General features: G+C 62.6%; 93 protein-coding genes and 3 pseudogenes (2 of these 96 cut by a window edge). 35 read left to right on the forward strand and 61 right to left on the reverse strand.

Annotated features, from left to right (window positions below; all coding sequences use genetic code 11):
- A protein-coding gene (locus BBA01S_RS22825) for an acetyl-CoA hydrolase/transferase family protein (protein WP_042297715.1) crosses the window boundary here: on the reverse strand, positions 1–606 show its 5' portion. It extends 585 nt beyond the left edge of the window; 606 of the gene's 1,191 nt are visible here — the first part of the coding sequence; it begins with the start codon at positions 604–606; its stop codon lies off the left edge, out of view.
- Between the two features lie 619 nt (positions 607–1,225).
- On the opposite strand from BBA01S_RS22825, the gene BBA01S_RS22830 reads away from it, so the two are divergent.
- Together BBA01S_RS22830 and BBA01S_RS22835 are read left to right on the forward strand one after the other, a co-directional pair.
- A complete protein-coding gene (locus BBA01S_RS22830) occupies positions 1,226–1,975 on the forward strand; it encodes an electron transfer flavoprotein subunit beta/FixA family protein (protein ID WP_027818489.1) in 750 nt (249 codons plus the stop codon).
- 14 nt (positions 1,976–1,989) lie between these two features.
- Positions 1,990–2,922, forward strand: a complete 933-nt coding sequence (locus BBA01S_RS22835) for an electron transfer flavoprotein subunit alpha/FixB family protein (RefSeq protein WP_027818490.1) — start codon at positions 1,990–1,992, stop codon at positions 2,920–2,922.
- On the opposite strand, the gene BBA01S_RS22840 is transcribed toward BBA01S_RS22835, so the two are convergent.
- From BBA01S_RS22840 to BBA01S_RS46945, 9 genes are all read right to left on the reverse strand, one after another.
- Entirely contained in the window at positions 2,888–3,145 is a 258-nt protein-coding gene (locus BBA01S_RS22840; protein ID WP_027818491.1) for a helix-turn-helix domain-containing protein, read from the reverse strand. The genes BBA01S_RS22835 and BBA01S_RS22840 overlap by 35 nt on opposite strands.
- A 7-nt stretch (positions 3,146–3,152) precedes the next feature.
- A complete protein-coding gene (locus BBA01S_RS42235) occupies positions 3,153–4,010 on the reverse strand; it encodes an IclR family transcriptional regulator (RefSeq protein WP_084162449.1) in 858 nt (285 codons plus the stop codon).
- A 49-nt stretch (positions 4,011–4,059) separates the two neighbouring features.
- Entirely contained in the window at positions 4,060–4,317 is a 258-nt protein-coding gene (locus BBA01S_RS22850; RefSeq protein WP_027818492.1) for a hypothetical protein, read from the reverse strand.
- A 58-nt stretch (positions 4,318–4,375) separates the two neighbouring features.
- Entirely contained in the window at positions 4,376–5,695 is a 1,320-nt protein-coding gene (locus BBA01S_RS22855) for an MFS transporter (protein WP_027818493.1), read from the reverse strand.
- A 145-nt stretch (positions 5,696–5,840) separates the two neighbouring features.
- Complete coding sequence (locus tag BBA01S_RS22860; RefSeq protein WP_052391834.1) at positions 5,841–6,953, reverse strand: porin; 1,113 nt, start codon at positions 6,951–6,953, stop codon at positions 5,841–5,843.
- Between the two features lie 449 nt (positions 6,954–7,402).
- On the reverse strand, positions 7,403–8,374 hold the full coding sequence (locus BBA01S_RS42240; protein ID WP_042297717.1) for a LysR family transcriptional regulator: 972 nt from the start codon (positions 8,372–8,374) through the stop codon (positions 7,403–7,405).
- A gap of 74 nt (positions 8,375–8,448) precedes the next feature.
- A complete protein-coding gene (locus BBA01S_RS22870) occupies positions 8,449–9,027 on the reverse strand; it encodes a DUF2889 domain-containing protein (RefSeq protein WP_027818495.1) in 579 nt (192 codons plus the stop codon).
- A gap of 128 nt (positions 9,028–9,155) precedes the next feature.
- Positions 9,156–9,344, reverse strand: coding sequence for an alpha/beta hydrolase (locus BBA01S_RS45245; protein WP_027818496.1), 189 nt, complete (start codon positions 9,342–9,344; stop codon positions 9,156–9,158).
- Positions 9,341–9,532 (reverse strand): hypothetical protein, encoded by a 192-nt coding sequence (locus BBA01S_RS46945; RefSeq protein ID WP_052391835.1) that lies wholly within the window; start codon positions 9,530–9,532, stop codon positions 9,341–9,343. The genes BBA01S_RS45245 and BBA01S_RS46945 overlap by 4 nt, the downstream gene beginning before the upstream one ends.
- Between BBA01S_RS46945 and BBA01S_RS42250 the strand changes: the two genes are divergently transcribed.
- From BBA01S_RS42250 to BBA01S_RS46030, 4 genes and pseudogenes are all read left to right on the forward strand, one after another.
- Positions 9,531–9,995, forward strand: a complete 465-nt coding sequence (locus BBA01S_RS42250) for a LysR substrate-binding domain-containing protein (protein ID WP_052391836.1) — start codon at positions 9,531–9,533, stop codon at positions 9,993–9,995. The genes BBA01S_RS46945 and BBA01S_RS42250 overlap by 2 nt on opposite strands.
- 89 nt (positions 9,996–10,084) lie before the next feature.
- Positions 10,085–10,207, forward strand: a pseudogene (locus BBA01S_RS46950) (IS110 family transposase); the annotation flags it as partial.
- Between the two features lie 548 nt (positions 10,208–10,755).
- The gene (locus BBA01S_RS46955; protein WP_156966039.1) at positions 10,756–11,016 is read left to right on the forward strand and encodes a hypothetical protein; all 261 of its coding nucleotides are present in this window, start codon (positions 10,756–10,758) and stop codon (positions 11,014–11,016) included.
- 77 nt (positions 11,017–11,093) lie between these two features.
- Positions 11,094–11,333 (forward strand): annotated as a pseudogene (locus BBA01S_RS46030) (aldehyde dehydrogenase (NADP(+))); the annotation flags it as partial.
- Between the two features lie 366 nt (positions 11,334–11,699).
- Here BBA01S_RS46030 and BBA01S_RS22895 read toward each other — a convergent pair.
- The 7 genes from BBA01S_RS22895 to BBA01S_RS46975 form a co-directional block, all read right to left on the reverse strand.
- Entirely contained in the window at positions 11,700–13,397 is a 1,698-nt protein-coding gene (locus tag BBA01S_RS22895; protein WP_156966040.1) for a hypothetical protein, read from the reverse strand.
- An 84-nt stretch (positions 13,398–13,481) separates the two neighbouring features.
- On the reverse strand, positions 13,482–14,615 hold the full coding sequence (locus BBA01S_RS22900) for a dsDNA nuclease domain-containing protein (protein ID WP_027818498.1): 1,134 nt from the start codon (positions 14,613–14,615) through the stop codon (positions 13,482–13,484).
- A gap of 575 nt (positions 14,616–15,190) precedes the next feature.
- Positions 15,191–15,532 carry a hypothetical protein gene (locus BBA01S_RS46960; protein ID WP_156966041.1) on the reverse strand — a complete coding sequence of 114 codons (342 nt, stop codon included), beginning with the start codon at positions 15,530–15,532 and terminating at the stop codon, positions 15,191–15,193.
- Between the two features lie 859 nt (positions 15,533–16,391).
- On the reverse strand, positions 16,392–16,766 hold the full coding sequence (locus BBA01S_RS42255; RefSeq protein ID WP_156966042.1) for a hypothetical protein: 375 nt from the start codon (positions 16,764–16,766) through the stop codon (positions 16,392–16,394).
- A gap of 1 nt (position 16,767) precedes the next feature.
- Positions 16,768–18,555 carry a hypothetical protein gene (locus BBA01S_RS46965; protein WP_156966043.1) on the reverse strand — a complete coding sequence of 596 codons (1,788 nt, stop codon included), beginning with the start codon at positions 18,553–18,555 and terminating at the stop codon, positions 16,768–16,770.
- Entirely contained in the window at positions 18,522–19,961 is a 1,440-nt protein-coding gene (locus BBA01S_RS46970; protein WP_156966044.1) for a hypothetical protein, read from the reverse strand. Before BBA01S_RS46970 ends, BBA01S_RS46965 begins: the two co-directional genes overlap by 34 nt.
- 236 nt (positions 19,962–20,197) lie before the next feature.
- Positions 20,198–21,289, reverse strand: coding sequence for a tyrosine-type recombinase/integrase (locus BBA01S_RS46975; protein ID WP_156966045.1), 1,092 nt, complete (start codon positions 21,287–21,289; stop codon positions 20,198–20,200).
- Positions 21,290–21,962: 673 nt separating this feature from the next.
- Here BBA01S_RS46975 and BBA01S_RS42265 point away from each other — a divergent pair.
- Positions 21,963–23,159: pseudogene (locus tag BBA01S_RS42265) on the forward strand (MFS transporter); the annotation flags it as partial.
- 108 nt (positions 23,160–23,267) lie between these two features.
- Here the strand turns inward: BBA01S_RS42265 and BBA01S_RS22935 are convergent.
- The 3 genes from BBA01S_RS22935 to BBA01S_RS22945 form a co-directional block, all read right to left on the reverse strand.
- Positions 23,268–24,395 (reverse strand): 3-deoxy-7-phosphoheptulonate synthase, encoded by a 1,128-nt coding sequence (locus BBA01S_RS22935; protein WP_027818503.1) that lies wholly within the window; start codon positions 24,393–24,395, stop codon positions 23,268–23,270.
- 202 nt (positions 24,396–24,597) lie between these two features.
- Complete coding sequence (locus BBA01S_RS22940) at positions 24,598–25,605, reverse strand: sterol desaturase family protein (RefSeq protein ID WP_027818504.1); 1,008 nt, start codon at positions 25,603–25,605, stop codon at positions 24,598–24,600.
- Positions 25,606–25,620: 15 nt separating this feature from the next.
- A complete protein-coding gene (locus tag BBA01S_RS22945) occupies positions 25,621–26,655 on the reverse strand; it encodes a YncE family protein (protein ID WP_084162453.1) in 1,035 nt (344 codons plus the stop codon).
- A gap of 302 nt (positions 26,656–26,957) precedes the next feature.
- On the opposite strand from BBA01S_RS22945, the gene BBA01S_RS22950 reads away from it, so the two are divergent.
- Positions 26,958–28,298, forward strand: coding sequence for an Nramp family divalent metal transporter (locus tag BBA01S_RS22950; RefSeq protein WP_042297723.1), 1,341 nt, complete (start codon positions 26,958–26,960; stop codon positions 28,296–28,298).
- A 252-nt stretch (positions 28,299–28,550) separates the two neighbouring features.
- Positions 28,551–30,026 (forward strand): glucose-6-phosphate dehydrogenase, encoded by a 1,476-nt coding sequence (gene zwf / locus BBA01S_RS22955; protein WP_027818507.1) that lies wholly within the window; start codon positions 28,551–28,553, stop codon positions 30,024–30,026.
- A gap of 78 nt (positions 30,027–30,104) precedes the next feature.
- Here the strand turns inward: zwf and BBA01S_RS47625 are convergent, their stop codons facing one another.
- Complete coding sequence (locus BBA01S_RS47625; protein WP_027818508.1) at positions 30,105–30,269, reverse strand: hypothetical protein; 165 nt, start codon at positions 30,267–30,269, stop codon at positions 30,105–30,107.
- Between the two features lie 69 nt (positions 30,270–30,338).
- Positions 30,339–30,755 (reverse strand): MarR family winged helix-turn-helix transcriptional regulator, encoded by a 417-nt coding sequence (locus BBA01S_RS22965; RefSeq protein WP_027818509.1) that lies wholly within the window; start codon positions 30,753–30,755, stop codon positions 30,339–30,341.
- Between the two features lie 421 nt (positions 30,756–31,176).
- On the opposite strand from BBA01S_RS22965, the gene BBA01S_RS22970 reads away from it, so the two are divergent.
- Positions 31,177–32,229, forward strand: a complete 1,053-nt coding sequence (locus BBA01S_RS22970; RefSeq protein WP_027818510.1) for an alcohol dehydrogenase — start codon at positions 31,177–31,179, stop codon at positions 32,227–32,229.
- Positions 32,230–32,305: 76 nt separating this feature from the next.
- Here BBA01S_RS22970 and BBA01S_RS22975 read toward each other — a convergent pair whose 3' ends face one another.
- On the reverse strand, positions 32,306–33,301 hold the full coding sequence (locus BBA01S_RS22975) for an aldo/keto reductase (RefSeq protein WP_027818511.1): 996 nt from the start codon (positions 33,299–33,301) through the stop codon (positions 32,306–32,308).
- 261 nt (positions 33,302–33,562) lie between these two features.
- Between BBA01S_RS22975 and BBA01S_RS42270 the strand changes: the two genes are divergently transcribed.
- Positions 33,563–35,710, forward strand: coding sequence for a tetratricopeptide repeat protein (locus BBA01S_RS42270; protein WP_042297724.1), 2,148 nt, complete (start codon positions 33,563–33,565; stop codon positions 35,708–35,710).
- A gap of 60 nt (positions 35,711–35,770) precedes the next feature.
- On the opposite strand, the gene BBA01S_RS42275 is transcribed toward BBA01S_RS42270, so the two are convergent.
- Positions 35,771–36,085, reverse strand: a complete 315-nt coding sequence (locus BBA01S_RS42275; RefSeq protein WP_156966046.1) for a hypothetical protein — start codon at positions 36,083–36,085, stop codon at positions 35,771–35,773.
- A 345-nt stretch (positions 36,086–36,430) separates the two neighbouring features.
- On the opposite strand from BBA01S_RS42275, the gene BBA01S_RS22990 reads away from it, so the two are divergent.
- Positions 36,431–36,760, forward strand: a complete 330-nt coding sequence (locus tag BBA01S_RS22990) for a DUF1330 domain-containing protein (RefSeq protein WP_027818513.1) — start codon at positions 36,431–36,433, stop codon at positions 36,758–36,760.
- A 2-nt stretch (positions 36,761–36,762) separates the two neighbouring features.
- Here the strand turns inward: BBA01S_RS22990 and BBA01S_RS22995 are convergent, their stop codons facing one another.
- The 3 genes from BBA01S_RS22995 to BBA01S_RS23005 form a co-directional block, all read right to left on the reverse strand.
- Positions 36,763–37,227 (reverse strand): RbsD/FucU family protein, encoded by a 465-nt coding sequence (locus BBA01S_RS22995; protein ID WP_027818514.1) that lies wholly within the window; start codon positions 37,225–37,227, stop codon positions 36,763–36,765.
- Positions 37,228–37,332: 105 nt separating this feature from the next.
- The gene (locus BBA01S_RS23000) at positions 37,333–37,662 is read right to left on the reverse strand and encodes a hypothetical protein (protein ID WP_027818515.1); all 330 of its coding nucleotides are present in this window, start codon (positions 37,660–37,662) and stop codon (positions 37,333–37,335) included.
- 86 nt (positions 37,663–37,748) lie between these two features.
- Entirely contained in the window at positions 37,749–38,330 is a 582-nt protein-coding gene (locus tag BBA01S_RS23005) for a TetR/AcrR family transcriptional regulator (protein ID WP_027818516.1), read from the reverse strand.
- 255 nt (positions 38,331–38,585) lie between these two features.
- Between BBA01S_RS23005 and BBA01S_RS23010 the strand changes: the two genes are divergently transcribed.
- From BBA01S_RS23010 to BBA01S_RS23030, 4 genes are all read left to right on the forward strand, one after another.
- Positions 38,586–39,248 carry a DUF3313 domain-containing protein gene (locus BBA01S_RS23010; protein ID WP_042297725.1) on the forward strand — a complete coding sequence of 221 codons (663 nt, stop codon included), beginning with the start codon at positions 38,586–38,588 and terminating at the stop codon, positions 39,246–39,248.
- Between the two features lie 57 nt (positions 39,249–39,305).
- Positions 39,306–39,506, forward strand: a complete 201-nt coding sequence (locus BBA01S_RS23015) for a hypothetical protein (RefSeq protein WP_027818518.1) — start codon at positions 39,306–39,308, stop codon at positions 39,504–39,506.
- 92 nt (positions 39,507–39,598) lie between these two features.
- Positions 39,599–41,164 (forward strand): PqiB family protein, encoded by a 1,566-nt coding sequence (locus BBA01S_RS23025; protein WP_027818519.1) that lies wholly within the window; start codon positions 39,599–39,601, stop codon positions 41,162–41,164.
- A gap of 243 nt (positions 41,165–41,407) precedes the next feature.
- Positions 41,408–41,680 (forward strand): hypothetical protein, encoded by a 273-nt coding sequence (locus tag BBA01S_RS23030; RefSeq protein WP_027818520.1) that lies wholly within the window; start codon positions 41,408–41,410, stop codon positions 41,678–41,680.
- 4 nt (positions 41,681–41,684) lie between these two features.
- Here the strand turns inward: BBA01S_RS23030 and BBA01S_RS23035 are convergent, their stop codons facing one another.
- Positions 41,685–42,149, reverse strand: a complete 465-nt coding sequence (locus BBA01S_RS23035; protein ID WP_027818521.1) for an RrF2 family transcriptional regulator — start codon at positions 42,147–42,149, stop codon at positions 41,685–41,687.
- A gap of 95 nt (positions 42,150–42,244) precedes the next feature.
- On the opposite strand from BBA01S_RS23035, the gene BBA01S_RS23040 reads away from it, so the two are divergent.
- The 5 genes from BBA01S_RS23040 (at position 42,245) to BBA01S_RS23060 (ending at position 50,270) form a co-directional block, all read left to right on the forward strand.
- Positions 42,245–43,150: an NAD(P)/FAD-dependent oxidoreductase gene (locus tag BBA01S_RS23040; protein ID WP_027818522.1), complete on the forward strand. Its 906-nt coding sequence runs from the start codon at positions 42,245–42,247 to the stop codon at positions 43,148–43,150.
- Positions 43,151–43,425: 275 nt separating this feature from the next.
- On the forward strand, positions 43,426–43,851 hold the full coding sequence (locus BBA01S_RS42280; protein ID WP_042297726.1) for a hypothetical protein: 426 nt from the start codon (positions 43,426–43,428) through the stop codon (positions 43,849–43,851).
- A 58-nt stretch (positions 43,852–43,909) separates the two neighbouring features.
- Positions 43,910–46,078 (forward strand): phosphocholine-specific phospholipase C, encoded by a 2,169-nt coding sequence (locus BBA01S_RS23050; protein WP_027818523.1) that lies wholly within the window; start codon positions 43,910–43,912, stop codon positions 46,076–46,078.
- Positions 46,079–46,362: 284 nt separating this feature from the next.
- On the forward strand, positions 46,363–48,576 hold the full coding sequence (locus BBA01S_RS23055) for a TonB-dependent siderophore receptor (protein WP_027818524.1): 2,214 nt from the start codon (positions 46,363–46,365) through the stop codon (positions 48,574–48,576).
- Between the two features lie 251 nt (positions 48,577–48,827).
- Positions 48,828–50,270, forward strand: coding sequence for an NAD-dependent succinate-semialdehyde dehydrogenase (locus BBA01S_RS23060; protein ID WP_027818525.1), 1,443 nt, complete (start codon positions 48,828–48,830; stop codon positions 50,268–50,270).
- A gap of 49 nt (positions 50,271–50,319) precedes the next feature.
- Here BBA01S_RS23060 and BBA01S_RS23065 read toward each other — a convergent pair whose 3' ends face one another.
- On the reverse strand, positions 50,320–50,712 hold the full coding sequence (locus BBA01S_RS23065; RefSeq protein ID WP_027818526.1) for a GFA family protein: 393 nt from the start codon (positions 50,710–50,712) through the stop codon (positions 50,320–50,322).
- Between the two features lie 239 nt (positions 50,713–50,951).
- Here BBA01S_RS23065 and BBA01S_RS23070 point away from each other — a divergent pair, with 239 nt between their 5' ends.
- Positions 50,952–52,010, forward strand: a complete 1,059-nt coding sequence (locus BBA01S_RS23070; protein WP_027818527.1) for a catalase family peroxidase — start codon at positions 50,952–50,954, stop codon at positions 52,008–52,010.
- A complete protein-coding gene (locus BBA01S_RS23075; protein ID WP_027818528.1) occupies positions 52,007–52,540 on the forward strand; it encodes a cytochrome b in 534 nt (177 codons plus the stop codon). Before BBA01S_RS23070 ends, BBA01S_RS23075 begins: the two co-directional genes overlap by 4 nt.
- Before the next feature lie 18 nt (positions 52,541–52,558).
- Here the strand turns inward: BBA01S_RS23075 and kdgT are convergent, their stop codons facing one another.
- The 4 genes from kdgT to BBA01S_RS23095 form a co-directional block, all read right to left on the reverse strand.
- On the reverse strand, positions 52,559–53,593 hold the full coding sequence (gene kdgT, locus BBA01S_RS42285) for a 2-keto-3-deoxygluconate transporter (RefSeq protein WP_042297727.1): 1,035 nt from the start codon (positions 53,591–53,593) through the stop codon (positions 52,559–52,561).
- A 243-nt stretch (positions 53,594–53,836) separates the two neighbouring features.
- Positions 53,837–55,309, reverse strand: coding sequence for an efflux transporter outer membrane subunit (locus BBA01S_RS23085; RefSeq protein ID WP_042297728.1), 1,473 nt, complete (start codon positions 55,307–55,309; stop codon positions 53,837–53,839).
- 20 nt (positions 55,310–55,329) lie between these two features.
- Positions 55,330–56,943 carry an MDR family MFS transporter gene (locus BBA01S_RS23090; RefSeq protein ID WP_027818530.1) on the reverse strand — a complete coding sequence of 538 codons (1,614 nt, stop codon included), beginning with the start codon at positions 56,941–56,943 and terminating at the stop codon, positions 55,330–55,332.
- 19 nt (positions 56,944–56,962) lie between these two features.
- Positions 56,963–58,111, reverse strand: coding sequence for an HlyD family secretion protein (locus tag BBA01S_RS23095; RefSeq protein WP_027818531.1), 1,149 nt, complete (start codon positions 58,109–58,111; stop codon positions 56,963–56,965).
- A 110-nt stretch (positions 58,112–58,221) separates the two neighbouring features.
- On the opposite strand from BBA01S_RS23095, the gene BBA01S_RS42290 reads away from it, so the two are divergent.
- From BBA01S_RS42290 to BBA01S_RS23110, 3 genes are all read left to right on the forward strand, one after another.
- Positions 58,222–58,932 (forward strand): CerR family C-terminal domain-containing protein, encoded by a 711-nt coding sequence (locus BBA01S_RS42290; protein ID WP_042297729.1) that lies wholly within the window; start codon positions 58,222–58,224, stop codon positions 58,930–58,932.
- 210 nt (positions 58,933–59,142) lie between these two features.
- Entirely contained in the window at positions 59,143–59,709 is a 567-nt protein-coding gene (locus BBA01S_RS23105; RefSeq protein ID WP_027818532.1) for a TetR/AcrR family transcriptional regulator, read from the forward strand.
- Between the two features lie 342 nt (positions 59,710–60,051).
- Complete coding sequence (locus BBA01S_RS23110; RefSeq protein WP_027818533.1) at positions 60,052–60,477, forward strand: organic hydroperoxide resistance protein; 426 nt, start codon at positions 60,052–60,054, stop codon at positions 60,475–60,477.
- Between the two features lie 144 nt (positions 60,478–60,621).
- Here the strand turns inward: BBA01S_RS23110 and recD are convergent, their stop codons facing one another.
- From recD to BBA01S_RS23160, 10 genes are all read right to left on the reverse strand, one after another.
- Positions 60,622–62,871 (reverse strand): exodeoxyribonuclease V subunit alpha, encoded by a 2,250-nt coding sequence (gene recD, locus BBA01S_RS23115; RefSeq protein ID WP_027818534.1) that lies wholly within the window; start codon positions 62,869–62,871, stop codon positions 60,622–60,624.
- Entirely contained in the window at positions 62,868–66,701 is a 3,834-nt protein-coding gene (gene recB / locus BBA01S_RS42295) for an exodeoxyribonuclease V subunit beta (RefSeq protein ID WP_042297730.1), read from the reverse strand. Before recB ends, recD begins: the two co-directional genes overlap by 4 nt.
- Positions 66,698–70,291: an exodeoxyribonuclease V subunit gamma gene (recC, locus tag BBA01S_RS42300; RefSeq protein WP_245641554.1), complete on the reverse strand. Its 3,594-nt coding sequence runs from the start codon at positions 70,289–70,291 to the stop codon at positions 66,698–66,700. Before recC ends, recB begins: the two co-directional genes overlap by 4 nt.
- Before the next feature lie 232 nt (positions 70,292–70,523).
- Positions 70,524–71,633, reverse strand: a complete 1,110-nt coding sequence (locus BBA01S_RS23130; RefSeq protein ID WP_027818535.1) for a sn-glycerol-3-phosphate import ATP-binding protein UgpC — start codon at positions 71,631–71,633, stop codon at positions 70,524–70,526.
- Between the two features lie 72 nt (positions 71,634–71,705).
- Entirely contained in the window at positions 71,706–72,551 is an 846-nt protein-coding gene (ugpE, locus tag BBA01S_RS23135) for a sn-glycerol-3-phosphate ABC transporter permease UgpE (protein WP_027818536.1), read from the reverse strand.
- Positions 72,551–73,432 (reverse strand): sn-glycerol-3-phosphate ABC transporter permease UgpA, encoded by an 882-nt coding sequence (gene ugpA / locus BBA01S_RS23140; protein WP_027818537.1) that lies wholly within the window; start codon positions 73,430–73,432, stop codon positions 72,551–72,553. Before ugpA ends, ugpE begins: the two co-directional genes overlap by 1 nt.
- A 94-nt stretch (positions 73,433–73,526) precedes the next feature.
- Positions 73,527–74,786: an autotransporter strand-loop-strand O-heptosyltransferase gene (locus BBA01S_RS42305; RefSeq protein ID WP_042297754.1), complete on the reverse strand. Its 1,260-nt coding sequence runs from the start codon at positions 74,784–74,786 to the stop codon at positions 73,527–73,529.
- A 181-nt stretch (positions 74,787–74,967) separates the two neighbouring features.
- Entirely contained in the window at positions 74,968–76,209 is a 1,242-nt protein-coding gene (locus tag BBA01S_RS23150; RefSeq protein ID WP_027818538.1) for an NAD(P)/FAD-dependent oxidoreductase, read from the reverse strand.
- Positions 76,210–76,340: 131 nt separating this feature from the next.
- Positions 76,341–77,264 (reverse strand): transporter substrate-binding domain-containing protein, encoded by a 924-nt coding sequence (locus tag BBA01S_RS23155; protein ID WP_042297732.1) that lies wholly within the window; start codon positions 77,262–77,264, stop codon positions 76,341–76,343.
- 138 nt (positions 77,265–77,402) lie between these two features.
- Positions 77,403–78,728, reverse strand: a complete 1,326-nt coding sequence (locus BBA01S_RS23160; RefSeq protein ID WP_027818540.1) for an MFS transporter — start codon at positions 78,726–78,728, stop codon at positions 77,403–77,405.
- A 286-nt stretch (positions 78,729–79,014) separates the two neighbouring features.
- Between BBA01S_RS23160 and BBA01S_RS23165 the strand changes: the two genes are divergently transcribed.
- Positions 79,015–79,539, forward strand: a complete 525-nt coding sequence (locus BBA01S_RS23165; RefSeq protein ID WP_027818541.1) for a nucleoside 2-deoxyribosyltransferase — start codon at positions 79,015–79,017, stop codon at positions 79,537–79,539.
- 17 nt (positions 79,540–79,556) lie between these two features.
- Here the strand turns inward: BBA01S_RS23165 and BBA01S_RS23170 are convergent, their stop codons facing one another.
- Complete coding sequence (locus tag BBA01S_RS23170; RefSeq protein WP_027818542.1) at positions 79,557–81,224, reverse strand: S10 family peptidase; 1,668 nt, start codon at positions 81,222–81,224, stop codon at positions 79,557–79,559.
- Between the two features lie 183 nt (positions 81,225–81,407).
- Positions 81,408–83,006 (reverse strand): S53 family peptidase, encoded by a 1,599-nt coding sequence (locus BBA01S_RS23175; RefSeq protein WP_027818543.1) that lies wholly within the window; start codon positions 83,004–83,006, stop codon positions 81,408–81,410.
- Positions 83,007–83,361: 355 nt separating this feature from the next.
- Here BBA01S_RS23175 and BBA01S_RS23180 point away from each other — a divergent pair, with 355 nt between their 5' ends.
- On the forward strand, positions 83,362–84,462 hold the full coding sequence (locus BBA01S_RS23180; protein ID WP_084162455.1) for a BMP family ABC transporter substrate-binding protein: 1,101 nt from the start codon (positions 83,362–83,364) through the stop codon (positions 84,460–84,462).
- A gap of 39 nt (positions 84,463–84,501) precedes the next feature.
- Positions 84,502–85,023, forward strand: coding sequence for a nucleoside deaminase (locus tag BBA01S_RS23185; protein ID WP_027818545.1), 522 nt, complete (start codon positions 84,502–84,504; stop codon positions 85,021–85,023).
- A gap of 80 nt (positions 85,024–85,103) precedes the next feature.
- Here the strand turns inward: BBA01S_RS23185 and galU are convergent, their stop codons facing one another.
- Complete coding sequence (galU, locus tag BBA01S_RS23190; protein ID WP_027818546.1) at positions 85,104–85,994, reverse strand: UTP--glucose-1-phosphate uridylyltransferase GalU; 891 nt, start codon at positions 85,992–85,994, stop codon at positions 85,104–85,106.
- A 322-nt stretch (positions 85,995–86,316) separates the two neighbouring features.
- Entirely contained in the window at positions 86,317–86,460 is a 144-nt protein-coding gene (locus tag BBA01S_RS47630; RefSeq protein WP_167336034.1) for a hypothetical protein, read from the reverse strand.
- Positions 86,461–86,791: 331 nt separating this feature from the next.
- Here BBA01S_RS47630 and BBA01S_RS23200 point away from each other — a divergent pair, with 331 nt between their 5' ends.
- A complete protein-coding gene (locus tag BBA01S_RS23200) occupies positions 86,792–87,967 on the forward strand; it encodes an acyltransferase family protein (RefSeq protein ID WP_027818547.1) in 1,176 nt (391 codons plus the stop codon).
- 136 nt (positions 87,968–88,103) lie between these two features.
- Here BBA01S_RS23200 and BBA01S_RS23205 read toward each other — a convergent pair whose 3' ends face one another.
- Genes BBA01S_RS23205 through BBA01S_RS23215 form a run of 3 tightly spaced genes read right to left on the reverse strand, consistent with a single transcriptional unit; the run spans position 88,104 to position 94,282 of the window.
- Positions 88,104–90,611, reverse strand: a complete 2,508-nt coding sequence (locus tag BBA01S_RS23205) for a glycosyltransferase family 4 protein (protein WP_027818548.1) — start codon at positions 90,609–90,611, stop codon at positions 88,104–88,106.
- The gene (locus tag BBA01S_RS23210; protein ID WP_027818549.1) at positions 90,608–92,074 is read right to left on the reverse strand and encodes a flippase; all 1,467 of its coding nucleotides are present in this window, start codon (positions 92,072–92,074) and stop codon (positions 90,608–90,610) included. Before BBA01S_RS23210 ends, BBA01S_RS23205 begins: the two co-directional genes overlap by 4 nt.
- Before the next feature lie 24 nt (positions 92,075–92,098).
- A complete protein-coding gene (locus BBA01S_RS23215) occupies positions 92,099–94,282 on the reverse strand; it encodes an NHL repeat-containing protein (RefSeq protein WP_027818550.1) in 2,184 nt (727 codons plus the stop codon).
- A 494-nt stretch (positions 94,283–94,776) separates the two neighbouring features.
- Here BBA01S_RS23215 and BBA01S_RS23220 point away from each other — a divergent pair, with 494 nt between their 5' ends.
- The 3 genes from BBA01S_RS23220 to BBA01S_RS23230 are packed head-to-tail and all read left to right on the forward strand — an operon-like array spanning position 94,777 to position 97,835.
- Entirely contained in the window at positions 94,777–95,799 is a 1,023-nt protein-coding gene (locus tag BBA01S_RS23220) for an acyltransferase family protein (protein ID WP_407668332.1), read from the forward strand.
- A gap of 43 nt (positions 95,800–95,842) precedes the next feature.
- Positions 95,843–96,886, forward strand: coding sequence for a GDP-mannose 4,6-dehydratase (gene gmd / locus BBA01S_RS23225; protein WP_027818552.1), 1,044 nt, complete (start codon positions 95,843–95,845; stop codon positions 96,884–96,886).
- On the forward strand, positions 96,873–97,835 hold the full coding sequence (locus BBA01S_RS23230; RefSeq protein WP_027818553.1) for an NAD-dependent epimerase/dehydratase family protein: 963 nt from the start codon (positions 96,873–96,875) through the stop codon (positions 97,833–97,835). The genes gmd and BBA01S_RS23230 overlap by 14 nt, the downstream gene beginning before the upstream one ends.
- Before the next feature lie 63 nt (positions 97,836–97,898).
- Here BBA01S_RS23230 and BBA01S_RS23235 read toward each other — a convergent pair whose 3' ends face one another.
- The 10 genes from BBA01S_RS23235 to BBA01S_RS23280 form a co-directional block, all read right to left on the reverse strand.
- Positions 97,899–99,056, reverse strand: a complete 1,158-nt coding sequence (locus BBA01S_RS23235; protein WP_027818554.1) for a glycosyltransferase family 4 protein — start codon at positions 99,054–99,056, stop codon at positions 97,899–97,901.
- A gap of 53 nt (positions 99,057–99,109) precedes the next feature.
- Entirely contained in the window at positions 99,110–100,360 is a 1,251-nt protein-coding gene (locus BBA01S_RS23240) for a glycosyltransferase family 4 protein (RefSeq protein ID WP_027818555.1), read from the reverse strand.
- Positions 100,357–101,907, reverse strand: coding sequence for a glucose-6-phosphate isomerase (locus BBA01S_RS42310; RefSeq protein WP_407668330.1), 1,551 nt, complete (start codon positions 101,905–101,907; stop codon positions 100,357–100,359). The genes BBA01S_RS23240 and BBA01S_RS42310 overlap by 4 nt, the downstream gene beginning before the upstream one ends.
- A gap of 2 nt (positions 101,908–101,909) precedes the next feature.
- A complete protein-coding gene (locus BBA01S_RS42315) occupies positions 101,910–103,061 on the reverse strand; it encodes a glycosyltransferase (protein WP_042297734.1) in 1,152 nt (383 codons plus the stop codon).
- 76 nt (positions 103,062–103,137) lie between these two features.
- A complete protein-coding gene (locus tag BBA01S_RS23255; RefSeq protein ID WP_027818556.1) occupies positions 103,138–104,064 on the reverse strand; it encodes a glycosyltransferase family 2 protein in 927 nt (308 codons plus the stop codon).
- Positions 104,065–104,081: 17 nt separating this feature from the next.
- Complete coding sequence (locus BBA01S_RS23260; protein ID WP_042297735.1) at positions 104,082–106,310, reverse strand: polysaccharide biosynthesis tyrosine autokinase; 2,229 nt, start codon at positions 106,308–106,310, stop codon at positions 104,082–104,084.
- Positions 106,311–106,361: 51 nt separating this feature from the next.
- Positions 106,362–107,534 carry a polysaccharide biosynthesis/export family protein gene (locus BBA01S_RS23265; RefSeq protein WP_042297736.1) on the reverse strand — a complete coding sequence of 391 codons (1,173 nt, stop codon included), beginning with the start codon at positions 107,532–107,534 and terminating at the stop codon, positions 106,362–106,364.
- Positions 107,531–107,980, reverse strand: a complete 450-nt coding sequence (locus BBA01S_RS23270) for an arsenate reductase/protein-tyrosine-phosphatase family protein (protein ID WP_027818559.1) — start codon at positions 107,978–107,980, stop codon at positions 107,531–107,533. The genes BBA01S_RS23265 and BBA01S_RS23270 overlap by 4 nt, the downstream gene beginning before the upstream one ends.
- A 31-nt stretch (positions 107,981–108,011) precedes the next feature.
- On the reverse strand, positions 108,012–109,445 hold the full coding sequence (locus tag BBA01S_RS23275) for a UDP-glucose dehydrogenase family protein (RefSeq protein WP_027818560.1): 1,434 nt from the start codon (positions 109,443–109,445) through the stop codon (positions 108,012–108,014).
- Positions 109,446–109,565: 120 nt separating this feature from the next.
- Positions 109,566–110,945, reverse strand: a complete 1,380-nt coding sequence (locus BBA01S_RS23280; RefSeq protein WP_027818561.1) for an undecaprenyl-phosphate glucose phosphotransferase — start codon at positions 110,943–110,945, stop codon at positions 109,566–109,568.
- A 493-nt stretch (positions 110,946–111,438) separates the two neighbouring features.
- Here BBA01S_RS23280 and BBA01S_RS23285 point away from each other — a divergent pair, with 493 nt between their 5' ends.
- Positions 111,439–112,980 (forward strand): mannose-1-phosphate guanylyltransferase/mannose-6-phosphate isomerase, encoded by a 1,542-nt coding sequence (locus tag BBA01S_RS23285; RefSeq protein WP_027818562.1) that lies wholly within the window; start codon positions 111,439–111,441, stop codon positions 112,978–112,980.
- Positions 112,981–113,238: 258 nt separating this feature from the next.
- Here BBA01S_RS23285 and BBA01S_RS23290 read toward each other — a convergent pair whose 3' ends face one another.
- Positions 113,239–114,465, reverse strand: coding sequence for a transposase (locus tag BBA01S_RS23290; RefSeq protein WP_027818563.1), 1,227 nt, complete (start codon positions 114,463–114,465; stop codon positions 113,239–113,241).
- Positions 114,466–115,253: 788 nt separating this feature from the next.
- Between BBA01S_RS23290 and BBA01S_RS23295 the strand changes: the two genes are divergently transcribed.
- Positions 115,254–115,343, forward strand: the start of a protein-coding gene (locus BBA01S_RS23295) for a DUF2501 domain-containing protein (protein WP_027818564.1). Its footprint extends 390 nt past the window's final position; the window shows 90 of its 480 coding nt (coding positions 1–90); the start codon lies at positions 115,254–115,256; its stop codon lies off the right edge, out of view.

The following is a 115,343-nucleotide window of genomic DNA, read 5'->3' on the forward strand; positions in this document are numbered from 1 at the left end:
GCGCCGATCGAGCAGTTGTGCGAGCACGGCATCCGGTATCGCGCCGATCCCCGTCTGCAGCGTTGCGCCATCTTCCACGAGCGTCGCGACGTGCCGACCGATGGCCTGCTCGATCTCGCCAGGCGCTCCACCGGGAGCCTCCACGAATGGCGTATCGGATGCAACCAGCAGGTCGATATCCGCGCGTTCAAGCCAGGGGCCGCCATAAGTCCACGGCACCTCGGGATGGACTTCGGCAATGATCACGCGCGCGTGCTTCACCGCTTCGACAAGATATTCGCGAGCCAGGCCAAGACTGTAGCGCCCCTGTTCGTCGGGCGGCGACACCTGCAACATCACGACATCGATACGCAACGCACCGCTGGCGATCAACGCTGGCAACTGCGAATAGTGCGCGGGCAGGATGTCCAGCACGCCCGCGCGGGCGAGCTTTCGATTCGCGCCGCTACCGCAGTAGGCGAGAAAGTCGAAAGCATCCGCATGCTCCGGCGCGAGCACATCGGCCAGGCCGATGCCGAGAAAGAGCCGGATGCGCCTGAGCCGGTCGCGCTGCGCCACCAGCGCGCGCATAAGCGTGACCGGCTCCGCATGAGACTGGCCCCACATCACCGTGTCGCCTGGACGGATCAGGCCGGAAAGGTCGGGAATAGTGCCGGCGTGGGCCGAAGCACCAGCCGATTCTGCGGCTCCCGGAAGCGGGGATTCGTAGTGTTTCATGCGAAGAAGAACGTGGCCAAATACGAGTATGGGTTAAGCAGGACTCCAACATTTAAGATCAGTCCCGCACGAAGTTCTGACCATTGCAGCATCGGCGTGAACTCCCGTCTATGTGGTCTGGACGCTCGTTCCGTACTTCGATCTGCACGTGCATACGACAATCGCAGCACTGCGCAAGCACGGCAAAGAACCGGTGAAAGCGTCTCACCTTCCGCATCTCGCACCACTGTACGGAACACGGTGCAGCGGCGTCTTCCCTGCCGGTTTCCCCTGCCATACAGTCGTCCTCATCCGTGACTGGCTGTCGTCGCTTTGCCGCGCAACCAGACACGGGGGCCATTTCCACCCCGCCGCGCAGCCGTCCGCACTGAGAGCGGATGGTCGTCCACGCATCGGGCATTGATTCCCGGCCTCGAACATGCATGCGGGGCGGCCGCCGGCGGGCGTCTTTTCCTTTGGCGGCCTTCGCTCGCGGGATGAGACAGTCGTAACGAACAGGAGACGTAAGGTGAAAGTATTGGTCGCGGTCAAGCGCGTGGTCGACGCGAACGTGAAGGTCGGCGTGAAGGCCGATGGCACGGGCGTGGATATCGGCAACGTGAAGATGTCGATGAACCCATTCGACGAAATCGCCATGGAAGAAGCGGTGCGCCTGAAGGAGGCCGGTGTGGCGAGCGAGGTGATCGCCGTTTCCGCGGGTGCCTCGCAGGCACAGGAGACGTTGCGTACGGCGCTCGCCATCGGCGCGGATCGCGCGATCCTCATCGAAACACAGGCTGAAGTACAGCCGCTTGCGGTCGCCAGGGTGCTCAAGGCGCTAGTCGACAAGGAACAGCCTTCGCTCGTGATTCTCGGCAAGCAGGCCATCGACGACGATTCGAACCAGACCGGCCAGATGCTCGCCGCGCTGGCCGATCTCCCCCAGGCGACCTTTGCTTCGAAAGTGACGGTTGCCGATGGCAAGGCAACCGTTTCGCGTGAAGTGGACGGCGGCGCCGAAACGCTGTCGCTGACACTGCCCGCGGTCATCACGACGGACTTGCGTCTGAACGAGCCACGCTATGTCACGCTGCCTAACATCATGAAGGCGAAGAAGAAGCCGCTGGAAACGGTCAAGCCGGAAGAACTCGGCGTGGACGTCGCGCCACGCCTGAAGACTCTCAAGGTCGTTGAACCGCCAAAGCGCTCAGCAGGCGTGAAGGTGCCGGACGTGAAGACGCTGGTCGAGAAGCTGAAAACCGAAGCCAAGGTGCTGTAAGGAGCGATGGAAAAATGACGAATCTGGTTATTGCTGAACACGACAACGCATCCATTAAGGCAGCGACGCTGAACACAGTTGCAGCGGCGCAGAAGATTGGCGGCGACGTGCACGTGCTGGTCGCGGGCCACAACGCTCAAGCAGCAGCAGACGCCGCAGCGAAGATCGCGGGCGTGTCGAAAGTCCTGCTGGCCGACGCGCCGCAACTCGAAGCAGGCCTCGCGGAAAACGTCGCGGCGACAGTGCTGAACCTTGCGAAGGACTATTCGCATGTCCTGTTTGCCGCCACGGCGGCAGGCAAGAACGTGTCTCCGCGCGTAGCCGCGAAGCTGGACGTCGCGCAGATCTCGGACATCACCGCCGTCAATTCTGCGGACACGTTCGAGCGCCCGATCTACGCAGGCAATGCGATTGCCACCGTTCAGTCGGTCGACCCGGTCAAGGTGCTCACCGTGCGCGCAACGGGGTTCGACGCCGTCGCGGCCCTTGGCGGAAGCGCTGCGATCGAAAAGATCGAAGCAACCGCCGATAGCGGCCTCTCGCAATTCGTGAGCCGCGAAACGACGAAGCTCGACCGTCCGGAACTCACGGGCGCAAAGATCATCGTCTCGGGTGGTCGCGGTCTGGGTAGCGGCGAAAACTACGCGAAAGTACTGGAACCGTTGGCCGACAAGCTCAATGCAGCACTGGGCGCCTCGCGCGCCGCGGTCGATGCCGGCTATGTGCCGAACGATTATCAGGTCGGCCAGACAGGCAAGATCGTCGCGCCGCAACTGTATATCGCGGTCGGCATTTCAGGGGCGATCCAGCATCTGGCGGGCATGAAGGACTCGAAGATCATCGTCGCGATCAACAAGGACGAAGAAGCGCCTATTTTCGGCGTGGCCGATTATGGCCTCGTGGGCGATCTGTTCACGCTCGTACCCGAGCTGGTGCAAGCGCTTTAATGCTGTCATGCCGCGCCGGTTCGACCGGCGCGGTGTTTCTGCCGATCAGATAACCTTCGGCGATCAGCGTGGTCGTCAAACGCGAAACGGTCGCCTTGGGAAAGCCCGTCCTTCTGCCGATCTCGGCATTGGACAGCGGCTCACGCGCGGCGCGAAAGTCGCGCAACACTTCGAGACCTCGCTCGACGGTGAGCATCACGTTCATGTGTGTGTCGGTATTCATGCTGGGATCAATCGTTGATCGACACCTGCTCCTCGAGATGTTGCGCTGTCGCGACGAGTCTGGGCCCCAGTTCGCGGGCGATGCGGGCACGCCCCATCCGCGCAGCAGGGCCAATGCAGGCGAGCACGAGAGGCGTATGGTCCTGAATGACGAGCGGCGTCGCGAGTAAGGTCGAGTCGGATGCCGAATCGCCATACAACACGCAATAGCCCACGTCGTGCACCTGCGAAATGCCCTCACAGATGCGTCGCTGCAATTGTGGCCAGTCGCGCTCCGTCTTGCGTTCGACATTGCCAAGCAGGTAGAACCGCTCAAGCTCAGGGAGCACCGAAAGCATCGCCCAACCCATCGGCGACGAAGCGATGCGCAGACGTGAACCAGCATGAAGCATCGGATCGACGGATACCGGCTCGCCCGCACAGGTTTCGAGCACAATCACGTCGAGACGCTCGCGCGTGCCTAACACTACGCAGGTATCGTTTGCATTCGCGAAGGCCTGCATTTCGAGCCTCGCGAAGCGTTGTACTCCGGAATGCGCGATGGCCGCGTAGCCAAGCGAGAGCACGGCCGCGGCGAGCCGGTACTTGCGCCTTGCGGGCGAATAATGCAAATAGCCGAGTGCGACGAGGGAGCGCGTCATGCGCGAGATCGTCGGTGCGGGAATGCCGGTTTCGAGTACGAGATCCTTGTTGCCGCGCCACGGTTGGTGCGGCGAGAATGTTGAAAGTATCGTCAGGCAGCGCGCGAACGGCGTGACCATCGCGCCGCTCGCGTGAGCGCGTCCGCCACCACGGTTCCATCGGTCATCTGAGGCCAGGGCGACGGATGGGCCTTCGTAGTCGACCAGGTTCGACTGTAACGACATCGATTGCTCCGTTTTGTTGGCACGAGTGAAAACGTTGAATACGCGCCTGTCACGCGGCGCGCATCGTCAGCTTCTGGGGCGACGGCGGGAGGACCCGCCACGCGCCGTCGTCATGCCGGAAAAAGCAGAGCGTGATGTCGCCACATGGGGCTCGCGCCTGTATCTGCACGCAACGGCCTTGCGCTGCGTTACGCAACGCGCGAACCCGGAACGGCACGGCATGACCAGGCGCCAGCCAACGTGCCACCACTTCGCTCAACGACATTCGAACCGTTTCCATCATCGTCTCCTGCATTTCAATACTCAACTGCGACTGCGGGTGCGTTTATCGGGTCGTCGTGCGATTCGTGGCTCGCTATGGGCAGTCAGACGTCCGCGTAAGCCATGCGTGCGGGCGCCGTCTCCCTGATCTGGGCAACGACTATGGCTGCGAGCACCGTCGGCACAGCAAACGCATAGAAGTTCCATTGCGTTCCCAGATTCGCGCCAATCACCCAACTGCCGATCATCGGCCCCAGAATCGCGCCGATTCGCCCCAGCCCCTGCACGATGCCGATCGCCGAGGCCCGGCACGAAGCGGGAAAATACGTGGCGACATAGCCATAGCTCAGCGTGGTGGAGCCAATCGATCCCAGTCCCGCACCGAACACACCCATCATCAGCCACACGTAAGAAGGCTTCTGACCAAGCACAAGCAGGGACAGCCCACAGGCGAGAAAGAAAGGAATGAGCACCCTTCTCGATCCCAGTCGATCCGAAAGCCATGCGCCAAACAAGTTGCCCGTTACCGCGCCGAACTGCATCACCAGTAGAAGCTGGAGCGATGAACCCAACGGATAACCCGCCTTGCGCATCAGGAGCGGCAGCCAGACATTGAGACCATAGACAACCACCTGGATGCAGAAAGCCATCAGCGCGAACAACAACACCGCCGAGCGCCAGCCAGACGACATCGCTAGCGTCAGGCCCCGCACGCGCGGTGTCGGCGTGGCGGAATGCGAATGCAACGCGTGCTGCTGTTCTTGCAGAACCTCGTCGAAGTCGATGGCGTAGCGTGACGACAGTGCGCGCGCCTCATCCTTGCGGCCGTGATCGACGAGAAAATTCACGGACTCGGGCAAGAAGAAATACATCACCGGAAGAATGAGGATATAGAGAGCGCCAGCGGCATAAAGAACGCGCCATCCATGACTTTCGAGCAGCGCGATGGCGAGCAGCGAACAGATCACGCCGCCGATCGGGTAACCCGTGAGCGCAAGCGCGCTGTACAGTTGCCGGAGATTGCGTGGTGCGTACTCGACGCTCAGCGCGACCGACGACGGCACCACTGCGCCCAGCCCGATCCCGGTTGCGAACCGCGCCACACCAAAGGCGAACGGCGAATGCGCGAGCGCGCAAAGAAGCGCACCGAGGGAGAACCACAGGACGCCCAGCATGATGAGCTTGCGACGCCCGATACGATCCGCGAGCGGCCCGGCCCCCACCAGGCCCACCATCAGTCCCGCGAGCGTCCAGCTGCCGATCATTCCCACCTCGTTCGCATTGAACGCCCAGCCTGGTTCCGCGATGAGACGCGGCACCGTCGCGCCATAGACGATGAGGTCGTAGCCATCCACGGCAATGGTCAAAAAGCACAACAGCACGACCAATAGACGACTTCCAGTTTGTTCAGACGAATCGTTCACGTTGTCTCCTGTCCTCTCACGGTCAAGTGAACCGTGCGGCCTTTATCGTTTTGGGTTAGCCCAACTATAGGGAGGCAGCCTGCCCCCACCAAGTGACGGATTTCGAAGCGATGCTTTCCAGCGCGCGAATTGCGCGCGACGGCGACTAGAACTTGTGGAGGATGCCGACACCACCGCCAACGGTCGTGCCGTTCGTGCTCTGCAACGCGCCATCCACGTCGAGACCGAGCGTGGAACGGCCACGGTTATTCGCCACGCCGACCTGCGCGTACAAGGACGTGCGTCGCGACAGCGAATACTGCGAGCCCAGTGCGACGAGCAGTCCGTGCGTGCCTGACTCATGCGGAGCGCGCTGATACCAGACGCCCGAATTGATCGTGAGCGCCGGGGTGGCGTTGTAGACAAAGCCAAGGTTCCACACATCGTGATTGCCGCCGCCCACCAGACCACCGAGCGTGGTCTCAGGCGCCTTGTAGTTGGTGAACGAACCCTTCACCGTAAAAGACGAGATGGTGTAGCCCAGACCAAAGGTCTTCGCGATCAGCGGAACCTTGAACAGCGTGTCGTTCAGGCTCGCTTCATTGCCCGCGCTCGCGTCGTAGACCGCAGCGTTGACCAGCAGTCCCGCGCCCTCGTATTTCAGGCTGGCAGAATACTGGCGGCCCGCCTTGAAATCTCCGGCTACGCCGCCGAGCGCGTACATCAGGCTTGCCGTAAAGCCAGCCAGTTTTGGCGAGATGTAGGTGATGGCGTTCGAGACGAACGATCCGGTGAACGTGTTGTTGCCATATACGGAGATGTTGCTGGCGAACTGCGCCATACTGCGCGGATCGGAATCGTAAAGCGCGAGAATGAATGGCGAAAACTGCACACCCGCCTTCAACTCCCCTAGATTGCTCGCAAGAGAGATCCACGCCTGGCGGCCGAACAAGCCACCGTTGCTGTTGTCGAAACCGCCGTTGGCAAGACTGATCCCGCTTTCAAGCTTGAATTTTGCCCTCACGCCGCCGCCCAGATCCTCCTGTCCGGTCAAACCGAACACCGACGGCTCCAGCCCGCTGCTGATCATCTGGAATTGCTTGCCGCCGTTCTGTCCGTTTGCCGGATTGAAAGACTTGTTCGTGTAGATAAAACCCGCATCGAGTACGCCATACAGCGTCACGCTGGACTGTGCCCACACAGTGACCGGCAACGCCGACACCGCCATCAGAACGGCCATTCGCTTGACTGCGAATTTGAATACGCCGTATGAACTCATGTCTGTCTCCTTGATATAGATATCGCTTTGTTATTTTTTTAGCGCTATGGAGCGGGAAAACCCTTGATTAAGGGCTTCTGGCTTCACAGCGATTTCTCCAAACCCCCAGTACGGGAGCGAAAGCCATGTCAGTCTGGTGGCGGCCCTCCAATCGAATTGCTTACGAAAGCCCATAATTCATGCCTTTCGTAATTTAAATTTCAACTAGGATGCCTAATCAATTATTTGAAAGATCGTGTATTTATCTTTGTATCCGGCCTACCCGATCGGGCATTTGAAAACCGGGTGTGTGTCGTTGCGTCGATTAGAGCAATCGAAGCCAGGAGGGTCAACGACGCCCCCTGAAACGTTCCGTACTTCGAGGAGCGTCCGGCAGTGCGCCGAGGTGAAGGGCAAAGCGCTTCCGCACTAACCCTGGGTGTCGGGCGTTGTGCGGCGCGGATGCATCGTTATGGCGTCGGCCCGCAATCGTGTGCCGTCGTGCAATAGCCTGGTTCGCTCAGTGAAGCCTCGTCAGCGGCCAGCAGTTCGGGAATGTAATCCTTGAGAAATTCGACGAAGGTTTTGATCTTCGCGTCGAGATATTGGCGCGATGCATACATGGCGTACACCGTGAGTGTCTGGAGACGATGCTCCGGCAGCACTCTGAGCAGCGAGCCATTGCGCATTGCGGGCACGGCGGTTGGCATGGGCAGCGCACCGATGCCCACACCCTCGCGCAATGCCCCGCTCAACGCCTCCGCAACGTTCACCTGAAAGGTCGACGGCGGCAGTTCAAATGTCTCAGGCCCGTTTGGCCCTTCCAGGCACCACTTGTCGCGTTCGAACACGGGCGAAAACAGTTGCAGGCAATCGTGTCCCGCGAGTTCCGCCACACTGCCAGGCGTCCCGTGCTCACGCAGATACGAAGGCGCGGCGCAAAGCACGCTATGCAACGTACCCAGCGCATGCGAGACAAGTCCGGAATCGGGCAGATTCACGGCGCTGAGTTGCAACGTGACGTCATAGCCTTCGTCGAGAAGGTCTGGAACGTGCTGTGACAACGTCAATTCGACCGCGACTGAACGATGGCGCTGCTGATAGCGCACGATCGCAGGCACCACATAAGCCTGGCCGAATCCCGCTGTGGCGTGCACACGCAGACGGCCGGCCGGCAAGGCCTGGGCATTGCCGGCTTCTGCTTCCGCCTGATCGATGTAAGCGAGGATCTGCTCGCAACGCCGTAGATATCGCTCACCGGCCTCGGTGAGCACCACGCGACGGGTGCTGCGGTTCAGCAGACGAGCCTGTAGATGATTTTCGAGGCTCGCTACTGCGCGCGACGCGGCCGCGGTCGTCATGTCCAGATGCTGCGCAGCGGAAGTGAAGCTGGCTGCGCCGGCGACCCGCGCGAAGATGCGCATGCAGTGCAATGTATCCATCTGACAAACTCAGGAAGCGACCGAAAACAATCGTGGCAGCACCGCACTCGCGTACCGCACGAATTCAACTGCGATCAAGACGACGACGGCCGGTGAAACGCCGGCCAGCGTTGCAGGACAAGTTCGCGCGAAGCACCATAGGCATGGCAACTGTCGATCTTGAGCGGTTTGCCGTTTGCGTCGGTCGCCTCCATGAGTCCCTGAGCGCGTAGTGGATTGACGGCCTGGATCGCCGCCGTCGCAAGTGGTATCAGAATCTCCCGCAGATGCGTGCAGGTCTCGTCGGCAGGCAGGCGCTTGCGGACTTCACCGCTCCAGCCCGCGCCGATGCGCAAGCCCACGAGGGCCTGCAACGATTCGCCGCCGCCTGCGCAGTCCCGATAGGGAAACGCCCTCATGAAAGTCGAAACGGCGTGGATGACCATCTCCAGGTCGAAGACAACACATACGCCGATGTCATGGATCGGCGTATTCGCAGAAACCACCCGCAGGCCGCCAGGCGGCGTGAATTCGTACGGTTTGGTGTCGCCAAGCTGGCCGACGATTTCGAACATGCCATCACTGCGCCTGAAGCCTTCGAAGTGAATGTTTCGGATATGGATGGGTTCGCGCGTCACTTCGTCCGTCGAGGCCGGTATCGATGCTTCATTCATGTCCTTCCCTTGCGCCGTTCCGTATCCTTCAGAATGCGGTGCACGCGCAAGACAGTCAATTTGCGCAATCGACTTGTTCCGTACACCGAAACGGCAACATCGCAAAGACGCCGCCGTCTTCAAACCTTTCAGAGGTTTTTCTTGAAGAAGGGGCCACGCTTGCTCATCGCCTGCTCGACGCACTGCGGCCTGTCGTAGAGATCGTAGGGGCTCGCCCCTTCGACGACAAAGAAGTTCTTGCGGCTCGAACGGGCACGGCTGAACAACTCGTAGCCGTCACGCTGCGAACCGAACGCGCCGGGTCGGCTGCCGATCACGATTTCTGCAGCGGTTGCGTCAGCAGATGTTCGGCCAGATGGAAGGCGTCGATGCCCATCGCGGCCTGTAGGCCCGAGAAACGCAGCCTGTTCGGCGAACCGGATTGCTGTCCACGCGACGTGGTGTAGTACTCGACGGCCTCGACGATGTCGATATCCGTGAGGGGAAAACTGGTGGCAAAGGACATGATCGCGATGAGAATCGGCCCCGATATTCCGATGGCCGTGGTAGGCGCACCGCACTGTTTCCACGAGCATACCGCGCCGAAGCGCCCTCCCGATCTGATCGCGCACCAGTGCCTCAACTTGCGCCTGCCACCCCATGGGGAGTTTCTCCCGTGGCAATTCACGAAGGCTGGCAAGGAACACCGCGTCAAGGTGGACGGTCCGCTCGTCTTGAGCAGCATCACGCCGATCCGCGACGCAGCACTGGCAGGCGCGGGCCTGGCCTATTTGCCTGAGGTCTATGTTCACGACTATCTGGCTGCGGGACATCTCGTCGAGGTACTGGCGGACTGGCGCAAAACCTTCGAGGGCTACCGCCTTTACTATGTCAATCGGCGAGAGGGTTCGCTGGCGTTTTCGTTGCTTGTCGAGTCACTGCGTTATCGCAAAACGCCTCGCCAGGATCCGGCCTCCCTTTCGTCGTAGATCTCCCGGTGTACTTTGCAGGCGAGCGCACAACGCGGTTTGCGGAGGCCCCGCGGAGCGACATTCAACTTTTGTTGGAGCTCCGACCCAGGTCAAACACGAACGACTTCATTGATGTCGAAGCCATCTAAAAAACCGCAGCGCGTCCCGCAATGCGGTTTGTAACGCCGGAGACTGAGTCACAGCAGACGCGCTCCGTGCTGCACCGCGTTTCAGCGCTTTGGGGTTCTGATGTCGCTGATACCAGAGGCTGCCTGGACGCAGATCAGAAAGCCAGCGGACGCGGCGTAACCGCGAGTTACTCGAAGAAATGGCTTGGGTGGTTGCTTTTCAGAAAGAAGGATGACCGCTTTCGATCTAAGCAACCACCGGGCGAGTTCCGCCGCAGATGACCGGAGAGGGTCAATATGCGTCTCTCGCCCCCTCAACTACGGCTCAGCAAACGAGTCCTGGGCCGCCGCCATGCGCGGCTGGCCTGTGGCACGCGACGCCCATCGCAGTAGTAACTGAAACTATCGAGGCTTCCGAATCTCTAGTCGCGCCGGAACGGGCTTATGGGCTCAGAGGCATGCGTAATCCCTGACGGTACCGCTTGCGCCTCCAGACGGCCCTCGCATTGCGCCGTGCTCCGCTACGCCAGAGGTATTTCTTTTCAGCCTAGACCTCTTCGAAATTCAGCGAGGTCACCCGATGAACGAAAACGTCATTTGCGATAAATCCGCCTATCGCAAATGCGCCCTACGTGACCTAAACTGGATGCATGAAAACCGCCCCGGCGCCGGCCCAGCCGGGCACCGGATCCGGAAACGGACCGCCCGCTGCCCCGGACACCCCGCTGCCCGCCGCACTGCCTGACCTCGCCTCGCTCGCCGCGCTGCGTGCCTGGCGTGAGGATCTCACCGCACGCGCTGTCACGCACTACCTCGACCACGTGCGCGGCGACAACCAGTCTTCGCGCGGCATCCTCGCCCGCCTGTGCCGGCAGCTCACCGCTTGCGCTCGGGTACGTCCGAAACCGTGAACCGATAGATAGATCGCGACGTAGCCGCCCAAGATCTTTTTCTCGGTTCATTCAAGACGCATCAGTCTGTAGTCGGCCCGGCCTTCGAACGTCGTGCCGGTCGTGTGCTTGTGAACGGCACCGGCACCGGCGTAGAGGTCGAGCATGCGATGGTGCACGGAGGGCTGTTCCCGGCGACCTCTGATGGCCGGCCGACCTCCGTCGGCAGCCTCGCGATCACGCGCTTCCTGCGCCCAGTGAGCTATCAGGACATGCCTGACGTGCTGTTGCCCGATGCGCTGCGGACAACAATCTGCTGGCCTTGCGTCGCAGCGTGACCGGCGCACCAAGCTGAAAACCTCGAGGCGTCTACAGCGCAAACTCAAAGCGCGAGCATAATCAAAGTTCGGGACGCGTCCAAGCTTACCCCTCCTTTTCCCCGCCTTTATTTTCTTTTAACCACTGAAAATTCCCGACCACATCGCCACCACTGTATCGGTCGGAGCACGCGAACTTCACCCAGAGAATCTTGTTCAATTGTCCTTCTCCGACTTGTATAGAGGTGTCGTAAAGTCCGCGTTGCAACTTCTCGATTATCCGTTCGTGCTTCTCAGAACTTCTGGCATTTTGATTCAGCCGCTTGATCTGAAATCGCGAAGCGCCATATTAGGCGAAAACTTGAACATGTGTCAGATATCGGCTACTCATTCGTCACCCGCTGCCAAATTGTTGATGGCTTCATCCTCGCCGCCATCTCCACTCATCTGGATCACGAATGCACGCGCACGCTCAACATAGCTGAACAACTCGGGAGAAATATCCTCGAAATCTTGCGAATTGAGCACACGGGTCTCTCGAGATAACTCGACTATCTTATCTGCGTCGAAAACGCCAGGATTTTCCTCGTGAGCAAGGATGACCTGAGCGTTCTTTGGTGCTGTAGCCGCAATCGTCGCAAGAAGCGAAAGCAAATGCTCTTTGTCTTGTGCGCCTTGATTTGGCGAGTCAATCACAATGGGCGCAGGTAAATCGCCTTTCTCAGCGATAGTTCTCCAGAGCGCCGAATAGTAAGCGATGATCGACCGTGCATACCGGCTTCCAGAGCTATACGGTCTCTTTGCTAGGCGCCATTTATCCACGCCATCCAACTGCTCGACGTCCAGCTCTACAATAGATTGTCGAAAATTGTCACGAAAGCTATCGACCGGCCCCTTTGAATCGTGAGTCGACTCCACAACTTTTAGGTCGGCTTTGATTTGCAAGATGCGCGCCGAAATCTCTTCAAGTTCACGTATTAGGCTATTTTCTTCGGTCGCCAGTTGGGAGTCGGCAACGTCCGAGCTATAACTTTTAATGAAATCTTCAAATGTAAATTTACCGCGCTTAACACCTAGCAAATCTTGAACTGCACGATATTTGTCTCGTAGTTCAGCAGCTTTCTTTCTGTTCCGTCCCAGACGAGATTGAACAACGTCCAACCGCTTCTCAAGAAATATCTTCAGAGTGGACAGTTCGCGGGCATCCTCAGCCAGGCCGAGAAATGTGTGAAACGAATCATCATGTTCTGCGTTGCACGTCGGACAAACGAACTTCCGGTCTGACGCGGAGGTCTCTGCTGCGAACCTGAAGTCAGCCGCGTGCTCTCTCAACGCCGCATTGGACAGCCTGACCTGAGTTGACAGTGAGTCTGTCAGCTCGTGATCTTCGACAATGCTTTTTCTGAGCTTTTCCTGCTTTTCAGCTAACTCAACAGCCCGAGCCGTCAACTCCCGTACTTCCGAGTGAAACTCCCTCGCGCTAAGCTTCACCGGGGAGACTCGAGTATTACGCCGTAGACGCGCCCGCGCCCTTTGTAGGGTTCCTATTTCAATCTTCGCCTCTGCTGATCTGTTCTTTTCGAGTTGCTCCTCGGCTCGCAATTCAAAATAACGAACAGGTCGAACGCCAGCGAAAAACTCGAGCGTGTGCTCCGCTGAACTCTGAAATTGCTTTATGCTGTCAAACGTATCCCAGCCTGCCCCAAATGAGCCGTCTTGATTGATGAAGAACGGCAAGAAGAAATTACTCGGGGCGGCGTGACGGTACTTACCCGCGCGGTCAAGTAGCTTTAACTCGAAACCTACAGCGGTCGAGAATATTTCGTTCCATTGCAAGCTGCTCGTTGCGACACCAAGAAGTCGATCGTCTTCGTATAGAGCTCGAAGGTCGCCCTTCCGGACCGTCGTCAAATCGCGGTCACCAACGGAAAAATCTACCGCAACAATCGCATTGTAGTCCCAGCTAGGAAGCTCACCGTGCGGCTCTGCGTCGAATGCCCGGAATGTCGATTTAAGGATTGCGGACTTTCCGGCTCCGTTGCCTCCCCACAAAAGCGTCTTCCTCGAGTGAAACTCGAGTGACATCCCCTTCTGCTCCAACTCTGAGCAAATTCTTATTCTCTTGAATCGCAAGTTCGACATTTTTTTGTTTACGCATTGCCCGCAAAACTAGGCGAGGATTTGGCTTACGCTCCATTCGCTGATCTCATAAATTGCAAGCGCACTTATTTCATCAAGTGACAGCTCTGGGAGTTGCTCAATAAGCTGTTGCTCCACCACTGCAAAGAGATCCTCATCACCTTTTCCCTTCGCGTCCGCATACTCACAAGCTGCCCGGACCACTTCGCGATCGATTGACCAACGATTACCCGTGCCGACAAGAATTTTTTCTCGCGCACATCTCGTGAGAGCAGCAGCGACCCTGTCGGTACGTCGAGAATTCCATCCTTGCGCAAGCCTCTCGAACAATCGACGCCGTGACCCAGCCGCGTCCGGTGTTGCGGCCAGGCTCTCCACCGCCATCTTGAAGGCTAGCTTTCCAAATCCGCGACGCTGAACCAGATCGGCCCAGGTCTTTGACTTATCAGTTCGACGACTGGCGGCCTTGATTCGCACGTAAAGCGTGTCAACGAGGGACGTTGCTTGACTGACGTGCTCCGGTGCGACACCAGTTAGGAAGTCCGCCATAATCCCTGTGGTGTGTCGCTGCAGGTCATCCACGTGCAGCAACACGCGCTTTAGCTCCAGCAGGCTTAAGTCGACATCAGTCTCAGGAATGCCTGCAATTTGGCCAAAGCCCTTTCTTAAGGGAAGGCTGTGGTCATCAGCCAAGTCTGACAACGAGATAACTTCACTGTTGACTGAACTCTCGTCGCTAGATAGCTCTATCTCGAATTTGGCATTTGAGACGAAAGCCCCGCGCGCCTGCACGCTCTTGAACGCCTGAACGCTCTTATATAGCTTCGACACAGGCTTCTGCGGCTTTGGAGTCTTGTCCTTGTCTGTCTGCCCAGTCAGGTCTGAGGTTTTCCAGTAGCCATTTTCCTTCTTTTTGAGCTGATAGAGCGTCACTTTGGCGGGAATAGTACTCGAATCGAACTCCGCAATATCTTGCATGAATTCGCAGACAAACATGTAGTCTATCTCGCCATTTTTTTCCACCTCCAACAGTCGAACGATCAGCCAAAAGTGAGCAAAGTCATGGCCTTTATTACCATGAGAGCCGCCGAAGTCATGATGATCGTCGTCATCCTCGAGGTCTTCAATCTCTTGTCGATGGATTGATGGGTCGAACGCTTTCATTCCTGGAATGATTATAGTTTGCGGACAAATCTATCGAATTAGGCTCTGCGGTATACCTGTTCTGGGCACCAGTGCCCCCTTCCCCGAGGCGCGTAGGTCATCCGAATTCTACTATGCTTTCAACTCCCGTAACCCCAACTTCTGCCAAGGTGGTGATGCGCTCCGATACGTAGCGAAACTCTACGCGGTGTATCGCTTCTGGGAAGATAGTCGATACCAGAAGCAAGGCACAATGCGATTGGCATATATTTCGTATAAGCCCGGCTTCCGCAAACGTTTGGCAACCAACGAAATTGACCGCCCCATATAACTGCGCTCATATCGCTAGTTCGCTTTTGATGGCAATCACGAATTTTGTGCACGAGAGTGGGACGAGCAGGCTGGGACTATGAGGAATTCCCGCTTAAGCGCCTGTGGTTTACTACGCAACAAATGTCGAGACGTCGAGGTTCGGATTGGATTCTTTATTGTCCAACCAGCCATCTCGGAAGCTCGCATTACCGATGAGATGCTAACAGTGCTCGGAGCGAGCTACATCTATCTGAAGAACATCTCAGGCACAGAGCTAAAGGTCATCACCAGCAAATAGCCTCCAATCGACCATTGAAATTCACAAGTATGAGCGAGCGGGTGAAACCTAGCCGAAGCTGAACTTGCATCGCGAGCGGCTGCCGCTCGCCGATGCCAGCGCTACATATTCGCGCGGTTGGCCAGGAAACCGGAGAGATATCCGTTGAACCGTCCGCTCCTCCGATTAGCTGCGCTACCAGTTTGAACAGGCCACTGTGCACGCGATTGACCGCATCGAGAAATTCATCCCATGGATCTTTACCGCTCAGCTTTGCACCGCCGTCTGCAGCCACGCTTGGACGCCGTCGCAGCAGGCGCATCGTAAGTGGAACAACAAGCACCAACATGGCCGAAATGCTGCCTCACGCCTGATCGCTCGCCCCCCCCAAACAAGGCCAAAATGCTATATCCGCCCCCCCCAATCATCTTAGTGTGTCAGATATGGCGCAAATCAGCGCGGGAACCTTACAGCGACCGTTCTGTCGACAAGCCCTTATTTTCGAAGAGCCTTGCGAAGTGGGAAGCTTCACCAGAAGGATTGGCGCCCCGATGCAGACGCCGCGGATACGATGCAAACGGCCTCAAAAAAGCATCACGTCGCATCTGGACAGACGCGTCGCCGGCCGCCGCGGAAGGTGGACTTCTCTTGTCACACAAATCTAGCCGTCGCTCTGGCACCTGGGGTCCGCCACTACTCGCAGGTTTATATCGTATTCGTTCTATACTGCGTCAGGCGGCAGAGCCTGTGAAAGCGCGTGCATCATCGCCCGATGGTGATGCTTAATCGAGCGGCGAGTAGCGCCCGAGCACCATCGAAACACACTTCAATACCTATCGCCTCTGAGCGTTGCTTCATAGCGGATTCTCCACGCGATAGATCCTAAGCTTTGTCAATCTCCTATTTGGGCTTATTGAGAAAGGCCTTTAAGTCGGCGAGTTGCTTTCGGGCATCATCTCGCGGCGTGATAACGACTGCGTCTGGGATTGTTACGCCCAGTGCTTTCGCTATGTTTGAAACGTACGTCTTGCGTCGACCCACGAGGCTCTCACACGCCCGCTCCACTGCCTCGCTACCGCACTTTACGAGAAGATACTCCAGCGCGCGCCTGTCCCGTGCTGAGTTAACGATAACGCCATCGATATACTCGTCCATATAGACACCTCCCATTAGCGGACAATAGTCACTCGCGGCGAAAAAACTTTGCCCTACTTTTGCGAGACAATCGACAGCCCCCGTGCTTTGAGTTGCGCCCGAAGGTCGTAGATTTGCACTAGCAACTCGCCGTTCTGCTGCACCGCACCCTTGAGCTTCTTCTCGGCATCATTTTTTTCCTCAAGTAATACCTTAATTCGTTCGGCAAGCATTACATCACTTGATTTACGCTCTCTTGATCTAGACAAATATACAAGTACAGAAACTACGTCCTCGTGGCTTTTGTAAAGTGCCTGACGCGAAAGTCCCGCAGCCCGAGCAAACTCCGTGCGATTCAAAACTCGGGCGTCCAATTTTCCCATCGCCACATCGAATATCAACTGGAACAAAAGGGTTTCAATTTCAGTACGGGACCGATCTCGTCTCATCTCACAATTCCCCCCCCATATTTCTGATCGCGGCCTCAATATCTTTCAAGTTTTCCGAAATCGCGATCTCTCCAGGCGAACCAACCGGCAGATCACGAAGCAACGCCCTGTTGCGCTCACGCATATCCTCCCAAACGGGCAAATGGTGGCTCGTAACGACACCATTTGGACAATCCAGGCAGGCTTCTTCCTCGTACAGGCAATCTTGTGAGCAAAGTGAACTGCCATTCTTAGCCATGCAAAGCGATTGAGGGCCGACACGAATTTGATGCCCGCGCTGCAAGCTGCGAATGAGCGCTTTTTTTCCTTCGAACGTCATCACCGGATACTCTCTACGATGTTGATCGATTTGCCGACCGCGCCCCCCTTGCAGCGGATGCGAAGAGGAGAGAACATCATGAAGCATATTCTGCGCTTCACTATTTACGAAATCACTCACCTCAGACTGAAACTCATCATCTGCAAATGTCAAAAAATAGCCTCTGGTGGTGGTCCACGACGCATGTCCAAAATGATGTCTAAAATACGTGACGTCACCTAGCTTGAGCCGAGCGAAGGCACGCGCGATAGTTGGCCGAAAGCGTCGGTGCGTAACGTCGACATCATCGCCCAAAAATTCACGAACCTCCGGACGCTGAATATAATTCTTAAGCGCACACAATCCGTTAGTTGATTTAAATGATTTACTCCCATCCCGTACACGAAATTTTGGAAACAGATAGCCTCGCGACCTTGTGAAAACCTCAGCCTGTTTGATTGAAAAAATCCCCCTTTTGATAGCCTTTTCAAAAGCAGCGCGAAGCTTTTTCATTGCTTCAACAGCCAAGATAGCTTCGTCGGAAGCTAACCATTTATGTGGTCGCCCCCCAGAGGGTTCACCTTTGAAAATACGACCGTGTATCCAATGTACATCAACTGATTCACTATTATTAATCCGTATCCCCCCTTTTTTTAGACAATTGATATCAAGGGCATAAATTTCCTCAGCTCGCATCCCTTCAGTCGCAGCGATAGCGATGGCAGCCGCTGTGCGCAAACGGTTCGCAGCCGATATTTTCTGAGAAAAATCTGCCTTTGAAAGGATGAACCTACATACTTCATCTATCGCCTCTAAATCTTTTCTCGCAACGCGAATGAACCCAGCAAACACATGCAAATCATATGGAAGAGTCCGATTCACTTCGTTGACTTTGACTCCGGCGACCTTTGCCGCCCTTCTGCCTGGCCATGGTTCGGTTGCCAGACCATATTTCATCTGTGAGCTAAAATGCCAGAGCTCCTTTACAGGAGCAAGGTATTTATACAAAGCACCTTCCGTCAAATTTGATTTTTTACCATTACCTACCTTTTCGCCCTTGCATCTCAAGTTCCCCAACGCTTTTCGATGAGCAACATATTCATCAATCCCCCACGCCTCCGACAAACACGACACGCCCCTAACGTTCACCAAAAATTCAATGAAATATGACAATTTTTTCCAAATTTGCCGTAAATCTCCCTTGGAATTTTCCCACTTCATTTTCATAAATCTCTTGACTATCATCAACATGTTTGAATATTTATCATCAGTAAAAACAGTACCATCAGGAAATTTCAATTCAAAATCGATCGACACCCATACGTAAAAATTAAACTTCTCCCTGATTTCCTGAGTAACAATCCATTTTGAATCGCTTATATCAAAAGGAAATTCATCAACTACTGCATCGACGATCTTTTCACGCGACAGCTTTGCCTTATATTGTCTAGCGCCAGTCATAATTTCACCAATGATATTGTTCGCTTCCACATAGGGTGCAATTCTCGCCGAGCTTTGTCACGAGCAAATTCCACATGGCGCCGCTCAAATTGAGTGAAAATTTCCAAATCAATAACTTCCAAAATTACTTTGAACTTTGATTTGAAATTATCATGCAAAATTCCACTGTCAATATCCAGCTTAATACGTCGCTCCAGACTTGCAAGTCTATATAGATCCGTCAACGTCACTGCCAATGCATTACAGCCAAAACATGCGAGGGTTTCCGAGCAATTTTTCCCATTTTTCGGTGAAAAATCACCATTAATCGGGTCGCTGCACGACGCCACTTTGGTCTTCAGCATCCCCGCAAGTAACTGCTTCATGGTGTCTGGCGAAAGTCCAGAGTCCCTCGCCCATACCATTGCATCTTTATCCGATCTAGTTACAGCAATTGAAATTGCTTTAAGCCCCCTGTAAAAATCAAAGTGATCGTTGTCCGTAACCGTTTCATAAACTGCACCCGTAGTGTCGAGATCTTTATGGTTAAGAACTTTAGCCCTATCCCTCATACGAACATCATTTGGCAGTCTATTCTCAACGGTTCTCCGTAATTTACTCAATAAAATCCTCAAAGGCCTACCGTTATCATCTAGCACATCGAATTCCTCATGAATTCTTCTCATACCCTCTTTAAACGCGGTATCATTTACACGACCATACACCCCCTTATATTTAGCAACAACACTGTTATACATGCATTCGAAAAGAGGACCGCCTTGAGATCTCCCCATTTTTATATTAAATTCCTTATTCTCTTCAAATATTTTTCTTACCTCACTCTTCCCCCTCTTAACCTCTACAAACCCTTCGACGGGACAATCGATCTCCGACTTAAGTTCCGGTAATCTGTTCGCAGATTTAACCGGTCTATTTTTTGTTGTTACAATTACATCAAATCGCCTTTCATTCTCACCGCGATGCAATGAGTTGCCATTTAAGTCAAAAACACTAGAACGATTTATTGGTATAAATACTGCAATCACGCAAATGCAACACGCAAGATACGTCCTTTCCGAAGCAAGCCCGTCGCCTCGAGGAATCGCACGTCGCTTAATAAGAAATCGGATGATTTCTTTTAATTCTCGGTTTGAATAAATAGGCTTACTTGATTTATTCCGAACTGGTACATTTCGCAAACCATGCTCACCGAGGTCTGGGCGGACAGCTCCACTTGCGACTCCTAGCCGCCATGCATCCCTGACGATTGCACGCAGATGCCCAGGAACTGGCGCTCGCGAGTCAGCAGATGCGCGTGCCATCACCGGTCGACTTTCATCCGAACGAGCGAGCACGCTCTGAAAATCCGTTAAGTGAATTTTTGAGATATTGCATATTGACTGAGGACGTGCAATCTCTGGACACTTGCTCAACGCCCTGAGGTAGGTCATCACCACACGATATAGCTCTTCAAGGGTTCGTGGCCGACATTCCAATCTTAATTGATATAAAGTATTACTGAATTCCTTTGCAAGACAAAATAGCTCTGGCGCAATCCCCGAGTCGAATCTAAACGCTCTAGTTTTACCTGGCTCCTTTATATAAATCCACTTCGGCCACGGAGCTTCGCTAATCGTGCGCGGTACAGTACCAGCGACACTTTCCCTACGGACTCGAGGTTTCCGCACAGTTTTTACTCCTTGAGCATGTCATCGAGTGCACGTTGATAATGCGTCAGCGCACGCACTTTTTCCGACCCCTCCAGCATGGCGAGGTGTACGTAGCCGAAGGTCGTTTTTATATCAGCATGGCCTAACAATCGCTGAAGCGCTTCCACTGCTGCGATCTCGTTTCCGTTGAATCGCTCGGATGTTTCGTACTCCAAAAATCTTGTTGCGTACCAGTGTCTTAAGAGATGAGGATGAATAGCGAAACCACATAATTCGCTCGCACGCGAGAAGGCGTCGTTTAACCAGTCTGGATTGCAGGGGCGCCCATATTTTGTCACCAGCAGGGTGTTGCACTCCAGCGAGGATCTTTCGATACGGGTCGCCCTACGATCACTCATCTTGTAATTGATCATCTCGCCGTATAGTCGAACGGGTATCTCCACCGTTCGTCGTCGATTGCCTTTGGTTGGCGCATGATAGCCGTCCAATTCAAGGCGAATCGCACCTCGACGCCTGTCCATTTGGTCGATACTCAACAGAATGTCCGCCGGCAGCGATGTCACCTCGGAGCGCCGAAGTCCAGTGCAGAAAGTCAACCCGGTCGCAATGCGCTCCTCGGGCCCGCGCATTTGCGAAACGAATCTCTTGATCTCTTCTGCAGTCGGGAGCCACAAATCGGCGAAAGCCGGTAGCCCTCGAGTGCGTGTATTGTATTCAGTGATTGATACGGGTGCGCTTTCGCTAATGAACCCCTCCCGCAACGCCCATGCCCAATATCTTTTGAAAAGATTAACAGAGGTATTTACAGTATTCTGCGCACATGGTTTCCCATCGACGCCGAACCTGAGTTTAAAATCACGATATTCCGTTAAATTAGAAACGGATATTCGATCAAATGGAATTTCATTATCTTCAAAATATGAAAATATATCGAGTAACCGCTGCGCACTCGTGCGCACCGACACTTCAGATGCCCAGGCGTTCGTTGCAAGTTGATGCAATATGTATAGGTTGACAGCAACGACAGTGAAGCCGCGCGAGTCAATCAGCGTAGGGAATTGGAAGCCGGCGGGCACGTAGCCCGCGACGCCGTAGCTATGGAAAAGGAGCTTCAAAGGGAGCTCCTTTCCGGCGCTGTCGTGCTTCGATTTAGCGACTCGCCTTGAGGCCTGAATGATTCATTTTGAGGCGAACGCACTCGCGCCGCCTTCCGACGTCGGACGACAAGATATACAAACCCGGAATTCCGGGCGCAAGCGAACACTCGCATACAAAACCTCGTATGACGTTAAGTGTTCGCTTCAGCTCGCTCGATTTAGCTAAAGCCAAACAATCTCAAATTGGCAACTTGGGGCACATTTTTGCTGCTGTGAGTGCCCAGTACGAGCAAGACTTTTGGCCTAACGGCCGGAGATAAGTTTAGAAAGATAGAGTACGACCCGCTGAAATGCAAGCATATGTTTGACAAGCATCTCGCCGCGAGTGTCGCCGGCCCACTTACAGGGAATGCTCCTTTCGATCGAACCCTATTTATATGAGCACACCTTCAGATTATGCACTCGCCAAATAACAGGGGCAAATTACAATTTGTTTCACACACTGTACTTGTCATTCAATAACGCAGCAGACACAAAGTTTATTAATGAGAATTTGTCAAACCAATCGCTTCGATTTACGTGCTCGATAGCTTGCCTGCTGGCAAGCATCGATTTTTTAAAATTATAAAAAACATCAAAAGCAAACCTACGAATTTCAGTATCCTAAGTTGACACCTCTGCCCAGGCTAACATCATGGATTTCATGGTGATGATGCCGCTCGGCCCGCAGATCATGCATGCGTTCGCGATCACGCCGGCGGCTTTCGCCACGGCGGTCTCGGCGTATTCGCTGTGCTCGGGGCTGTCCGGCCTGTTCGCGGCGACCTATATCGACCGCTTCGACCGGCGTCGTCTGCTGCAGGTGACGTACGCGCTGTTCGCGCTGTCGAACCTGGCGTGCGCGCTCGCGACCAACTTCCATCTGCTGCTGGCCGCGCGCGCCTTCGCGGGCCTCACGGGCGGCATTCTCGGCTCGATCGTCATGGCCATCGTCAGCGACGTGATTCCCGTCGCGCGGCGTGGCGCGGCGACCGGCGTGATCATGACGGCGTTCTCGATTGCCGCCATCGCGGGCGTGCCGGCAGGCATCCTGCTGGGCGCGCACTTCGGCTGGAGCGCGCCGTTCATGCTGCTGGTGGTGCTGTCGGCCGTCATCTGGATCGCGGGCTCGCGCGTGGTGCCGCCGCTCACCGAGCACGTGGATCGCGAGACGCGCATCGGCGAGATCCTGCCGCGCCTGTGGCAACTGCTCACGCTGCCGCGCCACCTGAAGGCGTTCACGCTGACCTTCACGATGATGACGGCGCACATGCTGGTGATTCCGTTCATCTCGCCGATGCTGGTCGCCAACCACGGCGTCGCGCCCGAGAAGCTTTCGTGGCTCTATATGGCGGGCGGCGCGTCCACGTTCGTGACCTCGCGCGCGGTGGGACGGCTTGCGGATCGCTACGGCAAGCGCCGCATCTTCCGCGTGATGGCGCTGCTGTCGATCGTGCCGGTGATGTTCGTCACGCACCTGCCAACGCTACCCTTCGTGGCGCTGGTGGCGTTCTTCGCGGTGTTCATGATCGCGCTCTCGGGCCGCATGGTGCCGATGCAGGCGCTCATTACGACGATCCCCGAACCCGCGCGACGCGGTGCCTTCCTCAGCGCCAACAACGCAGTGCAGGCACTGGGCATGAGCATCGGCGCGTGGGTGGGCGGCCTGCTCCTCACGAACGGCGCGAACGGCACGCTGGTGGGCTTCGGCCAGAACGGCTGGCTGGCCGCGGTGTTCACGGTCACCGCGGTGGCGTGGGTGTCGCAGGTGCGCGGCGCAGGCGACGAACCCGCCGGGCCGGGTACGCATAGCCCGGTCACGCCGCAAGTACGCCCGGCACAGTCGTAAATCACCGCTTCAAAAAGTAAAAGCGCGCGGCGGACTTTCCAGTCCGCCGCGCGTTGTTTTATGCGCAAAAAGTCAGGGTAGTTACCACCCCGTCACCACCCCGTCATTTCAGCCCGCTAGCGTCTTGCGCCGCGCGCGCACCGCTTCGGCCAGGCCGTCGAGCACCGGCTCCGTCTGCGCCCAGCTGATGCACGCGTCGGTGATCGACACGCCGCGCTTGAGCGGCACGCCCGGCTTCAGATCCTGGCGACCTTCGTCCAGGTGGCTTTCGATCATCACGCCGACGATGCGCTTTTCCCCGCCCGCCAGTTGTTCGCCGATATCGCGCGCCACCTCGATCTGGCGCTGATGCGCCTTGTTCGAGTTCGCATGCGAGCAGTCGATCATGACTTCCTCACGCAGCCCCGCCTTCGCCAGCGCAGCACAGCACGCCGCCACCGAGGCCGCGTCGTAATTCGGGCCGCTCTTGCCGCCGCGCAGAATCACGTGGCAATCCTGGTTGCCGCGCGTCTCGAAGATCGCGGCCATGCCCATCTTGGTCATGCCCATGAAGGCGTGGCTCGCGCTGGCCGCGACGATGGCGTCCGCCGCCACCTGCACGCCGCCGTCCGTGCCGTTCTTGAAGCCGATCGGGCACGACAGCCCCGACGCCAGTTGCCGATGGCTCTGGCTTTCGGTCGTGCGTGCGCCGATCGCGCCCCACGCCACCAGGTCGGCGATGTATTGCGGGCTCAGCAGGTCGAGGAACTCGGTGCCAGTGGGCAGGCCCAGTGCGTCGATTTCGAGCAGCAACTGGCGCGCCGCGCGCAGGCCTTCGTTGATGCGGAAGCTGCCGTCCAGACGCGGATCGTTGATATAGCCCTTCCAGCCCACCGTCGTGCGCGGCTTTTCGAAGTACACGCGCATGACGATCAGCAGATCGTCCTTGAGCGTGTCGGCCTTCGCCTTGAGCAGCTTCGCGTATTCGATCGCCTGGTCGTGGTCGTGGATCGAGCACGGGCCGACGACGATCACGAGGCGGTCGTCGCGCTGTGCGAGCACGTCGGCGATCTGCGCGCGGCTCGTTTCGACGAGCGTCTGGGTGGCCTGCGGCACCGGCAGTTCGTCGAGCAGCAGCGCGGGCGAGATGAGCGGGCGCACCGCGCCGATGCGCACGTCGTCGATGCGGGTGGTGTCCTGGGTAGCGTCGGCGACGCCGACTTCCTGGTCGTGCTGCGGATTGTCGATACGGCTCAAGATGTTCTCCTCAGGCGCCCGGCTGCTTAAGCTGCACGAACTACGCGAGATAGGTGTTGGGGACGAACGCGGATTATCGCACTCGACGCGACGTCTCGAATCGGCGCTGAAACCTGGAAAGCGCGCGTGAACCGGCCGAAAACGAAACGAGGCGGCACACAGGCCGCCTCGCAAGACATCAAGAACGCGAACGTTCAGCGAATCAGTTGGCCGACCCGCCCAGCGGATAGCCCTTGCCCGCCAGCCGACGCGCGATGCGCACGAACGCGAGCCACTGCTGGGCCATCAGGCCCTCGCCGTAGTTCACGCCGCGGCCTTGCGGCGCGGGCAGTTGATCGCGGATGCCGGTCGGCTCGTGCGCCTTGTTCCACGAGGCCGTGCGGAACATCACGTCCCAGAACGAAAACAGCACGCCGAAGTTGCAGCCGTAGCGTGTGCCTTCGTGGCCGTAGCCAATCGCATGGTGGCGGCGATGGAACGCCGGGCTCACCAGGAGGCGCTCCAGCACGAAGCCATAGTCGAGCCGCGCATTGACGTGCTGCACCGCCTGCAGGAAGTTGCTCACCGCGATCAGCACGACGAACTGCGCCGGCGGCACACCGATGAGCAGCGAAATCGCCGCGAAAAACGCCGCCTGGATGACGTCGTCCAGGAAGTGATTGCGGTCGTCGCACCACAGCGACATCTGCTGCTGGCTGTGATGCACCGCGTGCAGCTCCCACCACACGCCAAAGCGATGCTGCCAGCGGTGATACCAGTAACCCGCGAAATCGAGCACGATCAGATAGATCGCGAACGACACGTACGGCCTGTCCGTCACGCCGGGCCACAGACTGTCGACGTCGATATTCGGAATATTGTGAATAGCCATCAGGCTCTGCCAGTGATTGAACAGCGGCGTGAGCACGAAGAAAAACGCGATATTCAGAATGCCGAGCTTGGCGATCCACGTGTACCAGACGTCCGCGCGAACCACCTTGCGGTCGCTCCACGCCTCCAGCGGGCGCAGCGCTTCGAGCGGACGCAGCAGCACGTACGTCAGCAGGATTTCGAGCACGCCGACGATCACCCAGTAGAGCGCGTCGTAGGTGTCCTCGTCGTAGCCCATCAGACCGACCTTGTAGAAGATCGGCTGCACCACGTCCACGTAGACGAGGGTCTGCAGCCACGAAACAAGGTTGTCGGCCTGCGAAAGCAGCGTATCAAGCATCGAAACTCCCGGTCGTCAGTCCGGATTCGGCGCCACCACCGGCGCGCGGTTCGCGAAGTAGATGCCGTGCGGCGAGCGGCCCACGGCAATCGTGTCGATCAGCTGGCGCGTCGTGAGATCGATGATGCCCACGTGGCGCGCGAAGCGGAACGTAACCCACAGATAGCGTTTGTCGGCGGAAAGTTCCATGTCGTCGGGGCCGGGGCGCAGGCCCGTGATGTCGCCGACCTTGGTGAGCGTCGTGTAATCGAGAATGCTGATGGTGCTTTCGACGCGATTCGACACGACCACATGCTTGCCGTCGTCGAGATTGCGGAAGTTGTGCGCGCCGCGCCCAGTCTGGATCTTCTTCACGAGCGTATGGGTGTGCGGATCCACCACGGCCACGTCGTCCTCGCCCGTCATGCCGACCAGCAGGTACTTGTCGCCGGGCGTCATCCACAGGCCCGCGGGCGTGTTGCCGATGTGCAGCTTCCAGAGCACGGTCTGCGAGGCCAGGTCGATGGCCGCGACTTCGCCGGTGTCCTGCAGCGTCACGAACGCAATCTTGCTGTCCGACGAGAACGTGATGTGGCTGGGTGTCTTCGCCAACGGAATGCGCTTCGCGATCGTCACGTCATGGCCGTTGTAGCTATAGACATCGACGCGGTCGAGGCGCAGGCCCGCCGTCACGAACCACTTGTGGTCGGGCGAGAAGCCAAGCTGATAAGGGTCTTCGATGCCTTCGACGCGGCGCTGCACCTTGCCCGTGTGCGGATCGAGGAACATCAGGTCGTTCGAGACCGAATCGGCGACGATCAGCGACTGGCCGTCGGGCGTGATCATCAGGTGATGCGGTTCCTTGCCGGTGGGCTCGGTGCCGACGACGCTGCGGCTCGCTTCGTCGATCAGCGAGAGCTGCGCCTCGCCGGAGTCGAGCACAATGACCTTGTCGTTGGCCGCAGTGTCCGCATGAGCGAGCGCGCTGCACACAAAACCGCCGAGGAGCAGCGCCGCTGCAAGGCCGCGTCTCGGGTTCCGGGTAAAGCTGAATGTCGGGAATTCTGGCATTTCGTAGGAGCAAGAGAACCGGTGCGAAACCGGAGTGAGCGCGTGCAGGGCCGGTTTGTGCTGAGATAGAGACTGGTGCGCCGCAACGCGGGCGAAAGCCAGACGAAACCCCGCTGAAACCGGGCAGCGAAGCGGACTGTAAAGCGATCCGCAGATTGCACGCGCGGAACGCCTCGTTAACGCGCGAGGGTCGTATTCCGATGACGCGGCGAGGCGTTTTCCTACAGGGTTTTGTGTGCGCCCGATTGGCGCAGCGCGTTTAGACCCTCTCAATCCAGCCGCTTCATTTCGGCGAGGCGTTCATGCAACATCGCACCCGTCAGGACGACCCAGGCGACGACAGCCTGCATGACGTGCCCGACGGCCTGTCCGCCAGCACGGCGCGCAAGGTGCGCGAAGCGCTCGAAGGGCGCCGGCGTGGCGCAGCGCTGCTCCTGCCGCTCGCGGGGCCTGCCGTGATCGTCTCGGTCGCGTACATGGATCCCGGCAATTTCGCGACCAATATCCAGGCGGGCGCGCGCTACGGCTATGCGCTGCTGTGGGTCGTGGTGCTCGCCAATCTCGTCGCGATGCTGTTCCAGGCGCTTTCCGCGAAGCTCGGCATCGTCACCGGGCGCAATCTCGCCGAGCTTTGCCGCGAGCACCTGCCCGCCCCGCTCGTCTGGCTCATGTGGATCGTCAGCGAAATCGCGGCGATGGCCACCGATCTGGCCGAATTTCTCGGCGGCGCAATCGGGCTCGCGCTGTTGCTGCACGTGCCGCTGCTCGCGGGCATGGCGATGACCGCGCTCGTCACCTACGGTTTGCTGATGTTCGAACGCGCCGGTTTCCGGCCGCTGGAACTCGTGATTGGCGGGCTCGTCGGCGTGATCGGGTTGTGCTATCTGCTGGAGCTTTTCATCACGCCGGTTGCGTGGAGCGAAGTCGCACGCAGCCTGGCCGCGCCGCGCCTGCCCGATGCGCAGGCCGTGACGATTGCCGCGGGCATCGTCGGCGCGACCGTCATGCCGCATGCGCTCTTTCTGCATTCGGGCCTCACGCAGGCGCGCGTGCGACCGCGCGCCGACACCGAGCGCACGCGCCTGCTGCGCTTTTCCAACATCGAGGTGATCGTCGCCCTGTCGCTGGCCGGGCTCATCAACATGGCGATGGTGATGATGGCGTCGGCGTCCTTCCATCTGGGCCACGCCGATGTCGCCGAAATCGAGACCGCCTGGCACGCGCTCGCGCCGCTATTCGGCGTCGCCGCGGCGGCGATCTTCCTGGTGTCGCTGATTGCGTCGGGGATGTCGAGTTCGGTGGTCGGCACGCTCGCGGGCCAGATGATCATGCAGGGCTTCGTGGGCTTCCAGATTCCGCTGTGGCTGCGTCGCCTCGTGACGATGGCGCCGAGCTTCGCGGTAGTGGGCCTGGGCGTGAACGCCACGCAGGCGCTGGTTGCCAGCCAGGTCGTGTTGAGTCTTGCGCTGCCGTTCCCGATGGCTGCGCTCGTCTGGTTCACCTGCCGCCGCGACATCATGGGACGCTATCGCAATCGCGCGGCGCTGGCCGCGCTCGCGGTCGTGGGCGCCGTGGCTGTACTCGCGCTCAATGCGTTGCTGATTGCGCAAAGCTTAGGCGTAAGCGTCCCTGGTCTCCGTTAAAAAACGAGGCCAGCGCGAAGCGTGCAGCGCAACATGCGTTATTCGAGCGATTCGCGCAATTCACGCGCGCGGCCTGCTCGAACCGTTCAATAGCCCGCCGCGCAATGGTGACTTCGTCCGCCATGCGTGCAAACTTGCGCGAAACGATGCAACATTAGCCTCTTTCACCGCGCCCGCCCTTGCGGCGAGCGCAAACTTCGCAACTCTGCGCCACAAATCGCCACACCAGCGCCACAACCCGAGCGACCTGCCATGACGAATCAGCCTGCCCAAGCCGCGCCCGACCAGCCCGTCGACATGATCATCTTCGGCGGCGGCGGCGACCTGGCCGCGCGCAAACTGCTCCCCGCGCTCTACATGGCGCACCTGCACGGCAACCTGCCCGCCGAGACGCGCATCATCGCCGTCGGCCGCAAGAACTGGACGGTCGACGACTATCGCAAGTTCATGGAAGAGCAGTCGCGTCCCTTCATCGACGCCAAGGCCTTCGATGCGCAAGCGTGGGACCGCTATCTGAGCCTGTTCCAGTACGTCATCGTCGACGTCAATTCGACCGACGACTACCTGCGCCTGAAGGCCGCGTCGCGCGAGCACGCGATCCGCGCGTTCTATCTCTCGACCTCGCCGGAACTGTTCACGACGATCTGCGACAACCTCACGGCAGTCGGTCTCGTCGATGCGAATTCGCGCGTCGTGCTCGAAAAGCCGCTCGGCCACGACCTGGCTTCGGCTGTGGAGATCAACGAGTCGGTGGGCCGCCACTTCGCGGAATCGCAGATCTACCGCATCGACCATTACCTGGGCAAGGAAACGGTGCAGAACCTGATGGTGCTGCGCTTCGGCAACCCGATTTTCGGGCCGCTGTGGCAAGCGCCGTATATCCGCAGCGTGCAGATCACGGTCGCTGAAACGGTAGGCGTGGGCAGCCGCGCGGGCTTCTACGATCACACTGGCGCGCTGCGCGACATGGTGCAGAACCACCTGCTGCAACTGCTGTGCATCGTGGCGATGGAGCCGCCGGTGTCGCTCGACCCGGATGCGGTGCGCGACGAAAAGCTCAAGGTGCTGCGCTCGCTGCGTCCGATGTCGCTCGCCGATATCGCCCGCGACACGGTGCGCGGCCAGTACGCGGCGGGCGCCGTGGACGGCCAGCCGGTCAAGGGCTACCTGGAAGAAGACAACGTGCCGGCGGACAGCAAGGCCGAAACCTTCGTCGCCCTGCGCGCGCACATCAACAACTGGCGCTGGGCCAACGTGCCGTTCTTCCTGCGCACGGGCAAGCGCCTGCAAAAGCGCCAGTCGGAAATCGTCATCGAGTTCGCAGACCTGCCGTTCTCGATCTTCCCGAGCGGCCCGCGCAACTACGGCAACCGTCTTGTGATCCAGCTCCAGCCGGAAGAATCGATCCAGTTGCAGATGCTCGCGAAGGAACCGGGCAGCGGCATGAACATGTTGCCGGTGAGCCTGAACCTCGACCTGCAACAGGCGATTCCGGAGCGTCGCGCGGAAGCGTACGAACGTCTGCTGATCGACGTGATTCGCGGCCGCCTCACGCACTTCATGCGCCGCGACGAGCTCGAAGCCGCATGGACGTGGGTCGAGCCGATTCTCGACGGCTGGAAGGAACTGAACGACCGTCCGCGCACGTATACGGCGGGCACGTTCGGCCCGGCTGCATCGTCGGCGCTGCTCGCGCGCGAGGGCATGTCGTGGGCTGAAGAGGCCTGATTCAGAGGCGCAAACGGATGATCGAACGATCGTCCGTCCTGCTGAATATCGAAACGCCGCGTTTATCGCGGCGTTTTTTTATTCGCGCCCGGGCGTGCTCTCGCGATGATCGGGACGGAACAGATCGAGCCCCGCGAACACCACGACGCCGCTTAGCGCCATCATCGGCACCGAATGGCGACCCAGAAATAGAATGGCGGCTGCGAGCCACGTCGATACAAAAAAAGCAATCATGCGGCGCATGATGAAAAACTCCAGTACTGAAAATGCGCGCTCTCGACGCTGTTGTTGCTGTTTAAACGATTGAAACCTTCAGCCCAGCGTCGCACGCGCCGTGCGCAGACGGCTCACGGTATCCACGAAAGCCTCGCCGCCCAGCGTGCGCTTGATGCGGCCCGTGACCTGCGCGCTGGCGTGATTGAGCGCATCGCGAATCGCCACGGCTTGCGGCGTGGGCACGATCGCCACTTCACGCTGGTCGCCTTCGGTGCGCTGCCGTTCCAGGTAGCCGCGCGACTCCAGGCCATCTAGCACGCGCGTGGCCGTGGGCCGCGCGATGGACAGCAGATCGGCCAGCTCGCGTTGCAGCGAGCCCGGCCGCTCCAGCACCGCGCGCAGCATGAAGCCTTGCGGCGGCGTGAGATCGAAGGGTTCGAACGCTTCCGACCACTCGCGTTCCAGGCGACGCGCAAGCGCCGAGGTGTTGAAGTAGAGACACTGATCGAACATGGCGACAGGATAACCGGTTATCGTTAGCTATGCAACGAATTCGACACTATTGAGTCCTGATTACAGGCACTTTTCGAATTCATTCGATAGGACTTCAGAATACGAGTTCAATGATTGTGGGTTCGTTGCGCGTGCCCCCAATTCATGAGGATTGGGGGACATGTGAATGGCCATAGTACGCGACCCGCATTTTTCGTGAATGCTCGGTGACCATGCGGTGAACCTGAGGTGACCTCGCAGTGACCCCGCCATGACCTCGACATGACCTCGACATGACCTCGACATGACAGGACATGCGCTCCGGTTATGCCCCCATGAAAAACGAACGATCGGACGATTTTTTGGCGCAACCGCGTTATGATGCGAAGGAAACGACCTCGCCAGCCTGCTCGACACAACACTCACGGAGACAAAGATGCAGATGCGTTGCTATTGCGTGACCCATCACGGCCAGCCTCTCGAACTCGTCCAGCGCGACACGCCACAGCCGCAGGGCACCGAGGTGCTGGTGCGCGTGCAGGCCGCCGGACTGTGCCATTCCGACCTGCATATCTGGGAGGGCTACTACGATCTGGGCGGCGGCAAGAAGCTCTCGCTGGCCGATCGCGGCATCAAGCTGCCGCTCACGCTGAGCCATGAAATCTGCGGCGAAGTGGTCGCAGCGGGGCCGCAAGCCGGCGACGTGAAGACGGGCACGGTGGCCGTCGTGCATCCGTGGATTGGCTGCGGCCAGTGCGCGGCGTGCCAGCGCGGCGAAGAAAACATCTGCATGAAGCCGCAGTCGCTGGGCGTGATGCGCGACGGCGGCTTCGCCGATTACGTGATCGTGCCGCACCCGCGCTACCTGGTCGATCTTGGCGGCCTCGATCCCGTGAAGGCCGCGCCGCTTGCCTGCGCGGGCGTGACGACGTATTCGGCCGTGAAGAAGTTCGGCGAGCGCATCCATCAGGATCTGGTCGTCATCATCGGTGCGGGCGGCCTGGGGATGATGGCGATTGAAGTGCTCAAGGCGCTCGGCGCGAAAGGCGCGGTCGTGGTGGACGTCGATCCCGCCAAGCGCGAAGCGGCGCTCAAGGCCGGCGCGCTGGCCGCCATCGATGCACGCGCAACGGATGCGGCCAGACAGATCGCCGAGGCCACCGGCGGCGGCGCGCGCGCGGTGCTCGATCTCGTCGGCGCGACGCCTACTGTGAAGCTCGCACTCGATGCGTGCGCGCGCGGCGGCCATGTGGTGGTGGTCGGCCTGATGGGCGGCGACATCACGCTCTCGCTGCCGATCATCCCGATGCGCCCGCTCAAGATCGAAGGCAGCTATGTGGGCACCCTGCCCGAGCTGCGCGAACTCGTCGCGCTGATGCGTGCGGGCAAAATGCAGCCGTCGGCGGTCACGCAGCGCCCGCTGGGCGAAGTGAACGAAGCGCTCGAAGCGCTGGCGCAAGGCAAGGTGATGGGACGGCAGGTGCTGGTGCCGTAACGACAAAGGGCGTGCGCTCGCGGCGCCGCCCTTTTTTCTTTCACGCAATTACTTCGGATTGCTACTCAACTGGCGATCAACGCGCCGCATCGCCCATGCGATAGCCGAAGCTCGCTTCATCGAGTTTCGCCTTCAGCTCAGGATCGAGTTCGAGACCGGCGGCGGCAATCGACGCATCCAGCTGCTCGGGGCGGCTCGCGCCGATCAGCGCCGACGTCACCAGCGGATTCGCCAGCACCCACGCCACCGATGCCGTCGTGAGCGACTGCCCTGCCTGCTCCGCGATGCTGCGCAATTGCTCGACGCTCTCGAATTCGCGCTGGTGCCAGTAGCGATCCTGATACATCGACCCGGCCACGCCCACGCTCTGCGAGAAGCGGCCCTCGCCCGGCTTGCTGTCGTGGCGGTACTTGCCCGTGAGCAGGCCGCCCGCGAGCGGGTTATACGGGATCACGGCCAGCCCTTCCTCGCTTGCGAGCGGCAGCAACTCACGCTCGATCTGGCGAAACAGCAGGTTGTAGCGCGGCTGCACGCTGACAAAACGCGCCACGCGCAGCACATCGGCGCGGCCCAGGGCGCGTGCGAGCCGGTACGCCAGGAAATTTGACACGCCGATATAGCGCGCCTTGCCCGCACGCACGATCGTGTCGAGCGCCTCCAGCGTTTCGTCGAGCGGCGTGCTGGCGTCGTCCGAATGGAGCTGGTAGAGATCGACGTAATCGGTGCCCAGGCGCCGCAGCGAATTGTCGATGGCGTCGAGCAGATGCTTGCGCGACGCGCCCTGATCCCAGGGCGACGACCCGACCTTGCCCACGGCCTTGGTCGCCAGAATAAAGCGTTCGCGGCGGCCCTTGAGCCAGCGCCCGACGATTTCCTCGGTGCGGCCCGCATGGGTTTCGCCGCCGCCGAGCGGATAGACGTCGGCCGTATCGATGAAATTCACGCCAGCGTCGGCGGCCTTGTCGAGGATGAGGCGGGACACGTCTTCTTCGGTCTGCAGGCCGAAGGTCATGGTGCCAAGACACAGACGCGAAACACTGAGGCCGGTCTGGCCGAATCGACGGTATTGCATCCAATGCTCCTTTTTAACGGACGTTCATTGCGTCTGGCGCGCGCCGCGCAATGCTGCGAAGCATAACGCGACGCGCGCAAAGCAGCCGGACGCGGCCGCAACGCCTTACAGCGCCGAAAGGACATCCACCTCGTGCAAACCGTAACCGCACTGAAGGCTCCATTGCCGGAATAACCGCACACGGCCTGCTCTAATCGGCCCGTTGGCGTTGCCCGCCCTGCCTTAAGCTTCCTACCATCCCTTCTTTTATCCAGCCGCCCCGTGACTTCGACGACGACCGATACGCCTCTTCATCCCGAGCGCCAGCAGGAAGCCAGCGCGCTGTGCGCGCAAGGCCGCTTCGCCGATGCGTTCGAGATGCTCGCGCCCCTCGTCGGCACGCCTGCGGGCGAGGATGACGCCGCACGCGTCGATGCGCTCAATCTCGCCGCCCTGGCCGCGATGGGCTCGGGCAAGGCAGACGTCGCCCACGCGCTCTGGCAACGCTGCATCACCGCGCAGCCCGCGTTCGAGGAGGCCTATCACGGCCTGGCCGCGATGCTCACGGCGCTCGGCCAGTTGCCCGCCGCCGAAACGGTCTGGCGGCACCTGCTCGACGTCAACCCGAACCACGCCGACGCGCACGGCAATCTGGGCATCGTGCTGCACCGCCTCGGCCGCCAGCAGGAGGCGGAAAACGCCTATCGCCTCGCGCTCGCGCGCCAGCCGGGCCACCTCGACGCGCATTACAACCTCGGCATCCTGCTGCACGAGCTGAACCGCCACGACGAGGCCGAAGCGGCCTACCGCGCCGCGCTCGCGCTCAATCCGAAGTTCGCGCGCGCCCACAACAACCTCGCCAATGTCCTGCGCGAGCGGGGCCGCATCGAGGACGCCGAGGAAGCCTATCGCCAGGCGCTGCTCGCCGAGCCGCACTATCCGGAAGCGCTCAACAACTATGGCGCGCTGCTCAAGGCGCAGCGCCGTTACATCGAGGCGGAGCTGTCGTGCCGCCTCGCCATCCAGATCCGGCCCGATTATGTCGAAGCGCTCAACAACCTGGGCTGCGTGCTGACCGACCTGCAGCGCTATGCCGAAGCCGAGCAGTTCTACCGTCAGGCGATCATGCTGCGCCCCGATCACGCGGAGGCGCATTACAACCTCGGCGTCGCCTTGCAGCGGCTCGAACGCTATCCGGAAGCCGAAACCAGTTACCGCGTCGCGCTGCGCCTCGCGCCCGGCTGCGCCGAGATCTTCAACAACCTCGGTTCCGTGCTGTGCGCGCTCGACCGCATCGACGAGGCGCATGAGACGTTTGCGCAGGCGCTCGCCCAGAACGGCGACCTGGCGCTCGCGCACTTCAACATGGGCAGCGTGCTCAAGGAACAGGGCGCGCTCGACGAGTCCGTGGCGGCCTACCGCCGCGCGCTCGAACTCGAACCCGATTACGGCGACGCGCTGTTCCGTCTCGCCACCCTGCTCATCACGATGGGCCGCTACGAGGAAGGCTGGCAGCTCTACGAGCGCCGCTACGAAAACAACGGCTTCGTGCACTATGCGTCGCGCCGCATGCTGAGCTGCCCGCACTGGCAAGGCGAGCCGATTGCCGGCAAGTCGCTGCTGCTGTGGCAGGAAGACGGCCTGGGCGACATGATCCAGTTTTCGCGCTATGCCCGCCTGCTCAAGGCGCAGGGCGCGGCGCACGTGGCGTTCGGCGGCGTCGAGGCGCTGCATTGCATCCTCGCGGACGTCGAAGGCATCGACTCGCTGCTCACGCACGCCGAAGCCACCGAGCGCGCCCAGCAATTCGATTACTGGGCCAGCCCGCTGAGCCTGCCGCTGCGCCTGGGCACGACGCTCGATACGACGCCCGGGCCGACCCGCTTTACCGTCGATCCCACGCGCGTCGAGCACTGGGCCGAGCGGCTTGCCGTGCTGGGCGAAGGCCCGCGCATCGGCCTGGTGTGGCGCGGCAACCCCAAGCACCACAACGACTTCAACCGCTCGATTCCCTCGCTCGCGGCGCTCGCGCCGCTCTGGCGCGTGCCGGGCCTGAAGTTCGTGAGCCTGCAAAAAGGCGCGGGGGAAAACGATGCGCGCGCCGCCGAACAAGCGGGATCGAGTCAGCCGCTGCTGCACCTGGGCAGCGACGTCGCCGATTTCGTCGATACGGCCGCGATCATTTCGCAGCTCGACCTGCTGATCTGCGTCGACACATCGACCGCGCATCTGGCCGCGTCGCTCGGCAAGCCCTGCTGGGTGATGCTGCCGCGCCGCGACGTCGACTGGCGCTGGCTCGACACGCGCGAAGATTCCCCCTGGTATCCGGGCAATGTGCGGATTTTCCGGCAGAGCGGCAAGGACACCTGGAGCACGGCGATCGAGCGCGTGCGCCAGGCGTGCGAGGAAAAGTTTGGCGCGGCCACCTGAACGGCGGCCGGCGAATGTGGATTGACGGCGGGACTGGCGGCGCGCGTCAGTCCTTGAGGATCAGTCCCAGAAGTTGCGGAACGCCACGGCGACGATCACTGGCACGCACATGACGAGCGGGATCGCAAAGTACGGAATCTCCATGTCGACGATCCAGCTGCGGATCAGCCAGCCCACGCCCAGCGCGAGCGTGAGAATGCCCACGAGCGCGGTCAGCGTGTTCAACAGCCAGGGCGGCGGCGGCTTGCGCCGGTTGTCCTTGCCTGCCGTCGGACTGGATTCCTGCCCGGGTTCCTGCGCGGAAGACGGTTTCATCGGAGCGTTGAAGAAGAGTTGAGCGTTCGGTGTACCGGTCTGGCGCACCCATCCCTTCATTTTACTCTCGATGCCGGGCGCCACACGGATCAGGCAAGGCCCCCTGCGGGCCGATGCGCCGACGAGATTTCCGGCGCTGAAAAAGAAAAAGCCCGCCTGAATTGGGCGGGCTGAATCCATATCTGGAGGAGACATGGAGGAGACGAGTTAATTCTAGGGTTTTCCCCTAGCCTTGGCAAGTCTTTTTTGCGTGGCGCTGAAAAATGTTTGTATTGAGCGTCGGCTGAGTGCCGTCTGGGTGTCGTCTGGGTGCCGGTTAAGCGCGTCTTGACCTCCGGGGTAATCGATCTGGCCCGCTTGGCGCCCTATTCTCGTAACCGGTTCATCACCCAAGCGAGGACAACCATGACGACCTATGCCATCGGCCACCTGCATGAAGTCGAACTGTGCGCCGACATCATCGAATATCTGGAGAAAATCGATGCCACGCTCGCGCCGTACGGCGGGCGCTTTATCCTCCACGGCGGCCCGGTGGACAGCCTCGAAGGCCGCTTTCGCGGCGATCTCATCGTGATCGAATTCGACAGTCGGGAGAAGGCTTTTGCGTGGTACCGCTCGCCGGCCTACCAGGCGATCCTGCCGCTGCGAACGCGGCATGCGCGCGGTGACGTCTTTATCGTCGATCAGGTGGCGCAGCCGCATCGCGCGGCCGAGGTACTGGAGCGCGCGGCCTGACGTCAGCTGCGCGGCTGATCCGCCGCCAGCAGCACGCCCTTCTTGAGCACGAAGCAGCCATACCCGCGCGCCTCGCCCGTCGCGATCACGCAATAGGCGCGGCGCGCGCGCTCGTAAAAAGCGAAACGTTCGAGCGAAGCGAATGGCACCGCGCGCCCTTCGGCGTCGTCGACTTCGCGTTGCGCCTCGCGCTGCACGGCAGGCAGCGTCTGTGCATCGCCGACGATCTCCATGCGCAGCGCCGGATGCTCGACGAAGCCATCGAGCGGCAGCACCGAAAGCACGGCCCGCACCGCACGCGGCGAATCCACGCCGTCAATGCGCAACAGGCGGCCCAGCACCGAATCGCGCGCCACGGCATCGGCGGGAAAATTCGCGTCGCAGATCACCACTTCGTCGCCATGCCCCATCGAGGCGAGCGCGTGGAGCACATCGGGATTGAGCAGCGGATCGAGGTTCTTCAGCACCACGTCTTCTCCTTGTCACAGACGCATGGGGACGCCGGGGGATGCCTGGGTATGCCTGGTCAATCGCGGGAATTCGTTCGGAATACTGTCTTTTCTACGCGCACCCTAGGCCGCCGAGAAAACAATCGCGCCGTGCTGGGCGACCTGCGTAAACGTGCGCACGAAGCGGTAGGTCTGACCGTCGATTGACAGGGAATTGAGGCCCGCCTGGGTTGCGCCGAGAATTTTGGCCACCAGCGCGTTGCGGATAAAACCGCAGCGCGTCCACTCCTCCTGCGCCTCGCCCGCGTCGCCCAGAAAGATATCGCTGCGGTCGGGCTGGGTGCGCACCAGGATCAGGCTGGCGCCCTTATCCAGCGAGCGTTCGAGATACTCCGATAGCGTCGAAAGGGCTTCGACGGCAACAGCGTGCGGCTCGCGAGAGGACGTGTCCATGAGAGGCCTCTGGTTCGTGTGCATCAAATTCCCATCGTACCTGAATGCCGCGCCGGGATAGCGCTAGCGGCCAGCACGCCGCCGATTTATTTGCCCTTTTTCTTCGACTGCAACGCCTTCCAGCTCTCCTCATTCTGCAAACGGTCGAACAGGCGGTTGCGCGTCGCTTCGTCGAGTTCGTTCAGGCCGATCAGCAAATTGAACGCCAGGCCGCTGGCCGCGAAATAGCGCAGCAGCGACAGGTCATGATCCGTGGCTTCCTTTTCGATCGACTTCGCGATCTCGCCGTCGCGGTCGCGGCTCGCTTCGAGCATATTCGGCGATTCGACCATGACGGCGAGCATCGCGCGCGCGACCGAATGCGGCTGGTTCAGGGCCTGGCGGAAGATGGCGATTTGCGCGGCCAGCGTCGGCTCGGCCTTGTCGCGACCCTCGCCGTTCATATACTCCGCGCCGATCTCCTGAAATTCGCCGCGCTGGTGCTCAAGTAGCGCTTCCAGCACGCCCTGCTTCGTCTTGAACTGGTGCAGCAGCCCGCCCTTGCTAATGCCGCTCTCGCGCGACAGCGAATCGAAGGTCAGCGCGCCCACGCCCTCCCTGGTCAGGATCGCCAACGCAGCGGCGATGGCTTTTTTGCGCGAAAGCTCTGAGCGAGTCGGGTTATCCATGTCGAAATGATTGTTTCACTGCTGTGCAAAGACCTGCGGTCGCTGCGTCTGTAATGGAAAGGGCGAAATGCCGCGCGCGGCCTGCGCGCAGCGTTGCAGGCGCTATCTTAGCCGACCGCCCCCTCAAAAACAAACCGGGTAGACGGTTTACATTTTTTGACTTTGGCGTTACGCTGCGTCCGCTGGGAAAACCCTGCTTTCTCGCGACGCCTCGTTTCGCTCGTTTTATTCACGCAAACTCCATAAGGAAATCCCATGTTCGGCCAACGATTTGCCACCTGCCTGAGCGCCGGCGCCCTGTCCCTCGTGCTCGCCGCGTGTGCCGGCGTGCAGCCGGTCGCCTATTCCGGCATCGACGCTGCCCATAAACTCCAGCCGAATCTGGGCGACGACCGCGCCAAGGTTCCGTTCGCCTACGCCGCGCCGGTCGTGTGGTCGCGCTATACGCAGGTCGTGCTCGACCCCGTCAGCGTCTATCAAGGCGCCGATGCGCAATTCGGCGACATGAAAGACGAAGACAAGTCCGTGCTGGCCAGTTATGCGCAGAAGACCTTCGCCGAGAACCTCGCGAAGCACTTTCAACTGAACGGCCAACCGGGGCCCGGGGTGCTGCGCATCAAGATCACGCTCACGGGTGCGCAGCGCACCACGCCGCTGGTCGGCCAGGCGATGCATTTCGATATCGCCGGCAATCTCTACAACGGCGTCCAGGCCGTGCGCGGCGGGCAAGGCGCGTTCAGCGGATCCGTGTCGTATGCCGTGGAGGTCTATGACAGCAGCGATAACCGCCTGCTGAAGGCCTATATCGCGAAGCAATACCCCAATGCGATGAACCTGCCGGCGGCCTTTGGCTCGCTCAGCGCGGCGAAAACCGGCCTGGACAAGGGTGCTGAGGCACTCGTCGCGCAACTGCACTAAGCGGTCTTATCGTCAACGGGCGGCGGAGTCCCATTTAATTAATCAGGATGACTGATCATGAATCAGCTTGCAAAAGCCGCTATTTCATTGGGGCATCCGTCGCTAACGATCAGCGTGCTGTTTGTCGCCGCGTATCTGGTCGTGGGCATTCCGGCGCACGTTCTTTCCGGAGCGCTCGCGCGCGACTACTTCGGCACGATTGCCGGGGTGGCCGTCAGTCTTGCGTACCTGACGCTGATTCTGGGCTACGGGTCATGAATGCCGCTGCGGCGAAGTGGATCGCCAGCACGGCGGCGATGCTTCGCCGCCTGTTCGGCGCCCTGCGCGATATCGTGACCGGAAGCCTGTAGATGCGATTCATGCTGTTCTGGCGCCACTGGCGCGTCTGGCTACTCCCAACGATTGCGGCGCTCGCAGGCATTACCCTGCTCCTTTATTTCGAGCTGATGCGTGGCCCGGAGCTGTGCATCACTTTCACGACCGGCGAAGGATTGCACGTCGGCAAGACGCTCGTGCGCTACCGCAGCGTCGAGATTGGCCGGCTGGAGGCCGTGCATGTCGCCAGCGACCGCTCGCATGTGACGGCGGTCGTCAGACTGGAGCGCAGCGCCGCGCGCCTTCGCGCGTGCGGCACGCGCTTCTGGGTGGTGCGCCCGCACATCGATGGGGCACGCATTGCCGAAGTCGGCACGCTGATAAACGGTTCGTACATCGCTGCGGAAATGAGCCGCTCAACCGCTCCATGCCAAAACTTCGTCGGCCTGGAAACGCCGCCCGTCGTTGCATCCTCGCTCGCCGGTTCGCGCTTCGCGTTGCTCGCAGCGTCGCGCGGATCGCTCGAAGCGGGCTCTCCGGTCTTGTTCCGCCGCGTTCAGGTGGGCAGCGTACTGGGCTATACGCTGCATAAAGACGGCGAGCAAGTCGACGTCGACGTCTTCGTCAAGGCGCCCTATGACCGTTATGTCACCGCGTCGTCACACTGGTGGCGCGCGAGCGCCATCGAGATTCGGCCGGATGCGACGGGCTTGCGGCTCGATACCCAGTCGCTCGCTGCGATCCTCGATGGCGGCGTGCAGTTCGACTCGCCTGACGATTTTGCCGGCGACGCAGCCAGCCATGCCGACGTTCGCACCTTCACGCTCAGCGACGATCGCCCCGACCCGGCAGTGAATACGACCGGCCCCGCCGCGCCCGTCAGCCTGCGCTTTCGCGAGTCGTTGCGCGGTCTCGTGGCAGGCGCGCCCGTCGATTTTCAGGGCGTGCAGATCGGCGAAGTCGTGCGCGTCGATGCCGACCGCGATGTGTCGCGCGGCGTCTTCGACATGGTCGCCACGGTCAATCTTTACCCGTACCGGCTGGGACGGCACTATCGGGAATCGCTCGGGCATGGCGACAGCGCGGGTGGGCGCGCCTTGCTGCGCCGGATGATCGAACAAGGCCTGCGCGGCCAGCTCCGCATGGGCAACGCGCTAACCGGCCAGCGCTACATCGCGCTCGACTTTTTCCCGCACGCGCCCGCCGTCCATGCCGATGTCGCGCGCGGGCCGGTGGAATTGCCGACCGTACCCAATGCAATTGAGGAGCTTCAGGATCAGTTGAGCAACATCGTCGCGAGACTCGACCGCGTGCCATTCGATCGGATCGGCCATAACCTGGACGCGTCGCTGACAAGCACCGGCACGCTGCTTAAAACCGTCAACGACGACATCGCACCGCAAGCGCAGTCCACGCTGCTCGCCGCGCAACAATCGTTCGCCGCCGCACGCGCGGCGCTGCAAGAAGACGCGCCTCTGCAGTCGGATGTTCGCGAGGCGCTGGCGCAGCTCAAACGCACGCTCGCCAGTGTCCATGCGCTAGCCGAGTATCTCGAACGCCATCCGGAATCAATCGTATGGGGAAAGGCCTCGCAACCTTGATCCGAAGGCGACTCGATCGCGCTGGAAACACATGGAAAGGCAATGAGTCATCCGAAAAAAATCGGGGCACATTAATTGCTCTCAATTTTTCCAGGCGGCGCTCGTTAACCTGAACATAACGCTGAACATAGCGCTGAACATGACGCGCTCGATATAACGCGCCTGGGGGTCAATGTCGCCGCTGATTCCGGGAAAGGTTAGTCATACGCAGGCAGACATTCGTTGTACGGAGAACAAACAGGCATGGAACGCAATTACGACTACATGGGATATGCCATTCGAGTCAGCACCGACTCCATCTCGGAGCCGGTGCTGCGCAAAGTACGGATGGCCGACTCCGGCTACGTGGCCATGGTGTCGATCTACAAATCCGACCGCCAGGAACCGTGCTTTCCGGAAATGCGCTTGACCGACATCGGCGATCGCTGGTTCGTGACCGAGGTCGACGCGCTCATGCGCGGCTATAGCGTGGGACGACGCATCGTCGAAGAAGCGCTCGGCCAGCGAGCGGCCTGAGGCTTCAATCCTCGCGAGGCTGCCGGGGCTTCCGGGCCTTGCGCTTCGCCGGTGAAGGCGCGCGGAAACCGGACGACAGCATCGCCAGCGTGACACGCCCGAATCGCGCAAGCAGTGCGTCTTCCGCCTCCTTCAGCGCGCCCGATAGATGCGCGTTCACCGCGCGCTCGACCTGGCATTCAGGATGGTCTTCCGATACCAGGTCGGAGAACAGCGGCGGCTCGCCCACCGCGCGATAAACGTCCAGCAGCGTAATCTCCTCCAGCGGCGCGCTCAGCACCCAGCCGCCGCCATGCCCTTTCTCCGATTGCACGTAGCCGCAATCGCGCAGGCCGCCAAACAGGCGGCGCACCACCACCGGATTCGTACCTAGCATCTCCGCCAGCGTCTCTGAAGTGAGCGGCCCGTCGGCATGATCCATGTGTATCAGCGCGTGCAACGTACGCGACATGCGGCTATCGACTCTCATCCGGTTCGACCCATCTCATGAAACTCTTGAAGTTGCGTAAGAGGATATCATACGGCTATCATGCAACTTCTGATGTTACGTAAAAGAGCATGCTCATGCACACGCAATTCGATGTCATCATCGTCGGCGGCAGTTTCGCCGGCCTGTCAGCCGCCATGCAACTGGCACGCGCGCGGCGTCGCGTGCTCGTGATCGACGCGAAGAAACCGCGCAACCGGTTCGCGGCCCACTCGCATGGTTTTTTCTGCCAGGACGGCAAAAGTCCTGCGGAGATCGTCAAAGAAGCAACCGCTCAGCTAGCGAAATATCCAACCGCCGAAATCGTGACGGCCGAGGCGGAAACCGCACGGTGTATCGATGATCGGTTCGACGTGACGTTGCAAGACGGTCGTACGTTCACGGCAGCCAGAATCGTGCTCGCAACCGGCGTTCGCGACGAACTGCCCGCATTGCCGGGTCTCGCGCAGCGCTGGGGCACCAGCGTGCTCCACTGCCCCTACTGCCACGGCTACGAAGTCGCCGATCGTCGACTCGGTGTGCTGGCAACGAATTCGATGTCATTGCATCAAGCGTTGCTGCTGCCGGACTGGGGGCCGACCACGCTATTCACTCAAGGCGCGTTTGAGCCGGATGCGCAAGAGCAGGCACAACTCGACGCGCGCGGCGTCGTGGTTGAACGCTGCAGCGTAGTGGAAGTGCTGGGCGACGCCCCGCATATCGCGGGATTGCGCCTTGCCGATGGCCGCGTTGCCAATATCGATGCGCTGTTCGTCGGCCAAACCACGCATATGGCCAGCAGCCTGGCCACGCAATTGGGCTGCGAATTCGACGATGGCCCGATGGGCAAGGTAATTCGCGTCGATGAACTGAAGCAGACCAGCGTAGCGGGCGTGTTTGCCGCGGGCGATGCCGCTACCGCCTGGGCAAATGCGTCGTTCGCAGCCGCAGCAGGTGTCACTGCGGGTATCGCTGTTCACCGCTCTCTTATTTTCACCAGCTAATTCGAAAGCGCCCATGAAAAGCCGACGTCATCGTCGGCTTTCGTTATTTTTTCAATTCACTTTCAATCAAACGATATTGCGCGTTTGCGTGTGGGAATTCGAAACAGTTTGTAATTGACACCGTTTCGACACCAACTATTCCATTCATTTTCTTCGCTTTAAAAACGTTTGCAAAAGAAAAATCATCGTCCGCAAACGTTTTCACTCGTTTCACAATTCTTTCTTCGAGACCGTAGAAACTGTGCGCCGACCCGATCATCGGAATGAAAGCGCACATGCAAAAACGTCTGTTCGAGCCGTCGCTGGCAACCGTGGTTTTAGTTGTGACAGCAACTATCTCGCTTGCCGCGTGCGGCCCCGGAGCGGGGTCGGCGGCTGCACCGGACACGACCCGCACGCCGGACTCGCAGCCCGGCATCACGGCGCTTCAACCCGCTCCGTCAGCCGCCGGTTCAAACGCGCCTGACACCGCGAACACGGCGAACCACGCACTAGCCAGCGCCATCGGCACCGCCGCGCCAGCCGATCCCGCGAACCCCGCCAGCTACGCCTATGCGAGCGATCCCGTGCAGAGCGTACAGGCCAGCCTTGCCGCCGACAGCCAGCAGGTCGCGCCCGTCATGAGCTACGCGCCCGGCGACGAGCCGCCGCAATCCAGCACCAGCAACGATTCCAGCAGCACAGCAACAACGCGTCAGTAATACACCGTTCGTGTGCTTATGCACATCCCACCCAGAACAAGCAGAAAGGTGAACCAGAATGACGTTAAACAGCCGTCGCCGTTTCCTCCAGACCGTCGCGTCCTCCGGCGCTGCCGCAGCCGCGATGACCGTCCTGCCCGAATCGATCCGCAACGCGCTCGCGATCCCGGCGTTCTCGCGCACGGGTTCGATCCGCGACGTGGAGCACATCGTCGTGTTCATGCAGGAGAACCGCTCCTTCGACCATTACTTCGGCCACCTGCGCGGCGTGCGCGGCTATAACGACCGCCTGCCGATTCCGCTGCCCGGCGGCCAGCCGGTCTGGTACCAGCCGTCGAAGGAAGACGCGACGAAGCCCGTGCTGCCGTTCCATCTGGACACGCAAACGACGAGCGCGCAATGCGTGGGCGACCTCGACCACTCGTGGTATCCGACGCAATACGCCATCAATAACGGTCTGTACAACCAGTGGCCGCAGTACAAGACCGACATGACGATGGGCTACTACATGCGCGCGGACATTCCGTTCCACTACGCGCTGGCCGACGCCTTCACCGTCTGCGACAACTACTTCTGCTCGCTGCCGGGGCCGACGCACCCGAACCGCTCGTACCTGATGACCGGCATGGTCGATCCGACCGGCACGATGGGCGGCCCGCTGCTCGACAACAACGATTACGTCGATGGCGACGTGCCGCCCGCGTATCAACTGCTGTCGTGGACGACCTATCCCGAGCGCCTGCAGGCCGCCGGCATCACGTGGCAGATCTATCAGCAAGGCACCAACGGCAGCGATCCGATGAACGGCAACTACGGGACGAACATCCTGCAGAACTTCGCCAACTTCATCAACGCACAGCCGGGCTCGGAGCTGTATCAGCGCGCGCAGACCGCGCGTACGATCGCCGACCTCAAGGCCGACGTGCTCGCGAACAAGCTGCCGCAAGTCTCCTGGCTGCTGCCACCTGCTGCGTTCTCCGAGCATCCGAAATACACGCCGGCCTACGGCGCGGAATACACCTCGCAGATCCTCGACGCCCTGACTTCGAACCCCGAAGTCTGGAGCAAGACCGTCCTCTTCATCATGTATGACGAGAACGACGGCTTCTTCGACCATATCGTGCCGCCGCAACCGCCCACGACGTCGACGCAGGGCAAGTCGACGGTCAGCGTGGAAGGCGAGATTCACAACGTCGTCAATCCGGGACGCGGCGGCAAGTACACCGCCGACGGCCTGCCCTACGGCCTCGGCCCGCGCGTGCCGATGACGATTGTCTCGCCGTGGAGCAAGGGCGGCTTCGTGTGCTCGCAGGTGTTCGATCACACGTCGGTGATCCGCTTCATCGAAGAGCGCTTCGGCGTGCATGAGCCGAACATCACGGCATGGCGTCGCGCCGTCTGCGGCGACCTCACCACGGCGTTCGATTTCCGCACGCCCGATTCGTCGATGCCGTCGCTGCCGGACACGAGCAACTATATGTCGCAGGCCGACAACCAGTGCTCCGCAAACAAGGCGCCGACCGTACCGGCCACGCCGGGCCCGATCGACGCGCAGGAGCCGGGCGTGCGCTACGCGCGTGCACTGCCTTACGAGCTGCACGTGAACGCACACGTCGATCCGTCGAAGAAGACGCTGTCGATCACCTTCGCGAACAAGGGCCGCCAGGGCGCGCACTTCTACGTGTACGGCACGAACCGCACCGACGGCCCGTGGCGCTACACGGTCGAAGCGGGCAAGTCGCTCGACGACACGTGGGACCTGAGCGTGACCAACGGCGCCTACGCGTTCGAGGTGCATGGCCCGAATGGCTTCGTGCGCCGCTTCTCGGGCACGGCGGCAAGCTCGTCGTCGGCGTCGGCTGCTTCAGCTGCGTCGACGCAAGGCTTCTTCGGCAAGCACAACGGCACGCCGCAGCCGGAAGTCTCGGCGCAATACGACGTGGCGAACGGCAACCTGTTCCTGAAATTCACCAACCACGGCGGCAGCATCGCGCGCCTCACGGTGACGGACAACGCCTACGGCGCGCGCGAGCGCCTCGTGGTGGTGCCCGCCAATGCGCGCGTCGAGGAACCGTGGGTGCTCGCGTCGAGCCACCACTGGTACGACCTCACGGTCACGAGCCCCGACGATTCGACCTTCGCGCGCCGCTACGCCGGTCACGTCGAAACGGGCCGCCCGAGCATCAGCGACCCGGCTGCGGTCGCCCCCATCACGCAACTGAGCTGAAACCGGGCTGACGAAGCGGGTGCGCCCGCTTCCCCACCCGTTCTTCCCACGGCGCCTTCGGGCGCCGTTTTCATTGGTGCGCGAAGCCAGGCCTTCAGGCACAAATTCCCGGCCGCTTCAAGCTGACTGTCGCCTATTTCCGACCTTTCAGTATGCTTGTTGATTTTCATTGTGTATGCGAATCATTTGCATTAGCATTTGCGGCGCATATCAGGAGTCTCCCAGCCGGTCACGGCACCCATAACAAAATCAGCTAGAGCCGGGCAACCGGCCGATCGAACACCATGAAGAACACTGCCGCCGTCCATCGTTCCGGCCCCGGCTTCGTCGCGGCGCATCGCGCCGCCCGCACGCGGATTCCGCTGAGCGCCGCATTGCTCGTGAGCGCGGGCATGACGCTCGCCACGCTTTCGAGCACAGGCTGGGCGCAGGAGAACGCGCCCGCCAGCGCACAGGCCACCGAAACCGACAGCGCCAAGGCGCTGCCCACCGTCAAGGTCAGTGCGGCGCGCGACAGCGAAGCCGCGTCGCCGGAACGCGTCACGGCGGGCGCGCTCGGCAACCGGCGCCAGGTGGACACGCCGTTTTCCACCGACGTCGTCACGACCGAGGAAGGCAAGGATCGCCTCGCCAATACCGCCAACGATCTGTTCAAGTACGACCCGGCGGTCAACATCGTCGGCGACAATGCGACCGGCGAAAACTCGGCGTTCAGCATTCGCGGGCTCGCGATCGACATGCTCAACGGCGTCAAGGTCGACGGCCAGAACTTCCCTTCCTGGGACACCGAACTATCGCTTGAACCGTTCGAACAGGTCGAGCTGCTCAAAGGTCTTTCGGGCTTCATGTACGGGTTCAGCAATCCGGGCGGCATCGTCAATTACGTGCTCAAGCGCCCGACCGACGACCCGTACCGCAGCTTCTCGATTGGCTATCAATCGGCGGGCGTGTTCAGCGAGAAGATCGACCTGGGCGGGCGCTTCGGCAACGACAAGCGCTTTGGCTATCGCCTCAACCTCGTGAACGAAGACGGCAACACGGCAGAAGCCAACGGTCATATCCGCCGCCAGGTGGCGTCGCTCGCGCTCGACTTCCGCATCACGCCAGACCTGACCTGGACGGTCGACGCGTTCTATCAGAAGCGCAAGACCAACGGCACGCTGTTCGGCATGTTCTTCTACGACACGCCGATCCCCGACGCGAGCAAGGTCACGCACCAGCTCACGCAGCCGCAAAACTACTACCAGACCGAAATTGCTTCCTTCGGCACGGGACTGGAATACCGTCTGTCCGAGAACTGGCATGCGAACCTCAAGTACCGTTTTGCCAAGGAAAACCGCACGAACTCGGACAGCCTGCTGACCGTCACCGATGCCGCGGGCAATTACAGCAACACCCTTTATGCGGCCTTGACGCGTTACTTCTATCAGAACGTCGACGCCATGGTGCAGGGCAAATTCGATACCGGCCCGTTCAGGCACGACGTGGTACTCGGTGCGAGCTACCAGACGCAGCAAAGCGAATACGACAACAGCGAAGGCTGGAACGACGGCTTCAATCTCGGCAACGGCAATCTCTATCAAAGCACGCTGCTGACGAACGACGCCGTCAATATCGGCGAAAACCTGTATCGCCACGAGCGCACCACGCAAACGGCGCTTTACGCCAGCGACACCGTGCAGCTCACCTCGCGCCTTTCGGCGTTGCTCGGCGTGCGCTACACGCAGTTCCGCGACCGCGTCTATCAACCCGACCAGTCGATCCAGGCCGATTACAGCGCGAATCCGGTGACGCCGACCGTCGCGCTGATGTACAAGCTCGATCGCGATTCGACGCTCTACGCGAGCTATGTCGAGGCGTTGCAGCAAGGCGGCGCGGCGAGCAACACCAACGTCAATTATCCGCAGACGTTCGGGCCGCTCAAGAGCAAGCAATACGAAGTGGGCTTCAAGGCCGATCACCGCAACTGGGGCGCCAACCTCGCGCTGTTCCGCATCGATCAGGGCTACGAGTACACCAATAGCACCGACGTGTTCGTGCAAAGCGGCACCAAACGCTATCAGGGCGTGGACGCCAGCGGCTGGCTGCAACTGGCGCACGACTGGCGCCTGATGGGCGGCGTGATGTGGCTCGACGCCAAGGCCGTCGACGTGGACGATCCGAGCGTCGAAGGCAAGCGCGTCTACGGCGCGCCGCGCTTCACCGTAACGGGCCGCGTGGAATACAACCCGTCGTATCTGCGTGCGCTGACCGTGGCGTTTGGCGGCAAATATGTCGGCAATATGGCCGTCGATGCCGCCAACACGCAGTTCGTGCCGGCGTACACGACGTGGGATCTGAGTACGAAGTATGAAACCCAGGTGGGCGGCAAGGACGTCACGTTGCGCGCCGGCGTGAACAATCTCTTCAATCGCCGCTACTGGACTGCTGCCTGGGGCTATTACGTGATGCCCTCGGCCACGCGCACGTTCGTTGCGAATGCCACGATCGAGTTCTGACGCGCCGATGCAGGGTGAATGAGGCCTGCTGTCAGGCCACATAAAACAAGGGGTTTGGCGCAAGGGCCTTCGAAATTCTCGAAGGCCCTTGGCATTTGCGTCGCCAGCAAAGCGGGCGCAGCGGTGGCAGAATAGGCGCCTTGCAAAGCGCTTTGCAAAATTTTCCCGGCCTCGGCGCCATACATTACCGCGTTGCCGCGCGCGGCGCCCGCTTCCCCCACCGTTGCACAGTTGAAGAGGATCGTCCCATCATGACTTCAAGCGTGAAGCCCTATCCGGATACCCAGATTTACGTCGATGGCGCATGGCGCGCCGGCGCGAAGACCATTGCCGTGATCGACCCCGCCACCGAGGCGGAGATCGGACGCCTGAGCCTCGCAAGCGAACAGGATCTCTCGGACGCGGCCGATGCCGCCGCGCGCGCCTTCAGCGCATGGCGCAAGGTCTCGCCGCTTGAGCGCAGCAAGACGATGCGCCGCGCCGCCGACCTGCTGCGCGAACGCGCAGGCGAGATCGCCGCCATCATGACGCGCGAGCAGGGCAAGCCGGTTGGCGAGGCCAAGGGTGAAGTGCTCGCAGGCGCCGACGTCATCGACTGGTTCGCCGAAGAAGGCCGCCGCACCTATGGCCGCGTCGTGCCCTCGCGCACCGATGCCGTGCGCCAGATCGTGACGCGTGAGCCGGTGGGCCCGGTCGCCTGCTTCACGCCGTGGAACTTCCCGCTGAACCAGGCCGTGCGCAAGGTCTCGGCGGCGCTCGCCTCGGGCTGTACCGTCGTGCTCAAGGGCCCGGAAGAAACGCCCGCGAGCTGCGCGGCGCTCGTGCAGGTCTTCACCGACGCAGGCGTGCCGCAAGGCGCGCTCAACCTCGTGTTCGGCGTGCCCGCCGAAGTCTCGTCGTACCTGATCGCGCACCCGGCTATCCGCAAGATTTCGTTCACCGGCTCGACGCCGGTGGGCAAGCTGCTCGCGGCAAAGGCCGGCGAGCACATGAAGCGCGCCACCATGGAACTGGGCGGCCACGCACCGGCCATCGTCTTCGCCGATGCGGACATTCCGCGCGCCGCCAAACTGCTCGCGGGCGCGAAATTCCGCAACGCGGGTCAGGTCTGCATTTCGCCGACGCGCTTCATGGTTCAGGACGCCGCTTACGACGAGTTCCTCGAACACTTCGTCGCGGCCACGAAAACCATCAAGGTCGGCAACGGCCTGGCCGATGGCGTGCAGATGGGCCCGCTTGCGAACGACCGCCGCCTGGCTGCCATGGAGCGTCTCGTCGCCGACGCGCGCGAACAGGGCGCGAAGGTACTGACGGGTGGCGAGCGCATCGGCCGTGAAGGTTATTTCTTCGCGCCGACCGTGCTGACCGACGTGCCGCTGTCCGCGCGCATCATGAACGAAGAGCCGTTCGGCCCCCTCGCGCTGGTCTCGCGCTTCTCGACCTACGAGGAAGCGGTCGCCGAAGCAAACCGCCTGCCCTATGGCCTCGCCGCGTATGCCTACACGCGTTCGAGCGCGACTTCGGCGGCGCTCTCGGAAGACGTCGAGACCGGCATGCTGTCGATCAACCACCACGGCCTCGCACTGCCCGAAGTGCCGTTTGGCGGCGTGAAGGACTCGGGCTACGGCTCGGAAGGCGGCACCGAAGCGATGGAGCCGTACCTCGTGACCAAGTTCGTCACCGAACATCGTTGATCGGCCGATGCGGCGCATGCCGCATTGACGTTGCACCAGCGCTTTAGCTTCATGTGCGGCTGCGCGGATACCTCGGCAATCCGTCCGCCAGCCGCACCCAGTCGAGCTGTTGCGATGTCCACGTGTGTTCCTGCGGCGGTGCATCGCCGGGCGCGTCCAGCGTGCCCGTGGCAATATCGATCTCGTCGGAGAATGCCGCGCTGCGGTAGGTCAGCGGCGTGCCACACTCGGGGCAAAAGCCCCGCTCCACGCCTGCGCTCGACGCATAAATTCTAGTTGCGCCCGCAACGAATTTCAGCGCGTCACGCGCTACGCTCATCCAGCCGACAAACGGCGCACCCGACGCGCGGCGGCAGTCCACGCAATGACAGGCGGTCGTGCCAATCGGCGCACCCGTGATTTCGTAGCGGATTTTTCCGCACAAGCAGCCCCCCTTCAGCATCGACGCCTCCTTTGCGCGCGCTTTTCCGCACCATTGCTTGCGCGTGCCTTACAGCGAAAAATTATTCGCTCGCGCCTGGAATAGAACGCGTTATCGCCCTGTTGACGCTCATAACGGCCACCATGAGCCTCGACAGGATCGATCATGCCCCATCGCGTTCCACCCCGCTCGCCGCGTTCGCTGCCCGCGCACACGCCTTCGTTCTCCGCGCATCCCACGCCCCAGTGTGGAGGCGCATCATGAGCCGCACCAGCATCTGCGTGCCCTGCCGGCTGGCCGCCATCGCCGCCGTGGTCGGCTGCACCGCCGCGGCTTTCGCGTGGACGGCCGGATGGCTCACGCCCAGACGCGTGGACGCGCCGCACATCGTCAACACCTTCGAATCGAACTTTGGCATTCACGCAGGCTACCGGCGCAATCACGCGAAGGGCCTGTGCGTGGAAGGCGAATTCGAGAGCAACGGCAATGGCGCGCGCGTCTCGCGCGCCGCCGTATTCGCGCCGGGCGACACGCCCGTGATCGGACGCTTTGCGATCCCCGGCAGCAACCCGTCCGCGCCCGATGCCAGCATACCTGTGCGCAGCCTGGCGTTGACGTATCAGTTGAAGGACGGCGAACAGTGGCGCAGCGGCATGAATTCCACACCGGTCTTTGTTGTTCGCACCCCGAATCAGTTCTATCAGCAACTGGTCGCATCGAAACCCGATCCGAAAACCGGCAAGCCCGATCCCGCAAAACTCAACGCGTTTTTCAATGCCAATCCGGAAACGCTGCCGTTTCGCCAGTGGATCAAGGCACATCCTGCGTCGTCGAGCTTTGCGAACACGCCGTTCTGGGGCATTAACGCGTTCATTGCCACGGACGCCGACGGCAACACGCGCGCGGTGCGTTGGGCGATGGTGCCGGAAACGCCGTTTGAAGCCGAATCGGCAGACCAGAAGCGCAACCCGGACTTCCTCGCCGACGATCTGGAAACGCGTCTTGCACAAGGGCCGCTGCGCTGGCATCTCGTGCTGACGGTGGCTGCACTGGGCGACCCTACCAGCGACGCCACGCAGCAATGGCCCGCCTCGCGCGAGCAGATCGACGCAGGCACGCTCGTCCTGCGCCAGGCCACGCCGCAACGCGAGGGCGCGTGCCGCGACGTCAATTACGATCCGACCATCCTGCCCGATGGCCTGAAGCCTTCGGACGATCCGCTGCTCGCCGCGCGCTCCGCCGCCTATGCAGTTTCGTTCAATCGCCGCACGCATGAAGAAGCGGCCCTTGCCCACGAGCATGGAGAAGCCCAGCAATGAAACCCGCTCAAGCGCATTTCAGCGGCCTCGCCCGCTTGCTGCACTGGTCGATGGCAGTCCTGATCGTCGCGATGCTGTTCGTGGGCGTGGGCATGGTCGCCACGGTCTCGCGGCTTCACAACAGCTTGATTGCGTTGCATCGCCCGCTGGGGATCGCGTTGCTCGTGCTCGTGATCGTGCGCCTGGTCGTGCGGCTCACGCGCGGCGCGCCCGCCATGCCCGCCGACCTGCCCGGCTGGCAACGCGTGGCCGCGCACGCTTCGCATCTCGTGCTCTACGTGCTCATGATCGCCATGCCGTTGATCGGTTGGGCGATGCTGTCCGCCGCCGGTTATCCCGTTGTGCTTGCGGGCGCGATGCACTTGCCGGCTATCGCGCCGCATAGCGTTGCGCTCTATGCACTGCTGCGCTCGGCGCATACCTGGTTCGCGATGCTGCTGTTCGCGACCGTGCTGCTCCACCTGGGCGCAGCGCTATTTCATGGGCTGATCCGCCGCGATGGCGTGCTTGAAAGCATGGCGCGCGGATAAGCCAGGCGTAGTCGCTCGTCAAACATGAGCGTCGCGGCCCGTGATGGGCTGCGGCCCCATGAATTCGTCGGGCAACGCCTCGGCGAGGCTCTCGCGCAGCGCGTCGCGCGCGCTCCGTCTGCGCACCCAAAGTGCGGTGAGAATCGGCACGAGAATCGCCGTGACGAGACACGCCGTGGCGACCATCGCGGTCGCCGCCGGCACGAGCGGCTTGAAGCGCGGAATCATCTCGCCGATGATCGCCGGATTCGCCACCGCCGCGCCCGCCGTGGACGATGCCGCCAGTCCCGCCGCGCCATTGCCGCCCGCAATCAGGCGGTCGGCCAGTATCAGCGGAATGCCGGTCACGACGATCACACCCAGTCCCAGCATCACGCCCGAAAGACCGCTCGTCACGATCACGTTGAGGTCGATGCCGTTGCCCAGCGCAAAACCGAAGAAAGGAATGAGTGGATGCACGCAGCGGCCAAAGAGATCGCGCAAATCGTGATCCAGGTTGCCGAGCACGAAGCCGACGAAGAATGGCAGCACCGCGCCCACGAATAAACGCGGCTCGAAAAACGCCACGCCCGTCGCGCCCAGGATGATCATGCTGACGAGCGGCCCGGACTCTATCGACATCAGCACGAACGCGCCCGCTTCTTCCCTGGTGCCGTACTGTTGCATCACCGCAGCGTAGAGGCCGCCGTTGGTCATGTCCATCGACGTCGTGATCGCCAGCACGGAAAGCCCTGCAAACAGGCCGGTTTTGATGCCTTCGACGGGCAGGAAGTGAGCGGCGACGAGTGTAGCGAGCCACGCCACCGCCATTTTCGTCGCGAGCAGCGTGCCGGACTTGCGCAGCACGGTTCCGGTGGCGCGCAGGTCGATGGTCGCGCCCATGCAGAAGAACCACACGGCAAGAATGGGCACGGTGCCCGCGATCAGGCCGTTGGTGAACGAACCGAAGTATTTGCCCGCGCCGGGCGCGAAAGTATGAACGCAGGCGCCCAGCAGCAACGGCACCAGCATCAGACCGCCGGGAATGCGGTCGATGGCCTTCTTCAGCTTCATGCCTCCTCCTTGGACTTCATGTCCGGCTGCCGGGTCGGCAAAAAAGGCATGCAGCGCGCCCGGTCAGTCTCGGGATGCTTTCTTCGGAAAAATAGTAGCAGCGCCAAGGAAGAGGCGTTTTGGTATTTTTCTTGCCGATGCTCAGCGTTTACCCGCTAAATTGCGGGCATTTCTCACTATTTGAGTCATGAGCGATGAAGGGAGCGCGGCTGCGTGGTTGCATCGCGCTCCTATGCGCAGCAGTTAACTTGCGTTGCTGCGCCAGCCCAGACCCAGGCTCTTCTGGATGGAAATGAAGTCCTTGAGCAATTCGGCCTGGCCCGAGATCACGTCCTGCTGCGCGAGGAATTCGGAACGTTGCGTATCGAGCAGATCGACGAGCGTCGATGTCCCCGCGCGATAACGCTGGCGCATCAGCATCGCCGAACGTTGAGCCGAATTCTGCACCTTCTGCAACGTCACCAGATGCTCGCGCTGATAGCCGTAACGCGAAAGCGCGCCGTTCGCGTCCTGCAACGCGGCGAGCACGGCCTTTTCATAGCGCGCTTCGGCTTCGTCGCGCGACGCCTGCGCGCCGTGCACCGCGCCCAGCGTGCGCCCGAAGTCGAACAGGTTCCATTGCAGATACGGCACGCCCACCCAGCTGAAATTGTTCTTGCGCAGCAGATGGCCGGGGTCGGCCGCCGTGAAGCCCAGGTCGCCAAACAGCGTGAGCTTGGGCAGGAAATCGGCCACATGCTCGCCGATCTGCGCGTTGCTCGACGCAAGACGGCGCTCGGCGGCGCGGATGTCGGGACGTTGCGCGAACATCGCGGCGGGGTCGCTCACCGGCACCGAAGCGGGCAGCGCCGGCAACGGGCCCGGCGTCGCCAGTTCGGCATCGAGCGCGCCGGGCGCCTTGCCCGTGAGCACCGCGAGTTGATCGAGCGATGTTTCCACTTGCGATGCGAGCGGCGCGATGGTCGAACGCGTGGTCTCGACCTGCGTAGTCAGGCGCTCGACGTCCACGTCCGCAGCGGTGCCGCCCGCGCGGCGCTGCTCGGTGAGCGTAAGCGACTGCTGCTGCAATTCGGCGGTTCGTTGCGCGATCAACAAGCGCTGCTGCTCGTCGCGCAGGTCGATATAGGCTTGCGCGACTTCGGCGGCGAGCGAAACCTGCGCATCGGCGAGATCGGCCTGCACGGCGTCGGCTTCGTCGCTCGCGGCTTCCACCGCACGGCGCGTGCCGCCGAACAGGTCGATCTCCCACGAGGCATCGAAGCCCGCCGTGTAGAACTGCAACGGGCCGCCGCCGCCCGAGCTTGAACTGCTCCCGCTGGATTGCGAGAGCGCGCTGAGATTGGGCTCGCGCAGACGCGGCGCAGCGGCGCTGGCCGAGACCTTGGGCATTTCCGCGCCGCGTTGCGTTTGCAGTTGCGCGCGCGATTCGCGCAGGCGCGCCTGTGCCGCGCGCAGATCGGGGTTGTGTTCGAAGGCGGCGGCGATCAACGCATTGAGTTGCGGATCGTTGAACGCGAGCCACCATTCGCTGGGCGCGTGCGTGGTTGTTACGCCCTGCGCAGGCGTGCGCACGAACGTCGCGGCGCTGGCCGCCTCAGGCGCTACCGCCGGCGCGCCGTGATAGTCGGGGCCCACCGTGCACGCGGCGAGCGCGCAGGCAGCCGCCAGCGCCGTAAGCGGCGCGAGTGCGGAACGATAGGAACGAATTGCCGTCATGAGTCGCAAAATATGAAGCTTCAGTGGCCGGCTGACGGCGCCTTCACGCCGGGCTGCGGTTTCTTGAGCAGGAGCGCGAGCGGCACGCACGCCGCGAGCGCAATGCCGAGCACCCAGAATGTTTCGGAGTACGTGATGACTGTCGACTGCTGCTGGATCTGCGTCGCGATCTGGCCAAGCGAGCGCATCTGCGAGTAAGCCATGTCGCCGGTCTGCGCAAACCAGTTCGCCGCGCCCGAGGCGAGACGCTCCTGCCCGATCAGCGAATTGGCGCTCAGGGATTCGCGCAGCACGGCCGTGTGATAAGTCTCGCGCCGGTCGATCAAGGTGCCGATGATCGCAAGGCCAATCGAGCCGCCCAGGTTACGCGCCATGTTGTAGAGCCCTGCCGCGTCGCCCGAATCCTCCCGCGCGACCGCCGCCATCGAAGCCTGATTGAGCGGCATCATCGCGAGCATCTGCGCCACGCCGCGAATCAGCTGCGACCAGACGAAATCGTGGCCCACGCTCTGCGCGGTCAGCGAAATATCGAGCATGCAGCTCAGCGTGAACAGCAGCAGTCCGCTCACCACCAGCACGCGGAAGTCCACCTTGCCCAGCAGGCGCGGCAGAATCGGCATCACCAGAAATGCGGGCAGGCCGGACAGCAGCATGATCGCGCCGGATTGCTCCGCGTTGTATCCCGCGACGATGCTCAGGAACTGCGGCAGCAGATAGGAAATGCCGTAAAGCCCGGCCCCTACCGCCGACACAATCACGATCACGCTGGCGTAACGCGGGTTGCGCATGAGCGACAGCCGCAGGATGGGCTTCTTCGCCACAAACTGAGAAATGCCGATCAGCACCATGCCCGCCAGCGACACGCAGGTCAGCGTGACGATCATGTGCGATTCGAACCAGCGCTCGCGCTGCCCTTCTTCGAGCACGACCGTGAGCGTGCTCAGCCCAACGGCCAGCCCCACGATGCCGAGCCAGTCCGCCTTGAGAAAGGCTTCCCAGTGCGGCTTGTCCTTCGGCAGCCCAACGATCAGGAGCGTGATGAGCGCAATGCAAACCGGCAGGTTAATGAAGAAACACCAGCTCCAGCTGATGTTTTCCGCCAGCCAGCCGCCCAGCACCGGGCCGAGCAAAGGCCCCAGCAGCACAATCAGGCCGAACACCGTCATGCCGACCGGCAACTGCGAAAGCGGCAGCCGCGTGCGGATAATGGTCTGCGCGGTCGGAATCATCGCGCCGCCCGTAAAGCCCTGGCCGATACGCCCCGCGATCATCAGGCCGAGCGTCCCCGACCAGCCGCACATCATCGAAAAGCCGATGAAAAGCGCGGCATTCGCCAGCAGGAAATTTCGGAGTCCGAATACACGCGTGAGCCACGCAGCAAGCGGAATCATCACGATCTCCGACATCAGGTAGCCCGTGGAGATCCACGTGCCCTCAGTGCCGGTCGCGCCGATTTCGCCCTGGATCTGCGGCAGTGCCGAGTTAGTGATCGAAATATCGAGCGTCGCCATCAGCGCGCCCAGGGCGCCCGCGGCGACGGCGATCCAGTCGGCGGCGCTGGCGCGCTCGCCGTGCGGATGCGGCGCGGGGGCCGCGCTTTCTGCCTGGCTGCCTGCCTGGCTTTCTGCCTGGATCCCAGCGGGGCTTGCCGGATCAGCCACGATGGTTCTCGGCGTCGATACGGCGATCGTCGTCGCGCGCGGAACGCGTATCGACGTCGACGGTCACGGACATGCCCGGCAACAGCACGCCGCGCGTTTCAGGGCCGGTATCGATGCGAATGCGCACCGGCACGCGCTGCACGATCTTCGTGAAGTTGCCGGTGGCGTTTTCCGGCGGCAGCAGCGCGAACTGCGCGCCCGTGCCCGGCGAGAAACTGTCCACCACGCCGTGCAGGGTGTGGCCCGGCAACGCGTCGACGTACAGCTCGACCGGCTGGCCGATCCGCATGCGGCCGATCTGCGTTTCCTTGAAATTCGCGGTGAGATAGGTCTTCTGCACCGGCACGACCGTCAGCATGCGCGTACCCGGCTGCACGTACTGCCCCACGCGCACCGTGCGATCGCCGACGCGCCCTGCAAGCGCGCTCTTGACCACCGTATTGTCGAGATCGAGCTGCGATTGCGCCGCACTGGCGCGCGCCGCTTCGAGCTGCGCACGCGCCTGCGCCTGCTGCGCCGTGAGCGCCGCGATCTGCGAGCGCTGCGCTTCCACCGCGGCGGAATCGGCGGCCAGGGTCGCTTGAGCCTGATCGCGATTGCTCTTGAGTTCGGCGAGGCGTTCGGTGGTTTCCGCACCGCTGGCCGCGAGCGGCGTATAGCGCGTGACTTCGTCCTGGGCGTGGCGCAGGCTCACGCGCGCCACTTCCTGCTGGGCCTGCGCCTGCGCGATGTTGGCGCGTTGCTGCGCGAGTTGCGCATCGGCGTGCTGGATGTCGGCAGCGCGCGCGTCGATCGTCGCGTTGGCCTGGTCGAGCGCCACCTGGTACTGGCGGGCATCGAGCTTCACGAGCGAATCGCCGGCCTTCACGGTCTGGTTGTCGGCGACGTAGACGTCGGTGATATAGCCGCTGACCTTCGGCGCGACGGTCACGCTGTCCGCCTGAAGGTATGCATCGTCGGTGCTTTCGATGAAGCGGCCCACGAGCCACCAGTGACCGCCCCAGACGGCCGCGGCAACCAGCGCCCCGAGTCCCAGGCCGATCAGCACCATGCGCTTGTTGCTGCGTTTGTTGCCGCGTTGTTCGGGCGAAACGACATCGCCCGGCACGTCGCGCCCGGGCGCTCCCGCAGTCGTTGACATGATTTTCACAATCCCAGTAAAAGATTATTTCCAGTTGGGAAAATTATTCCACTCGGGAAAAAACTGTCAAGTGTTATATTTTCGTCAGCCAAAGCCGCAACCCCACTGACATGAACGAACCCAAACGACTGCGCCGCCCCTCGGCGGGCGGTTATGCGCGCGGCGACGAGACCCGCCGCAAGATCATCGAAGCCGCTATCAGCCTGTTCGGGCAGCACGGTTTCGAAGGTGCGTCCACGCGCGACATCGCCGCGCGCGCGGGCGTGAATGCCCCTGCGCTGCAGTACTACTTCGAGAACAAGGAAGGGCTTTACCGCGCGTGCGCCGAGTCGATTGCCGACGAATCCTGGCAGGCGTTCGAGCCTGCCGTGCTGCGCGCGCGCGCCACGCTGGAGCGCAACGGCGACACCGAAGCGCTGATCGAAGCCTTCCTCGACATCCAGCGCGCCGTCGCGGATCGCATGTTCATCAAAAGCAGCGAGCCCGATCAACGCCTCTTTTTCGCGCGCGAACAAGGCGGCGGCGAACCGGAGGTCGGCTCCCAGGTGCTGAGAGAACGCGTGCGCAATCCGCTCAACGAAGTCAACGTCGAACTGCTCGCGCGCATCACCGGCACGAAGGCCGACGACCCACGCACCGCGGTGCGCATGTTCAGCCTCTACGGACAATTGCTGGTGTTCCACATCGCGCGCCGCTCGGCGCTGGCGACGCTGGAATGGGACGAGATCGATCCCGAGAAAGCCGAATTTCTCAAGGCCAGCATCTGCGAGCAGGCGCGTGTGCTGCTGGAGCACTGGGATCGGCAGCGCGAAAAAGATTGAAGTGACTATACGTTTCCGATAAGAGAAAAAACGGCGTGCCAGGCATGATCGGAAACGCGTGCCAGTGTTAAGGATTGCTTCCGGGAGCTAGAGGTCGCTACCCATGTGGCGCCCGGCTGTTTTTTGTTTCCGGAAGGAAACTTGCCCCACGGAGCAAAAATTTTCGATTGGTGCTTGACAGTCTATCTTCCAGTAGATAAATTAGAGCCCATGAACACGAAGTTGACAGTACGCGAACAGGTTCTCGACCACGCCATCACGCTGATGATGCTGCGCGGCTATAACGGGTTCAGCTATCGCGACCTGTCCGAACTCGTGGGCGTGAAGACGTCGAGCATCCATTACTACTTCCCGTCGAAAGACGATCTCGTACTGGAAGCGGTGAAGCAGTACAGCGACGAAGTCATGCAGGCGTTGCAAGCGGTCGATCCGGACTTGCCGGCCAACGAAAAGCTCGCGATGTATACGCGCTTTTTTGGCAAGACGCTCGGCGACGGCAACCAGATCTGCCTGTGCGGCATGCTGGCTGCCGACATCGAAACGCTGCCCGAAACCGTGCGCGAAGCAGTACAAGCGTTCTTCCGCACGAACGAAGCGTGGCTCGCCAAGGTGCTTGCGCAAGGCGTCAAGGAAGGCACGCTGGTGGCGCGAGGCAAGCCGGAAAGCGCGGCGCGCACGCTGTTTGCGGCGCTGCAAGGCAGTGTCATCGCCAGCCGGCTGTTTCACACGAAGACGCGTCTGGAAGACGTCGAAGCGATGTGGAAAGTCGCCCCGTAAGCAAGGTCAGTACGGGCGGCAAACAAGATTCGAAGAGGCGGTTCTCCGCCTTTTTGCAGGGTAGTTTATCTATCTTCTGATAGATAGCCTCGTTGAAGGATGAAAACCCGAACCGAGGCTAATGTAGGTTGAAGTCGTCGCCTCATATCTATCTAGTGATAGATAGTATTTTGAAGATTGAGAATGGCGATCCGATCGCACAATCATGTGTACGCCACGATCGAGCGCTATTGTCGATGTTACGCAGTAAAGCCCCCGTCGCGAAGACCGCCATCGGTCTGGACGACTAATGATTCAACACTGCAGTTACCTTGCTGCATTGCTCACACTGGAGAGTCAGTCATGTCGATCGAAAAAGTCCTCTACACCGCCGAAGCCACCGCAACCGGAGGCCGTGATGGCCGCGCTGTCGTCCCCGCCAGCAACCTCGACCTCAAGCTCACGACGCCGCGCGAACTGGGCGGCGCGGGCGGCGAAGGCACGAATCCGGAACAGCTGTTCGCAGCGGGCTACAGCGCCTGCTTCATCGGTGCGATGAAGTTCGTGGCCGCGCGTGACAAGATCGCGATTCCGGCAGACGTTTCGGTCAACGGCCATGTGGGCATCGGCCAGATCCCCAACGGCTTCGGCATTCAAGTCGAACTGCGCATCTCGCTGCCGGGCCTGGATCGTGAAGCTGCGCAAGCGCTGGTCGACAAGGCTCACATCGTGTGCCCGTACTCGAACGCCACGCGCAACAACATCGACGTGACGCTGACGATCGTCTAAGGACGCAGCGAGCGCCTGCTCGCCGAGTTTTCCCGATTTCCAGTCGGAAACGGGATAGAACGCGCCGGGCGGTGACGGAGCGGGCCAGGTCAGGGCCCGACCCGGCGCCGCGCGGCGCGTTTTCTCATTATCGGATCGGAAACTTCACGCCGGTTGCGCGATGTCGCGGGCCAGCCCCGCCATCAAGCCGCTCGCGCGCTGCACCTTGGCGACCACCGCACGGTCGAGCACCGAGCGCCCTTCCGGCAGCGCCAGCGTCAGGAACGCACGCGCCCGCGTGATGCCCGTATAGACGAGCTCGCGCGTGAGGATCGGGCTATAGGTGTCGGGCAGCACGAGCGCCGCGTGCGTGAATTCGGAACCCTGCGATTTGTGCACCGTGAGTGCGAACACGGTCTCCACGCCTTGCAGCCGGCTCGGCGAGACCCACTTCACGCCGCCAGTGCCATCGCCGGAAGGAAACGCCACGCGCAGCACCGGCGACAGGCCCGCTTCAACGGGCAAATCGAGCGCAATGCCGATGTCGCCGTTCATCAGCCCAAGCTCGTAATCGTTGTGCGTGACGAGCACGGGCCGCCCCGCATACCAGTCGCCCAGTGGCTCAATCAGATCTTCTTCATGCAGCAAGCGTGCGACGCGCCGGTTGAGCCCTTCCACGCCCCACGCTCCGCGTCGCAGCGCGCACAGCAACTGGAATTCCGTATGCGCCTTGAGCACGCCCGCCGCCCAATCGACGAGTTGCTCGGGCGTCGCACCCGGCGCGGGGCGCGTGTTGCGCATCGTTTCCAGATAGTGGCGATAGCCGCGTCGTTGAACCGTGCCATCCGGCATTTCAGACGTGTTGCCCACGCTGCCGTCGACGATCAGCGCGCGCAACGGCGCATCGTCGTGCGCGGGGCAAATGACGCGTGCAAGATCCGCGTAACCGCGCCGCCAGATTTTGGCCACGCCCGTCGCGTCGCCGGTATTGACGAGTTCGGCGAGCGCGCCGATGCCGCTTTCCGATGCGAAACGGTGGCTCTCGCGCAACATCGCCACCGCCTGGTCCAGGGGCGTACCCAGCGCATCGAGCATCGCGGCGTCGATACGCTCGCCCGTCGCGGCCTCCAGCCAGGCGCGCGTCGCTTCCGTATAGTGGCCTTCGCGCGCGCGATCGCACAGCTCGCCCAGCACCGCGCCCGCTTCCACCGACGCCAACTGGTCTTTATCGCCGAGCAGAATCAGGCGCGCCGTGGGCGGCAATGCATCTAGCACGGCTGCCATCATTTCGAGGTCGACCATCGATGCCTCATCGATCACGAGCACGTCGACCGGCAACGGGTTGGCCGCATCGTGGCGAAAACGGCGGCTGCCCGGGCGCGTGCCCAGCACGCGGTGGAGCGTGGTCACGGCGGTGGGAATCGCATTGCGCAATGCCGTCGCGCCTACGCCTTGCGCAAGCGCATCGAAGGGCAATCGCGCGACCGCGCCTGCAATCGATTCGTTAAGACGCGCCGCCGCCTTACCCGTTGGCGCCGCCAGCCGGATGCGCAACGGCCGCGCAGATGCGTTCCCGCCAAGCGCCAGCGTTTGCAGGAGTGCCAACAACTTCACGACCGTCGTTGTCTTGCCCGTGCCAGGGCCGCCAGTGATGATGCTAAAGGCGCTGCGCGCCGCAAGTGCGCAGGCCAGCTTCTGCCAGTCGGCGCGTTTCGCCGGCGCCGTCGCATCCGCGCGTGGCGCGAACAACGCGTCGAGCGCAGCGCGCGCAGCGGCGGCAGGCAATTCCGCCTCGATGCGCGCGCGTTGCGCGAGCCGCGCTTCGATGCCCGCGCGCACGTCCTGTTCGTATTGCCAATAGCGGCGCAGATAGCAGCGCGTCCCCGTCAGCACGAGCGGCGTATTGCCCTCCTCCGCGCCCACCACGCCAGCAACGTCGAGTGCAGCGACCCAGTCCTCCAGCGTCACGCCCGCGAGCACCTCGGCAGGCGGCTGCGGCGGTTCATCGGTCAGCACCTGTGGCCCGTCGGGCGGCAAGGACAGCGCGAAGGCCGGATCTTCAAGCGTTGCCTGCAAATCGAGGCACACATGCCCGCGCCCAAGTTGATGGCTGGCCAGCGCGGCGGCAAGCAGCAGCAATGGCGGCGCGTCCGGCGTCTCCTCCAGCAGGAAACGTGCAAACGCACCGTCGAGCGCGCGCAGCCAGCCGCGCTCGACCCATCGTTCCAGCGTCGCGAGCATCTGCGCCGCAGAGTCCTGTGACGTTGTGCGCGCAACGACTTCTTTCGTCTGGCTCACGTGCACGGGTTCAGGTGCCTCCATCGCCGCCTGCTCGTCGAATTGCGCAAACAGATCGCCCGTCACGCCCATGCCGTCTTTCGGGCCCGAGGCCGCAGTTGTGCGTCGCTTCGTCATACCGCGCCCTCCAGCGTCTCGTGGTTCGCGAACAGCGCGTCAAGCCCCTCGATCAACTCACGCGGCGGCCGCTCGCAATGCAGGCCCTGGCTCGGCGAATTCCCTCCGCGCAGAAACATATACACGGCGCCGCCGATGTGCCGATCGTAGTCATAGTCGGGCAGTCGCGACTTGAGCAGCCGGTGCAGCGCAAACAGATAGAGCGCATATTGCAGCTCGTAACGCGAATGCAGAATCTGCGAGCGCATTTTCTCCACGGTATAGGCAGCGTCGTCTGGGCCGAGCCAGTTCGATTTATAGTCGGCCACGTAGTAACGGCCTTCATGCTCGAAAACCAGGTCGATAAAACCCTTGAGCATACCGTTCAGGCGCGTGGCATCCAGTGGCGGACGCTCGGCGCCGTCGAGCGTCAGTGACGTGACCAGCGCGTCGAGTTCGAGCGTGTCCACTTTGTGCGCGGCCACCCAGAACTCCATTTCCGCCATATACGCCGATTTGTCGAGCGACGTGAGCGCAAGCGGCGACACCGGTTCGCCCGCGAAATCAGGCAGGTTCATCGGCGTGCCGATGAACGAGAGCATCCATTGCGTGAGCGTGTCGATCCAGCGATCCCAGCCGCGCACACTACACCGGCGCGCGATCATGTCGCGCAACCGCGCATGGGCGGCTTCATCAGCGATCTCCGCGAAGCCCTCGTTCGCCACCCATTCCATCAGTTCGTGCAGGAAACTGCCCGCATCGGCGCCACGCTCGAAGCCGTGCATGGGCGCGTTGGCGGGCGCGAGTACAGAGCCTTGCGCAAGCTCGTCGTCATCCGGCACCGTTGCGCCCAGCAGCTCGAGAAACACGTCTTCGCCGCGCGTGTCGGGCGCAGTGCGCGCCTCGTCCTCCAGCTTCGTCGCGAACGCACCGTGCGCGCCCTCCGCCATCTTGAGGCTCGAATAGCTCGCGATCCACCAGGGCGTGCGCGTGCGGCGCGGGAACGTGCGGGCGCGACCACGTGCGACGCCCGGGCCCGCTGTCGCGAAGACTTCGCTGCCAGGCGCGGGCGCCGGTGCAACGGCGATGTCCTCGCACGGCCCGCGCAGCGCTTCAAGCAGCGTGTCGGTCTGCTGCGCCGGCAGCGCTTCGCCTCCGCCCATCAGGTAGCCGAATGCACTTGCCTCCACGTTCTGCATCGGCGCATAGCCGATCCACGTCGCGTAGCGTGCGCGCGTGAGCGCCACATACAGCTTGCGCAAGTCCTCGCCAAGCCGCTCGCGATCCGATTGCGTCAGCACCGCAGGTTCCGGCTCCAGCGTGACCCTTAGTTCGCCATCCTGATCATGCCATTTGAACGGTATGTCGTCGGCCTTGACCGAGCGATGCGCGCACGCGAACGGCAGGAACACCAGCGGATACTCAAGCCCCTTCGATTTGTGGATCGTCACCACTTGCACAAGGCCGGCATCGCTTTCAAGGCGTAGCTGACGCGCATCGCCGCCGCCACCCGCGCTTTCGTCCTCGCGTTGCTCGTCGAGGTAACGGATCAGTGCGTGTTCGCCGTCGAGTTGCGTGCTCGCCTGTTGCAGCAATTCGGCCAGATGCAGCAGGTTCGTGAGCGCGCGCTCGCCGTTCAATCCCGACGCCGCGCTCTCGCCCAGCAAACGTTGCGGCACATGGAAATCGTTGAGCAGACGCCGCAGCATCGGCAGCACGCCCTTCTTGCGCCACACTTCGCGATAACCGCGGAATTGCAGCACGCGCGCTTCCCACGCGATTTCATCGCGGCCCAGCGCATCCAGTTCGCTCCAGCTCAAGCCGAGCGACGCCGTGGCGAGCGCGCTGCGCACGAGGCGGCCATCGTCGGGTTCGGCGCACGCGCCCAGCCAGTAGCGCAGCTCTTCCGCTTGCGGCGTGCGATACACCGAATCGCGATCCGAAAGATACACGCTGCGAACGCCCCGCACCGCCAGCGCCTCGCGAATCGCCCGCGCTTCGTCGCGGTTGTTCACCAGCACGGCCATATGCGCGGGCTGCAACGGCTTCAAACCATGCTCGCCTTCGAAGCCCGCCGCCCCCCTCTGCCCCAGGTTGAGCAGGCGCACCATCTCCGTCGCGCAGCTCGCGGCCATGCTCGCGAAATACGCGGTCTTGCTCAAGGGCTTGCCGTCGTCCGGGCCGGGCAGCCACCAGACGTTGAGCGCAGGCAGCGTGATGCCATTGGCGACGAGTTCGTCGGGACGCCCGTGCGCGTCGGCTGCGACGAACGGCAACGCGTTCATTTCGCCGTGCGCGCCGCGAAACAGGAACGCACCACTGCCTTCGACGCGCGTTTCCGCAGCATCGAAACAGCGATTGACCGCATCGACCATTGCACGCGTCGAGCGGAAATTCTTCTTGAGCGTATAGAGCCGCCCCGCGCAGGCGCGTCGCGCACGCAGGTACGTATAGATATCCGCGCCGCGAAACGCGTAGATAGCCTGCTTCGGATCGCCGATCAAGACGATTGCCGTATCGATGTTGTTCGACTCGATCGCATAGACCGAATCAAAAATCTGGTACTGAACCGGATCCGTGTCCTGGAACTCGTCGATCAACGCAACGGGATACTGCTTGCGAATGATCTCGGCAAGACGCGCGCCATTCGGCTTTTTCAGCGCGGCCAGCAAACGCGTGAGCAGGTCGTCGAAGCCCATCTGCGAGCGGCGCGCCTCTTCCTCTTCAAAACGCCGCGCCACCCAGCGCGCCGCGTGACAGAGGATCGGCAGCTTTGCTTCGGGTCGTGCCCCAAGCGATTCGAGCAAGGTCTCCATTGCCGTGAAGCACGGATGCGAAGGCGGCTTGCCGTCCTTCCAGATTTCCGCAAGACCGTCCGGCGTAAGACGCGTCCACACGGCGGCATCGTCCTTGAAACCGGGATGCGCGCTATGCGGATCGTTGGCCCATTCGCGCAGCTTCGCGAACCAGTTTTCGCAATTGCGCGTATTCAGCTTTTTGGCGTCGAACAGCTTCTTTTCGCGCGCCGCGGCAATGAGCCCTTCTGCTTCGTCGATCCCCGCGCGCCACGGTGCCTTCAGCGCTTCGAGTTCTTCGTGCGCCTGCGAACGCGCTTCAAGCAAAGCGGCTGCGGGCGCAGCGGCATCGGGCAATTGATCCGCGTGTGCGAGCAGCTCGCGAATCGCGCCGCCCAGCGCGTCGGGACTCGCGAACCATGCACGCACCTCGCCCGCGCCCTGCGCATCGAGCGGCGCCATGAAGGTGCGCCAATAGTCGCGCACGACTTCGGCGCGCAGCTCGGTCTGGTCCGTTTCCAGTGTCTGCGAGAACAGGCTGTCGCTATCGAACGCATGCTCGCTGAGCATGCGGTTGCACCAGCCGTGAATCGTCGATACCGCCGCTTCGTCCATCCACTCGGCGGCCAGTTGCAGGCGTCGCGCGCAGGCGGGCCATTGTTCTTCAGGGTACGCCTTGCGCAGATCGTGCAGAAGATCGATGCCGGGATCGCGCCGGGGAACCTCAGCGGGCAAAGCCCGGAAATAGTCCGCCGCTTCGTTCAGGCGATCCCGAATACGCTCACGCAGTTCTTTCGTCGCGGCATCCGTAAACGTCACGACAAGGATTTCGGGCGGCGTAAGCGGGCGCATGCCGCCCTGCTCCGTCACGACGTCTTCATCATCGAAGTCATGCGGTTCGGTCGCGCCGTGATGGCCCAGCACGAGCCGCACATACAGCATCGCGATCGTAAAGGTCTTGCCAGTGCCCGCGCTCGCCTCAATCAGGCGGCTGCCGTATAGCGGAAAGCGCAGCGGCTCCAGCACATCGGCGATCATGTCGTCTGCCGGGGTCATGCGGTTTCTCCAGCGGTGTCGGCGGCATTGGCCGTACGTTTGTTCTTCGACGCGGAAAGCGGCGCGCGTTGCACCGGCATCAGCAATGACGTTGCGAGCGCAACAAATTCGTCACTCGCGATGAGCGCGTCGAAATCGGGGAACGCCCGTCGCAGGTAAGGATTGGTGTCGCGCTCGCCGGGCAGGCGCGCTGCGCCCTCGAATGCCGTGCGCGCCGCATCCCAGGCCTCGGCGGGAATGTCGCCTGCGCCCACCACGTAGTCCACCGGCAGCTTGCGCAGCCACGCAAAGGCCGTCTTGACCGCCAGCGGCAAGGGCCGGCGCGAACCTTCATCCCACGCAGCCAGCAGATCCAGCAGCCACGCGCGCGCCACATCGCGCTGCACCGGCGCGAACTCCGCCATGCCCACCTTGCTGACGATCACCGTCGTCACTTCTCCCGCCGCCAGTTGCGCGGCGACGTGCGCCACCCAGTACGCGACAAGCCGCTCGCCTCGATATTTGTTGTCCTTGATGAGCGTGCCCGCATCGAGGATCACGCGCCCGAGCGCACCGTCCGCGCCTTCGCGAACGTCGTCTATCCAGTCCTGAAGATCGAGCGTGCGGCCTTCTCGTTGCGTATCCAGACGAATTTCATATTGATGCGACAGCCGCGTCGGCCAGCGCGCAAGCGCCTTGCGGTACTCGCCGAACAGTTCTTCCATCGGCTTGAGCAGCTCTTCGCCGATGACTTCGCCGAAGCCGCCCGCCGCGAGGTCGCCACTGCGATGCATGCGTTCGAGCCGCTCGCGCGCAACGGCGTCGAGATCATCCTCGCCGCGCTCCATCGCCCGCAACTGCGCGCGAATCAATTCGTCCTGCAACTGCCACGCCTGCAAAGCGTCCACTTCGAAGGGCTCGTGGTTCTCGCTCGCTTCGTCCTGCATTTCCAGGCCCACACGCAAGCGCTGCCGGAAGAAATGGCGCACGGGATCGCGCAGGAATTCACCCAGTTCGCGAATGGAAAGCGGCTCGTCCCGCTCCGGCGCGGGCAAGACCGTAGCGACCTGCGATGCGCTCGCAAGCGGCGCGGGACGGCTCCATTCATGCGCGAAGGTGTAGAGCAACGCATCGTGCGGATCGGCCGGAAAGTAATCGGCGCTGAACGGTTGCAGACGATGCTCGATCGTCAATGCGTCGACGAGTTTGTGCGGCTTGTCGGCCTCGTCCTCTTCGAGTCGCCAGCCTGCTTTCAAGTGGTCGCGCAACTGCGCGACGAGCACAGAGGGCGGACGCGGCGTATTGTCGGTCACGCTGCGCCCGACCCACGAAATATGCAGATGATCACGCGCAGACAGCAGCGCTTCGAGGAACAGATAGCGGTCGTCCTCACGGCGCGAACGGTCGCCGGGGCGATAGTCGCGGCGCATCAGGTCGAAGTCGAGCGGCGTGCGGCTGCGCGGATAGTCGCCGTCGTTCATGCCGAGCAGGCAGACGTAGCGGAACGGAATCGCCCGCATCGGCATGAGTGTGGCGAACGTCACCGCTCCCGCAAAAAAGCGCTGTGCGAGGCCGCCGCCGTCGAGCTGGCCGAGCCAGTTCTCCGCGACGATCGCCAGCGGCAGCGTCTGCGTAAGCGCGGCCTCGTTGCAGGCGTCGCGCCACGTCTGCAAGGCGCTGTCCAGGCGCTCCAGCGTGTAGGCGTCCTCGCCCTCGTCGGCGGCGAAGAACGTGGCCTTGAGCGCGCGCAGACGCACGCACCAGTCATCGACCGTGGCGGGTTCGCTGAGCGTGCGCCACGCATGATCCAGCGCATCGATCAGGCGCGTCAGCGGGCCGAGCAGCGCCGCGTCGAGACCGCCGATCTCCGCGTACGGTTCGATCCCGCGCCACGCGCCCGCGCGGTCGCCGGCCGCATAGCCGAGCAGCATGCGGCGCAGCCCGAACAGCCAGCTATTGGGCGCACTGTCCTGCTCGCCCTGCGGCAGCCCCAGGCTCGCGCGCTGCTGCGCATGCAGGCCCCAGCGGATGTTCGCGCCGTCGATCCAGTTGCGCAGCGTCGGCACATCGTCGGCGTCGATATCGAAGCGCGCACGCACGGCCGGCACTTCGAGCAGGTCGAGCACGTCGCTGACCGTCACGCGCGCGTGCGGCAGCGACAACAGCATCTCCAGCGCGCCAATCAGCGGATCGAACGCACGCTGCGCACGATCCGCAATGCTGAAGGGAATATAGCGAGGATCGTCACCATCCACGAGGCCAAACACAGCCTGAATATGCGGCGTATAGACCTCGATATCCGGCATCATCACGATCACATCGCGCGGGCGCAAAGCCGGATCCGCCGCGAACGCCGCCAGCAGCCTGTCGTAAAGAATTTCCACTTCGCGCTGCGCGCTGTGCGCCACGTGAAAGCGAATCGAGTCGTCCGCCTGCGCATCGACAGGCGGCCAATGTTCGCGCGTTTCGGCCAGCGGCCGCAGGTCGCGGATATCGTCCTGCAACTGCTGCAGCAGCGTATGCGCCTCGCCGCCGTCGAACAGATCGATGCGCTGGCCGATGCGCGTGAAATGCGGCGTATAGGTCTCGCGCGCTTCGTCGCTGTCGTATTCGTCGAGCAGGCCGATGAAGTCGCGCCCCTGCTTGCCCCACGCCGCCAGCAGCGGCTGGGCGTGCAGATGCAGCTGCGAATCGTCGATCACCGCAGGCGCGCCCGCACGGCGGCGCTGACGTGCATGACGCGCGCGCAGCAAGTCCTGGTCGGCGACGATATCGGCCCAGTAGTGCATGCAGGGGTTATGCACGCACAACAGCACCTGGCTCCAGCGCGCCAGCGCCGCGAGCACTTCCAGCGACTGACGCGGCAGGCTCGATATGCCGAACACCACCAGACGGCGCGGCAGCCCGCGCGGGCGGGCGTCGCCTTCCTGCCAGCTTTGCGCGCGCTGCATGAACAGATCGTGCACGGCGGCGCGGCCGGTCTGCGCGAGCGCGCCGCCATCGACGTCACGTTCGCCCACATCGGCCAGCAAGGCGCGCCAGAGCGCCGCCTGCCAGCGCGCGTCGTCGGCGAGTGCGATGCGGTTGTTGCGCGCGTCGATCACCACGTCTTCGTGCGCGGCCCAGGCGGCGAGCCAGTCGGCGCGATAGACCTGATACTGGTCGAACAGGTCGGCCACGCGCTGGGCGAGCTGGAAGCACTTGCGCTGCTCCTCGTCGTGCGCCATGAAGCGTTTTAGCGGCTCGTAGCCCGGCTCGTCGAGCAGCGCAGGCAGCATGCGCATGAGACGCCAGACGAGGCGCGACTTGTCGAACGGCGAGACCGCGGGCACGGCGTCTTCGCCCAGCACCGCGCGATAAACGGCCCAAAGGAAACGCGAAGGCAGCGACATTTCCAGCGCCGCCGCGATTCCGCAGCCGCCGTCCTGCGGATCGGCCGCGAAGGCGAGCTTGAGCCACTGCGCAATGCCGTTACTCTGCACCAGCAGCATTTCCTTTTCGAGCGGCGCGATCGGATGCTGGCTGATCCAGTTGACGATCAGGTCGCGCAAGCGCTCAGGCTCGTTGCCGTGGACGAGCATCAGCCCGGCGGGCAGTTCGCGCGCGCTCACGGGCGGCTCCCTTGCGTAAAGCACGGAAATTGCGCGTTGCGCGCACGGAATCGAAGCGTGTGGGATGCGGCCATGTCGCCTGGTCGGGTGTTTTGCGGATGTTGCCGAAGTTGCCGATTCTTGCCGGCTGTTGCCGATGAGAAACGCGTGCACGCGCCCCGCTTTCCGAAGCGAAACACGACGCGAACCGGCGCTGGGCCGGCCCAAGGCAACATGTTACGACATCGACGCCTTAACCGAGGCGCATCCCCCCGGCCGGATCGAAGAAATGCAGGCGGGCTGCGGGCAGACGCACGGCGATGCGCTCGCCGCGCGCGGGACGGGTTTCATGCGGCAGACGCACGATCACTTCGTTGCTGCCCCAGCGGCCGTGCGCCAGGTTGTCCGCGCCAAGCAGCTCGCAGGTTTCGACTTCAAGCGTGATGGGCGCAGCGGGCGCATATTCGCCGCCATTGCCGTCGTGCATATGCTCGGGACGCACGCCCAGCACACATTCGCGCCCTGGCTCCAGTTGCGCGCGCAAAGCGGGGGCGAGCGCCTCCAGCGGCAACGGCAGGCGCGGCCCGACGCCGGCGGTTTCGAAATGCCGTCCATCGGCACTCACGCGCCCATGCAGCAGGTTCATCGCAGGCGAGCCGATAAAGCCCGCCACGAACATCGACGCGGGCCGCTCATAGACCTCGCCCGGCGTACCAACCTGTTCCGCGCGCCCGCCATTGAGCACCATCACACGCTGGGCAAGCGTCATCGCCTCGATCTGGTCGTGCGTGACGTAGAGGCTGGTGGTGCGCAGGCGCGCGTGAAGGCGCTGGATTTCCAGGCGCATCTGCACGCGCAGCTTGGCGTCGAGATTCGACAGCGGTTCGTCGAACAGAAACACCGAAGGCTCGCGCACGATGGCGCGCCCCATCGCCACACGTTGGCGCTGGCCGCCCGACAGTTCGCGCGGCTTGCGCCCGAGCAGCGCGCCGAGTTCGAGAATGCCCGCTGCCGCCGCCACGCGCGCATCGATCTCGCGCTTGTCCAGCCCCTGCAACTTGAGGCTGTAGCCCATGTTGCGCGCGACCGTCATGTGCGGGTAAAGCGCGTAGTTCTGGAACACCATCGCGATGTCACGATCCTTCGGCTCCATGCGGTTGACGACCTTGCCGCCAATCGCGATCTCGCCGCCAGTGACGCTTTCGAGTCCCGCCACCATGCGCAGCAGCGTGGATTTTCCGCAGCCGGACGGGCCGACCAGCACCATGAACTCGCCGTCCGCCACTTCCACGTCGATGCCGTGCAGCACCTGCTGCGCGCCGTCGTAAGACTTCGTCACGCCCCGCATGCTCAATGCCGCCATGCCGTCTCCCCTTTCATGCCTTTCCTGCCTGCTTTTCGAGGCACATTTTTTCGAGGCTCTTCATTTCGAGGCTCATTTTTCGACATCGACCAGCCCCCGCACGAACCAGCGCTGCATCGCCAGCACTACCACGAGCGGCGGCAACATGGCGATCATCGTCGCGCACATCACGAGTTGCCATTGCGTCGCGGCGTCGCCGCTCGCGATCATGCTCTTGATGCCCACCACCGACGTCGTCATCGACGCCGTGCTCGACATCAATATCGGCCAGAGATACTGGTTCCAGCCGTAAATAAAGGTGATGACAAACAGTGACGCGATATTCGTCTTCGACAACGGCAGCACCACGTCCCAGAAAAAGCGCAGCGCACCCGCACCGTCGATGCGCGCCGCCTCGATCAACTCAGTGGGCAGCGTGAGAAAGAACTGGCGAAACAAAAACGTCGCGGTGGCCGACGCGATCAGCGGCAGCGTGAGGCCCGCATACGTGTTGGTGAGGTGCAGCGTGGCCGCCACCTGCACGGTGGGAAAGATGCGCACTTCGACGGGCAGCATCAGCGTCACGAAGATCACCCAGAACGACAGCCGTCGAAACGGAAAGCGGAAAAACACGATCGCATAAGCAGAAAGAATCGAAATAACGATTTTCCCCACCGCGATCACGAGTGCCGTAATGACGCTATTGAGCAGCATCGTGCCGAACGGGCTCGCCGCGCTGCCGGTACCGGATTTCCAGACCGTCGCCGCGTTTTCGAACAGATGCGTGCTGGGCACGAGCGAGAGCGGGACGCTGAACACCTGCTGCGCGTTCATCGTGGCCGCGCAAAACGCGACATAAACAGGAAACGCCACGACGGCAACGCCGAGCAGCAGCATCGCGTGGCAAAAGAGATTGAAGAAGCGGCGATTTTCGACCATCAGTATTGCACCCGCCGTTCGATGAAGCGGAACTGGAAGATCGTGAGGCCGATCACGAGCAGCATCAGCACGACCGATTGCGCGCCCGAACTGCCCATATCCAGGCCGCGAAAGCCCTCGTCGAAAATCTTGTAGACGAGCGTACGCGTGGCCTGGCCGGGGCCGCCGCCGGTTGCTGCGTCGATCACCGGGAAGGTGTCGAAGAGTGCGTACACAACGTTGACGACCAGCAGAAAAAAACTCGTGGGCGACAGCAAGGGAAAGGCGATGCCGAAGAAACGCCGCACCGGCCCTGCACCATCGATGGCCGCGGCTTCGAACAACGATTGAGGAATCGCCTGCAGACCCGCGTAAAAGAACAGAAAGTTGTAGCTGATCTGCTGCCACACCGACGCAATCACGATCAGCGTCATCGCCTGCCCCGGATTGAGCGCGTGATTCCAGACCACATGCACGCGCGCGAGCGCATACGTCACGAGGCCAATGCTCGGATTGAACAGAAAGCCCCACAGCACGGCGGCAATGACGGGCGCGACCGCATACGGCCAGATCAGGAAGGTTTGATAGAAGCGCTTGCCGCGCGTGACATGGTGCGCCATGCCCGCGAGCATGAGCGAAAGCGCCAGCCCGCAGACCGTCACGAGCACGGTGAAAATGAGCGTGGTCTTGACCGAGCCGAGATACAACGGATCCTGAAAGAGCCGCGTGAAGTTCGCCAGGCCGACAAACTCGGACGATGTGCCGAAGGCGTCTTCGGCCTGGGTGGACTGGAGCAGCGCGACGCCCGCAGGCCACAGGAAGAAAATAGCGGTGACCGCAAGCTGCGGCCCGATCAGCAGGTAAGGCAACAGGCTCGCGCCGAAACGGGAGCGTGGTTCCATTGCGTCGATCTCCTCGGAATTCACCTCGAATGTCGGCGCCCTGGCCGCGCCAGCATTCTAGCCGAGAGTCGGTGCCAGTCGCGTGAACGAAGCCTTACTGCGAGGCGATCAGTTCGTCCACTATGCGGATCACGTGCCCTGGCGCAATCGCCGTCGTGCATTGGTAACGCAGTGCATCGTTCGCATGGCGCGGGCACCAGTCGAACTCGCCGCCGAACTCGAACGCGAGATCGTTGTAGCAGCTATTGCAGGCGTGAAAATTGATGACGCGCCAGGGCGTGCGGAACTCGGCGTTGGGATGCGAAAAGCCGCTGATCAGCACCACCGGCACGCCCACGGCCCACGCGAGCCACGACAGGCCGCTGCCCAGCCCAATGAAGAAGTCCGCATGCAGCAGCAGGCTTGCGCGCTCCTGCAGGGGCCGCTCGCCGGTATAGTCCTCCGCGCCGTCGGGCATGGCGTTCACCGCGCCGGGCAGGCCGTATTCGCGATCGCGGTCGATGCATAGCACGCGATAGCCACGCGATTTCAGGTGCGCGACGAGCGTGCGCCAGCCGTCCGGGTTGTTCCAGTATTTGCACTGCGCCGAAGCCTGCGACGCGATGCAGACATAGGGTTGCGGCACGGTGCGCGCGCGATCGGCCACTGCGATGTTGGTGCGTCGTTCGACAGCAGGCACGCCGAGCATGTAGGACGCAAAATCCTGGAGGCTGCTCACGCGCGGATCGGTCGGCTGATGGTCGCGATCGGCATAGGGGGAGTAGCAGCCGATCCGGTAGGTGGCGTAGACCGGCTCGTCGTTTTCCTGATCCTGGCGAGCTGATTCCGATACGAAACGCAGCGCCGGATAGCCCTCGGCAAAGAGCGGAATCAGCCAGGGTTTCATTTCGACGCTCACGTCGCCGCCGTGGCGCTGCCGGAACGCCTCGATAGCCGGCACCCAGGCGATCGCATCGCCAAGCGCGCCCGAGCCTAGCGTCATCCACACGCGCCGCCCTCGCGCATCGAACGCATGCGAGAACACCTGGCGCTCGCCGTCGAACACTTCCAGCAGGAAACGCACGAAGTACTTGCGGCGGCTGGCCGCGATCTCGCCCTGCGCGAGCGTCGCATCGAAGACGAGATTGTGGGTATCGAGGTCGTGCATGCGCACGCGCCAGCCCGACACCGGCACTTGCACGCGACAGCCGTAATTGAAATCGAAGCGGATTCCCTCGGGCCCGGCGAACAGCGGCGTGTCGACGCGCGCGAAACTGGCGGCGGCTCGCCCGCGTTGCCGATCGGAAACCTGGGGGGTTCCCGCGGAAGACTGAGCGGGCGTCGGAACGGATTCGGGGCGGCCGGGCGTATTCATCGTGCAGATCTCGCGTGCGGGCGGCGCAAGATGCGCCACCAGTTCGGGGGCGGCCGCGCCGGTCGAAATCCGCCGGCGCGCCGCGTGCGCGATGATAGTGCAGCCCTGCCCGGGCGCCCCGGCACGCAGATCAAGCTTTCATGCGATCGCCTGATCGTGCGAGGTCGTCCAGCCAGGCGCTTCAGGCCAGCGTTGCCGCCGCAAACTTGCCGATGTCCGTAGCCGGATCGCGCAGCGCCGCCACGTCGAGCGTCTTGCCCGAGCCCACCAGCTTCTTGCCGCACAGGAAGTCGGGCATGGACGCCACGGCATCGACCGCCAGCAGCGCGCCGTTCTTCAGATAGTAGACGGCGAAGCGGCGCGCCGCCGGATCGCCGCGCACGACGGTCTCGTCATAGCCTTCGTGCAGGCCGACGGTCTGGAGCTTGAGGTCGTACTGATCTGACCAGAACCACGGCGCATCGCAGGCCGGACGCGGCTTGCCGACGATTGCCGAGGCCGCCAGCTTCGCCTGCTCCACCGCGTTGTGGACGCTTTCCAGACGCCCCGTGCGGCCGTAGTGCGAGAGCGGTCGGCTCGCGCAGTCGCCGATCGCGAATATGTCCGCGTCGGAGGTGCGGGCGTCGTCGTCGACCTGGACGCCGTTGGCGCAGACAATGCCCGCGCCCCCGGCCAGCGCGACGTTCGGCATGATGCCGATGCCGATCAGCGCGAGCGTGGCCGGCACGATCTCGCCGCCCGCGAGCTGCACGCCGGTGAGCTTGCCGTTCTCGCCCACGAGCGCCTCGATCTTCGCGTTCAGGCGCAGATCGACGCCTTGCGCGCGATGTTCGTTTTCGTAGAAGGACGAGACCGCTTCGCCGGTCACGCGGCCCAGCACGCGAGGCGCAGCTTCGAGCACCGTCACGTCGTGGCCGAGTTGACGCGCCGCCGCGGCGGCTTCCAGGCCGATATAGCCCGCGCCGATCACCACCAGCTTTTCGCCGGGCTTGACGCGTTCGCGCAGCACATCGGCGTCCGCCAGCGAGCGCAGCGCCACTACGCCGGCCAGATCGTGGCCCGGCACGGTCAGCGCACGCGGCGTGGAGCCGGTCGCGAGAATCAGCTTGTCGTATTGCAGCGCGGTGCCGTCGGCGAGCGTGAGCGTGTGGCTCGCGCGGTCGAGCGACTGCGCGGCCACGCCGAGCTTGAGCTCGATGCGCTGGTCTTCATAGAACTGGCGCGGCTTGAGCCAGAGACGCTCGACGTCCGATTCGCCCTTCAGATAAGTCTTGCTCAGCGGCGGCCGATGATACGGCGGCACCGGCTCTTCGCCCACGAGCACGACACGCCCTTCAAAACCATATTGGCGCAGCATGGCCGCAGCGTTGCCGCCTGCGTGCCCTGCCCCGACGATGACTACCGTGCTGCCTTGTTCCTGCATGTCCGCTCCCAATCGGTCAATTGCTGCGCTGCCACCTGCGGGCGCGCTTCGTTCAGGAACGAGATCATCTCACGACTGCGCGGCCAGCCCCAAAAAAGCCCGCGCCAGCAATGCGGCCCGGCATCGGCGCCCTAGTTGATCGCGCGGTCGTCGGGCGCGGCGTAGAGCGCACGCAATTGCGCCGTCATCGGAAAATCGAGCGTCACGCCGTGGGGCGGCACCGGCTGTTCGAACCACTTGCGATAGAGCGCCTCCATCTCGCCGCTCTTCATCATGGCGCTCATCGTATCGTTCACGAGTTGCCGGAACGCGGCGTCGCCATTGCGCATCATGAATGCATAGGCTTCCCTCGATTGCGGCGTGCCTACGATGACCCAGTCCGATGGATGCGCCAGCAACGATCGCACGCCCGCAAGCAGCACATCGTCCATCATGTACGCGACGGCCCGGCCGGATTCGATCGATTCGCGGCCTTCCACATAGTCGCGTGCGCTGATCACCCGCATATCCATCTGCTTTTGCAGGTTCATGGTGCGCAAAAGGTGCTCGGAATTGGTGCCTTGATTGGTCAGCACGTTCTTGCCCACGAGATCCTGGAAGTCGTGAATGCCCGATTCCTTACGAGTCAGCAAGCGCGTGCCCGCCACGAAAAAGGTATTGGAAAACGTCACCTGGCTCTGCCGCGCGCGCAGATGCGTCGTCACTCCGCACTCCAGATCGACCGTGCCGTTCTGCACGAGCGGAATGCGGTTCTGCGACGTCACAGGAATGAAGCGCACTTCCAGATTCGGCCGTTGCGTCCTCGCCTTTATCGCGGCAATGACACGATTGCAGATGTCCTGCGAAAAGCCGATCACCTTGCCATTCGCATCGAGGTAAGAAAACGGCAGGGACGCTTCGCGATAGCCGACGGCGATACGGTTGGCGGACTGGATCTTCTCCAGCGTGGGCTGCGCGATCTGCGCACGCGCCGCGCTCGACATGCCCAGCAGGATGCTCAGGCCGGTCGCCACGGCCAGCGCCCATGCAGCACGCGTTGTGTCTCGCTCCCTCATGTTCGCGGTTCCATTTTCTAAATATTGGCCATGATATTGGCCATGATGTTAGCGTGCCGCGCCAATCGATGAAAAAATCCGGGCGAAAAAAAAGCAGCGGGTGCATCCCGCTGCTTTTCCAGTTTCAGGGCGAATACATCAAACGCCGCGCTGCGCCTCGCTGGTGACGATCTCCTTCGGTTGCAGGAGTGCAAGCGCCGCGCCGAGCGCCATCGCCGCCGCCACGCAATACATGCCCGCGTTGGTGCTGTGCGTGACGTCCTTCATCCAGCCGATGATCGACGGGCTCACGAATCCCGCCAGATTGCCGATCGAATTGATCATGCCGATCGCCGCCGCGGCCGAGCCGCCCGCAAGAATCGCGCTCGGCCACGCCCAGAACACCGGCATGGTCGCCAGCATGCCCGCCGCGCCCACCGACAGCGCGAGCATCGCAAGCGGCACATTGCTCGCGAACACCGTGCTGAAATACAGCCCCAGCGCCGATGCAAACGCTGCAATCGCGAAGTGCCAGCGGCGCTCGCCGTGACGATCCGCGCTCTTCGCCACGAACAACATGCTGAACACGGCGCAACCATAAGGAATTGCAGTCAGCAGCCCCACATCGAGCGCATTCTTCACGCCGCTCGCCTTGATGAGCGTCGGCAGATAGAAGCTGATGCCGTAAAGACCCATCATGCAGCAGAAGTAGATGCCCGCCATCAGCCACACGCGGCCATTGCCGAACACCGATGCCACCGACGCATGGCCCTTGCCAGCCTGATCGAGTTCGATGTTCTTTTCGAGCACCGCGCGTTCTTCGTTCGTCAGCCATTTCGCCGCGCGAATGCTGTTGGGCAGATAGAACAGCGTGACGATGCCCAGCACGAACGACGGCACGGCCTCGATGAGGAACAGCCACTGCCAGCTTGCCCAGCCGTCACGTCCATCGAAGGCCGCGAGAATCCAGCCCGAAAGCGGGCCGCCCAGCACGCCCGCGACCGGAATGCCGATCATGAACAGCGCATTCATGCGGCTGCGCCGTGCGGCGGGGAACCAGTAAGTCAGGTAAAGCACGATGCCGGGGAAGAAGCCCGCTTCGGCCACGCCCAGCAGGAAGTGCACGATATAGAACTGCGTGGGCGTCGTGACGAACAGAGAAGCCGCCGAAATCACCGCCCATGTAAGCATGATGCGCGCGATCCACACGCGCGCGCCCACCTTGTGCATCAGCAGATTGCTCGGGACTTCGAAGAAAAAATAGCCGATAAAGAAAATGCCCGCGCCAAGGCCGTAAACGGTCTCGCTGAACTGCAGGTCGCTGAGCATTTGCAGCTTCGCGAAGCCCACGTTCACGCGATCCAGGTAGGCCGCGACGTAGCAAAGAAACAGAAAGGGCAACAGGCGCAACGTGGCCTTTGCATAGGCCCGCGATTCGAGTTGTTGTTGTGCGGCGCTGGACAGGCCGCTGGCGATTGTATTCATGGTCTCCACATGGTGTTGCCCGGGCAGCCCGGCGAGCGCCGGAAAAATCGGGCCGTGAACGCTGCGTCTTCTACATGTTGTCGATGCGCGGCTGGCAGCTCCGGATGTTACCGGTCGCACGCGCACCATGCAAACGGCATGATGCTAGCCGCCTGCCTTCTGGGCTGTCAACCATTCGTAAGACTGGCCCAAACTGCATAGGCGAGCGGCGGCGGGCTAGAATCGACGTTCGGGTTTCACGGTATTCACGCTCATATCGCAACACTCGCCTGGAGGCACACACGTGATGACTCTTGCCGCTTCGCCTCGCCGCCCGCGCGTCTATCTAGCGGGATTCGACGTGTTCCGCCTCGACGCCGTCGAACACGGCGCGCGCCTCGTCGCTGCCTGCGCGGAATTTGGTTTTGAAGGGCTTTATCCGCTTGACGCCCAGGTGCCCGCCGACCTGGACGGCCCGCGTCAGGCGGCGTGGATCTATCGCGCCAATATCGACGCGATCCGCAGCGCCGATATCGTCATGGCCAACGTCGACGACTTCCGCGGGCCGGGCGAACCGGACTCGGGCACGGCGTTCGAGATTGGCTACGCCGCAGCGCTCGGCAAGGAAATCTGGGCTTACACAACGGATCAAGGCGCGCTGATCGAACGCGTGCCTGCACAGCCTGGCGCGCAAGGACGCGTTTGCGAACGTGGTTACCTGGTGGAAGACTTCGGGCTGCCAAAGAATCTGATGATCGCCTGCGCGGCGCGCATCGTCCAGGGCGATGCGCGCGCGTGCCTGGAGGCGATGGCGCGCGGACGCCTCGACTAGCGCCGCGCAGCCCTGCTTTAGTGATGCATCGCGCTCATCGTGCTCATGCGCTGCAACGCGCGGATGCGGGCAATCGCCGGGCGGTCGGTCACCGCGCTCTGGTAGAGCCGGGCCAGATCGGCCTTGAGCGCGGTGCGCGACGCACCGTCCAGATAGACCATGTGCCCCGATGGATAAAAACGCGCGCTCAGGTTATTGCGCACTTTCTGGTCGAGTAGCGGCATCTTCTGCAAATCGATCACGGTCTGATAAAACGGCGTGACGAAATCGTAATAACCGTTCGCGGACAGCACGCGCAAATCGGGATTCAGCGCCATGACGGCGGCCAGGTCGCCCGCCGTGTAAAGCACGATATTGCCCTGCGCGTCCGTGCCCTTCTGGGCGCCGGTCGGATCGATATGGCCGAAATCCCAGTTCTTGAAGGCCTGATCGTTGAGATCCGTAAACGAGGAATTGGTGCGGAACTTGAGTTGCTCGTTCAGGTAGCTGTTCCACATCGCCGTGTAGACGCCGCTCACCGCCGTCATGGTCGGATCGTTGCCGCCTGAGTTCGGGTCGATATTGCCGGCAATGCCCGTATCGATGGCCGTCACGCGACCGTCGTACGAGCCGAGCGCCATGCCCTTGTCCTTGAGCAGCGTCGTGAGAAACAGTGAATTGCCACGGCTGTCGTAAGCCGCAATGTCGAGGTTCCAGGACTCAAGGGTCTGCGTATCGATGCCCGTGTATTGCGAGAGCGTCTTGAGCATGGCAGGAATTGCCTTGTTCTTCGGATCCGGGAATTTTTCGAGCGCGCTCATGTAATCCGTGCGCGCGAACTGCGCAACCTGCGCCGCAAACGTACCCAGATCCTTAGGCGCGGGCTGCACGCCCAGGCGCTTGTGGTACCACGCATCGGCAGCCGCCGTGGGCAGCGCGCCCACCGGATTGCCGCTTTGCGTGTAATCGAGAATCGACGATTGCAGCGTGATGCCATTCAGGTCGACGCCGTCTTCATGCAGCCGGTACGCCAGCACGCAGCTACGCGCCGTGCCATACGATTCGCCATAAAGAAATTTAGGCGAATTCCAGCGATCGTTCGCGCTCAGATAGCGCTTGATGAACTGCTTGAGCGAATCCGCGTCCTGATCGACGCCCCAGAAATCGCGGTTGTGATGCGGCGCGACTGCCGCCGAATAGCCCGTCCCCACCGGATTGATGAAAATAAGGTCGCTGCGGTCAAGCAGGCTGTCCGGGTTGTCTTCGAGCGTATAAGGCGCGGGCGGCGTGAATCCCGGCATCGACGTCTTGATGCGTTTGGGCGCGAACGAGCCGAGCAGCACGAACACCGACGACGATCCCGGCCCGCCGTTGTAGAAAAAGGTGACCGGACGATCCTGCGCCTGCACGCCGTCTTTGGTGAAGGCCACGTAGAAGATCTTGGCGTTGGGCTGCGAACTGCTCGGGTCGACGGTGACAAGGTGGCCCGCCGTCGCGGTATAGGCGATCGCTTCGCTGCCAATCTGGATCGCGTGATGCGTGATCGCCGCGTTTTCGGTCATGTCGGTGACGAAGTCGTCGGGGCCGTTGCCGTAAGCGGTGGGATCGAAGCACGGCTGGTCGGCCGGGCTGCGGTGCTTGCCGTTGCCGCTGGCCGGCGCGGGCGCATGGCCGTTTCCGTTAGTGGAATGAGCCTCGTCGTTCATGTCGTCTCCTTGCTCTTGGTACGCACCGCCATGCACCAGACACGTTGACGATGCGCGTGTTTCGCTTCGGAAACGCCCGAAGCGCCTCGGATACCATTGGAAACAGGAAGCCAGCCCTACCGGGCGCGCACCGGCGAAGCTGCACGCCCTCGCCGATGCTATACCGCTCCGCCATGGAACGCCCTATGCAAGCGCAGCGGCCACCTTGCTGCCCACCGGCGTGCCCAGCCCCGTGCATGCGTCCCAGCCCGGCGCGGCGGCGTAATCGCCGTTGCTGCCGCTCGTGACGTCGTTGAAGGCGCTGGCCTGCGCATAGAGCTTTGCGTTGACGAAGCCCGCCGACTTGCCGCCGTTCGCGTTGATGCGCGCGATCAGCGCGGCCCACAGCGGCGCGACGGCGCTGGTGCCCCCAACTACGGTATCCGCGCCGCCGATGTGCACGGCATAGCCGGTCGCCGGATCCGCGTCGGCGGCCACATCGGGCACGCCGCGCCGCACCAGCGCGCCCGCGCCGCCGTTCGCCCGCACCAGCCGCAGGCCCTTTTGCCACGCGGGCAGCGCGAAGGTCATGCTCACGCCGCCGCCGCTCGCGCCGTCTGCCCCGCTGCTCCAGACTGTCTCGCTGGAGATGCGCCCGTTCGCGGCCGCCACGTGCGTGCCGCCGCAACCGAGCGCGTACGGGCTCGACGCCGGGAAATCGACGTGATCTGCGCCATCGCTCACGCCATCCGACGAGCCGCTGTCGCCCGACGCCGCGCAGACCGTCACGCCCAGCGCCACGGCGGTCTGCAGCGCGTCGTTGAGTGCGCCCAGCGACTGCTGCGACCACGACGATTCCGGCGCGCCCCAGCTGATCGAAATGACCGAGGGCTTACGCTGGCTGTCGTGCAGCGCGGCGCTCACCGCGTTGACGAAACCGGCCTCGCTGTTGGGCGCGAAATAGACGGCGATCAGCGCCGCGGGCGCGAGCGCCCCCGCGATCTCCACGTCCAGCGTGACTTCGGCGTCCGGGCCGTTCGGGTCGCCAGTGGGCGCGTTCTTCATCTGGTCGACGGACACGTCCTGCACATTCGGTTGCGCCACGCCTAGTGCGCCGAAGTAGGCCTGTAGATCGGACTTCGCGTAGCCGCCGCCCATTTCGATGAGCGCGATGCATTGGCCCTTGCCGTCGCCGTCCGGGAAGCCGTAAAGATCGGCTAGTTGCAGCGGCGTAAACGAGCGGCTTACGGCGCGCGCGGCGCGGATCGGCGCATGTACGGCCCCGTCGCCCGTCGGGCTCGACTCGATGCGGAAATGCGGCTGAACCTTCGCGCGGCTGTCGAGGCCGACGACCGCCGTGACGATGTCGTGCATGTCGTCCGGCAGATGCACCGGGCCAACCGGCTGGCGAAAATGCTGCTTGAGCGTGCCGACCTGATGCTCGAAACGCTGGAGATCGACGCCGAACGCGTCGTTGTACTGCTGCACCGTGCCCGACAACACGACGCGCCGCGCGCCCGCATCGGCCTTCACGACCGCGAGGCCGTGCGCCTTCGCGAACGTCTCGGCGCGCTGGATATCGGCCGCCGAAGCGCCGAAGCGCTGTTCGTAGTCGGCGCGCGAAACCGGCTGCGCGCCCTTGGCGCCCGCCGTGATGCCGTCCACCAGCGCGCGAAAGCCCGCTTCGTCCTGGCGACGCAGGATCAGCACGACGTTGAAATGTTCGCTCGGATCGCATGCGCCGACGCATTGCGCGCCAGCCGGAACGGGATGGTCACTGCCTGCCACGGGATGCCTGGTCATGGCCGCTTCTCCTTGGTGGGCACACGCGCCGCTTGCGCAGCAAGCCTGTGCCGGATTGTGCAGGTTCCACGCGCCGCCTGGACGCTACGCGCTCTTTGCGCGCTGCGGCGACGCCTGGCAAGACAGCGTGCGTCGCCCCAGGCTGGCCAGCAGGCCGCGCGATGCACGCAAAACCGTGGATGGGCAGCATACGGCGTGCCCGCCCCGCCAGCCCACTATGGGCCTGGCCCGCTGCCGTCCGCACCTTTCATATGAAAATTGTTATACAGACGATAACGGCAGCAAATATTTCCCCAATATTTGGCTTCGGAAGATGGCTCCATCGCACGATTTTTTGCCCTTTTCCGGAGAACCCATGAAAGCACCCAAGACGCGCGTTCGCCGCGCCTGCGCCACCGTCCTCACCGCCCTGTTCGCCGCGCTGACGAGCGGCATCGGCCACGCCGCCACGCCGCCCGTGGGCGTCGCCTTCGTCTACCTCGGCAACCCCGGCGACGCGGGCTGGACGTTCGCCCACGAACAAGGCGTGAAAGCGGTCGAGGCGCAGTACGGCGACAAGATCAAGGTCACGCGCGTCGAGAACGTCCCGGAATCGGCCGACTCGGAACGCGTGTTCCGCGACCTGGCCGCGAAGGGCAACAAGATCATCGTCGGCTCCAGCTTTGGATTTCAGGACTTCGAATTAAAGGTCGCCAGGGACTATCCCGACGCGGTCTTCATGCACGCGACCGGCTACAAGAAAGCCCCGAACTTCGCGACCTATGACGTGCGCACCTATCAGAGCGCGTATCTCGCTGGCCTGGTAGCGGGCTACACCACCAAAACCAATACGCTGGGTTTTGTCGGCTCGGTGCCGGTGCCTGAAGTCGTGCGCAACATCGACGCCTTCACGATGGGCGCGCGCTCAGTGAATCCGAAAGCCACGGTCAAGGTACTGTGGATCAATAGCTGGTTCGATCCGGGCCGCGAAAAGCAGGCCGCCGAGACGCTGATCGGCCAGGGCGCGGACGTGCTGATCCAGAACACCGATTCCACCGCGACGATGCAGACCGCCGAGCAGAAAAAAGTCCACGCCTTCGGCTGGGACTCGGACATGAAGAAGTTCGGCCCGAACGCGCAACTGGGCGCGTGCGTGAGCAACTGGGGCGTCTATTACTCGCACCTCGTCCAGCAGGTCATGGCGGGCACCTGGACCAATGCGCCGGTATGGTGGGGCCTCAAGGAAAAAGCCATCGACCTCGCCGATATCAATACCGACGCGGTTTCGCCGACCGCGCAAAAAGCGCTGGCCGCCAAGCGCGACGAAATCATCGCCGGCAAGTTCGATCCGTTCGCCGGCCCGATCAAGGATCAGGGCGGCACGGTCCGCGTCGCAGCGGGCAAGTCGCTGGCCGATGCCGATTTGCTGCGCCTGAACTGGTTCGTCGAGGGCGTGGACGGCACGGTGCCGAAATAAGCCTGAAATCAAGGGCTAAAAACAAACAGGAGACGGCAGATGAAGACGAGCACGGACACCCAGGCCGCACCGCATGGCGCGCCGACGCACGAACAGATCGTGCGCCACCTGCGCCGCGCGGCGGCCGTGGGCGAACGGGCCGCGTCGTTCGGCCACCATCCGTTCGGAGCGATCCTCGTCGGCCCCGACCACGAGACCGTGCTGATCGAGCAAGGCAACGTGGACACCGTTAATCACGCGGAGGCCGTGCTCGCACGCATCGCCGCCATGAATTTCAGTGCGGACTATCTCTGGGGCTGCACGCTCTATACCTCAGTCGAGCCGTGCTGCATGTGCGCGGGCACGGCCTACTGGGCCAATATCGGCCGGGTGGTGTTCGGCATGACGGAGGAACGGCTGCTGGAAGCGACGGGCAATCACGCGGAAAATCCCACGATGAGCGTGTCGTCGCGTTATGTATTCGATCACTGCCAGAAGCGTGTCGATTTGATCGGCCCCGTAGCCGATGTGGAGGACGACGTGATGCGAGTGCAGCGCGCGTTCTGGCAAAAGCACGCTTGAAACGGGGCGGCGCACGCGATTTCACGCTATCGCACGCTATTGCAGCGCGCGCCGCCTTCCAGCTTACATGACGCTCAATCTCAAGCCGCGGCGGCCAGCGCCTGCGGCAGATGATTGTGCAGATAGGCCTCGAATTCGTCCTTCACCTCCGGGTGACGCAGCGCGAATTCCACGGTGGCCTTCAGATAGCCGATCTTGCTGCCGCAATCGAAGCGCGTGCCCATGTAGCGATAGGCCAGCACCTGCTCGTCCGTGAGCAGCGATTGCAACGCGTCGGTGAGTTGCAGCTCGCCGCCTGCGCCCGGCTTCAGCGCGCGCAGATGATCGAAGATCGTCGGCATCAGCACGTAACGGCCCACCACGCCGAGATTCGACGGCGCGACTTCCGGCGCGGGCTTTTCGACAATGCCCGAGAGCTTGAACACATCCTCTTCCCACTCGCGGCCATCCACGATGCCGTACGACGCGCTGTTCTCGCGCGGGATCGACTCCACGCCCACGACCGAGCTGTGATAGTGGTTGAAGGTATCCACGAGTTGCTTCATCACGGGCTTCGGGCTGTAAAGCAAGTCGTCCGCGAGGATCACGGCGAACGGGCTGCCCTGCACGAGCTTTTCCGCGCACAGCACGGCATGGCCGAGGCCGAGTGCTTCGGCCTGGCGCACATAGAAGCAATCGACATTGCTGGGCTTGATGCTGCGCACGACGTCGAGCAGCTTCTGCTTGTTGCGCGCTTCGAGTTCGGCTTCGATCTCGTACGACTTGTCGAAATGATCTTCGATGGCGCGTTTGCTGCGGCCGGTCACGAAAATCATTTCGGTGATGCCGGCGGCGATCGCCTCTTCCACCGCGTACTGAATCAGCGGCTTGTCGACGATCGGCAGCATTTCCTTCGGGCTAGCCTTGGTGGCGGGCAGAAAGCGCGTACCGAGGCCAGCGACAGGAAATACCGCTTTGGTTACTTTTAGCATGATGTTCCATTCCCAGTTCGATCGTTTGAGTAACGGTCTCGCAGCAAGGCAAGCCGGCGTCCCCGAGGGTTCTGTTGGGCAGTTTTTATATTGAATGCGTCGGCAACATTGCGCTTCGTACTGCTTCCTTTTACCGTATTTCCATTTCCGCAATAAAGAAACGAAAAAAATTCAGAATGCGAAACCAATCGTGCGCGGCGGCATGGCAACGGCAATTATTGCCATGCACTCTGGATAATCGGCATGAATTTCCTGATCCGGCTTCGATCGGTCTGGAGTCGCGGCGCATGACCGATGAGTCATGCGCGCGCGGCCTCGCTGTCTACTCGACTTCGTCTGCGGGCGGCAAGCGTGCCGCCTGCGTGCGCGAGCGCCGGATAGGCTCATTGCGCAGCGCCTCGCGATACGCCGATACCCCGACGAGTATCAATAGCACGGCTATGCCGGCCAGCAAATGCAGGTTCATCGAATTCTCCATCGACCATAGGCGATCCCCTTAAAACTAGCAGTTCAAATTGAACAAATAAATCGCTTTCTGGTTACAAGGTTTTATTTCCCGATTTCGATGCGGTATTTCGATGCGATTAGCGATTTTTGTTTTTCCGCCACATAAGCACCGTGAATACTTTTTGAAAAACTTTTGCATATTTTCCGCGCGCGGGATCCCTATGATCGTGAAGTAGCCTCCCCTCATAGCCACGAGCGGCCACGAGCGGCCACGAGCAGCCACGAGCGCCATCCCGGCCACAGGGACGACCCCAGCACGACACCTGCACGATCACTATGCGACCTTAACGATGAGCGATCCCGCACTCGATTCCCCTCTCTCCACGCCCCGCCCTGCATCGGTCATGCCCGCCGCCGCACGGCCTTCAAGCGGGGCCACGGCCATCGCAGGCGACCACCTGATCGACGCACTGCGCGGCTTTGCCGCCCTGCTGGTGGCTTATTTTCATTGCCGCCAGGTCACGTGGATCGGCATGGGCGCGTTCCATCAAATGCACGAGCGTCTTGCCAGCCCCGGCACGATCGCCGCGTGGCTGACGTTCCCGATTGCCTGGGGATCGGCGGGCGTGCCGATTTTTTTTGTCATCAGCGGCTACTGCATCCACCGCAGCGGCGCAGCACGTTTGCTAGCCAATCCTGACTATCGGCTCGACGCCGGGCAGTTCTGGCTGCGCCGCCTCGTGCGGATCTATCCGGTGCTGCTCGCCGCGCTCGCGCTCACATTCGTGGCCGATTCGATCAGCCTGACGATGACGCCCGTGAGCCACAAGATTCTCGATATCGGCCCGCAGGCCTTCCTCGTCAATCTCTTCTCGCTGCAGGGCATAGCAGGCAAGACCTACGGCTCCAATGGCGCGCTCTGGACTTTGTCGCTCGAAGTGCAGTTCTATCTGCTCTACCCGCTGCTGTTTGCCGTGCGCCGCCGCGTCGGCTTCAACGCGGTGCTGGCCGGCGTCGCTGCCATCAACGTGGTTTCGGCGTTGACGCTCGCGCCGCACGACATCGTGTTCTTCACCTCGTACTGGTTCTCGTGGATGCTCGGCGCGTGGATTGCCGAAGCGCGTTTGCGCGGCTCCGAAGGTTTCCGCTTCGCCTATGTAGCCGCTGCCGCGTTTGCCGTGGCCGGTTGCGTCGCGTTCCACTTCGGACAGTACGGCGCGTTCCAGCTCTGGGCCTGCGCATTTGCCTGCTACCTGGTGAAGGCGCTCTCGCGACCGCTCGCAACGGGCGGCGTGCTGCTGCCGGTGTTTTCGAAGCTCGGCGAATTCAGCTATTCGCTCTACCTGATTCACCTGCCGCTTTTCGTGCTGCTTGGCTCGCTGCTGTTCCGCTCGGAACTGCAGACTTCGATCTGGGCATCGTTTGGCTTCACGCTCGCCGTGCTGCCGGTTGCGTGGGTCTTCTATCGACTGTTCGAGCGTCCTGCACTGAACGTCGCGGCCCGTCTGCGCAAGCGCGCGGCTTGACCAACGCCTGAGCACACAACAACCGACACCCCAAAAACAAGCGGGGCCGCCCATCCGGCGGCCCCGCTTTTTTTACGCCCGCTTCTTTTTACCCGCCTTTTTACCCGCTTCTCCCTGAACCCTGCTGCGCGCGCGTTTAACGGCCACGCGTCACCACGCCATCCAGCACGCGCCCGACCGCTTCGACATACTGTTCCTTGCCGAAGCGCTCACGCGCGACCACCAGGCCGTTACGCGCCAGCCGCTCGCGCAGTGCTTCGTCGTCGTGCAGCGTAGCAATCGTGCCTGCCAGCGCCAGCGCGTCACCGGGCGTGCACAGCAGGCCACTCTTGCCGTGCTCGACGATCTCCTTCACGCCGCCATCGCGCGAGGCCACCACGGGCCGCTGCGCAAGCATGCCTTCGACCACGACACGGCCAAACGGCTCTGGCGTGATCGACGTATGGGCGATCACGTCCATCGCGCGCATGCAGGCCGCAATGTCATGACGGAAACCGAGAAAGTGAACACGATCCTGCAATTCGTGCTTGACGACGAAATCGCGCAACTCTTGCGCGTACTCGTCCTCGCCGAACAACGCCGAACCGACGAATACGGCATGCGCGCGCGGTTCGTGCAGCAACGCTTCGAGCAGCACATGCTGCCCCTTCCAGCGCGCGAGGCGGCTAAATGCGCCCACCAGAAACGCCCGCTGCGGCAGACCAATCTGTGCGCGCAACTGCTCCTTCGGCACGCGCGCAAGCGCGCGGAACGGCGATTCATCCACGCCGTTGTGCACGACGTCGATACGGTCGGCATTGAATTTCGTCAGGTCAGCAAACACCTGCGCCGACGCATGCGAATTTGCGATCACGTGAGCCAGGCCGAGCTTCGCGCAGCCCTTGATGATCGCGCGCTGCACGCGCCCGAAATGCTCGTCGCTGACGATGTCGCGCAAATGCCAGACCACCGGCTTGCGCGCGAGCTTGCCGGCCAGCACGCCAATCACCATGGCGCGTTGCGTGTTGGCATAGAGCACGTCGGCGCCGCGCGCACGGCGGCGCGTTTCGCGCACCAGTGCGGCCACGCCTGCGATCACGCCAAGCTTCGGCACCGCGCCGCCGTCGCGGCGCACATTGCGCAGCGCGCCCGAATCGACCACGTCCACGCGCGCGCCCGCTGCGTCCAGCGCTTCGCGGAACGGCCCGTCGTTGAACAGCAGCACTTCGATGCGCGCACGCAAGCCCTTCACGACTTCGAGCAGCGACAGTTCCGCGCCGCCCAGCACGCCGCTTTGGTCGATCGCCAGCACGCGCGGCGCGCTTTCCAGCGCAGCGGCGTCGATATCGTCCTGCTGGCGCTGTGGATCGCGATACGCGGGGCCAGCGGCGGCAATCGCGGGCACCGCACGCGCAACGCGTGCAAAGAACTGCTCGCGGAAATGCGCCGATGAAAAGCGCTCGGCATTCTCGCGACAATCCTCGGCGCGAAAACGTTTGGGATCGCGCTCGAAAGCGTCGACCGCAGCGATGATCGCGTCCGCGCGCTGCTCCTCGAAGAACAGGCCCGTGGGACGCGAACCCGTATCGCGCACGGTTTCGAGCGCGCCGCCCTTGCCATACGCAATCACGGGCGTGCCGCAGGCCTGGGCTTCGACCACCGAAATGCCGAAGTCCTCTTCCGCCGCAAAGACAAATGCCTTTGCGCGGCGCATACGGTCGTGCAGCACCGAGAACGGCTGGTAGCCCATTACCTCGACATTCGGGCCGGCTTTCGCACGCACCTTCTGCATGTCCGGGCCATCGCCAATCACGACGAGGCGCTTGTCCGGCATACGCGCGAACGCTTCGACGATCAGGTCGATCTTCTTGTACGGCACGAGCCGCGAAGCGGTCAGATAGAAGTCTTCCTTGTGCGTTTCCAGTTCGAACGAATCGACGTCGACGGGCGGATACACCACGTCCGCATCGCGCTGATAGACCTTGTGGATGCGTCGCGCGATGAATTCGGAATTCGCCACGAACTGGTCGACCGAATTGGCCGTGCGCACGTCCCAGTTGCGGATGTAATGAAGAATCAGCCGTGCGAGCATTGATTTCGGCCCGCGCGTCAGTTTCGACTCCTGCAGATATTGATGCTGGAGATCCCACGCATAGCGGATCGGCGAATGCACATAGCTGATGTGGTATTGATCCGGCCCGGTCAGCACGCCCTTGGCGACGGCGTGCGAGCTGGAAATCACCACGTCGTAGCCCGAGACGTCGAGCTGCTCGATGGCCAGCGGCATGAAGGGCAGATACGCGCGATAGCGCGTGCGCGCCTTCGGCAGCCGCTGGATGAACGAGGTCGTCGCGCGCTTGCCGCGCAGGAAGCCGCGGTCTTTGTCATCGACGAAATCGACCACCGAGAACAGATCCGCGTCCGGGAAGCAGTCGATGATCTGCTCCAGCACGCGCTCGGCGCCCGCATAGGTGACGAGCCAGTCGTGCACGATGGCCACGCGCGGGCCACGTTTTGCGTCGCGCGCTCCATCGGGCGTGTGGGTGCTCGTGGTGGTGTTCACGGCACGCAGCTCGCCGCGCGCGGTGGACAGATTATCGCGCCGTTGCAGCGGCACGGCGGCGCGTCCGGACGGCGCCGCTTCGTCGATCAGTTCGTGACTCATGCGCTTTTCCGTGAATTTAGTCGAAACAGGAGGGAACGGACATAACCACGCAACACCGGCGTGGTTGCCACCGACCAGACGCAGTTGGCAAGGGCCAGCACGACGCCCGCACCGATCGCATACAGCGCGTCCGGCAGCCACCACGCGATTGCAAGCGCGGCAGCCAGGAAACTCAGGTGTGCAAACATATCGACGACAATCGCGCGGCTATGAATGCGCGAAAGCCACAGCAAAACTACGTAGTCGAACAGCGAGCGGAACAACACCGCAGCCGCCGCGCCGGGCAGGCCGAAGCGGTCGATGCCGAGCCACAACAGCCCAGCGAACAGCGGCAACTCGATGAGCCCCACGCGCGCGGCGGCGGCGGGATTGTTCTGCGACTGGATCAGGATGCGCGTGACGCCGGCCTGACCGATCAACCAGACGGCGACGATCAGGAAGCGCCCCACCGGCGCGCCATGTTCGGCGATCACCGGGCCCACCCACACGCGCAGGAACGGCTCCAGCACGACGATTGCGCCGATGGCGACCGGCGTGAACACGGCGTTGAGGAACTGCAGCGACTGCGCGGCGATCTCGTCCGCGTGCTCGCGACGCAAGGCGGACAGACGCGGAAACAGCGTGCGCACCAGTGCGTTGGGCACCATGTTCAGGCGCGTCACGAGGTTCTGCGGCACCGTGTAATAGGTCACGAAACGCGCGCCCAGACCCGCGCCCAGCATCATGCGGTCGAGCGAATCGGCCACCATCGTCGTGATGCTCGCGACCAGCATCCAGCCGCCGAAGTTGAACAGCGCCTTCGAGGTATCGAAGCGCGGCCCGCGAATCTTCCGGATGCCGAGCACCCGCAACGCCGAGCGGCCCAGCAGCAGGCCCGCGAAAAGACGCGCGAGCACGGCGGCGGCCAGCACCGTTTGCAGGTTCGGCGCAATTGCCCACGCAGCGGCCAGCGGCAGCAACTGGAACAGGAAGGTGCCAAGCGTCTGGTTGGTGTTGTAAATGCCGAATCGCTCCGCGCCGTTGATCGCGCCCGCGAACACCCACGACACGTTGGCGATGGGAATGGCGACCGCGAGCCACGGCAGCGCGAGATAGACCTCATGGCGCAACTCGGGCGTGACGTGCGTGAAATACGCCGTATACAAGGCGCCGCCCGTGTAGATCAGCAGGCCGCCGATTGCACCGGTCGTGAAGTTGAGCCAGAACGCGCTCCAGAACACGCGCTCGCAGGCCTCGGTGTCTTTCGATGCGTAGGCCTTCGAAATATGGTTCTGCGCGGCCATGCTCATGCCCAGATCGAGCACGCTGAAATAGCCGATCAGCGTCCAGACCAGTGCGATCACGCCATAGCGTTCGACGCCAAGCATCTTGATGTACGTCGGCACCGTGACCAGCGATACAAATGTCGGCAGCACGAGCCCGACAAGATTGATCCCGACGTTGCGTAATAAGCCTTTATCCATGCGGTTTCCTGTAGCGTGCGGGCCTTAAGCCGGCTTCCAGCGGTACATGAGCACCTTGCCGCGTGCGTCTTCCTCGACGAAGATCAGGTATTCGCCGTTGGGCTGGCGATGCGCGGTAATGCCGAACGGCACGTCCACCCAGCCCGAGGTATTGCCCACTTCCGCGCCGGGGCCGAACGTGCCGGTCTCCTTCGCGGAATCCTTGTCGTAGACGTGGACGCCGCCTGCGGGCTCCACGACGAAGATGTAGCGTCCTTCCACGGTCAGACCGGCGGGCGTGACCGGCGGCTTCGCCTTCGGATCCCAGGGCAGGCGCAGCATGTAGCGCTGCTCCGGATGGCCGCTCGCCCACTTGTCGTAACGCACCAGCACACGGCCCGCCTCTTTCCAGAAGCCCGGATCGTGCGGCGCATCGGCCGTATAGCCCGTCACGTAGAGCGTGTCGGTTTCCGGCTCGTAGATCGCGCGATGCACCTCGGTGAAGGGCGCGGGAATGTCGTATTTGTCCAGCTTGTCGTAGCTGTAGACCGGATTGCCCTTTGCATCGAGCCCGCCGAAGCGCCAGCGCCAGATACCTTTTTCATCGCGCGCGCGCCAGATATCTCCGCGCGTGTCGATCCACCAGCCCCAGCCGCCACCCAGCTTTTCGCGGCCCGGATTGCGCGTGAACTCGTCGCTGTCGAAAGCGCCGTTACCGTTGGTGTCGCGCCAGATCCAGTCGCCGCCAGGCGGTGCGTTAGGCACATGCATCACCGGGCGCTCGCGGCCCGCGAGGAAGCCCGAAGGAATCGCCACCTCGCCGTCGCGTTGGGCATCGAAGCGATAGATCTTGAGGTGATCGGCGTACATGTCCGTGAGGTACAGGAACGTATGGCCGTTCAACGAGCGCGCGGTCGGCAGTCCCGGCCACTGATCGGTATGGAAAACCGGGTCGTCCGGATACTTGAACCGGTTCGACAGGAATCCTGCGTATTTCCAGTCCTGGCCCGGCGGCTTCGACAGGTCGAGTTCGAAGCGCTTGTTACCGGTATAGACGCTGTTGGGGCGCGCCGGATCCATCCATGCGCCGTCCACGAACAGCAGGCCTTCGAGGTTCCACAGTCGCTTGCCCTCGGGCGTATAGCTTTCGAGCGTCGCGCCCAGGCCCGCGCCGATGGTGTCGTGACGCGGCCCGATGCCGTTGGTCGAAACGTAGATGTTGCCCTTCGCGTCCGCGCCCACGCCGGTCAGGCCGTTGAAGCGCCCCGGGCCGGGACGTCCCGCCACGCCCGAGAAAATGCCGCCGCGCTCGCCCAGCGTGCCGCTTTGCGTGTAGCCCTTGCCGCCGCGCGAGTAAATGAGGATCTGCTGACGCGGCCCGTTGTCCGCAACCAGGATGCGTTGCGAAGGATCGACCGCGAGATCGACGGCCACCGAATCCGTTGGCAACTCGAACGTTTCGCTCATCGGCTTGCCATCGGCGGAATAGTGCGCCACGCGCGGCGCGCGATCGGTCGCGGTGCCCGTGAGCACCCAGAGCGTGCCGTCGCCCGCAATCGCAATGCGGCCCGGCTCATGCACATCGAATTGCGACTTGCGCTGCATCGAGTTGGCGTCATAGACCTCGATGCGGTTCATCGCCGTGTTGCTCACATAGAGCAGCGCATCGGTCGCGGCAAGGCCGCCGATGCCCGGCTGCGTGCCTGTCGGCACATCGGCGATCTTGAGGAACGCGCCGGCAAGTTGCGCATGCGGATTGAGCGGCTGGGGCGACGCCTGGAAGGCTGCAGCGCGCTTGGGCTCATCAAGAGGCCTGCGCGTGATGCCGAACCACTGGCGGCCCTTGTCCGGCCATATGCCGCTGCCCACCAGGTGGCCCTTCTCGTTGCCCACGCCCACCGCCGCATACAGGAAGCGATGATTGACGGCCACGGCGTTGCCGCCCTGCCCGCCCCAACCGTGCGTACCCCCGGCAAAGCCGAGTGCCTTGCCGTCCTGGTACGCGCTGATTTCGCCGCCGCTTTCGTCCCACGGCGCGTCCGTATAGACCTTGCCTTCCGGCGTGACGGCAATCGCGGTGACGTTAATCTGCATCCACGTCCCCTGACCGTAACCATAGGTGTTACCGATCCACGAGGACGTCACATTCAGTTGCGGCGCGGCAATCGTCTGCACCGATGAGGTACAGGCGAACGCGCTCAACGCGGCAAGTGCCAGCGTCCTGCGCATGCGGCGGTCGGGAATCGGAAACGGCAAGGGCAATTCCTCCGTGGTGACGGCAATCTGGCTGGATCATGCCGTACATTCCCGAAGAAAAATGACCCCACAAAATCCGAAAATAATTCAAAAAAATTCAATGATTTTTGATGTCTTTTGAACGACTTGCCGCTTAAATGCGAAATAAATGGCGCAGCGCAGCAAGCGCCCGCCCCGCGCACGAAAGCGCCGCTTACAGTTGACCGTACAGAGGAAAGAATTTCCGGCCTGATTCTGTAAATCGCCGAATTTACCGAATCAAAATCCATTCGTTTTTCAAAATCACAGATCGATATATTTCGATTTTTTGACCGTGTTTTTGCCCATTAAATTCTTTCTAGAATCATTCGGACTATGCATGCATGCAAACCACCGGATAGCCGATGACCGTCAACAGCCTCGCGAGCCCACAGCCGCAATACACGCAAGCCACGCAACACGCCCACCGCATCGTCCAGCTCGACGGTATGCGGGCCATTGCGGTGCTTGCCGTATTCGCGCAGCACGCCTTGCGCGCGCCGCTATGGATGGGCGTCGACCTGTTCTTCGTGCTGAGCGGCTTCCTGATCACCGGCATCCTGATGGAGCGCAAGGCGCGCGGGCAGTCGTATTTCAGCTACTTTTACGCGCGCCGCGTGCGCCGCATCCTGCCGCCGTACATCCTGCTGATGGTCGTGTCGTCGCTGCTGTTCGGCCTGGGTTGGGCGCGTTACTGGCCCTGGTATGCGTTCTTCGCGACCAATATCGGCGATGCGCTGGGCCAGAGCGGCCATGACAGCCTGAATATCCTCTGGTCGCTCGCGGTCGAAGAGCAGTTCTATATCTTCTGGCCCTTCGTCGTGTTGTTGCTGCCGCAACGGCTGCTCGCCATCGTGGCGGCGTCGCTTATTTTTATCGTGCCCGTGCTGCGCGCCGTCGCGACGCCGTGGTTCGATACCTACTGGCCGATCTATTACCTCACGCCGTTCCGCATGGATCTGCTCGCGGCAGGCGCCCTGCTCGCCGTGATCGTGCGGCGCGACCGCAATGCGCTCGAACGTTTCAAGCTGCCCGCAGCGATCCTGTTCTTTGCCGCGCTCGCCGTGCTGGCCTGGCTGCATCTGCACTATCCGCGTTTTCGCGGCATGAATACGCCGCTGTCGAATGCGCTGCTGTACAGCGTATCGCTCGTGCTTTGCACCTCGGCGGTGGTGTTCGCGCTGCAATCGAAGGGGCTGGTCAAGCGCCTGCTCTGCCATCCGGTGCTCGTCTATATCGGCACCATCAGCTACACGATTTACCTGATTCACCTCACGACTCTTTACGCGGTGTGGCCCCTCCACTACAGCCGCCCGGTGAGCGCCGCGATTGCGCTCGCCATCACGCTCGTCTATGCAAGCGCGAGCTGGCTCCTGTTCGAAAAACGCCTCACGCGCGGGCCCGCCCGTCGCGACGCCCTTGCCGCTGCCCCGCTACGCAGCGGCGTGAGCGCCACCAGCTCGCAGTCCTGAAAGACCGACTCCACTTCATGTTCGCTACTTCAAAGGCACACATATGAACGAACGACGCAAAGCGATCATCACCGGCGTATCCGGCCAGGACGGCGCATACCTGACCAAGCTGCTGCTCGACAAGGGCTACCAGGTCGTGGGCACGTATCGGCGCACCAGTTCGGTCAACTTCTGGCGCATGAACGAACTCGGCGTCACCGATCATCCGTCACTCGAACTCGTCGAACACGACCTGACCGACGCAGGCTCGACGATCCGCCTGCTCGAACGCGCCCAGGCCACCGAGGTCTACAACCTCGCCGCCCAGAGCTTCGTGGGTGTGTCGTTCGACCAGCCCGTCACGACCGCCGAAGTCACCGGCATCGGCGCGCTCAACCTGCTCGAAGCGATCCGCGTGATCAATCCGCGCATGCGCTACTACCAGGCTTCCACCTCCGAAATGTTCGGCAAGGTGCAAGCCGTCCCGCAACGCGAGGACACGCCGTTCTATCCGCGCAGCCCGTACGGCATCGCCAAGCTGTTCGCGCACTGGTCGACCATCAATTACCGCGAGTCCTACGATATCTTCGCGACCAGCGGCATTCTCTTCAATCACGAATCGCCGCTGCGTGGCCGTGAATTCGTGACGCGCAAGATTACCGACGCCGTCGCCAAGATCAAGCTCGGCAAGCAGAACGTGCTGGAGCTCGGCAACCTGGACGCGAAGCGCGACTGGGGTTACGCTTCCGAATACGTCGAAGGCATGTGGCGCATGCTGCAAGCCAACGATCCGGATACCTATGTCCTCGCGACGGGCCGTACCGAAACCGTGCGCGATTTCGTGACGATGGCCTTCGCCGCCGCCGGTTACCAGCTCGAATGGTCGGGCCGCGCCGAACGCGAAACGGGCGTCGATATCTCGACGGGCCGCACGCTGGTGCGCGTGAGCCCGCGTTTTTACCGCCCCGCCGAAGTCGAGCTGCTGATCGGCAATGCCGACAAGGCGCGCAGCAAACTCGGCTGGGAACCGCAAACCACGCTTGAACAGCTCTGCCAGATGATGGTCACGGCAGATCTTGCTCGCAACGAACGACATGACACGTTCTGATTCTTCCAGCGCGGCCGCTGCGCCGCGCGCGCTCATCACGGGCGTGAACGGCTTCACGGGCCGCTACATGGCGGCCCGCCTCGCGGCGGACGGCTACCGGGTCTGGGGCACCGTGCGCGCCGGCGAGGCCGAACGCGCTGGCGACCTGCCGGGTCACGCGACGCCGCTTGCCGCCGATCTGCTCGACCGCGAAGCGCTCGCGCACGCAATCGAAACCGTGCAGCCCGACGTGGTGGTGCATCTGGCAGCCGTTGCCAATGTCGCCGATGGCGATGTGGCGCGCACCTATGTCGTCAACGTGGTGGGCACGCGCAACCTGCTGGACACGCTCGCGCATCAACGTCACGTGCCGCGTGCGGTGCTGATCGCCAGCAGCGCGAATGTCTATGGCAACGTCACGCCCGGCGTGATCGACGAAACCGTTGCGCCCCAACCCGCCAACGACTACGCGGTCAGCAAGCTCGCGATGGAATACGTCGCGAAGCGCTGGAATGCGCAACTGCCGCTGGTGATCGCGCGTCCGTTCAATTACACGGGCGTGGGCCAGACCACCGACTTTCTGCTGCCCAAGATCGTCGAGCATTACGCACGTGGCGACCGGTCGATCTCGCTTGGCAACACCGATGTGAGCCGCGACTTTTCCGATGTGCGCGATGTCGTGGATGCCTATGCCCGGCTTATCGACGTCGCGCCACGCGGCAAGACCGTGAACGTCTGTTCGGGCACGGGCTGGACGCTCGGCGAATTGCTGGCGACGCTGTCACGCATCGCGGGTTATGCGATCGAAGTGAACGTCGATCCGCGTTTCGTGCGGGCCAACGAGGTGCGCCATCTGGTGGGATCGAATGCGAAGCTGCAGACGCTGATTGGCGAGAGCAAGCGCACGCCGATTGAAGCGACGCTGCGCTGGATGTATGAGGAAGCACGCTCGCGCCTGCGTCCTGCCTGACCTCGTTTTCCTGCCTGCTTGAATGGTTAAAGAATCGCCGCCCTTTTCGGGCGGCGATTTCATTTAATGCGCTGCAATGGCTTCAGCGTACACATCGGCGACGCGCCTTGCGATCACCGCATTGTCGAAGTGCTCACGCGCGTAGGCCTTGCACGCGTTCTCATCGGGCAGCTTGATGCGACCCGAGAGCGCCGCGTCGATGCCTTCGGCAATCGCCGCCGCCCCCGTTTCCGGCAGCACGAGATCCGGCGACAGTCCGGCCACCGCTTCCGGCAGGCCGCCAACGGGCGTCACCAGCACCGGCGTCCCGGCGGAAAGCGACTCCACCGTGATGAGGCCGAAGCCTTCCAGCGCCACGGTCGGCACGACGCTCAGCGTCGCCGCGCGATAGAGCGACGGCAGATGCGCGTCGGGCACGAAGCCCAGCAGCTTGACGTTATCGGTCAGATCCGCCGCGTCGATGCGTTGTTGCAGTTCCGCTTCCAGACGCCCGCGCCCTGCGATCAGCAGCAGAATGTCCGGGTGGCGCTGCTTGACCTGCTTCACCGCGTCGATCAGGTCTTCCAGGCCCATGCGGCGCACGAGGCGGCGCACGGCCAGCACGATCGGCCGGTTCTGCGGCAGTTGCAGGCGCAGGCGCGCCTCGCCCTGCGAGCAGGCCGGATCGAAATGCGCCGTATCCACGCAGCCCGGCACGATGCGCACGCGCTCGGGCGAGATGGCATAGCGCTTCGTGAGAATGTCGCCGAACGCCTTCGACAGCACGATCAGGCGCGACGATCGTTCGTACACCGATTGTTCCAGCGAATGCTTGATGCGCTGGCTCAGCGTGGCCGCACCTTCAACGAAGCTCTCGTCGGCCCACGGCCCCTGGAAGTGCGAGACCTGCGGAATGCCGCGCGTGACGTCGAGGCCCGGAAAGGTATACAGCGCGAAGTGCGAGGAAATCACGTCCGGACGATGGCGGCGGATCTCGCGGCGCAAGGCGCGGCGCGCGTCCATCAAGCGCAACGGCAATGCGCGCGCCGCCGAGCCGAAGCCCTGGATCGCGCCGCCGCTGTCCTCGGCCACCTTCGGCGAGCCGGCCACGACGCCGCGCACCTGCACGCCTGCGCCAGGCAGCGCGCCGACGAGCGAGTAATACATGCGATCGAGGCCGCCAGCGCGCTCGGGGAACCAGTGCATGCCGATCTGTAGCGAATGGATGGAGTGTTTCGTCATCGCGATTCCTTGTTATGCAACTTGTTATGCACCACTGCGGGCGATTTCAGTTTTCAGGTTGTCTCTGCACGCGGCAGAGTCTGGCCGCCCGAAAGCGGCGCGAGCGTGGGCGTTGCGTGCTGGACGTGTTGCGTGTGATCTGCGTGTGAATCGCTGCGCACCGTCGCGCCCGACTCTCCGGCCAGCTCCCGATAGAGCGCGATGTATTGCGCCGCCATACGGGCCCAACCGAAGCTGCATGCCAGCTCCGCAGCGGCCTTGCCCATCGCGACGCGGCGCGGCGTATCGCCGGCAAGCTGGCCGATTGCACCAGCGAGCGCCTTTGCGTCGTCGGGATCTTCGAGCACGATGCCGCAGTCGGGCGTGATGATTTCCGCCCCGCCTGCCGTGCGCGCCGTGACCACCGGCAGGCCTGCCGCCATCGCTTCCAGCAGCGAAAGGCTCATTGCTTCGTAGCGCGAAGGAAAAACGTAGCTGTCGACACTGCGCATCAGCACCGGCATTTCGCGCACGAGGCCGAGAAAATGCACGCGCGACGCAATGCCCAGTTCGCGCGCCATCTCCGGATACGGGCTGCCCGGCAGGTAACCGGCCACGGCCAGATGCACGTGCTCGGGCAATTGCTTGAGCGCGTGCAGCACGGTGCCGAGGTTCTTGCGCGGCGTGCGCAGGTCGCCCACGAACAGCAGCAGGAACTTGTCGGCGGGCAATTCGAATTTCGCGCGATCCGCGCTCGCACCCGAGAAGCCGCGCGTATCCACGCCGTTATAGATCACGTCGACGCGTTCGACCGGGTTGCCGCCCGAGGCGATGATCTCGTCCGCCACCTTGCGCGACACCGCCGCAATCACACGCGAGCGCCGATACGCCCAGCGCTCCAGCACCGCGTTCGCTCGCGTATAGATGAACTGGTACGCCGACCACACGCCGCGCGTGAGACCGAACGGGTAATACTTGCTGCGCGCCCAGCCGCCATGCACGAAGTGGGCGCTGTTCACATCGGCGTGCGCCCACGTGATGAAGCCGTTGACGTGCAGCACGTCGTATTCGCTGCGATGACGCTTAAGCCAGATTGCGCTCTTGAGCGCGAACACTTGCTGGCGCAACAGGTTGGTCGGCCAGAGTTTCGATGGTTGCACGCGCACCCATTTCACTCTGGGATGCGCGAGCAGTTCGGGCGCGACATGCGAAGCCACCAGCGTGACCTCGAAACCTTCGTCGAGCGCCGCGCGCGCGATTTCATGGTTGACGCGCCCCTGGCCGTCGTTATGGCGCACCACATGCGTGACGATTGCGACTCTCAATCGGAGACCTCCGTAGACGGGGAAATGCCTGGCGTAGTGCCCTGGACAGTGCCGCTGGCCTGGCGCCGCGACATCCTGCGCCAATGCCCCGCGCTGAGAATGGAAAAAGCACTGGAAAACAGCAGCAGACCGCCCGTGCCCACCAGCGAATTGGTGAACACCAGCATCGCGAAGATCGAGACCATCAGGCTCAGGCACGCGCACACATAGCGGTCGTCGGGCATGCGCAGCGCCACGCGCGCCGCACGCGCGAGCAGCCACAACACGCCGGACATGTACATCAGCGTGCCAGGCCAGCCGAGCACGAACGGAATGTTCATCACGCCGCTGTCGAAGCTGCCGTACTGGCCAAGCTGGCCGTTGCTGCTGGAAAGCTTCGTCGATGCGCCGGTCGCGCCCAGGCCCTCGCCCGTCACGTCGGTGAAGGCGGTCTTGGCGAAATCGGCGTAGAACTGGTTACGCGCCGCGTAGCTCTGGTCGTCGCTGAGGTTCACGAGCGTGTTCAGGCGCTGCTGCATACGGTCGGCGACCGGGCCGAAGGTGAGCAAGGGCACGCACACGCCCGCGAGCACGAACGCGCTCACGATGATGCGCACGCGCACCTTGTTGCTCGACTTCATCAGCTGGATCACCATGGCGATCGCCCAACCGCCCCACGTCGAGCGCACCAGCGACAGTGCGAACGAAAAGAAGCCGAACGCCGCCGCGATCCAGCGCACGCGATGCTGCGCGGCCATCACCAGCACCATCGCGCCCATCATCGCGAACGCAAACGGGCCCGACGAGTTCATCGTGCTGAACACCCGCACGCCGAGCGGCACCGGATCGCCCTGCGAATTCATGTCCGAGCCGATCATCCACATCGCGTCCCACGGCGGCATGATGAAGAACTGCACGAGGCCGTAGGCCCCCATCACGAGCATGCCGTAGATGAAGGTATTGACGATGGTGTCGCGGGCTTCTTCGTACTGGCGCGTGAGCACCATGATGTGAAAACCAATCAGCAGCGGATAGACCCAGTTGGCAAGGTCGAACACGGCGGCGGCGGGGCCGTTGCCCACGACGCCCACCACGAAGCCATAGCTGATGCCCAGCAGCGCGAGCAGCAGCGGCAAGCCGCGTCGCTGTGCGAGCACCGGGTAATAGCGCAGCAGCGAAAGGCCGCTGATCATCGTCACCGCCAGCGGCGCGACCTGGATCAGGCTGGTCGGCGTGAAGCCGCCCTTGCCGTAATCGGCGAGACGGCGCACTTCGGGGCTCAGAAACCACAGCCACCACATGAAGCCGATATAGCGCACCGGATTCACGAAATAGAGCCACAGCCCCACGCCGATGGCCAGCACCGGAAACGCGAGCGTCAGCACCGAGCCCTGATGCGCGAGGATCAGCAGCGCGGTCAGCGTCCACAGCGCGATGACCGGCAGCGTGTCGCGGCCCATCGCGCGGCGCAGGCCCGATTTCGGCGTGTTCTGCGCGGCTTGAGATGCAGCGGGCGCTTGTGGAGCGGGTGGCGGCATAGCGCCGGGGAAAGTGGACGGCACACGCATGATCACATCCCGCGCGGCAACTGGCCGGTAGCACCTGCGCCCACTGCGGCGCGCGTGGCGGTTTGCGTGCGCGGATCGCGTTCGAGCAGCATCTCGCGCGTGAGTTGCGCATGCTGGCGTGCGTAATTCTCGGTCGTGAGGTCGCGCGTGCCCAGTTGCTCGCAGGCCTCGCGCGCCTGCGCCAGTGCGCGCGCAGGATCGTCCACGAGCGCGTTGACGGCGTCGCGCAACTGCCCGGCGTTGAACGGCTCGATATAGAACGCGGCTTTATCGTCGAAGTAATCGTCGAGCGCGCCCACCTTCGTGACGATCATCGGCTTGCCGAGCGCGGCCGCTTCCAGCATGACGGTAATGCCCGAGGCATGCGTGTTGGGGCGCAGCGGCACGACGATGATATCGGCCCAGTCATAGAGCGCATGTTGCTGCTGGATGCCCGAAACACGCACGATCTCCACGTTCGCGGCGCGCGCGGACGCCGGCATGCGCCGACGCGTTGCGATACGCACTTCGTAACGCGCATCGTCGCGCAAGGCGGCCACGAGCGTGCCCCAGTCGCGGTCGCGATCGTTGCCGATCGCGGCCACGCGCACGGGCGTGTGCGGCTTCCAGTGCGACGGCGGGCACAGCGGGAAATCGAGCGTATTCAAGCCGTAGAGCAGCGGCGTCGCCTCACGGCCGAAAAACTCCTTGCACAGCGCTGCATTTTCACTGGCGAGCGTGGTGAGACGGTCGGCGCGCGCCAGCAGGCGCTTGTAGAACGCGCGGCGCAGGTTGCCGTAGCCCGGCCAGCGGTCGAGCAGCCACACGCTCTGCGCAAGCAGCAGCGGACGCGCACCGCCCTTCTTCGCCTGCATCAGCAGCACGAGCGACACGGCCAGGTGCTCCTGCTCCGTGTGCGTCCAGATCACGTCCGAATCGATCATCGCCTGGCGATTGCGCCATGCGTGAATGAAATCGAAACCGAGCGCCGCTTTCAGCGCGCGGCGCACGAAACGCACCGGCTTGCTTTCACGCGCGTCGCGCGCGTAATTGAGGGCAAACTCCGGGGACTGCGCGTGATGATAGCCATACAGCGAGCCGAGATTCTCGCCCTTGCGATAGTGGCGCGGATCGGCGCCGTAAAACAGGTGCACGTGGACGTTCGTACTGCTCATTCGGGGTCCTCCGTAATGTCATGTGCGGGCGTGGCGATATTTGATCGGCACGCGAGCGGATACTTCAGGCGCGGCTTTAAGCGATCGCGCGCCGTGCTTCGCGAGCGCCGCCGCGTACCGCGCGCCAGCGCGCGAACGCCGCGCCTGCCGAGCCCGAACGCACCGCGCTCAAGCCCGTCAGCAGGAGGCCCGGATAGACACGCGTGCCGACCAGCGCCCACCACCACCACGCGGTTTCGCGGTGCAGCGGCGCAAGATGGCCGCGCAGGATCAGGTGGAAATTGAACGCGCCGTTGCGGATCGAGGCGAGCGTCTGCGCGTTGCGCGGATCTTCGCCGGGACGCGGCGCGGGATAGTGGTCGACGGCCACGAGCGGGTCATAGACGAGCTTCCAGCCGGCCCGCTTCACGCCCATGCTGAAGGCCATATCGTTGTGCGTCTGCGCACCGGTGCCGCGCAAACGGCGGTCAAACCGCAGGTCGCCGATGGCCGCGCGCCGGTAGCTCATGTTCGCGCCCTTGAGCAAGTCGACTTCGCGCGCCTCGCCCACGCCCAGATGATGGTTGCCGACGATGCGCCCGCTGCGCTGCACGCGCCCCACCAGCGCACGCTCGCCATCGAGCACGCGGCCTTCCTCATGCACCCAGTCGCGCCCGCCAAGCGCGCCCAGCTTGGCATCGGACTCGAAATGGGCGGCGATACGCGCCACCCAGTCGGCGCGCGGCGCGGCGTCGTCGTCGGTAATGGCGACGACGTCGCCCGTCGCGGCTTCAAGGCCGCGATTGAGCGCGGCCACCTGGCCCGGCTCCTCTACGATCGCCACGTCCACGTTCAACACGCGCGGCGTTACGTGTTCGGCGAGGCAGGCGTGCGTGACGGCGTCGTCGGCGCGCGCCACCACCACGATCTGGTCGGGCGCGCGTTGCTGGCAAAGCAACGCCGACAGGCAGCGCGCGAGATCTTCAGGACGCCGATACGTCGGCACGAGCACGGTCACTTTCATCGCGTGTTCTCCCTTCATCAGGCGCTCAGGTATTCCTGCACGGCGTCGTAGCCGTAGCCGTAGCTGCCGCGCGCACGCGCCGGCACCCCATTGAAGACGCCGCCGGTCACGCGCACGCCCGCGTTGCGCAGACGCTTGAGCGTATCGGCGATCTCGCCTTCGGTATGCATGCCCGAGCGCAGCACGACAAAGGTCGAGCCCGCATGGCCGCAGATGATCGCGGCATCGGTCACGGCCAGCACCGGCGGCGTGTCGACCAGCAGGATGTCGTAGCGCTTGGCCAGGCCTTCGAGGTACTGGTTCAGGCGCGGCGACATCAGCAGCTCGGACGGATTAGGCGGACGGCGGCCGCACGAGATGAAGTGCAGGTTGTCCACTTCGGTCGCACGAATGGCCTCGTCCAGCGCAATCTGCCCCGAGAGCAGCTCGGAAAAGCCGTTTTCCTGCGGGCCGCCCAGGTAACGTTCGAGCGCGCCACGGCGCATGTCGCCGTCGATCATCAGCACGCGCTTGCCCGAATGCGCCAGCAGCACGGCCAGGTTTGCCGTGAGAAAGCTCTTGCCGACGCCCGGCACCGAGCCCGTCAGCGCGACCACATGATTGCGCGCATCCATCACGCTGAACTGCAGCGAGGTACGCAGCGAACGCAGGCTCTCGACCGTGAGGTCTTTGGGCGCCGCACTCGCGAGCACTTCACGCAGGCGCGTGCCGCCGCGCACCGGTGCGCGCTTTTCCAGCACCGCCTGTTCCGGCGAGAGCGGCACGAGGCCATACACCGGCAGCTGGAAATTGCGCTCGATGACGTCCGGATCGACGATGCCCTTGAACATGTTCCGGCGCATCAGCACGAAGCCGGTGCCCAGGATCAGGCCGAGCATCGCAGCCGCCGAGACGATCAGCAGCTTCTTGGGCTTCGACGGCTTGCCCGGGCGCATCGCCGGATCGACGATATGCACGTTGCCGCCCGTGCCCACGCGCTGCACCGACAGTTCCTGGATACGGTTGAGCAGCAGCACGTAGATGTCTTCGGCCACCTTGGCGTCGCGTTGCAGTTGCACCGCCTTCACTTCGGTCGCGGGCAGGTCGCGGAACTTGGTGTCGTACTTGGCGCGCTCGCCCTGCAGCTGCGCAAGCTGCTGGCGTGCAGCGATGAGCACCGGATGCTGGTCGCCAAAACGCTGCTGCAGCGAAGCGATCTGCAATTGCAGCGCCGAAATCTGCTGCTCGTACTGCACGCTGCCGTCCAGGTAGATCTTCGCTTCGTCGCTGGCGTTGATCGAACCCGACTTGCTTTGATACGCGGTCAGCGCGGCTTCGGCGTTTTCGAGGTCGGACTTCAGGCGCGGCTGTTCGCTGCGCAGGAAGTCGAGCATCTTGCTCGCATCGGCCTGCTTGGTGGCGACGTGTTCGCGCAGGTACGACTGGGCCACCGCATTGGCGACCTGGGCCGCGTGGTCGGGGTCGTTGTCTTCGAGCGAAATGTCGATCACGCCCGTCTGCTTGCCCTGCTCCTGCACCTTCACCGCGTTCTGGAAGCCCGTGACGGCGTCCAGGTCGTTCATGCGCACGACGGTAAAGCGCGTGCCGGGGCGTGCCTTCAGCTCGCTCACGAGCATCGTCACGCCGCCGCCCTGCACCTGCTGGCCGACCGTGCCTTCGACGAGACGCCCGCCATCGGGGCCCGAAATCACGAAGCGATTGTCGTCGAGCGCGGTCAGCGTGAGCTTCTTGCCTTCGAGCTCGGGCGACACCTCGATCGAATCGACGCTGGCGACTTCGCCGCCCCACGCATAGCTGCTCAGGCCGAACCACGGATGCGAGGGCGTGCCCGGCGTCGCCAGGCGCGCGGCCAGGCTGCCGACCACCGGCAGCGTGACCGGCGAGACCGTGAAGTTCAGCTTGAACTGCTTGACGACCGGTTCGAGCACGCTGCGGCTCTGGATCATCTGGATTTCCGCATCGGTCGGCAGGGAGCCCTGCTGGCCGCTCGTGATGTTGGCGCCCGACTGCGTCTGCGTCAGCGCCTGCGAGGTGTAGTCGGCCTGCTCCACGCGCACCTGCGTGTCGGCCGTGTAGACCGGCTTGGCGACGAAGCAATAGAACACGGCGCAGCCGATCACCACTGCCGCGATCGCGATGAGCCAGCCGATGTCGTCGATGATGACGCGCAGCAACTGGCCGAGGACGACGTCCTCTTCCTCTGTGCGGGCCGCCGGGGCCGCCTGACTGTTGGCTTGAATGCTCACGTTTCGATCCCGTATTAAATCGTGTTGCGTGGGAGGGAAGACCTCACGCCCTTAGCGCGTGATCTGCTTCAGGTAGAAGACCGTCTGGACTGTCGGCAGGATCTGCTGCAACAGGCGGTTGAAGGTCGTCGAGGCCGCCGTACCGACATACACGACATCCATCGGCTTGAGCTGGAACTGCGAGGACAGCATGATCGCGTCCGGCTTGGTCATGTCGAGGCGATAGATCTCGGGCTCGCTCGGGTTGTCCTTCATGCCGCGCATCACGAAGATCTGGCGCGGGTTCGCGTCGGTGTCGAGCACGCCGCCAGCGGACGTGAGCGCATCGGCGATCGTCAGCTTGCCGCGGATCATGCCGGTCTGGATCGGCGTCTTCACTTCGCCCATCACAAATACTCTGCTATCCGAGCGATCCGGCACGTTGATGATGTCGCCGTCCTGGAGCATCACGTTCTGCGTTGCGTCGCCCGAATCGAGCATGCGGTTCGCGTCCAGCACATAGAGCTTGCCGTTGCGCGTGAGGCGCACGCGGTTGATGTCGGCGTTGTCGGTGCTGCCGCCCGAGCGCGTGATCGCATCGACAAGCGACAGCGGCACGTCGCTCATGGAGAGCGGGCCCGGCGTCTTCACGTCGCCGGTCACCTGGATTTTCTGGCTGCGGTAGGCGAGCACGCGCACGTCCACCTGCGGATTCTTGATGTACGGCCCAAGCCCCGACGCGAGCTGGTCGCGCAACTGGCCCGGCGTCTTGCCCGCGGCCATCACGCGGCCCACGAACGGGAAATAGATGGTGCCGTCCTTCGCCACGGTCTGGCCGTACGGATCGGACTGGCCCGACAGCGCGTTGGTGTACGGCTGCGTGAGCGCCTGCCCCACTGTCTGCGTGGTGTTGCCGCCCTGCGAGAACGTCGAGCCCTGCGGCGTCGACAGTTCCGGATGGTCGTACACCGTCACGCCCAGGATGTCCTGGGGCGCGAGATGGTAGACGTAGTCAGCCGGCGTCGCGTACTTCGACGGCGGCAGGTCGGTGCGAACGGCGGCCGCGGCCTGCGCCTGCTGCATGACGAGCTGCGAATCGATCACATGCACGTCGTACTGCTTTTGCGGCTGATTGCTCGGCTGCTCCTTGAGGCTGGATGTGTCGAGGTAGTTGCCGGGCGCGGTCGCGCATGCGGAAACAAACACACTCAGCGCCAGCGCGCTCATCAAATTGAGTTTACTCATTGGCATATTCGGCTCAGCCATCCCTTAACCAGACGATCCATCAACTCAAGACTGTCGCGATACGTGGCCTCGTCGAGGCCGTGCGGATCGGAAACGTCCGAGTTCTCCCAATTGCCGAGCGCGTACACCTTGCCGCGCGCGGTCGGTTCGATTCGCTCGACCTCGGAGACCTGATGGCGCTCCGTGACCAGCACGAGGTCGGCCTGACGCACCAGGCGGCTCGTGAGGCGGCGCGAGCGGTGCTCGTCCACCTGCACGCCGCGCTCCACGAGCAGGCGCTGCATCACCGGGTCCATGTCCACGCCTTCCTGCGCGCGCAGACCCGCCGAATGAAACGCGCCTGCATGCCCGGCCGCGCGCTCGCGAAGACGCGCGCGAAAGAGCTGTTCCGCCGCTGGGGAGCGGCAGACATTCGCGTGGCAGACGATCAATACGTCGTTGAACATGGACTCATGACTCCTCGTTTCTGCACTGCAATTACGCCGTCACCTGCGCTTGCGGCGCCTGTGCCGAAGTTGCGGCTTCGGCGCGTGCGCGGCTCGCCTGCGTGGCGCTCGCGCGGCCCACGGCGTGATACTCGATGCCGAGTTCCTGGAGCGACAGCGGCTCGTACAGGTTGCGGCCGTCGAACACGATCGGCGTTTTCAGTTGCGCCTTCAACGTTTCGAAATCCGGCGCCTTGAACACCTTCCATTCGGTGGCGACCACCAGCGCATCGGCGCCATTTGCGGCTTCCATCGCGTCGCCCGCATAGACGAGGCGCTCAAGCTGCTCGGGCGTCTTTTCCAAGTCGATTTCCAGCACGCGCTGCGCTTCCTTCACCGCGACCGGGTCGTAAGCCTGCACACGTGCGCCGCGTGCGAGCAGTTCGGCGATCAGCGTGCGGCTCGGCGCTTCGCGCATGTCGTCGGTGTTCGGCTTGAACGCGAGACCCCAAAGACCGAACGTGCGGCCCGTGAGATCCGAGCCGAAGCGCGTGACGATCTTCTGCGCCAACACCTGCTTCTGCGTTTCGTTCACGGCTTCCACCGCGCGCAGGATCTGCAGCGGCTCGCCGAAGTCTTCGGCCGTGCGCATCAGCGCCTTCACGTCCTTCGGGAAACACGAGCCGCCATAACCGCAGCCCGCGTACAGGAAGTCGTAGCCAATGCGCGGGTCGGAGCCGATGCCGCGGCGCACCGCTTCGATGTCGGCGCCCACGCGATCGGCCAGGTTCGCCAGCTCGTTCATGAACGAAATGCGCGTGGCCAGCATGGCGTTGGCCGCGTACTTGGTGAATTCCGCCGAATGCACATCCATGTAGAGCGTGCGTTCGTGATTGCGGTTGAACGGCGCGTACAGGCGCTTCATCAGTTCGCGCGCGCGTTCGCCCGGCACGTCTTCGTCGCAGCCCAGCACGATGCGGTCGGGACGCGCGAAGTCGTCCACTGCCGCGCCTTCCTTGAGGAATTCCGGGTTCGACACAACCGAGAACATGTGGCTCTCGCCGCGCTTGCGCAGCTCCGATGCAATCGCGTCGCGCACCAGCGCTGCCGTGCCGACCGGCACCGTCGACTTGTCGACGATGACCTTGAAGCCGTTCATCAGGCGGCCGATGTTGCGCGCCGCCGTCAGCACGTATTGCAGGTCGGCGGAACCGTCCTCGTCGGGCGGCGTGCCCACGGCGATGAACTGCACGTCGCCGTGCGCCACCGCCGCTTCGACATCGGTCGAGAACGTCAGGCGGCGCGCGCGCACGTTGCGTTCGATGATTTCCTTCAGGCCCGGCTCGTGGATCGGCACGACGCCCTGGTTGAGCAGGTCGATCTTGCGCTGGTCTACGTCGAGACAGAACACGTCGTTGCCGATGTCGGCCAGACACGCACCCGTCACGAGACCCACATAACCGCTGCCAATGATCGTCAGATTCATGCCCACCTCAAATGTGATTGCCTGTTGGTGTCCACCAGGGCCGCGGCCAACTGCGCACGCAGCGCGCCTGGTATGCTCAATGAGAATTCAATGCGCTTTCAACGCTTTATTCAGGATGACTTAGTAGGCGTTCTGCCCGGCGAAGCCCTTCCACATCGTCATCGCGACGATGCGCAGATCGAGTGCGAAACTCCAGTGCTGCATGTAATGCAGGTCAAAACGTACACGGTCGCGCATCTTCTCGACGCGGTCGGTTTCGCCACGGAAGCCGTTGACCTGCGCCCAGCCGGTGATGCCCGGCTTGATGCGATAGCGAGCCATGTAGCCGCGCACGAGGTCCTTGTAGATGTCGTCGTGCGCCAGCGCATGCGGACGCGGCCCCACCACCGACATCTCGCCCTTCAGGACGTTGATGAACTGCGGCAGCTCGTCCAGGCTCGTGCGGCGCAGGAAGGCCCCCACGCGCGTCACGCGCGGATCGTTGCGGCGCGCCTGCGTGACCTGGCCCGCGACTTCCGCATGCACCTTCATCGAGCGGAACTTGTAGATCTCGAACTCGTTGCCATCCAGCCCCTTGCGGCGCTGCTTGAAGAACACCGGGCCTCGCGACGTCATCTTCACGGCCAGCCCGACCAGCGCGAACAGCGGCGCGAGCGCGACCAGCACTGCGCCGGCGAACAGGATGTCGAACACCCGCTTGGGCAGCACGCTCAGGTCGGTGACCGGCGACGCCGCAAGATTGATCGCGGGCACGCCCAGCAGGTCGACCACGGGCTGGCTGAAGAACGACAGGCTGCGCACATCGGGGATGAAGCGGATGTTCACGAAATCGTTGCGCATGGCCATGACGATGCGGTGAATCGTGCGCTCCTTGGTGATCGGCAGCGCGAGCCACAGTTCGCGCACGTCGTGCTCGCGCACGAATTCGAGCATCGCCTGCAGGTTGCGCTCGACCGGCACGCCATCCAGGCGCGCGTCGCCGTCGGCGTCGCTGTCCTCGTCGTACACCAGCGCCGGATGAAAGCCCGCTTCCGGACGACTCTTCATCTGCTCGACCAGGAAGCGGGCGTAGCGCGGGCCGCCCACCACAGCCACTGCCTTCTGGTTGTAGCCCTCGCGGCGCAGGCTGCGCAGCACGTGATGCACGATCGCCTTGGACACGATCAGGAAGGCGACCGAGGCCACCACCCAGTACGCGAGCCAGACACGCGAGAGCGAATCGGCACGGTGAACGCTGAAGCTCAGCAGGATGCCCGTGCACTCCACCGCGATCCACGCAGCGCATACGCGCGCCGCCAGCACGTAAAGCGACTTGCCGCGCCACGACTGGTAAATGCCGAAGGCGGGGAACATCCAGATCGCCAGCACGCAGTTGAAAGCGAGCGCGACGCTCTCCGGATCGGTGAGCGTCGCGAACCGTCCGTGGTGCAGGGCAGCCGCAAGCAGCGCGCCGGCAGCAATGGCGGCAACGTCGATAATTCTGGCTAGAACGCTGAGCATGTCCGGCACCTCGGTTAAAAAAAATGAATTGCAGCCACGTGTTTTGCATCATGGCCGCTGCGACGGGAATCAACTTGAATCGGGGAATGGCACCGGAATCGATCCGGCGCTGCAAACGCGCATCCGAATAAACCCTAATAAAGCGCTATAAAAATTGCGAGCGCAAGGTCAAAAAGTATCTCCAAATGTTTCGTTGCTAACGACCTCATTTTTGTCTGATTTTTTCGGCAACGATTGCCGGGAAGTCCGCCTGACAAGCCTTCCAGCGCATCGATCAGGCGGCAAAATTTGCCGGATTGTGTCCGATACACTTTGATTTATTTCGCAACATCCTCGCCATGGCCCACATTATTTTTATTCGAATCCATTCATGACGAATCGGTATTTTTTAATTTAATCCGAATATTTTTCGTTTTCTTCTTTACGACTCGATTTATTGCGATTTTAAGCGTGCTACAAATCGCTTAACCGAAACCCCTTTCAGGAGAGCGAGATGACGGATACGGGTTCCGCAACGGCCTCGGCACGCGCGGCTCAACAGGCAGCTCAACAGGCAGACACGCGCGGCGACGCGCGCAACGCACTACAGGTCTGCCCCGTGGTGCTGGCCGGCGGTGCGGGTTCGCGGCTGTGGCCACTGTCGCGCGAGCAATACCCGAAGCAGATGATCAATCTGGTGGGCGAGCGCTCGCTGCTCGCGGATACAGCGGGACGGCTCGACGCCCTCGCCGATCGCGTGACGCTAGCCGACAAGCTGATGATCGTCTGCAACGAGGAACACCGCTTCACGACCGCCGACCAGGTTCGCGCGGCCGGCAAGGAAGCGCGCCTGATTCTCGAACCGCTCGCGCGCGACACGGCGCCGGCGCTGACGATCGCGGCCCTGTCGGTCACGGCGGCACAACAGGACGGCATCATGGTCGTCATGCCAGCCGATCATGCGCTCGCCGATCTCGACGCGTTCCAGGCCGCCGTGGCGGACGGCGTGCGTCATGCGGCCAACGGCCAGATCGTGACCATGGGCATCGTGCCCACGCGCCCGGAAACGGGCTATGGCTACATTCACGTGGGCGAGCCGCTCGCTGCGCAGGAGCCCGATGGCGCGCGACGCCTCAACGGCTTCGTCGAAAAGCCTTATATCGAACTGGCGCAGCAGTATGTCGCTTCGCAGCGCTACTGGTGGAACAGCGGCATCTTCATCGTGCGCGCGTCCACGTGGCTCAAGGCGATTCGCCACTTCCAGCCCGCGATTTATGAGGCCTGCGCGGCGGCCGTCGAACACGGCAAGACCGACGGCGACTTCTTCCGCGTCGATCCCGAATGCTTTGCGCGCTCGCCGTCGAACTCGATCGACTACGCGGTGATGGAGTCGCTGTCGGGTGATACGTCGGTGGCCAGCGGCGTGGTGGTGCCGCTCACGGCGGGCTGGACGGATCTCGGGTCATGGGACACGGTCTGGCAGGTCGCTGCGAAGGACGACGACGGTAACGTGGCGCAAGGCGAGGTCATGTTCGAGGGCGCGAGCGATACCTTCGCACATTCGGACGGCCGCTTGATCGCGTGCCTGGGCACCGAAAACCTCGTGGTGGTCGAAACCGCCGACGCCGTGCTCGTGGCCGACCGCTCGCGCGCGCAGGACGTGAAGAAGATCGTCCAGCGCCTGAAGTCGCAGAAGCGCAGCGAAGCCGTCGCGCACCGCCTCGTGCATCGCCCGTGGGGTCACTACGACAGCGTCGATAGCGGCGAGCGCTTCCAGGTCAAGCGTATCGTGGTCGAACCCGGCGCGCGTCTCTCGCTGCAGATGCACCATCATCGCGCCGAGCACTGGGTCGTCGTGCGCGGCACGGCGCTGGTCACGCGCGGCGAAGAACGCTTCATCGTTTCGGAGAACGAATCGGCGTACATCCCGCTAGGGGTGGCGCACCGGCTTGAGAATCCGGGCAAGATGCCGCTTGAGATCATCGAGGTGCAGTCGGGCTCGTACCTCGGCGAAGACGACATCGTGCGTCTGGACGATCAGTACGGCCGTCAGTGATGGAAACGCCCGGGCCTGCGAGGGCCCGGGCGGGTTGCAAACAGCAAGACGGGGCGCCCATGCGAGCGCCCCGCTCCAGATGAAAATGGACGGAGACACCACGGTTCGCGCCGCAACGGAAATGAACTCGAATCCCATCGAATCGAGCCGGATCCGGTTGGCGGCGTACCTGGTAGAAATATGAAGCTGGAAAAGCGTTCGACGAACAGCGGGACAGCGAAGGTGACAGCAGCGGCCAGTGGTGCAGCGGGCCGCCGCTTAGCTCAGATGCGTTCTGTAGCGCGAAGCAAGAGGATGGCGCTCGGCGCCGGTGGCGGACGAGCCGTCACGGGCATGCGTGTCGCCAGGCGTGCGCAGCGTACTGCTGGTGTAGCGTTGCAGCGGCGCGTGACGCACGCCATTGGCGACCACGTGCGCAGTGGCGCTCGCCAGTGCCGGCGAAGCAACGGGCATTGCACGCGTGACCACGCCGCTGCCATGGCCATGCGCGCCGGCAAGCGAGACATCCGGGCCATGGTCATCGGCGTCCATGTCGGCGCCATCGACGCCACCACCGACACCGCCAGCCGCGCCATGCGGGCCTTCGCGATCGATCCACTGACGCGCCCAGTCGAACGCATAGTGACGCGCGGCATCGGCGTCGTCGAACGCCGGGCCGACCAGCCCCGAGCGCTCCACGCGCTTGCCATCCTTGAGGATTTCCGCCGCCGCGCGATACATGCCGCGATGCATGCGGCTGCGCGCTGCTTCCACGCTCAGGTGAACCACGTAGCCGCGCCATTCGGCGATCTGCTCGGGCTGCGGCGTGGCATCGGCCACGTCGAAATGCTCGTCGGGCGCGACCGTACGCGCCGGCTGCGGCGTCACTCTGACACGCGCGGCCCTGGCGCTGGAATCGGCCTGTGGCGGAACCATGGGCGACGCCTGCCCTGCCCTGGCGGCGGGCGTGCGATGCTGGGCCTGCGACAGCGCTTCATCCAGACGGGCGAGCTGGCGCGTCATGCTCTCGATCGGGTTGGCAACCGGACTGGCGACCAGCGACGCTGCATCGGCGAGCGATGCGGGCGCCTGCCAGGCCTCCGGGCTCTTCCAGTAGACGGCGGGCAGGCCGTCGTCTTCGGCGACTTCCTCGACCACGACGGCCACCGCAGGGGCGGCCTGCGGGCTCGACGAGGCCTGCGCCTGAGCGGGCTCAGGCACATAAACGAAGCTGCGGCCACGCTGCGTAAGCAACTGAACCAGTTCGAGAAGCGTGCCGCTGACGTGCCATTCTTCAAAACGGCGGCGGCAGGTCGGCCCGGACGGATAACGTGCGGGCAGGCGCGACCAGGACTCACCGGTCGTCAAGATCCACAGCACGGCGTTCGCCACGACGCGCGGCTCCGCGCGCGGGCGGCCGCGGCGATTGAGCCGTATAGGCGGTTCATCGGATACGAGCGAGGACACCACCATCCACTCGTCGTCGCTCAGTTCATCGAAATTCATGCTGTTCTCCACGCAGCCGGACCGGGGCTGCAGTGACGGAGCGTCGCTCGCGGATCTTGATGTCCGCGTGGGCGTGCTCGGTTGCACCATATGTTTATATGACTTGTTCGTTTGCGTCACCGACTGCACTTTGGCAGTGCGTGTGTTCACGGTATTGACGCAAAGAACGTGGTCTCACTCGTGCAAGGGAGAATTTGTGCAGGAAGCATACCACCTGAAACCAGCCGATGAGGAGGGCCGTAATAAGTGTTACGGTTAGAAACAAAATCACGCGTTGCGTGGCGTGAAATATGCCCGATCGCGCTTGCAAAAACGGTGCGCGAGCCCTCTGCGCCTGGCCAGAAAAACCCTTGTAGCAAGGGATTTTCTGTATCGTATGCATCCTGCAAGATTGCTGTGGCGCTGCTGTAGCGGCGTATCGGCATGTTAATGCGCGTTACTATGCGCATCGCGTGCCGGCCCCGTCACACGTACTACTCAAGTTGAATGCATTTACTTCGCTGTTGCGATTTCAATTGCATCGCTTTCAACTCGCAGCCACTTCACCCCGATCCGCCTTCCCCGAATCTCCGTTGTGCACGCAACAAATGACACCGCGATGAATTGCTTCCATGACTGCGGCTGTATTTGTTGTTTCATGCTACGCGTATTTACGCGCCCGCAAAGCTGATTGCATCACATGCAAATCACGCCTGATTAATACGCGTGTTTTGCATAGTCACCCAGAAAAGGCCGCAGGGCGAATCCGTCTATAGTACGAAGGCCATGGCCTTCAAGGAGAAACGTGTATGCAAACATCCCCATCGCGCTACGCCCGCGCATTGATCGCCGCGGCGGCTACTGCTGCCCTCTCCACCGCCCTGCTTGCGCCCTGGCAT

It is taken from the genome of Paraburkholderia bannensis NBRC 103871, assembly GCF_000685015.1.
Classification (GTDB): Bacteria; Pseudomonadota; Gammaproteobacteria; order Burkholderiales; family Burkholderiaceae; genus Paraburkholderia; species Paraburkholderia bannensis.

Excerpts from the sequence above, each read along its gene's own strand:
- BBA01S_RS22835 (WP_027818490.1), top strand. The coding sequence starts at position 1,990 with ATGACGAATCTGGTTATTGCTGAACACGACAACGCATCCATTAAGGCA.
- BBA01S_RS22840 (WP_027818491.1), bottom strand. The coding sequence starts at position 3,145 with ATGAATACCGACACACACATGAACGTGATGCTCACCGTCGAGCGAGGT.
- BBA01S_RS42235 (WP_084162449.1), bottom strand. The coding sequence starts at position 4,010 with ATGTCGTTACAGTCGAACCTGGTCGACTACGAAGGCCCATCCGTCGCC.
- BBA01S_RS22860 (WP_052391834.1), bottom strand. The coding sequence starts at position 6,953 with ATGAGTTCATACGGCGTATTCAAATTCGCAGTCAAGCGAATGGCCGTT.
- BBA01S_RS42240 (WP_042297717.1), bottom strand. The coding sequence starts at position 8,374 with ATGGATACATTGCACTGCATGCGCATCTTCGCGCGGGTCGCCGGCGCA.
- BBA01S_RS22870 (WP_027818495.1), bottom strand. The coding sequence starts at position 9,027 with ATGAATGAAGCATCGATACCGGCCTCGACGGACGAAGTGACGCGCGAA.
- BBA01S_RS42250 (WP_052391836.1), top strand. The coding sequence starts at position 9,531 with ATGATCGCGATGAGAATCGGCCCCGATATTCCGATGGCCGTGGTAGGC.
- BBA01S_RS46945 (WP_052391835.1), bottom strand. The coding sequence starts at position 9,532 with ATGTCCTTTGCCACCAGTTTTCCCCTCACGGATATCGACATCGTCGAG.
- BBA01S_RS46955 (WP_156966039.1), top strand. The coding sequence starts at position 10,756 with ATGAAAACCGCCCCGGCGCCGGCCCAGCCGGGCACCGGATCCGGAAAC.
- BBA01S_RS22895 (WP_156966040.1), bottom strand. The coding sequence starts at position 13,397 with ATGTCACTCGAGTTTCACTCGAGGAAGACGCTTTTGTGGGGAGGCAAC.
- BBA01S_RS22900 (WP_027818498.1), bottom strand. The coding sequence starts at position 14,615 with ATGAAAGCGTTCGACCCATCAATCCATCGACAAGAGATTGAAGACCTC.
- BBA01S_RS46960 (WP_156966041.1), bottom strand. The coding sequence starts at position 15,532 with ATGTTGGTGCTTGTTGTTCCACTTACGATGCGCCTGCTGCGACGGCGT.
- BBA01S_RS42255 (WP_156966042.1), bottom strand. The coding sequence starts at position 16,766 with ATGAGACGAGATCGGTCCCGTACTGAAATTGAAACCCTTTTGTTCCAG.
- BBA01S_RS22940 (WP_027818504.1), bottom strand. The coding sequence starts at position 25,605 with ATGCTTGATACGCTGCTTTCGCAGGCCGACAACCTTGTTTCGTGGCTG.
- BBA01S_RS22945 (WP_084162453.1), bottom strand. The coding sequence starts at position 26,655 with ATGCCAGAATTCCCGACATTCAGCTTTACCCGGAACCCGAGACGCGGC.
- BBA01S_RS22950 (WP_042297723.1), top strand. The coding sequence starts at position 26,958 with ATGCAACATCGCACCCGTCAGGACGACCCAGGCGACGACAGCCTGCAT.
- zwf (WP_027818507.1), top strand. The coding sequence starts at position 28,551 with ATGACGAATCAGCCTGCCCAAGCCGCGCCCGACCAGCCCGTCGACATG.
- BBA01S_RS47625 (WP_027818508.1), bottom strand. The coding sequence starts at position 30,269 with ATGCGCCGCATGATTGCTTTTTTTGTATCGACGTGGCTCGCAGCCGCC.
- BBA01S_RS22965 (WP_027818509.1), bottom strand. The coding sequence starts at position 30,755 with ATGTTCGATCAGTGTCTCTACTTCAACACCTCGGCGCTTGCGCGTCGC.
- BBA01S_RS22970 (WP_027818510.1), top strand. The coding sequence starts at position 31,177 with ATGCGTTGCTATTGCGTGACCCATCACGGCCAGCCTCTCGAACTCGTC.
- BBA01S_RS22975 (WP_027818511.1), bottom strand. The coding sequence starts at position 33,301 with ATGCAATACCGTCGATTCGGCCAGACCGGCCTCAGTGTTTCGCGTCTG.
- BBA01S_RS42275 (WP_156966046.1), bottom strand. The coding sequence starts at position 36,085 with ATGAAGGGATGGGTGCGCCAGACCGGTACACCGAACGCTCAACTCTTC.
- BBA01S_RS22990 (WP_027818513.1), top strand. The coding sequence starts at position 36,431 with ATGACGACCTATGCCATCGGCCACCTGCATGAAGTCGAACTGTGCGCC.
- BBA01S_RS23000 (WP_027818515.1), bottom strand. The coding sequence starts at position 37,662 with ATGGACACGTCCTCTCGCGAGCCGCACGCTGTTGCCGTCGAAGCCCTT.
- BBA01S_RS23005 (WP_027818516.1), bottom strand. The coding sequence starts at position 38,330 with ATGGATAACCCGACTCGCTCAGAGCTTTCGCGCAAAAAAGCCATCGCC.
- BBA01S_RS23010 (WP_042297725.1), top strand. The coding sequence starts at position 38,586 with ATGTTCGGCCAACGATTTGCCACCTGCCTGAGCGCCGGCGCCCTGTCC.
- BBA01S_RS23015 (WP_027818518.1), top strand. The coding sequence starts at position 39,306 with ATGAATCAGCTTGCAAAAGCCGCTATTTCATTGGGGCATCCGTCGCTA.
- BBA01S_RS23025 (WP_027818519.1), top strand. The coding sequence starts at position 39,599 with ATGCGATTCATGCTGTTCTGGCGCCACTGGCGCGTCTGGCTACTCCCA.
- BBA01S_RS23030 (WP_027818520.1), top strand. The coding sequence starts at position 41,408 with ATGGAACGCAATTACGACTACATGGGATATGCCATTCGAGTCAGCACC.
- BBA01S_RS23035 (WP_027818521.1), bottom strand. The coding sequence starts at position 42,149 with ATGAGAGTCGATAGCCGCATGTCGCGTACGTTGCACGCGCTGATACAC.
- BBA01S_RS23040 (WP_027818522.1), top strand. The coding sequence starts at position 42,245 with ATGCACACGCAATTCGATGTCATCATCGTCGGCGGCAGTTTCGCCGGC.
- BBA01S_RS42280 (WP_042297726.1), top strand. The coding sequence starts at position 43,426 with ATGCAAAAACGTCTGTTCGAGCCGTCGCTGGCAACCGTGGTTTTAGTT.
- BBA01S_RS23050 (WP_027818523.1), top strand. The coding sequence starts at position 43,910 with ATGACGTTAAACAGCCGTCGCCGTTTCCTCCAGACCGTCGCGTCCTCC.
- BBA01S_RS23055 (WP_027818524.1), top strand. The coding sequence starts at position 46,363 with ATGAAGAACACTGCCGCCGTCCATCGTTCCGGCCCCGGCTTCGTCGCG.
- BBA01S_RS23060 (WP_027818525.1), top strand. The coding sequence starts at position 48,828 with ATGACTTCAAGCGTGAAGCCCTATCCGGATACCCAGATTTACGTCGAT.
- BBA01S_RS23065 (WP_027818526.1), bottom strand. The coding sequence starts at position 50,712 with ATGCTGAAGGGGGGCTGCTTGTGCGGAAAAATCCGCTACGAAATCACG.
- BBA01S_RS23070 (WP_027818527.1), top strand. The coding sequence starts at position 50,952 with ATGAGCCGCACCAGCATCTGCGTGCCCTGCCGGCTGGCCGCCATCGCC.
- BBA01S_RS23075 (WP_027818528.1), top strand. The coding sequence starts at position 52,007 with ATGAAACCCGCTCAAGCGCATTTCAGCGGCCTCGCCCGCTTGCTGCAC.
- kdgT (WP_042297727.1), bottom strand. The coding sequence starts at position 53,593 with ATGAAGCTGAAGAAGGCCATCGACCGCATTCCCGGCGGTCTGATGCTG.
- BBA01S_RS23085 (WP_042297728.1), bottom strand. The coding sequence starts at position 55,309 with ATGACGGCAATTCGTTCCTATCGTTCCGCACTCGCGCCGCTTACGGCG.
- BBA01S_RS23095 (WP_027818531.1), bottom strand. The coding sequence starts at position 58,111 with ATGTCAACGACTGCGGGAGCGCCCGGGCGCGACGTGCCGGGCGATGTC.
- BBA01S_RS42290 (WP_042297729.1), top strand. The coding sequence starts at position 58,222 with ATGAACGAACCCAAACGACTGCGCCGCCCCTCGGCGGGCGGTTATGCG.
- BBA01S_RS23105 (WP_027818532.1), top strand. The coding sequence starts at position 59,143 with ATGAACACGAAGTTGACAGTACGCGAACAGGTTCTCGACCACGCCATC.
- BBA01S_RS23110 (WP_027818533.1), top strand. The coding sequence starts at position 60,052 with ATGTCGATCGAAAAAGTCCTCTACACCGCCGAAGCCACCGCAACCGGA.
- recD (WP_027818534.1), bottom strand. The coding sequence starts at position 62,871 with ATGACGAAGCGACGCACAACTGCGGCCTCGGGCCCGAAAGACGGCATG.
- recB (WP_042297730.1), bottom strand. The coding sequence starts at position 66,701 with ATGACCCCGGCAGACGACATGATCGCCGATGTGCTGGAGCCGCTGCGC.
- BBA01S_RS23130 (WP_027818535.1), bottom strand. The coding sequence starts at position 71,633 with ATGGCGGCATTGAGCATGCGGGGCGTGACGAAGTCTTACGACGGCGCG.
- ugpE (WP_027818536.1), bottom strand. The coding sequence starts at position 72,551 with ATGGTCGAAAATCGCCGCTTCTTCAATCTCTTTTGCCACGCGATGCTG.
- ugpA (WP_027818537.1), bottom strand. The coding sequence starts at position 73,432 with ATGGAACCACGCTCCCGTTTCGGCGCGAGCCTGTTGCCTTACCTGCTG.
- BBA01S_RS42305 (WP_042297754.1), bottom strand. The coding sequence starts at position 74,786 with ATGAATACGCCCGGCCGCCCCGAATCCGTTCCGACGCCCGCTCAGTCT.
- BBA01S_RS23150 (WP_027818538.1), bottom strand. The coding sequence starts at position 76,209 with ATGCAGGAACAAGGCAGCACGGTAGTCATCGTCGGGGCAGGGCACGCA.
- BBA01S_RS23155 (WP_042297732.1), bottom strand. The coding sequence starts at position 77,264 with ATGAGGGAGCGAGACACAACGCGTGCTGCATGGGCGCTGGCCGTGGCG.
- BBA01S_RS23160 (WP_027818540.1), bottom strand. The coding sequence starts at position 78,728 with ATGAATACAATCGCCAGCGGCCTGTCCAGCGCCGCACAACAACAACTC.
- BBA01S_RS23165 (WP_027818541.1), top strand. The coding sequence starts at position 79,015 with ATGACTCTTGCCGCTTCGCCTCGCCGCCCGCGCGTCTATCTAGCGGGA.
- BBA01S_RS23170 (WP_027818542.1), bottom strand. The coding sequence starts at position 81,224 with ATGAACGACGAGGCTCATTCCACTAACGGAAACGGCCATGCGCCCGCG.
- BBA01S_RS23175 (WP_027818543.1), bottom strand. The coding sequence starts at position 83,006 with ATGACCAGGCATCCCGTGGCAGGCAGTGACCATCCCGTTCCGGCTGGC.
- BBA01S_RS23180 (WP_084162455.1), top strand. The coding sequence starts at position 83,362 with ATGAAAGCACCCAAGACGCGCGTTCGCCGCGCCTGCGCCACCGTCCTC.
- BBA01S_RS23185 (WP_027818545.1), top strand. The coding sequence starts at position 84,502 with ATGAAGACGAGCACGGACACCCAGGCCGCACCGCATGGCGCGCCGACG.
- galU (WP_027818546.1), bottom strand. The coding sequence starts at position 85,994 with ATGCTAAAAGTAACCAAAGCGGTATTTCCTGTCGCTGGCCTCGGTACG.
- BBA01S_RS47630 (WP_167336034.1), bottom strand. The coding sequence starts at position 86,460 with ATGAACCTGCATTTGCTGGCCGGCATAGCCGTGCTATTGATACTCGTC.
- BBA01S_RS23200 (WP_027818547.1), top strand. The coding sequence starts at position 86,792 with ATGAGCGATCCCGCACTCGATTCCCCTCTCTCCACGCCCCGCCCTGCA.
- BBA01S_RS23205 (WP_027818548.1), bottom strand. The coding sequence starts at position 90,611 with ATGAGTCACGAACTGATCGACGAAGCGGCGCCGTCCGGACGCGCCGCC.
- BBA01S_RS23210 (WP_027818549.1), bottom strand. The coding sequence starts at position 92,074 with ATGGATAAAGGCTTATTACGCAACGTCGGGATCAATCTTGTCGGGCTC.
- BBA01S_RS23215 (WP_027818550.1), bottom strand. The coding sequence starts at position 94,282 with ATGCGCAGGACGCTGGCACTTGCCGCGTTGAGCGCGTTCGCCTGTACC.
- BBA01S_RS23220 (WP_407668332.1), top strand. The coding sequence starts at position 94,777 with ATGCGGGCCATTGCGGTGCTTGCCGTATTCGCGCAGCACGCCTTGCGC.
- gmd (WP_027818552.1), top strand. The coding sequence starts at position 95,843 with ATGAACGAACGACGCAAAGCGATCATCACCGGCGTATCCGGCCAGGAC.
- BBA01S_RS23230 (WP_027818553.1), top strand. The coding sequence starts at position 96,873 with ATGACACGTTCTGATTCTTCCAGCGCGGCCGCTGCGCCGCGCGCGCTC.
- BBA01S_RS23235 (WP_027818554.1), bottom strand. The coding sequence starts at position 99,056 with ATGACGAAACACTCCATCCATTCGCTACAGATCGGCATGCACTGGTTC.
- BBA01S_RS42310 (WP_407668330.1), bottom strand. The coding sequence starts at position 101,907 with ATGCGTGTGCCGTCCACTTTCCCCGGCGCTATGCCGCCACCCGCTCCA.
- BBA01S_RS42315 (WP_042297734.1), bottom strand. The coding sequence starts at position 103,061 with ATGAGCAGTACGAACGTCCACGTGCACCTGTTTTACGGCGCCGATCCG.
- BBA01S_RS23255 (WP_027818556.1), bottom strand. The coding sequence starts at position 104,064 with ATGAAAGTGACCGTGCTCGTGCCGACGTATCGGCGTCCTGAAGATCTC.
- BBA01S_RS23265 (WP_042297736.1), bottom strand. The coding sequence starts at position 107,534 with ATGAGTAAACTCAATTTGATGAGCGCGCTGGCGCTGAGTGTGTTTGTT.
- BBA01S_RS23270 (WP_027818559.1), bottom strand. The coding sequence starts at position 107,980 with ATGTTCAACGACGTATTGATCGTCTGCCACGCGAATGTCTGCCGCTCC.
- BBA01S_RS23275 (WP_027818560.1), bottom strand. The coding sequence starts at position 109,445 with ATGAATCTGACGATCATTGGCAGCGGTTATGTGGGTCTCGTGACGGGT.
- BBA01S_RS23280 (WP_027818561.1), bottom strand. The coding sequence starts at position 110,945 with ATGCTCAGCGTTCTAGCCAGAATTATCGACGTTGCCGCCATTGCTGCC.
- BBA01S_RS23285 (WP_027818562.1), top strand. The coding sequence starts at position 111,439 with ATGACGGATACGGGTTCCGCAACGGCCTCGGCACGCGCGGCTCAACAG.
- BBA01S_RS23290 (WP_027818563.1), bottom strand. The coding sequence starts at position 114,465 with ATGAATTTCGATGAACTGAGCGACGACGAGTGGATGGTGGTGTCCTCG.